We start from the raw sequence: 112,062 nt of genomic DNA, 5'->3' as shown, positions 1-112,062 counted from the left end.
TAAAGTCAAGGCTCACACTTTCAAATGGTATGAAGACCTTTTGATTGTTTACAAGATCTGTGGATAGGACCCAACGTTGGTTAGACGAGTAGTCATAATCAAGTGTTGTTATAGACATTTGCTTCGGATCAGACGCCATAGTGCCTAACTGATCCTGTGGCGCGACAAGATCAGGTCCAATATTTTCAGCACTATGACACTCAAAGCTTTCCATTATTGCAGAGATAAAAGCCTGATTCTGGTGAACTCCTTTCCCAGCACTCTGAGACATCACTTTCGAGTTAGGTCTATATGCGATCGCAACACCTAGATCTTCTCGAGAAAATCCAGAAATACTCGAGACTCTAGTGACGTCAAAAAGATTTTTGATAGAAAGAATCTGATGCAGGAATCCGTTATCGGTTTCGGATAACCTCGTCTCAAGCATAAAAAAAGCCCTCGAATGAGGGCCTGTACTTTTTAAGTAATCAGAACAGAGCAGCCACGCCAACTCCGACTGCAACCCACCCACAAGTATCACCACCAGCAGCTTGCTTCAGGTCGACACCTCGAGCTTTGATCGCTTCGTGAAGGTGCTCCTTGGTGAAGCTCTTGCGGGCCTCGTCAATCAACTGGGGAGAGGGGCCATCCTTTTTGATGGCATCAATGAAAGCATTTGCCTTTTCAACTGACATTTGCAGAGTCTGCGTTGCTTTTACAAGATAGCCAGCACAGGCAACGCATCAGCAATTGATGTATATCTTAATGATCAATACTCCAAGGACGGCCCACTGACACGTGAATATGGAGTTGGTTTCTGACTTGATCTAAGTCCTCAGAAAGAAACTCCTCAAGCCTGCGTAACGCACAAAAATCAGCAGCCTTTAAACCAGCTTCTAAGCCAGCTGCAAGAGCATACATCTGTGTATGTGAGGCCTCATCAGGAGAGCAAATATGTTTTCCTATATCTCTAAAGCAATAGAGGGCTGAGAGAGGCAAGAGCGACTGAGCAACATAGAATGCTTGTAGTGCTGTTTCTCCAACAGGAGAAGTATTAAAACCGGTCAATACATGTAATATGTCATGTGTGTGCTTAATCCTAAGTTCAATGTATTTTTCATTGCAGACCGGCTGTTCAAGTGGGAATCTGGTGGGTGCCGGCACACCATGGATGTCATCTTGGTCGCGCACCATATTCATTAGATGAATACAGAGGTGAAAACCAAGGGTGTTTTGATCCATGAATAAGAGATCAGGAATTGAGTACTTGATTGGACTCCATTGCTCTTGAATATCGGAAGCGATAAAGTCCCAAATATGCTTTAGATCAAGATCTCCCGACCTCATAAGATACAGTGCGTGCTTTCGTATCTCTGGAAATATCTCCTGTTCCCTAAAGAAATCACCGATTTGAAGCATCGTCATGATTTGAACCTAAAGTCGTGTAGTTACTTACAAATATGGAGAGGTTGACTTGTTTGACTTTCAAGCATATTTTCAAGGCACATCAGAGGTGTCATACCTTGCACCATTGGATGCAAGCTCATGCCTGGTGACATTAGAAGCAATCAAAGAGCTTCAGGTATGTCGGCATTTCAAAGATAGTCGACAGTTTCATTCCTTTCTGGTTTCCACCAATTTTTTTTCAACCAGTGAAATATTATGTAACCTCAGGTACCCTACGCTCAACGCTTCTATTCCGCTAAGCAATACATCTTATTTAGGCTTTCACGATTGCTTCTTCGGCGTGAAGCCAACTTCTGACGATTACTTGCATACAGCCCTAGAGCTTGCAAATACTATTAAGGGTCAGTCGTGCATTTCGAATCCCGAGACTAATCAGGAGATCTTTTCCCCATACCTTTACTTCAAAGCCTATATAAGAAGGCACATATCTCTTCATTCACATTTGGCTCCTTTTCTAGAGAGAATCGAGATCGGACCCCCAGTAGATGTCCTGACATATGTCCACGGTGATTATTTAGTTCAGAATACAATCAAAGGAGATAATATGATGCTTCAGCTTTATGACTGGGAATATTGTGGCATATCTCCGGTCTACTTTGATTTGGGATGGATTGTCGCAGTTTCAGCGTTCATGGGAAAGCCTCTACCCACCTCATATTTATCCGCTCATGAGAATGTCTACTACTTTACTTTATTCGGATTACTACGCTTAGCAAGTCGACTTCTAGATACAAGCAAGCATTTTGAGAACAGGGATGAGCATATTCTGCGCATCACCTGCCTTATCAGTTCTCTCGAGGATCGGAAGGACCGGATGTAGTTTTTGACACCTAAAAATCTTTGAGTTTTAGTGCATTTGCCACATCACACTCAGAAACTGTCTTGTTCGGGCCTCATCTGATTAAATGGTTGATCTTATCGAGCGCGAAGACTTTTTCGTTGCAGCATGCATGTATATTTCTATGTCTAAGCAGCGAAAAGCATGGTAGCTGCCAACTAAAATCGACGAAGGATCAGACGCGCTGAGACGCGTGCATCCAAAAGCAAGGTCAATAGTCCAACGATCAGCGAAGCCATCGCTACAACAAATAGCGGCACGACAATCGCCGTCAGGTCGATGACGGCGATTGTGCTAATGAAGGTAACCGCGACCACGGTCGCAACGAGAACACCTGTTGCAGTTACCGCTTCACTGGCACGGGTGAGCAAGGTCATTCGCCGTTTGAGTAAGGCCAAATCCATGGCCTCATCCGTGACGCTCTGCAGCCGCTGGGCACGGTCCAGCACCCTTCCCAAACGATTACTAATCACACCCAATAGACCCGCAATGCCTGTCATCAAAAAGACAGGCGCAACCGATAGCTGTATGGCCTTGGCCAAGCCGAGCATCGGTGAGGAAGCTGCGGGACCCATCAGAAGAAACATTGACAGATCTACCTAAGCGAAGCGAGACAAAACTGCCAACCTGGCGGCAACCACTCGGCGCCCCGTGACCCAGATCAACAGCAGCTACAGCGGGGACCTCCGTTGTGCCTCATTGCACGCGCCATCGGGCTCCGCCCTGGAAACCGATGCTCCAAGCGACAACCAAGGCAAGGGCGAGCGCTTCTCACCAACCGACCTGGTGGCGACAGCTCTGAGCACCTGCATCCTGACGATCATGGGCATCGTCGCCGAACGCCACGACTGGGATCTCAAGGGATGTACCGCCCGGGTCGAGAAAGTCATGACCAGCGAGGCCCCGCGCAAGATCGCCCAACTCGAGGTCTGGATCGAACTACCGGCCCACCTCGATGAGAAGGCCCGAAAGGTCCTGCGCAAAGCCGCTGAAAACTGCCCGGTCAAATTGAGTCTTGAAGGGGCTATGGCGATGCAGCTCCACTGGAGCTGAGACGCGTTTGCAGTGAACGAATGTTGATCCAGGGTCCAGGGCTGCTGCCGCCCTGGCGGCGCCACTGCAACGTCCAGCCCTCGGGCAGATCGATCACCGTGGCGCGACCGCTCCAGGGGATCTGAGCGGGCTTCCCAGACATCCACACCAGCCGCTCGTACCTGGTTGCATCAGGGCAGGCCCTCAACGTGCTGATGAGGCCACCGCTCTGGAAACTCCAAAACTGATAGCGCTCCGAGCGAACAGAGCTCACCGGTTTGAAAGCGCCAGCAAACGCCAATCCGTTGCAGTCAGACAGCAGCGTCTGGCCGACCCGCACCTCGATAGAACCGAGGGCGACCTTTTTGCCTTGATCCCAGCGGGGATCAATCAAAAACCGCTGCGCTCCGGTTTCGAGAGGGAGCAGCCTGTCCAAGCTGCCCGAGATCAAAAGCGAGGCAAATTTCCCCAGGTCTGAGCCGCTTGGGTGCGGACGCGGAACAGGGCGCGGCCAGCTTGATCCGACTCCTGGACACGGAAAGCCAGGGATATCAATCCTGAGGCAGCGCTGCCCCAACTGGCCTAGGGCCTTGAAGAGCGTTGGGGACGAAGGGGCTGTTTCACCGGCTAAGGCGGCCGAGCCGAGCAGGGCGGAAGACAAGCAAAGGCATGCGGCCAGGGCGTTACGAAGCAGGTTTGGGGCTGACATGGCTCGGGCTGACGCTCCCTTCAGCCTCGGGGCTGCGCCAAGCAACGGGCATGAGCGAGATCAAGCCCGGCCGTGATCCCTGTCACACGCCTAGGGTCGCGCCCAGAGCCGGGCAATCCCTTGAGCGCAGGACAGGCATACGCACAGCTTCGCGACCACCTGCACACCACCCAATTGCTCGGAGGGATTCAGAGCACGCTCTACTTCGACCAGAACACCGCCATGCCGCCGGGATCGGCCCACTGGCGCGGCGAGCAACTGGCCCTGCTGGCCCTGCAATTGCACGAGCGGCAGACCTCAACGGAATACGCGGACCTGCTGGCCAGCGCCGAGGCCGAAGCAGGAGCCCAGGCCAGTCACGAGCAGCAGCGCAACCTCCAACTGCTGCGCCAGCAATGGGAGCGGCAGTCCCGCCTGGATCCTGCCCTGGTGGGGCAACTCGCCCAGGCCCAGGCCCAGGGCTACGCCCTTTGGCAGGAGGCCAAGCGCGACAACGCCTTCGCCCGCTTTGCCCCGGCCCTCCAAAACCTGATTGATCTGCGGCTCGAACAGGCACGCCAACTGGCTCCGGCCGAACGGGATGCCTCAGGCCAGGAACGAAGCCCCTGGGAAATCCTGGCCCAACCCTTTGAACCAGACATCAGCAAAGAGGCGCTCAACCGCTGGCTGCTTCCCCTGCGCAGCGAACTACCGCCCTTGCTCGAGCAAGCCCAGGCGCTCCCCAAGGGCAGCGCTGAGCGCTGGGATCTCAGCGAGCAAGTCCAGGAGACCCTCTGCGATCAACTGCTGCAGGAGTGGGGGTACAACCCGAAGCGCTGCCGCCGGGCCCGCTCACCCCACCCGTTCTCCAGCACCCTGGGTCCGGATGACTTCCGGATCACCAGCCGCGTGGTCGAGGGCCAACCCTTCTCGGCCTTCCTCGCCACCGCCCATGAATGGGGTCACAGCCTCTACGAACAGGGGCTCCCTCGAACGGGGGATCACTGGTTCCCCTGGCCCTTGGGTGAAGCCACCTCCATGGGCGTTCACGAAAGCCAGAGCCTCTTCTACGAAAACCGGCTGGCCCGCAGCCAAGCCCTAGCCAACCGCTGGCATCCACGCTTCGCGGCAGCCCTTGGCAACGATGTCTGGGGAAGCCCGAAGGCCTTCTGGCGCGACCTCAACCCCATCGCACCGGGATTAACCCGCGTTGAAGCCGATGAGGTGAGCTACGGCCTGCATGTACTGCTGCGCTATGAGCTGGAGCTAGCGCTACTGGAGGGAGGCATGCCCGTCGAGGAGCTCCCCAGTGCTTGGAACACAGGCATGAAAGAACTCCTCGGCATCGAACCCAACACGGATCGAGAGGGCTGCCTGCAAGACGTGCACTGGAGCGAGGGGCTCTTTGGCTACTTCCCCTCCTATGCCCTTGGCCACCTCATCAGCGCTCAAATCAGCGAGACAATCGAAGCCCAACTCGGTCCAATCGAAGCACTACTGGAGTCAGGCGAGGACGCCGCCCTGGGCCAGTGGCTTCAACAGCAGATCTATCCACTGGGACGCAGCGTGAACGCCATGGAACTGGTGGAGCAGATCACCGGCAGACCCCTGGGCCATCACCCCTTCATCCGCTACCTGCAAGGGAAGCTCGAGCGACTGGGCGCGGACTAGCCGCTCCGTGAAGAAACGGCACAAAGGTGTGCAAACGCTGACCATCGCGCTGTGATGTGCCTGCGCGAGAAGAAAGAAGTGGCCAATCAATTCCCCCGCAAGGCGAGTTTCGATCTGACGACCAGGGATCGGGCACGGAGCGTCAATAGCCCAGCGCTGAACTCTTCAGCAGCTCCCCACACCAGGCGCAGTGAAGACGAGCGCTTGGTTAGTGAAAACCTCAATCAGATCTTGCAGTCCTCCAGCTATCAGCTGGCCCATTCCGATGAAGACCTCCTGTGCAGCGCCGAGATGCGCGGTGTACGGATGCTCCTTGAAATCAGCAAGCCGCAGCAAATCCTCGACGCCGAAGGCATTGATTCCACCATCATCATTTTCGGTGGTGTGAACATCATTGAGCGCAGCGCTGCCGAGCAGCGGCTCGCCGCCGCAGAAGCTGAGCTCGCCCGCGACCCCGATAGCCCTGCCTTGCAGCGACAACGCAAACGCAGCCAAACCCAACTCGAGTTTTCGCGCTACTACGACGAGGCCAGAGAGTTCACTCGGCTGGTCTCAGCGGATCAGCAGGCCGGGCACCACAACCACGTCATCGTCACGGGAGGGGGGCCGGGAATCATGGAAGCCGCGAACCGCGGCGCCTTTGATGCAGGGGGACGCTCAATCGGTCTGAGCATCAAGCTCCCCGGAGAACCTGAACCCAACCCATACATCAGCCCCGAGCTCTGCTTCCAGTTCAATTACTTCGCCCTGCGCAAATTCCACTTCGTCAAACGCTCCAGCGCTGCCGTCCTCTTCCCCGGTGGCTTCGGCACCCTCGATGAACTCTTTGAGGTGCTCACGCTGCGTCAGACGGCGATCAAGCGTCAAATGCCGGTGATCCTCTTTGGCAAAGCCTTCTGGCAAAGGCTGATTGATTTCGACTACCTAGCGGACTGTGGCCTGATCCGCGAAGAGCACCTGGAGCTCTTCCAATTCACCGATTCAGCGGAAGAGGCCTGGTCCTGGATTCAGGCCTTTGAAGCCAAGCGGGATCAAGACCAGGCAGAGCTTGACCAGGACTCTGAAGCTCTGGCGGCCTAATCAGCCCGGCCATCAAGGCTGTTCCGGGAACTCCGTAGGATGCCGCCCATCTTTAGGCCCGCTGCCCTGATGGCGAACATCGACCACGCCCCAAGCCGCACGATGCTCAACCTGCTGCATGTGCTGCCGGCCTTTGCCGATGAAGCGGAGCTGCGGCTGAACACCATCGTGGAGCTCAACAGCAACACGATTAATAAGTATGAGCTGATCACCGAAACCGGTCACCTCAAGCTGGATCGCGTGGGCTATTCCTCCCTGGCCTATCCCTTCGCCTACGGCACCATCCCCCGCACCTGGGATGAGGATGGTGATCCCCTCGACATCGAGATCGTGGGCGTGACCGAGCCCCTGGTGCCTGGCTCCTTGGTGGAAGCCCGGATCATCGGCATCATGAAATTCGACGACGGCGGCGAAGTCGACGACAAGGTCATTGCCGTGCTGGCCGATGACAAGCGCATGGACCACATCACCAGCTACACCCAACTGGGTGACCACTGGCTGAAGGAAACCCAGTACTACTGGGAGCACTACAAGGACCTCAAGAAGCCCGGCACCTGCCGCGTCAACGGTTTCTTCGACTGCGCTGAAGCCGTAAAGATCGTCAAGGAGTGCGAGGCCCGCTACATGGAAGTCATCGCCCCCAAACTGGTCAACTGAGCTCTGGCCCTGATGGCATCAAGGCCCCCAGTCGGGGGCCTTTTTCATGGCTTGGGCACGGGCCACGGCACGCGCCATCCCATCGCGACTCGCAAGCCCCTGCAAAGCCTTCACCGGCAATCCGCTGTTGGGCAGAGCACTGGGGAGATGGGGCAGGTCAGGCAGGCTGAGATCAAAGACCGGCAGTTGACGCAGGCCGTTGGGGCGGAGCTGATCTTCCAGCTGGGCAAGGTTCGCTGACGCAGGAAGCCACAGCAAATCGGAGCGACGGCACTCCGCCAGGGTGACCGCAGGCCCCAACCCCGTCAGCGCGCGCTGCAAATCCGCCAGGGTCACCAGCCCAACGACCCAGTTCTCCTGCGCGACCATCAAGCAGTGGCCATGGGCCGAAAGCAGTTGCTGCAGAGCCGACTGGGCTGACTCCGCAGCATTGAGGACCAACGGGGCCTCCGGCTCAAAGGCTTCAAGCACCGGCAGGGCCGCCAGGGCATGACGACGCTGGTCCTCCAGTCGATCCGGTCCCAGTAATCCAGGGTCAGCCAAGCCCTGCCAACGCTCCACCAGGGCCGCACTCAGGCCGGCTGCCGCCATCAACGGCAAGACGATGCGAATGTCCCGGGTCAGCTCAAACAGCAGCAACAGGGCGGTGAGCGGAGCACGGGCACTTCCGGCGAGCACCGCGGCCATCCCAACCATGGCGTAGGCCGGAGGTTCCGCCACCGGTAGACCAAAGCCGCTGTCCCCAAGCAATTGGCCGTAGACATTGCCCAACACAGCCCCGGCAAAGAGCGACGGCGCAAAACCGCCACCCACAAATCCCGTGGCACTGCTCAAAGCGGTGGCCAAGAGCTTCACCAGCAAGAGTCCCACCAGAGTCAGCAGGGCAATCCCGCCGCCACTGCCCAGCAGGGCCTCGATCGTGTCGTAGCCAACCCCCAGCACCTGAGGGAAACCCAGGGCCATCAGACCGATGGCCAAGCCTCCCAACCCTGGCAACAGCCATGAGGGCAGCCGTCCCAATAGCCGCTGGGCAGCTGGACTCCGGCCAGCCGCCAGCAGGCGCAACAGAGCCAGGGAAACCCCGCTGGCCAAGAGGCCCAGTCCGAGATACAGGGGTAACTCCAGGGGGGAGCGCACCTCGTAGGCCGGGAGCCGAAAGATCGGATCACTGCCCAGGCACAACTGGGTCACCAGGGCGGAGGCCACCGCCGCCACCAGCACCGCGCGAATGCTGGGACGACCGGGAATGGTGCTGTAGCTCCCTTCAAAAGCGAAAAAAACGCCAGCGATGGGCGCCTTGAAGCCCGCGGCGAGTCCGGCGGCGACGCCAGCGGCGACCAAGGCCTTCTGTGACTCGGGGGGCAGGCCCCCGCGCATCCCCAGCCAGAGACCAATGTTTCCGCCGCTCTCCACGCTGGGGCCCTCAGGGCCCAGAGAAGCGCCACTGCCAAGGCTCAACGAGGCCCCAAGCAACCGCTGAAACGGCAGCTTGGGCTTGGCCTGAACAGCTCCATCGGCCATGGCCATCAAGCTGGGCAGGCCAGGGCCGAGATCCTTCGACCAGAGCCTCAGCACGCCAACCCCCAATCCACCGAGGACCGGCATCAGCACCACGGGCCAAGAGGCCAACCACAGAGGGAGGTCTCCAGCCAGAGCCGGGGCAGGGTCCGGAGGCAGTGGAGCCTGGTCAGGCAAAAAACCCACCCCCCCCAGGCCGATCTGCAGCAGCGCCCGCAGCGGTGTACCGCTGTCCACAGGCAAGGGTTCGGCAGGAAGAACCGGAGGCTGCGGCTGAACCTGGCCCACCAGAGCGAGGGCCCAGGACACGGCGGGACCAAACAAACCGTTGTTGATCAGACCGAGAAGCTCATGGAAGCCGACAACGGCCAATCCGGTCAGGCCCCCAACGAGGGCGGCCCATGCCAACAGGCTCCACTGAAAGGGAAGGGGCCGAGCCTCATCCAGCTCGGGCAGGGCCCCTTCCGGAAGGGTGTCAGGCCTCGGGCCGAACGGTTGCAAAGATCTCCTCCAGGATCTCTCCTGCTCCCTGGGCCTTCAGTTTGTGGGCCAAGTCAATCCCAAGGGCTTCGGGGTTGGTTTGATCACCCTGGACCTGATCACGAATCAGACGCTTGCCATCGAGGCTGGCGACCATGCCGGTCACCACCAGCTGGTCACCCTCAAAACGGGTATTGACGCCGATGGGCACCTGACAACCACCCTCGAGTTCGCGAAGGAAGGCGCGCTCGGCGAGACAGCGACGGGCGGTGGGAACGTGCTCCAGAACCTTGATCTGCTCCAGCACCTTGGTGTCGCCATCGCGGCACTCAATCCCCAGGGCCCCTTGACCGACGGCATGGAGAGAGATGGAGGGATCGATCAGTTCATGGATCCGATCCCCCAAGCCCAGGCGGCCGAGCCCGGCAGCGGCCAGGATCAGGCAATCGAACTCGCCGGAATCGAGCTTCTCCAGGCGAGTGATCACATTGCCGCGCACATCCTTGAAGGTGAGGTGCGGGTAGTGGTGACGCAGCTGGGCCAAACGGCGAAGGGAGCTGGTGCCCACCACGGCCCCCTCAGGAAGGGTCGCAAGGGTCTTGTCCTTGTGCTTCTCGTGCACCACCAAGGCATCGGCAGGATCTTCCCGCTCGGTGATGCAGCCCAACATCAGGCCTTCGGGAAGGTTCGTAGGGAGATCCTTCAGGCTGTGGACGGCGATGTCAGCGCGGTCCACCAGCATCTGAGCCTCGAGCTCCTTGGTGAACAAACCCTTATCACCAATCTTGGCCAGGGCCACGTCAAGGATCTTGTCGCCCTGGGTGGCCATCGCTTCGATGGTGATCTCCAGACCGTCGTGGGCCTTAGCCAGCTCGTCACGCACCCAATGGGTCTGGACCATGGCCAGCTGGCTGCGGCGGGAGGCAATGCGCAGTTGGGAACCAGCCATCGGAATGCATCAAGGCAGCAAAAAGCCGCCGAATCACAGCCGATAAGCCTAAGGAGTGGAGTGCCCATCCCGGCCAAAGGCCTAGTAAGTCTTGATCAGTCGTCGCGTGCGCCCAGCTCAGCCGATCAGACCTAAGGGAAGAGGACCCCAGGTGTCTTCGGTGCTGGGATCCTCAGGGTTGTGGCCGGTGATGAGCAGGCCTTCGCCGAGGCCGGTCTCGCGGCGCACCAGGAACCGCCCGGTGTTCTGGTTGGCCTTGAGGAAGACGGGTCCCTCAATGGAGGCCAGCTCTTCGCAAGCGGGATCCAGTTCCAGGGCCTCCCAGGAGAGCCGCGCCTCCAGAGCCCGCAGGCTTGCGACGGCGACGGCGGCAGAGGGGGCCATGACGCCAACGGTGAACCACTCGCAAGTGGCCAGCGCAGCCATCAGCTGTTCGGACAGCTGGCCCTGCTCAGCCGCGGACAACGTTGGGGCTGAACGCAGTCCCTTCAGCGAAGCCAGCAGCGAGGGGACGTCAGCCATGGGAAGAGGAAGGATTGGAATGGTGCCGCTCCCAGACGGTGAACCCCGCGAGGCAGAAGCTGAGCCACACATAACCGACGGCCGCCCCCGCCAGGATGTCGCTTGGCCAGTGGGCTCGGCAGTAGAGCGTGCTCAGCCAGACCAGCGCCACCCAGAGGCTTGAGAGGACAAAAAGAGGCCTGCGCAGCCGCGGATAGTGGGCGGCCAGCAGGGTGCAGCTCATGAAATAAAAGACCACCGAGCCAGCAGCATGGCCACTGGGGAAGCTGCGGCCACTCAGCTCCAGCAGGCTGGCGTCGGGCCGCGGTCGATCAAACCAGGGCTTCAGAAGACGGTCAACGATCACCAAGATCCCCCCGGTTCCCGCCACCAGGCAAACCAAATCAGGCCAAAACCGCTTGAAGGCCAGAAAGCTGAGGACGGCCAACACCAGCACGGCGGTCACGTGAACACCGCTGGCTTGATAGACCACGAGCAACAGCTGACCTAACCACTCCGGGATCTGCTGATGCAGCCCATCGAGCAGGGCCCGATCCCATGCGTCCGGAGCATTGACCTTGAGGCTGGGACCCGCCACCAGCAGCACCACCGCGATGGCCAGAGCAATGAAGAGGCGCCGCCGGCCGAGAACGTGCAGCCACTCGCGAACAAGAGGAGGCATGGCGATCAAGGTCTTTCGCTCAACTGTTCGAGGGTGCTGCGGTCCAGTCTGATCAAGCGGTGGGCATCCAAACGACCGAGCAGTTCCGCATCACCCGGTCCCACGCCAAGGTCCAAGAGCTCCCGATCGGACCCCAAGACCAAAACCGATCCAGCAGCGCTGGCTTGCGCCTCCAGCTGCTCTCGAGCGGAGCGGGCATCGTGCACGAACAGCACAGGCCGTCCGCTGTAGAAGACCACGCTGTAGCGCTTGTAGCCCGCCACCAACAGCGGCTCTCCGGGCTCCGCCGCAGCGGCGGCCTGACGTGCCAAGACCCGAATGGGCAAGAGCCGCTCGCGGTCCATTAAGGGCGCCAAGACTGGAATCACCAGGGCCAACACCGCCGCGAAGCCAGCAGCATTGGGCAGCCACAACCAACGCAGTGCCTCCGGGTTCGCGGCCCGCAGCAAGACGATCAAGCCAGCGCAGGCGGCGGCAAGCGGCAGGGCCAGAAGCCAGGGCAAACCCGAGCGCGCGATCGCATCGGCAAAGCCGGGATAGGAGGGGTCCACCTCGATCAGGCGTGGGGCGAGCACCGCCGCCAACGCCATCGCTCCAAGCAACAGAGCGTTGAACCAGCCGCTGCCGCGCTGCAGGCGATCCAGCCAGACCGGGCGGGGGGGACGCGCCGAAAGGGGGGCAAAGAACAGTCCCACCAGCAGAGCCACACCGGGAACAACCGGAAGGATGTAGCCAGGCAACTTGGTAGCGGCCGCCGAGAAGAAGGCGACGACAACGACCAGCCAAATCAGCGCCAATTGCGCCAGGGCCGTTCCCGCATCAGCGCGGTGCCAGCGCTGGGGGGCCCAGAGCTGCAGATCGAGAATCGCCGCGGGGAGATACAGCGACCAGGGCAGCGCCAAGAGCAGCAACCAGGGCAAATAGAACCAAGGGGGACCGGGGTGGGCGTAGATGACGGAGGTGAAGCGCTCCAGGTTGCTGAAACCGATGAAGCGCGCCAGGAAGTCGAAGCCGTTCGCCTGGGTCGCGGCCGCGTACCAAGGCAGGGTGACGCCGATGAAGAGGGACAGCAGCGGCAGCCAGGGGGTCTGCCGGACCTCAGGCCAGAGATCACGACGCAACAGCAGAAAGCCAATGATCACGAGGCCGGGCAAAAGCAACCCCACGGGTCCCTTCGCCAGCACCGCGATCCCGCAGAAGAGCGCCAGGGCGACATGTCCGAGCTGGCGCAGCCAAGGCCGGTCCCGGCGCAAATAGGCCAGCGCGAAACCAAGCAAGGCCAGGCTGATCCCACTGGCCAAAAACATGTCGGTGACCGACGAGCGGCCCCAGCCCACCCAACCTGGGGTCAAGGCCAAGAGGCCGCTGCAGAGGGTGGCCCGTCCAAGCCGGTCACTGACGGACTCCTGGGCAGGCGCGAGGGCGAGCAGTAGGCCAAAGAGCGCAAAGACCACGGCTGTGGCCGCAAGGGCAGCCGGCAAACGGGCCGCCCATTCACTGATGCCGAACAGCTGGAAGCTGAGGCCCACCATCCAGTAGCCCCAAACGGGGTAGTCAAAAAAGGGCTCGCCGTTCCAGCGGGGGGTGACCCAGTCACCGCTCAGCTCCATCTGGCGCGGCACCTCGACAAAGAGCCCTTCGGTCTTATCGAGCAGACCCAAGCTGCCCAGCTGGTTAAAAAAGGCCAGCAGGCAAAGGCCCAAGAGGGCCGCCAAGGCTGCACCGAGGGCGCGAGAGGGGTTGGCATCCAGCCAGGTTCTAAGCCGCTGCATCACTAGTTGGGGGTGTTCCAGACGAAGCGGCTGCTGGCGGCGTAGTTCCAGACGAAGACCACAACGATGCCGGCCAACTGCGCCCAAAAGGCATTTGGTGCAACAAGGCTGTAGTAGGCCGAAGCCAAGCCCACATTCGCCATCACCGGCAGGGATGCCACAAGGAGGAACTTCAGCAGACCGCGAACCAGCAAAACGCCCTTCAAGCGAGCGAAGCGGAAGGTCAGGGCGTTGTTAATCAGGTAGTTAGAACTGGCGGCCGAGATCACGCCGATCGGCAGAGCCTGCTCAAAGCCCAACCCCCAGAGGGCCATGAAGAGCTGGGTAATCAGTAACTGCACCAGGACACCGCTGATCCCCACCAAACCAAAGCTGATGGCGCGTCTGGGCAACAGGCGGAAGCTCAGGGTATGGAGGATCGAGATCAAAAAGTCCCAAAAGATGGCCAGATCCAACTTGGAGCTGCCGTAGGTGCGGGGTTGAAAGGTCAGGGGCACCTCCGCGGTGCTCAAGCGGCCACGGCTGACGGCCAGGAGTTCGTAGAGGAACTTGAAACCGTTGACATCCACACCCCGGATCAAAGGAAGCAGGGGCTCAAGGCGGAGGGCAAAGAAGCCGCTCATGTAATCCGTGAGATGGGCGTAGCGCTTCGGCAAGCTGAAGCGGGCACTGGCATTCGCCCAGGTAGATCCCGTCTCTCGGCGGTCACTCAGCCCGAGGATCTGGGCCTCCGGATGGAAGCGGCTACCGATGACCAGATCCGAGCCCCCGGCTTCCAGGGTTTCGATCGCCCGGCGAACCGAACCCGGCTCATGCTGGCCATCGCTGTCCATCACCAGCACCAAATCACCGGTGGCATCCAGCAGACCTTCCTTAATGGCGCTGGCTAAGCCAGAGCGGCCGACCCGACGAATCAGACGAAGCCGCGGCTCGTTGTGGGCAAGCTGACGCACCAGCTCGGCGGTTCCATCGGCCGAGTCGTCATCCACCACCAGCAGTTCCAAGTCCCACTGCTCACCTAGGGGAAGCAGCTGGGCCAGGAGCGGCTCGATATTGCCCCGTTCGTTGTACGTGGGCAGAACAATCGAGACCCGCAAGCCCATGAAATCCTCAAGACAAAGCCGGCGAGAGATCCCGCCGGCGCCTGAACCTTAAACCGTGTTGGACAAACCCAACAGGTTGGTTACTTGATGTACTCCTTGAGGACGCCATTGCGGTTGGGGTGCCGCAGTTTGCGTAGAGCCTTGGCTTCGATCTGACGGATCCGCTCGCGGGTCACATCAAAGATCTGACCGATCTCCTCGAGGGTCTTCATCCGGCCATCATCGAGTCCGTAGCGCAAGCGCAGAACATCACGCTCGCGGGGGCTCAAGGTGGCCAGCACTCCCTCGAGGTCTTCCCGCAGCAGGTTCTTGGCAACATCCTGCTCAGGATTTTCGATGTCGGCTTCGATGAAGTCACCGAGACGGGAATCCTCTTCCTTACCGATCGGCGTCTCCAAAGAAATTGGCAGCTGGGCGCTCTTGGCAATGAAACGGAGCTTCTCGATGGTCATCTCCATCGACTCAGCGATCTCCTCTTCGGTGGGCTTCCGGCCGAACTCTTGGGAGAGGGTCTTGGTGGTCTTCTTGATCCGAGAAATGGTCTCGTAAAGGTGCACCGGAAGACGAATGGTGCGGGACTGGTCAGCGATCGCACGGGTAATCGCCTGACGAATCCACCAGGTGGCGTAGGTCGAGAACTTGTAGCCCTTCTCGTGGTCGAACTTCTCGGCAGCCCGAATCAAGCCGAGGGAACCTTCCTGAATCAGATCCTGGAAGCTCAGACCCCGGTTCATGTATTTCTTTGCAATCGAGACCACCAGACGGAGGTTCGACTGCACCATCTTTTCCTTGGCGCGGCGGCCCAGCATCAGGCGCCGGCGGAACTTCACCAAGGGCATCTCGACGAGAGCCGCCCATTCCTTGGTGTCGGGATAGTGGCCGTTGTCCGCCTCGAACTGATTGGCGAGCTCCTCGAGCTGAAGCAGATCAGCAATTTTGCGGGCCAGCTCGATTTCTTCGTCGGGCCGCAGCAGACGGATCCGACCGATTTCTTGGAGGTAAACCCGGATGGAGTCTTCGGTGTAGACGCCCTTGGGCCCGATCTTGATGCTGGCGAGGGCCTTAGCGGTTTTAGCGGCGTCCTTCTCAGAGGCCTTGGCATCGGCGGCCGGGGCTTGGCCCGCAGCAGCCAACAACTGATCAGCGGCCTTATCGAGATCCGCCGCAGCCGCTTTCTTGCCGCTGGCTTTCGAAGCAGACGTCTTTGTTGAGGCGGCCTTCGATGAGGCGGCCTTCGTAGAAGTCGCCTTGGTTGAAGCAGCCTTGGTTGAAGCGCTCTTCTTGCTACTGGCGGATGTCTTGGTGGCTTTGGCCTTCGTCGGGCTGACCTTGTTGGCGGCCTCTGCGTCTTTCTTGGCCTTGCTGGCAGCCTTGGCCTTAGTCACTTTGACCGTCTCTCCGGAGGCATTCGCCACGGCCAGGATTTCAGCAGAGGGCTTCTTCTCTTTGGCGGGTGCCTTCGAAGCGCTCTTGGTGGTCGCTGACTTTTTGGTCGCAGCAGCAGGACTCATCGCGTTCGGCTAAATGAAGTAGAGGCGGATGGCAGATCAGCTAGATCATCCCCAAGAGAGATGGATCCAGACCTGACGGATGACGGACTTCAAGGGCCTGACTCGAGATCAAGATCAGGTGGCCAACCATCAATCGACTTGGCTCAGGCACTCAGGCCAACCAAGTCAGTCATTCGCACCCAGAGAAGCGCGAGAACACTTGGGCGATTGATGGGGAAAGGGCGTCAGCGAACTCAGCAGGCGTGCCAAGGAACTCGGCGGCGAACTGAGGTGGGTTAAAAGGGGGGTCGAGACATGGGCCAGAAGCCCGGCAAGGCTGTCAGGGGTGGTCGCAGATCGGGCGCTCAGCAGAGCTGGCTGGCCTCAAGATCTTCCCGCTGGACGGAACTTTGCCTGGTTCCGACTGCAGCCCTATGGACTGCTCAACAGACTCATCTTAAGAAACTCCCAAGAGCTTTGCAAGATTGACTGCCTCCGCCTCAGCTGATGCCCAGGGTTCCTGGGTCCAGGTCTGGCTTGAAGCAGGCCGTGAGGGGCAGGTTTTTACCTACAGCAATCCCGAGCAACTCCCCTGCGCCAGAGGAGATCTCGTTCAGATTCGACTCAGGGGACGCCGCCACATTGGACTGGTGGTGGATCTGCTGGAACACCACCCATCTGCACTCGCAGGCAAAGCCTTACAACCGATTGAGACAATCCATCAAAAGGCTGCGGTTGAACCGCATTGGCAGGGCCTGATTGAGACGGTTGCGCAGCAGTGCCGGACCACATCGTTTCGAACACTCAAGGCGGTCCTGCCCCCGGGCTGGCTGGGTCAACGGGCCACTTCAGCGGCGGAACGTCCACGGGAGCAACTCTGGTTGGAGCTGATCCAGCCGCCGACTGAAGCGGAATGCGGTACCTGGAGCGCGGCACAAACACGCCTGCTCCAGGTCATTCAGGAGCATGGCGGCCAGTGCTGGCAGACCCAGGCTCTGGAGTCCGCCCAGGTCAGCCGATCCGTCAGCGACACCCTGATGCGCCGGGGAACAATCCGGCGAGAACGACGTCTCTTTCACGGTCCAAGGGAAACAGGGGCGATCAGCCACTCAGGCGAGGCCAACCCCAAACAACTCACAGCGGATCAGGCCCAGGCGCTAGCGGCCATCGAACTGGCTAAAGCTGGAAGCACACTGCTGCTCTGGGGGGTCACCGGAGCCGGCAAAACAGAGGTCTATCTCCAGGCCGCAGCCCGCGAGCTCCAGGCCGGACGCTCTGTGTTGTTGCTGACGCCGGAAATTGGCCTCATTCCCCAGCTGTTGGACCGCAGCCGAGCCCGTTTTGGCGGAGCGGTGGCTGAGTACCACTCCGGTTGCAGCGATGGCTCGCGGATCCGAACCTGGCGCCGCTGCCTGAATAGCGACTCGCCCCTGCTTGTGGTGGGCACCCGATCGGCGATCTTTTTACCCCTCCAACAGCTGGGGTTGGTGGTGCTCGATGAGGAGCACGACCGCTCCTACAAGCAGGACAGCCCCATGCCCTGTTATCACGCCCGTGATGTGGCGAAGCTGCGGGCCCAGAGCAGTGGCGCCAAGTTGGTCCTTGGTAGCGCCACCCCAAGCTTGGAAACCTGGCGGGCCTGCCAAGGACCGCTGGCTGAATGCCAGCTGGTGCGCCTACCAAAACGGATTGGCACCAGCGTTCTCCCACCAGTGCTGGTGGTGGACATGCGGCAGGAACTGGCCGAGGGGCATCGCCGACTCGTCAGTCGGCCCCTCATGGATCGACTCCAAACCCTGAAAGAACGCAGTGAACAGGCCGTCGTGCTGGTGCCTCGCCGGGGATACAGCAGCTTTTTGAGTTGCCGGAGCTGCGGTGAAGTCGTGCAGTGTCCCCACTGCGACGTTGCACTCACGGTGCACCGCCAACGGGAGCGCTCCTGGCTTCGCTGCCATTGGTGCGACCATCGAGCCGAAATCGAACGCCGCTGCGGACACTGCGGATCGACCGCCTTCAAACCCTTTGGAGCTGGGACACAACAGGTGCTGGAGCACCTCTCCGAAGAATTAGAAGACCTCCGGCTGCTGCGCTTCGATCGGGACACGACCCGCGGTCGCGATGGCCATCGCCACCTCCTCGAGCGGTTCGCACGCGGAGAGGCCGATGTCTTGATCGGAACGCAGATGCTGGCCAAGGGCATGGACCTACCTCGCGTCACCCTGGCTGCTGTTCTGGCCGCGGATGGCCTGCTGCATCGCCCCGATCTGCGGGCCGCCGAGGAAAGCCTGCAGCTGCTGCTCCAGCTGGCCGGCCGAGCGGGCCGAGGCGATCGCCCGGGGGAAGTCTTGGTGCAGACCTACAGCCCTGAGCACCCAGTCATTCGCCACCTGGTCGACGGCCGTTACGAAGCCTTCTTGGCCGAGGAACTGAGCCAGAGGCAGGCCGCTTCCCTCGTGCCCTTTAGCCGGGCCTGCCTGCTGCGGCTCGCCGGGCCGTCCGCCAGTCGGACCGCGACCGCTGCCTCCAGCCTCGCGGAACACCTGCGCTCAGAACTGATGCAACAGGGTTGGTTACTGATCGGACCGGCCCCAGCCCCCGTGGCGCGGGTGGCAGGGAATAGCCGCTGGCAACTACTGCTCCATGGCCCCGCCGGTTCAGATCTACCCCTGCCCATGGAGACCGAACTGAGGGCGCTCTTGCCAAACGACGTCAGTCTGGCGATCGATCCAGATCCACTGGAGCTCTAGGCCGGGAGTTGGGGGAGGCCGAAACCGGCGGCCAGGCGCAGTCGTTGAAGCAAGGCCACCAGCAGGAGCAGCAGGCTGATGGCGAGGGTGCCGAGGCCGAGCTTGCTCCATCGCCAACAGGAGAGCCGAAGCGTGTTGATGGAGCCGGGCTCAAGGGTCCAGCGGACAGCCTCGGGCTTGCCCTTGCCGCGGCGGATGGCCTGGGCGGAGTTGGGGCTGGAGGACTGAATCGAGCGCAGCGCAAGCGGCTCAAGGCCAACGCTCAGCTTCAGGCCCGGTAGGGGTTGCAGAGCCTCCAGGTCCAAGCGAATGGAGAGCTGTTGACGCACCCCGATGAGCCAGTTGCGCTCGCTGAATTGCAAATCAGGCCCAGGAAGATCGAGATTGGCGAGCTTGGCCCCCTGCTCAAGGCTGTTCTCGAGAAGGCGCAAGGCCTGAGCGGCAGGCAAGACCGGGGAGCTCACCTCCAGGCGGCCATGGTCTTGATGCACCTTCAATGGGCGGCCGCGAAGTGATTGGCGCCACTGGGCCTGCCAGGGCAGGGGCTGATCGGTCAAGGATTGGCTGCGCTGCTCAAATTGCAACCGTCCTGGGGCGGGGAAATTGAGCTGCGTCTCCAAATCGACGCAGCCCCCGAGCAGCGCAGTGAGCAGCAACAGGAGGACGGCCAGCACAGCAAAGCCCACTGGGGCTTGGGTCGGTCCGGTGGGCGGCGGCGGCGGCTCAGGAGGACGGCGGCGGCGGCGCCGTTGACGGGCCATGGCCTTGAGCTCGCCCTCCAACGGTTTCATCTCCCCCAGGCTGGGGAGGGTCATCGACCATTCGCGGGGCCTGACCAAAGCCGGAGCGTCGAGGATCTCCTGAAGTCCCTTGGCCTGGGCGCGAAGAGCGGCATCGCGGCAGCCCCGAAGACTTCGGCACGTTGTTGCCGCGGCCTGATGATCACCCCGTCCCAACTGGGCCGTGGCCAACAGGAGGCGCACTTCGCCGCCGAAGGGAGTCACCGGGCCATGGGCCTCAAGGAGCGGCTCCAGCAACCGTTCACAGGTCCCGTAGTCCCCCCTCTCTAGGGCCGCGCGCGCCGGGAGAAGCGCGGATGAATCCACCCCTTCCGTCACCTCAGCAGACCCGGGATCCTCCACCGACACCTAGAGGTTGGAGCGGCCCGTCACCATCGTGCCGATGCCTGCGTCGGTAAACACCTCAAGCAGCAGGGCATGGGCGGTTCGGCCATCGACGATGTGGGCAGCGGCGACCCCCTGGGCCAAGGCGCGAATGCAGCACTCGGTCTTCGGGGTCATGCCGCCGGCCACGACGCCAGAGCTGATGAGCTCGCGGGCCCCGGAGAGACTCACGGATCGAATCAAAGAGCTGGGATCCTCCCGATCCCGAAGGATGCCCGGGGTATCGGTCAACAAGATCAACTTCTCCGCTTCCAATGCCGCGGCCAACTCACCGGCGACGGTGTCGGCATTGATGTTGTGGGCCTGGCCCTCACCATCGGCCGCCACCGAGGAGATCACCGGGATGTAGCCGGCATCCAGCAGGGGGAACAGCACCGAGGGATCCACCGCGGCCACATCCCCCACCAGTCCATTGGCGCCATCGCCGTAGGTGCGGGCCCGCACCAACGGTCCATCGCTGCCGGAGAGGCCCACGGCCCGGGCGCCAAGACGGTTCAACCCATTGACGATTTGCTTATTGACCCGGCCCACCAGGACCATCTCCACCACGTCCATGGTGTCCGGGCAGGTCACCCGCAACCCATTACGGAATTGGGGCTCGATGTTCAGGCGCCCCAACCACTCATTAATTTCTGGCCCACCGCCATGGACCACCACCGGTTTCACGCCAACCGAAGCCAGCAGCACCAAGTCGCGATAGACCGCATCACGCAGGTCTTCTCTGACCATGGCAGCTCCGCCGTACTTCACGACAACGCGGCGTCCCGAGAAACGCTGGATATACGGAAGGGCTTCGCTCAGCACCGACACCCGCAAGGCGTCGGTGCGATCAGCAGGACGTTCGCTCAAGGGAAAGACCGCGGTCGAAAGATGGGGTCGAGGAAACGGGAAGCTACCCGCTCGTACCGCTCAAGGTTTAGCCAGCAGCGGGCAACAACTCAAGCAGCACCTCGCCCTTGCTCGGCTCGCTCAGCTCGGCCCGCAGGCCACGGTCAAAGAAGCGACCCAGACGGTCCTGCTTGTCCTGCCAACGCTCATAGGGGACCCCTTCGCAGCGGAAGCGCATTGCGACGGCATAGCGGCCCCCGATGGCCCGCTCGGCAACGCTAACGAGCTGGGGGGGCTGATCTTCGTCCCAAAGTTTCAGGGCCTCCAGTGAGCTCTCCAGGTGAGCCTTCTGGCCATAGCGCCAGCGGGTGACATCCTTCACCAACTTGCGCAGGGTTTTGCTGGAGGCCTCCTCGCGCAGGGCAACGGCCTCTGACTCCGCAGGGAGAAGCTCCGCTGGGGGTAGCTCTGACGACTTCAAGGCCAGACCACCCAACAGGATGGGAATGCCATAAAAAATGGTCGGCAGGCTGAGGTTGGGATTGGAGGTGGCGTAGCCGATCCAGCCAATGACCGACAGAGCAGCACCTGCCAGGGTGACTAGGCTGCCGGGGGAAGCGATTGCGAGCATGCGGGCATCTTCGGTCAACGGGGGGCAAGAGCCAAACCCAGTACACGATGCCCCAAGCACAACGGAACTGATTGAGCAGCTGCAGCGGGACCGGCTTTGGTTGCTGCAGCAGCTCGATCAGGGTCGCTGGCCAGAGCTGCGCTTGGACTTGGCGGCCCTGGAGCGGGAGCTGGGGCAACTGCTCGAGCAAGCCCAGGAGCAGCTCAACCCAAGCAACTGAGTCCTTCTTCCGGGCCAGGCGCGATCAGAACGGAATCTCGTCCTCGCCCTCAGGCAGATCGGGGATCAAGGGTGAAGCGTTCCAAGTGGGAGGCTGCTCTTGAGCGGCAGCCGCGGCCGCGACGGGAGCCGGAGCAGCGGCGCGGGTTGGGGCGGGAGCCGAGGACGGCGCTGCGGCAGCAGGTCGGCCGGCACCGGCGCTGGCACCCAGCGGATGCAGACGGGAGAGGGTGAATTCAGCGCGCTTTTCTTTGACCCCGTCCTGACGGCTCACGGTGTTCATCCGCAGGCGGCCTTCAACCATCAGGCGCTGACCGACCTGAACCCTGTTCTGCAGGTCCTGAGCAAGACTTCCCCAGCCGACAACCTTGAGCTGACCCGCCGGATCATCAGGACGCAGGCCATCAAATTGAACGGCCATCTCCGCCACTGGAGTTTGGTTGTCCTGGGTGTAGCGCACCTGAGGCGCCTCCAGCACCTCTACCTCCAGCAAGCAATGGTTCACAGGACAGGTCATGGACTAGGGGCATCATCCTGATGCAAGGCCTGGAATTTCACCAGGGGGATTCCTCGACATCGGACCCAGCAGAGACGATTTGGTTGGTCTCTGGCACTGGAGATGGTCCGCCCCTCGCCCAGGCCTTACTGAAACGCGGCTGGAGCGTCCTGGTCAGCGTGGTCAGCGAAGCGGCCATCCGGGCATATCCATCCCACCCCAATCTCCGCTTCCAGGTGGGACAGCTCGAAAGGGACGAGGCGGTTGATCATCTACTGCGAAGCCACAGGCCCCAGTGGGTCCTGGATGCCACCCATCCCTTTGCCCAAGTCATCAGCAGCAGGCTGCAACGGCGCTGCAGGGCCCAGCACCAACCGCTACTGCAACTGCAGCGAGAGGCCCAGCTTCCCGCCCTTGGAACTCGGATTCATTGGATTGGTGATCTCAAAGAGCTCCAAGACATGCAGCTGGCGGGAGAACGACTACTGCTAGCGATTGGCTCCCGGCATCTGGCCAGGGCCTTGCGCCATAGCACCGCCTCCCAGCACTTCGCCCGGATCCTCGACAACCCTGAAAGCCTGCGCCTGGCCCTCGCCGCGGGCTTGGAGCCGGAGCATCTGGCCTGCGTCCGGCCGGGGGCACTACCTGAGGGGGCCATTGAGCGAGCCCTCTGCCGCCGCTGGCAGATCAGCAGGGTGCTCTGCAGGCAGTCCGGAGGAATCACCCAGCAGATCTGGCAATCCCTGAGCCAGGAACTAGGCCTGCCGTTGATCCAGATCAGGTCGCCCTCAGCCAATGAGCCCACGGGACTGTCCCGGGAGGCGATGCTGCGCCAGGTTGGAGCACCTCACCCCCGGCCATGACCCAACGGCTGATCCTGGCCCTGACCACCGAGGCCAACCAACAGAGCGCAGAGACCCTCGCTCGGATGTTGCTGGAGCAACGCTTAGCGGCCTGCGTTGCCCTTCAGCCACAACGGGCCATGTATTGGTGGCAAGGGCAGATCGAGAGCAGCGACGAGGTGCAGTTGCTGATCAAAGCGCGTCTCGAGCAACGGGACGCGCTGGAGACCGCCGTACGGCAGCACCACAGCTACGAGACACCGGAATTTCTTTGCTGGGCGGCAGAGGCCAGCGGTGACTACGCAACCTGGGCCGCAGCCGCCTGCCGCCCCTAGCTGAGGTGGGTCTGGGCTAGGGCCTTGAGATCCACCTGGGAGCGGGGACCGAGCTGGGTCACCACCTGGCCTGCACAGAGGGAAGCGAGCTGGCCGCAGCGCTCCAGTGATTCACCTTGGGTGTAGGCATGCAGGAATCCACCGGCGTACAGATCACCAGCACCCGTGGTGTCCACAAGGGCACCGAGGTTGAAGGGCTTAATCGCGATGGACTCGTCACCACTGAGGACGATGGATCCCTGCTCACTGCGGGTCAGAGCAGCAATGCGGCAACGGCCGCGGACCGCCTGGGCGGCCTCGTCAAAGCTGTTGGCCTTGTAGAGGGAGGTGATCTCCATCTCATTGGCAAAGAGGATGTCGACATGGCCGTCGACAAGCTCTAGGAAGCTGTCGCGATGACGTTCGACGCAGAACGCATCCGAAAGGCTCAGGGCCACCTCTGCTCCGTTCTCTTTGGCGACCTTGGCTGCGGCGAGGAATGCTTCCTTGGCCTCGTCGCTGTCCCAGAGGTAGCCCTCGAGGTAGAGCACCTTGGCCTGGGCCACCATCTCAAGATTCAGATCAGTGGGATCGAGGCCGACTGAAGCCCCCAGATAGGTGCACATCGTGCGCTGTGCATCCGGGGAAACCAGGATCAGGCAGCGGGCTGTGGATGCCCCCACCGTTGCGGCAGGGGTCTCAAAGCGCGTACCCACAGCACGAATGTCATGGGCAAAGATCGTGCCGAGCTGGTCGTCACGCACCCGACCAATAAATCCCGCACGTCCGCCCAGCTGGGCGATCCCGGCCAAGGTATTTGCAGCTGAGCCCCCAGAGGTTTCCAGGCCTGGGCCGAGCTTGGAGTAGAGGGTCTCGGCTTGGTCCTGATCAATCAGGGCCATGGTCCCTTTGGTCAGGCCGAAGCCCTCGATCACCCGATCGTCGGCTTGGACGAGCACATCAACAATGGCGTTGCCGATGCCGACAACGTCCAAGCTCTTCTTTTCAGGCATGGGGATTAGCGGCTCAGGAGGGCCCGCTTCGGACCGTGAATGGGATCTTCGACCACGATGGTCTGATCACGATCAGCGCCCAAGGAGACGATCGCAATCGGGACTTCCATCAGCTCAGCCAGGAAGCGCAAGTAGCTCATTGCAGTCGGGGGAAGATCCTCCAGACGGCGGCAATCGGCGGTGGAGCTTTGCCAGCCGGGCAGCGTCTCGAAGATCGGCTGACAGCGCGCAAAATCCTCAGCGGAGCCGGGGAAATGCTCGATCCGCTGACCATCGAGTTCGTAGGCGACACAAACCTGGATCTCGTCGAGTTCATCCAGCACGTCGAGCTTGGTGATCGCCAAGCAATCCAGACCGTTGACCTCTACGGCGTAGCGGCCGATCACACCGTCAAACCAACCACAACGGCGACGACGGCCGGTGGTGGTGCCGAATTCACCACCCCGATCGCAGAGGTGGTCATTGAGGCTTCCCTCTAACTCTGTGGGGAAGGGACCTTCACCAACACGGGTGGTGTAGGCCTTGGCTACACCGATCACGCGGTCGATCAGGGTTGGACCAACCCCTGCTCCGATGCATGCGCCACCACTGACCGGGTTCGAGGAGGTGACGTAGGGGTACGTGCCGTGATCGAGGTCCAACAAGGTGCCTTGGGCACCTTCGAAAAGGATGTTCTTCTTGGCCTTAGCTGCCTGGTGGATGGTGCGGGTGCAGTCCACGACATGGGGGGCCAGGCGCTGGCCATAGGCCACATATTCCGCAACGACAGCATCGAAGTCGAGGGGCTCGATGCCGTAAATCTTGTCCAGGATCTCGTTCTTCTCAGCCAGGGGGCCAGCCAGGCGCTCACGCAGGCGGGATTCATCCAGGATGTCGATGACTCGGATGCCGTTGCGCTGGGACTTGTCCGCGTAGGTCGGTCCAATGCCGCGCCCAGTGGTTCCAATCCGCTGATCTCCGCGGCGCTGCTCCATCGCCTGATCCAACAGGCGGTGATAGGGCATGGTCACGTGAGCCGTCGCGGCGAGACGCAAGTCGTCCACCGGAATGCCGTTCTCAGCGAGCATGTCCAGCTCACCGATCATGACCTTGGGGTCCACAACGGTGCCGGAGCCGATCAGACAGACGGTTCCGGGATAAAGAATGCCGGAGGGAATCAGGTGCAGTTTCAGCACCTTGTCGTCCACAACAATGGTGTGACCGGCATTCACACCGCCCTGATAGCGAACGACCACATCGGCCGAGCGACTCAGGAGATCGGTGATCTTGCCCTTCCCCTCGTCACCCCACTGAGCACCGATGACGACAACGTTGGCCAAGGACACAGCGGCCCGCAGCCGCTTCTAAGCACAAGGGTCAAGGATCTCAGATGGGGTGACCCTCCGTCAAAACAATTACAGAATTACATTGACAAAAAAAGCGACCCATCAGAGCCGCTTGATGTCCTAGAGACGCCGCTTGAGAATCACGCTCCGCGAACCACGCCTGTCTCGGCTTTCTTGAGTTCTTTGTTGAGACGATCCTTCAGAGCGTCGGGAACAGGGCGATTGGGGTAATTGGCGTAGTGGCCTGCCAGGGAGTTCAGAGCCGTCTGCATGGTGGTGAAGGAGGCCAGACCGTTGACCTTGGACTGAGGGCGGTAGCGCGCCATGTAGTCGTTGATTAGGGCCCGTGCTGAGGTTTCGGCTTCGCTGCGGCCAGGGTCATCGGCACTGATCGAGATGGTGGCCATGAGTTGGTCAGCCACGGTGACGGTGTCCTCCGCGTAGTTGCCGGTGAGGGGACCACCGCTGCTTGAACAAGCCGTGACCAGCAGGGTCAGGCCCAGGCAGACAGCCAGCAGGGCTGCTTTGATTCGACGCCAACCAGCTGCCATCGGTCTTGGGTTCAACTTGAGCGGGATCCTAGGGGGCCTCGGCCAAGAGAATCCCCCGGCGCTCGAGCTGGAGCTGAGGCAGCAGGGTGGATTCGAGGGCTTCAGCGGAGAGGTCCTGTTTTTCACCGCTGCAGCGCTGAACCAACTCCACCTGTCCATCGGCGGCACCCCGGCCAACCACCACACGCCAGGGGATCCCCAGCAGTTCTGAATCCTTGAATTTGACGCCAGCCCGCTCAGGGCGGTCATCGAGGAGAACATCCACACCGGCCAAACGAAGCTGGTTGTAGAGGCGTTCTGCCAGCTCAACCTGCGCCTCCTCTTTGACATTGGCAATCACCACGATCACCTCATAAGGAGCAATCGCTGTCGGCCAGCAAATGCCATTGGCGTCATGGTGCTGCTCCACAGCAGCTTGGGCCAACCGAGACACACCAATGCCGTAGCAACCCATCCAAAGGGGCTCCTCCACCCCGGATTCATTGGTGAAGGTGGCCTCCAGAGCGGTGGAGTACTTCCTTCCGAGCTGGAAGATATGGCCCACTTCGATCCCTCTGCTGGCTTCAAGGATTTGGCTGGGGTCATGGACACAGCGATCACCGGGCTGTGCTGCCCGCAGATCGTCTGAGATGGGCGCCCCACCGAAGGCCTCCCAACGGGCTCCGACGCAGTGCTCGTCACGCTGGTTTGCGCCGCAAATAAAAGCCTTCAAGTCGGTGGCCGTGCCATCGGCAAATCGCTCAAAACGTGGGGCCCAAGACTTCGCACCCAAGAGCACCGCATCGCTGAGGTCCGGGCCGAGGAAGCCGAAGGGGATTGCCTGAAGCCCCTGCTTGGCGGCCTCATCGGGCAGAAGCGGCTGCAAGTCCAGCAAGGTGCCGTGTTCGGCCGCCAGACGAAGGCTCAGGGCGTTGCTCAGCTTGACCTCATTGAGCTGCTGGTCACCCCGGAGGGAGACCAAGACCGGCTGCTGCAACCCATTCTCAAAACGAGCCAGCAAAAGCAGCACCTTCAGCAACTGCGTGGGGTGCCAACCGTGGGCCTCACAAAGGGCGTCGATGCTGGTCTGACCAGGGGTCGGGATTCGTTCAGCTGTCGGGGCTGCCTCCAACGGCTGAGCCTGGGGCGCCAGAGAGACAGCCCGCTCCTGGTTCGCGGCGTAGCGACCATCTCCAGCGGCCAGGATCAGATCCTCGCCAGATTCAGCCGTCACCATGAATTCCTGACTGGCAGAGCCCCCAATGGCACCGCTGTCGGCCTCCACCGCCACGGCCCTCAAGCCACAACGCTGAAAAATCCTGCGGTAGGCCTGGTCCATCTGGCCATAGGTCTGCTTCAGGCAGTCCTCGTTGGCGTGGAAGGAATAGGCGTCTTTCATGATGAATTCGCGCCCCCGCATCAGACCGAAGCGGGGACGGATCTCATCGCGAAACTTGGTCTGAACCTGATACAGGTTGACCGGTAGCTGCCTGTAGGAGCGCAGCAGGTCTGAGGCGAGAGCGGTGATCACCTCCTCGTGGGTGGGACCGAGGCCAAGTTCACGCCCCTGGCGATCCTCGAGGTGGAACATGATTCCCTCGCCGTCGGTGTAGCCGGCCCAGCGACCACTCCGCTGCCAAAGCTCAGCCGGCTGCAGCTGGGGCAAAAGCGTCTCGAGGGCCCCGGCCGCATTCAGTTCCTCGCGCACGACAGCGGAGATCTTCTGAAGAACACGCCAGAGCAGCGGCAAATAGGCGTAGATCCCGCTGCCGATTCGGCGGATGTACCCGGCCCGGAGCAGCAATTTGTGGGAGGCGATCTCGGCCTCAGCGGGATCGTCCCGCAGCGTCACCAGCATCAGGCGGGAGACGCGCATGGGATTCTGACCAAGAAAGAGGCCGGAAGCTATCACCTGCTCAAGCGAGCTCGGGTTCACCGACCAGTGGCCCGTGAGAGCATCCGTCGCACCCGCTTGAAAAAGCGCCACAAGCGGAGCTGGAATCAAGAAAAAATTTCAGTTGCAGAGAGGAAAGCCTGCTAATTTCCAACCGAATCCAATTTGTCGCAAGCACGTCTCATGACCCCCCATTCGTTTTCTGCAGGAATGGGTCAAGTGGTCGCGAGTGCAGCAGCGGCCATCGAGAGCAGCGCAGAAGGAGCAGCCAATTCATCAGAGCAATCGGAAAACCTGATCACCATCGATGAGGTCCAACGCTCGTTAAACCGCTCGCGGGCATCGGTCTATCGCTACACCAACACCGACCCGCGCAACCTGAACCCGGCCTTCAATCCACGGAAGCTCAACCCCGAATACCGAAGCGACCAGAAGGAACCGTTGATGTTCCACCCCAATGAAGTGGCTCGGTTCGCCAGGGACGTCCTCCGGATCAAGGAAGTCACCGTTGAGGTGCTGAACTCCCCATCGACTGCCACCCAGCAGCTGTTGGGATCAATCCTTGATGAGCTGCGCACGATCCGTGAGCTGCTGGATGCCACGGCCCTCAGCCCCACCACACTCGACAGCCGGCGCGATCAACACGAGCAGGAACGCCCTGCGGCCTAGGCCATCGTTAGCTCGCCCACCTGACAGTCTCATCACTGGATGTCAGGATGCAGTTACTCATCTCTTTCGAGGGTTTTCATTAACCCCCTGAATGGACTCAGACCCCCCTCCCCGAACCAGCGGATCCGCTCTTGCGAGCACCCCAGCGGATCAGGCCTCAGTGCCTCCGCAAGCCGCAAGCAGCAGATCCACACCCCTGGCGAGTGAATCGAGCGAAGAACCTTTCAGTTCAAGCCCGATCTATGACACTGCCGCTCCTCTCCTGGGCTTTGTGGTCGCCATTTGCACTGTGGTGATTCCCATCGCCAGTGTGCTCGGCAGTCGACCCAATCCACCCCGGATCGCGGCCCCCCCTTCCGGCGTGATCGAGCAACCCAGCCATGGACTTGCGCACTCTGCAGGCTTCCCCGCAGCCAGGGCTAGTGAACCTGGTGGTGGAGATACCAGCTGGAAGCCGCAATAAATACGAGTTCAACGAAGCCGCTGGAGTCATGGCCCTGGATCGGGTCCTTCACTCTTCGGTGCGGTATCCCTTCGATTACGGGTTCATTCCCAACACCCTCGCCGAGGACGGTGCTCCACTGGACGCGATGGTGATCATGCATGAACCCACCTTTGCGGGCTGCCTCATTCAAGCTCGCCCCATCGGCATTCTCGACATGCTCGATGAGGGAGCCCACGACGGAAAACTCCTCTGTGTTCCTGCCGCTGATCCCAATCAACGCGCGATCAACAGCATCCGCCAATTGGCTCCGGTGCAACTGGAAGAGGTGGCTGAGTTCTTCCGGACCTACAAGAGCATGGAGGGGCGAGTCGTCGACATCCTTGGCTGGCTCGATGCGGACGCCGTTCCCACGCTGATCGAGCGTTGCAGCGCCGCCGCAAAACAGCTTTAGCCCTGTCGCTGCAGCAAAAACCCTTCAAAACCGAGGGCTTGAAAGACCCGCGCCGGATCACCAAAGCCGGCCGCATTAACCAAGCTGGTTAGACGCGCCAGACCGATGGGATGCAGGCCCTCAGAGGGCAAGAGCTCTCGGGTCACGTCCAGTCCACTGGCCCGCTGGAAACGATCCCACGCGGCATCCAGCTGGGGCTCCAAAGAGGTGAGGGAACTGCGCATCAAATCCACCAAGACCAACTGGGCCCCTGGCTGGAGGCACTTGGCCAGGGCGCTGAGGTAGGCGAGCTTGCTGCCGTCATCGGGGAGCGATTGCAGCACCAGGACTGAGAGGGCGCCGGCATAGCCGCCTGCAGCCTCACCGCCTGCGACAAATCCCTCAACGGTGGCTTGATGCCAGCTAATCGATGGAGCTTCACCCAGCCGTTGCCGGGAGGCAGTCAACATCTCCTCGCTGGGGTCGAGCGCAGTCAGGTTCCAATCCGGACGCTGCGCGATGGCTTCGAGCAACTCAGCACCGGTGCCGCAGCCCGCTACCAGAATCGACGAACCCGAAACCTGGGCTGCTGGAGAGCTGCTGAGCAGGGCCACCGCCAAGCGGGCCAGACTTCCATAGCCGGGGATGACTTGGCTTTGAAGACGGTCGTAACCCGATGGATGCACCGTTTGGGCCGGAGAAAGGCCAATGCTAGGCAGCCTGATGGAGCCCGGCAGGAGGCTGCATTTGGTGTCAGCCGAACCAAACAACGTCAAGGTTCGTCGCCGGCCGGTTAAGTTTGTCGGCGCCGAAGATCCCCGCCCGACCGTGCCCACCATCCGTTTTGAACAGGAAGGCCAGCAGGTCGGATGCATCGAGGGAGCCAACCTTCGCAAGGCGGCCGTCGACGCAGGGGTGAACCCCTACGGCGGTCTGAATAATCTCAATAACTGCGGTGGCGTCGGTCAGTGCGGCACCTGCGTTGTTGAGGTGGTTGAAGGGATGCAAAACCTGTCACCCCGCAGCGACGTCGAGCAGGTTTACCTGGCTGACCGTCCCGCCAACTACCGCCTGAGCTGCCGCACCACCGTCAATGGTGATGTGACGGTGAGAACCCGTCCCCAAGGTGGCACCGGCAGCGGCTCCAACAGCCTCGTGGGCGCCATCAAGAGCCTGCTGGGCAAGTGAGCACTGGCCGTCTACGGCTCTTCAGTTATTCCAAATGCGGTACCTGCCGCAAAGCCCTGAACTGGCTTGACCAGCAGGGCTTTTCTGTTGCGAAGGGCAACCTCGATCTAGTCGACATCACCTTGGAGCCTCCCAGCCTCGAGGATCTTCAGCTGGCCTGCAACAGCGTTGGTCGAAAGCGCCTGTTCAACACAAGTGGGCAGAGCTACCGCACCCTTGGTGCTGCGGCTGTAGCTGCTCTGAGCGACGAGGAGGCCCTGGCAGCTCTGGCCGCTGATGGAAAACTCATCAAGCGTCCCTTTGCGATGACGGAGTCAGGCTCGGCCCTGGTGGGCTTCAAGCCTGAGGAGTGGCAGGCGGCTCTGGGGTAATGGGTACAGGCGCCGTCAACTCGTCGAGCTCCTCCATCAAGGCACCGATTCCGGCACGGTTGACCTGAGCCAGGTAGTTCAGCTTCACCTGCTGCAGTAGGCCGCAGAGCAGCTCCTGGCTTCGCTCCAGGGTGTCCCCGCGCTCCAGGGCCGCTGCCAGCTCTTCCCAGAAGCGATCGCCAAAGCGCTGGAGCAGTTCCGCTTGCCGGTCATCGTTCTGTGCCAAACGGTCCGCCGTTGTCCTGGACAGCTCAACCACCGTCTCCACCATGCTGGCGGTGAGTTGCCGCGCCAGGGCCGAAGGAACCACCGCACCCCCAGGAACCTCCCGCAGACTTTGCTCCAGTGCATGGCTGAGCAGGGATTGGAGTTCCGGGGTCAACCGCGGGGTGACCTGACCGAGGACCATCGGGCCCCACAGCTGCAGCAAGCCCAACAGCGGCTGCTCGAGCTGTGGCGGGAGGGCACTCACACTCTGATGGCTGCGCAGGCTTCGAATCATGCGAGGCCACTGGGGCGAGCGAATCAGCGATTGGGTGCCATCCACCAGCTGCAGGGCCAGCACCTCAAAGAGCTCCAAGGCCAACAGTGAGACCACACCGCGGCTGATGACAGCCCGAAGCGGCTCAACATTGATCATCCCGGCCTGACTCAAGCGCTCCACCACCGGAGCCAGCCGCATCCAGCGCCAAAAGGGGAGCAACAGAGGAAGGTCGATCCAGCGCCGCAGCAGCGCATCTCGCCAACTCAAACCGGGAAAGCGACGCCGCAAACGCAGCATCCTCAGCAGGATGTCAAAGGCGAAGACGCTCTGGAATAGGAGCAGGTCATAGCGCCAGAAGTGATCACTCGGGCGTCCGTTCTCATCAATCGAGCGCCAGTAGCTCGTCGCCACCAACGGCAGGATCTGCTGCTGCCAGAAGCGGCGTTCCTCCTCCCAGGTGTTCCGTTGGAGCCAGCGATCGGAGAGCAGGCGTTCCGCGGACTGCTTCGCAGAGTCCAACCCAGCACGCTGGCGCAGGCGGTTCTTGATCTTCTCCAGGGTGCCGCTGTTGCCGGAGGCGGCGAAGGGATTCTCATTGATCATCGCCTCGGTCAGCGCCACCTGTTGGCGACGCAGCTGAGCCGAACTGGTCAACGAAGTAGACCGAGCAAGGGCTGCATCCAGTTGCTCGAAGTGCTGCAGGTAAGCCTGGGTCTCCCGATGGGGCTCAATGCCCTTCACCGGGTCATAGAGGGGGGTGATATTGGGCAAGACCTTCAGAGGGACCACCAGGGGCACCTGCGGAATCGGGGTCAGATTCCGTTGCAACCAGAAGGTGCGAAAGGGCACATAGGTGATGTCAAAGACCACCCAGACCAAATTGACCGTGGCCCATAGGGCAATGGTCCGATCCCAGATCAACCAGCTGCGCGCCGCGGCGGTTCGCTGAACGGACAACCAACGCGGACGAACCATCGAGTAAGCGAGGGGACCGACCTAATCTTCCCTAGCCGAACCCCAAGCTGGCAGCCCCGTCCTTGTCCTCGCACGATCCAACACAAGCTGCCAGCAGCAAAACCGAGGGCTCCGAGCCGGAACCTGGAGGGAAACAACCACCCCAAGAAAGTCCCTGGGTCTTCTGGAGAGGGGTCTTGATCACCCTCGGCGTAGCCCTGGGCGTCCGCCACTACGTCCTGGAGGCCCGCTACATCCCCTCCGGCTCCATGCTCCCGGGACTACAGCTGCAGGATCGGCTGCTGGTGGAGAAACTCTCCCTACGGAGCCGAGCGCCCAAACGGGGAGAGATCGTGGTTTTCCATGCCCCCCACCACTTCGATCCAGTCCTCAGCGCCGATCGAAGCGTGGGTCCCCTGGGCTGCGTCCTCGCGCACCTACCGATTGTCAACAGCATCCCGGGGGTCGCCGATCCGGCCTGTGACGCCTACATCAAACGCGTGGTGGCCGTCTCCGGTGATCGGGTCGTCATCAATCCCCGGGGAGAGGTCAACGTCAACGGCAGCTGGCTCAAGGAGCCGTACGTGACGAACTACTGCCCTGTCAATGCGCTGGGAATGGGGCAGTGCAGGACCCTCAACGCCGTTGTTCCCCCAGGCCATATCCTCGTGCTGGGCGACAACCGCGCCAACAGTTGGGATGGTCGCTTCTGGCCAGGTGGTGCTTTTCTCCCAGAGAAAGAAATTATTGGGCGGGCCTTCTGGCGCTTCTGGCCTCTGTCGACCTCCGGTGCGCTGACCAGCAGCGATCCGCTCAGGAGATCCAGCGCCAAAGCTGGGGGTTGAGCCCCGTCGCCAGCACTTGCCCCTTGAGGGTTGCTCTAGCCATGGGCTGGTTGGCGGCCAATGGCGCATAGCAATCCTCCTGCGCCGTCCAAACGTGCTGGGGATCAAACAGCAACCAGCGATCCGTCCCCAATTGCAGCTTGGGAGGCTCCAGACCAAGCAGGTCGGCGGGGCCAAAACAGAGAACCTGCCAAAGCTGCTCCGCACTCCAGCCATCACCCTCCACCAGCTCCTGCCAAAGAGCAGGGAGAACGAAGCGATGGCCCGCCACTCCAGGCCGGCGCTGATCCACGGGCAGCAACTGCTCCTCGGGATCGAGGGCTTGATGATGAACCGCCACCGCCGACAGCAGTCCCTCTCGCAATCCTTCCTTTAGCCGCTGACGGTCCTGGGCTGATCCCAGTGGCGGCTCCACCCGCCAGCCCTCCTCAATCGGGGCCAAGTTGGCCGAATCCGCCAGGAGATGCCACCAACAAACCGTGGCGACGGGTCGCTGCTCCGCCGCCACGGAGCCGAGGAGGTCCACCGCTTCAGCAGTGGACAGATTCATCAGTTGCAGACGACAGGAGGGGTAGCGCGCTGCCAAGGCCAACAGGTTGCGCAGGGGCAGACTTTCGCTGGTGGTGGGATCCATGGGCCATCCCGCCCGCAGAGCCTCAACCCCCTCCCTGACGAAGCCCTCCTGGGCGAGGGTCCTGTCTCGAGGCGCCAGGAGAACTGGAGCCTGATCCATTTCCGCCAGGCTGAGTCCCCGCTCGAGCAACGGCAGGGAAGGGGTTTGAGCGCCATCGGCCAAGCCCAGAGCTCCGCTGGCCAATTGATCACCATGGGGGGCCAGCTCAAGGCCGGCTCCCGACAGGCTGAAACTGCCCCAGAGCAACAGTTCCAATCCCTGTCCCTGAGGGGCGCGCAGGGCCTGCAGCCGCTCGGGGGAGTCGCGCCAAGGGCTCGCATCGGGCAAGAGGGCGACGGTGCCATAGCCCGCAGCGATGGCAGAACGCTCGAGGGATGCCCGGGTTTCACCCACCCCATGGAGGGGATCGTCCAAACACGAATGGGGATCCACCAGGGAAGGGGCTAACAGCAGCCCGGAGGCATCGATCACCGGGCACGGGTGATCCCGGCAACCCTCACCCCATGCAGCAATCCGACCCTCCTCCAGCCGCACGTCGGTGCGGCGCAGCGCCTGGCCCGGTCCCTCCAACAGCTGAACCTGGCGCAGCACCAGGGCTTGGGGGAGAGACATCGGCATCGTCAACGCTGGGGGCAATGGCGATCAGAGGGCACCGGCAGCGGTGCGGTCGATCACTCCTCCAAGATGCGCCGTCTGGTTCAAACACACCACCACCGGAGCTTGATCGGCTCCATTGGGGTAGTCGATCACGGTGACTCCGCCGTTGCCCTGTTTGACAGCCCAGATGTCCGCTGGAGTCAGTCCGAGCAAGGCGCAAAGAATGGTCTTGTTCACGGCATCGTGGGCGACCACCAAGGCGGTCTCATCACTGGACAGGCTCGCCGCAATGGTGTTCCAGCCCTTCAGGGAGCGCTCCCAGACGTCCTGGATGGTTTCCCCATCGGGCATCTGCACGGTTTCAGGTGCCCGTTTCCAATCCGCCAGCAGCTCTGCCCAGGTGGCGGAGATCTCCTCCTCCAGACGGCCCTCCCACTCGCCGTGACCAATCTCCACCAGATCCGAGACGCTGGTGAGAGGGACCCCTGGGTGGTGCTTCAGGATCCCCTCCGCCGTCTGGCGAGGGCGGGACATGGAGCTGGTGTAGGCCCGATCAAAGCTCAGCTTCCGCAAAAACTCACCCGCGGCGGCGGCCTGGGCCCAGCCGTTCTCGTTTAAGGGGATATCGATCTGTCCCTGGAAACGCCCTTGGCGATTCCAATTGGTCTCTCCATGGCGCACCAGGAGCAGGCGGGGACCCTGACCTTTGCTCGGCAAGCTGCTGGCACAGACCTCTGGCTGCAGGTGAGTGGTGCCATTGAGAGATTCGATCTGAACGGCCCAGGGTTTGGTGGGCGAACCCGAGGGAGCCGGGCTGACGTTGAAGACCGACAGCGAGGCGTTCTCTAAACGGAGACGACGGAAACCGGAGGCATCCAGGCCCAGCAAGGCGAGCACCAGGCACCGCAGGATCGCGTTGTGCCCCACCACCAGGACGGTCTGACTGTCGGCGGCAGCCGGATCGTGGGCTGCCAGCAAATGGGCCAAGAAGCGCTGGGCCTGGGCCATCAACTCAGGGATCGGCGCATAGGCCGTCCCGTCGGAGCGGTGCAGCTGGAGCAGCTCTGGCTGCTGCTTCCAGGTGGCGTAATCCTGGGGGAACTGGGCCTGAACCTCCGTGCTCAACAGGCCGCTCCAAGGCGACAGGTCCACCTCGAGCAGGTCGTCGCTCAGCTGCAGATCCAGGCTGGATCCCTGCGCGGCCAGCAGTGCCGTTGCGGTGTCGTGGGCTCGCCGCAGCGGCGAGCTGTAGGCCGCGTCAATGGTCAAACCCCGCAGGGCCTCTCCAGTCGCCAATGCCTGCTTGGCACCCACCTCGGTCAGGCTTGAGAGGTCATCTCGGCCCTGGATGCGGTGCTCGAGGTTGAAGCTGCTCAGGCCGTGGCGAACCAGCAGGATCCGGAGGGACACGGGCACTTCCTTAACGAAAAGGCATCGTATTGGAGTGATCTGTGGGCCCTACTCGGGCCGACAGAATGCCCGCATTGACATCCACGGGGCAGTGGGGTGAGCGCGGAACACGAGTCCAACAGTCCAACCCGCCAGGAGACCCCCAACTGGAAATCAGCCCTGGCACTCGTCAGCCTGGCGCTCAGCCTGTTGCTCTGGCTGAACGGTCTTCTCAGCAGCTTGGAGCGCCCCTCCGTTGGCGATGACCTCAGTCGCCGCCAGCTGGAGCTGACCGTGCTTGCCCAGGGGAACCTGAGCGAACCGATCCGTCCGCTGGTGAGCTCCAGCGATCCACTGCAATCGCTCAAAGAGAGCCTGAAGGTCGCCATCAACAGCAACGAGGAGGAGGGACGCAATCCATCCCCTGACCTCTTGCTTGAGCAAGCGCTGCTGCTGCAGCGAACAGGGGACGGGAATCAGGCCAAGGCCCTGTTGGATCGCCTCCATACCGGAGCAGGGGAACACCGGTCCATCGCAGCCGCCCTTCTCAAACCGGAGCAGCACAGCAGACGGGAGCGAGAGGAACTACTCGCGCAGCTGAAGGGATCCACCCTGCTGCGTCAATGGACCTGCGAGGCACTGCTCGGGGAAGGAGCCTGCAACGGGGGGCAGGTGGCTCGCCGGGCCAGCCTTCAGCTGCTGGCTGTCACATTGCTTCCGGCACTGGGGCTGATCGCAGGCATCGCCCTGCTGCTGCGCGAGCTCTGGCGCCGCTGGCGCGGAAAAGCCCCAGCGGCGCCACCTTGGCAAGGCCCCAACCTGTCCGGGATTGACACCGTCTTGTTGGTGGCCGGCGGCTTTGTCGTCGTCGGTTCGCTGATCACACCACTGCTGGTGGCACCGCTGCTGACCCGCCTGCTGCAGGACTTACCGATCAATGCAGTGCTCAAACAGGGCATCAGCGTCGTTGCCCTCTATGGCGCCTTGATGGCCGGGCCACTTCTGATCCTGCAGATGCTGCTGAAGCCCCTGGGGCCAGCCCCCCAGGAGGGCTGGCTGCAATTTCGTTGGTCTCCGCCCCAGCTCTGTTTGAGCCAAGCCCTCAAGGGCTTTTTGATGGTGCTGCCCTTGGTGAGCCTGGTCGGCTGGCTGCAGGGACAAATTTTTGGCGACCCCGGTGGCAGTAATCCCCTGCTCGAGCTGGTTCTCAATGGGCACAACGTCCCAGCCCTGGCGTGCTTTGGGGTCACCGCCATCGTGATGGCCCCCCTGTTTGAAGAGACGATTTTTCGCGGCGTGCTGTTGCCCGTTGCCGCCCGCTACTGGGGATCGGGCTGGGGTGTTGTGGCCAGCGCCGCGGTCTTTGCGGTGGCCCATTCCAGCCTCGGAGAATTCCCGCCACTGATGGTTTTAGGGCTCGGCTTGGGCTGGCTGCGCTGGCGCAGCGGACGGCTCGGGAGCTGCGTGCTGATGCACGCCCTCTGGAACAGCCTGACGTTCTTCAATCTTGTTGTGCTGGGTTGGTGAAAACCCACTTGCTGGAAGCGCTCTCGCATGGTTGACTTGCGCAGCACGCGTTGATGTTTGTGGTTGCCGTTCAGCTCCAACAGAGCAACAGAGCGCAGGGCAACCGCTCCAGCCGATCGCTTGAGCTCATTCAAGGCTCACTGCTGGCTCGCAAGCTCGATCGCCAAGCCCCATGGCTTGGGAACCTGCACCGCATCGCCGATGGAAGCCTGGTCGGCTTGGGGGTCGCGGTGGTCGGCCTGAGCGCCTTGACCCTTCACTGGCAAGGCCGCTGGACGAGCAGTTTTCAGTCTCTAGAAGCCACCCAGCGGTTGGAGCACCGCCTGCAGGACTCGGCTGCGATGCTCGAGCAGCACCACCTCTCCATGACGCGTAAACCAAGCCTCCTGGAACCCACCAGCAGCGAAAAGCTGGTGTACGTCGCTCCACCGGCCAGCTCCTCGGGCCCGAGCTTTGAGGCCTTGCTGGCCCAGGTCAACCCGGGCCAAATTCTGCCCGGGTACTGATGGGATCACTGGGGCTGCAAGGCCGCCGCACCCCTGCACCACGGGACGATCGGCGACGCAGACGGAACCACGTCGTGGACTTTCAGCCCGTGCCGTCGCGTCGGCTCTGGGTGGTCTACGGACTGTTAGCAGCGGGTCTCAGTGGCCTCGCCCTCCGGCTGGCCTGGGTTCAAGTCATTCAGGGCAACGAGCTCCTGAATCGCGCCCGGGCGATCCAGACCCAGACGATCACGCCCTTGGGCAGGCGCAGGACCATCGTTGATCGACAGGGACGCCTGGTGGCCCTGGACGAAGAGCGCTTCACCCTCTGGGCCCACCCCCGCTACTTCTCCTTCCCTGGAGATGACATCGGACGACTGCGCAGTCCCCTGGATGTGGCACGCAAGCTCTCCCCCGTGCTCGCCAAGCCGATGGGCGAGTTACTCAAGGCCATGGATGGCCGCAAATCCGGGGTCAAGCTCGCCAGCGAGCTGGATCCTGAAACCGCCCAGCGGGTGCGGGAACTCGGCATCAGCGGTGTCGACCTGGAGGCTTATCCCCAACGCGTCTACCCGCAAGCCGGACTGTTCGCCAATGTCGTCGGCTTTCTCAACCTCGAGCGCATCCCGCAAGCCGGACTCGAACAGAGCCGTGATCGCGACCTGCGTCGCCAAGAAGCCTCACGAAGCCTCCGGCGCGGAGCCGATGGGACGCCACTCCCCGACGGCCTGAAGCCAGGAGTGCTCTACGGCGATGACCTCAAGTTGCAGCTCACCCTTGATGCCCGCCTGCAACAAGTCGCCCAGATGGCGTTGGCTAAACAGGTCAAGAAGTGGAAGGCCACACGGGGGGCGGCCCTGGTGATGGATGTCAGCAATGGTGAACTGCTGACCCTGGCCTCCACGCCGACCTACAACCCCAATCAGTTCTGGAAATTCAAACCTGGGTTATTCCGCGAGTGGTCGGTGCAAGACCTCTATGAGCCTGGCTCAACCTTTAAACCGATCAACCTGGCGATCGCCTTGCAGGAAAACGCCATTGATCCCTCCGGCAAGGTCAATGATTCGGGCCAACTCACCATTGGCGGCTGGCCGATCTTTAATCACGACCGCAAAGGCAATGGGGTGATCGACTTCCCCACGGTGCTGCAGGTCTCAAGCAACGTCGGCATGGTCCAGGCCATGCGGCGCGTTCAGCCCTCACGGTTCTGGCATTGGCTCCAGACCCTCGGGATCGACAACACCCCCGATACCGACCTGCCGGGCGCCGTTGCGGGCCAGCTGAAATCCCTCGAGACCTTCAAGACCCAACCGATCGAACCGGCCACGGCAGCCTTCGGGCAGGGATTCAACCTCACACCGCTGAAACTGATTCAGCTGCACGCGATGTTGGCCAACGGCGGCCGACTCGTCAGTCCCCACATCACCCGGGGACTCCGCTCCGGTGATGACCTCGCTAGCGCCCCACCAGCCTCTGGCGTCCAACTCATCCGACCGGCGATCGCGCAGACCGTCCTGAATTGGATGGAGACCGTGGTGGAGAAAGGCAGTGGCCGTGGCGTTCAAATCCCTGGCCACCGCATTGGCGGAAAAACAGGCACAGCGCAAAAAGCTCGCAATGGGGTCTACGTCGCAGGCGCCAAGATCACGAGCTTCATCGCCCATCTGCCGATCAACAAACCGCGCTACGTCGTGTTGGTCGTCATCGATGAACCCAAAGGCGAGAACGCCTATGGCTCAACCGTGGCAGTCCCCGTGGCCAAGCAAATCATCGAAGCCTTGCTGGTGCTGGAAAAAATCCCCCCCACCCGTTCGGTTCCAACCACAGCAAGGCAGTAGGCCTCAATCAGTGACCGCTTGGTGACAACAGGGTTCTGTCCCCGTTCTGCATCGCTAGTTTGAAATCACGTTTGGTGCCCGGCATGGCCAATCTCCTCGACCAACTGGCCGCGATGACGGTTGTGGTCGCCGATACCGGTGATATCGATGCGATCCAACAGTTCACGCCCCGGGATGCCACCACCAACCCATCGCTGATCCTGGCTGCAGCTCAAATCCCGGCCTACCAAAACCTGATCGACACCTCCCTACGGGAATCCCGCGAAGTCTGCGGGCCCTCAGCTCCCGCTGAAGAAGTGGTGCGTGAAGCCCTCGATGAGATCTGCGTCACCTTTGGCAAAGAGATCCTGAAAATCGTGCCAGGCAGGGTCTCCACCGAAGTGGATGCGCGCCTGAGCTTTGACACTGAGGCCACGATCACCAAAGCCCGGAAACTGATTGGCCTCTACCGCCAAGCCGGCATCAACCGCGATCGCGTGCTGATCAAGATCGCCTCGACCTGGGAGGGGATCAAAGCCGCCGAAGTGCTCGAGAAAGAGGGTATTCACTGCAACCTCACCCTGCTCTTCAGTTTTGCCCAGGCCGTAGCTGCGGCTGAAGCCGGAGCCACCTTGATCTCCCCCTTCGTCGGTCGCATCCTCGACTGGTACAAGAAAAGCACCGGCCGCGAAAGCTATCCCGGCCATGAGGACCCTGGTGTTCTCTCGGTCACCAAAATCTTCAACTACTTCAAAACCTTCGGCTACAAAACCGAGGTCATGGGTGCGAGCTTCCGCAATATTGACGAAATCATCGAATTGGCGGGCTGTGATCTACTCACCATCTCGCCCAAGCTCCTCGACCAACTGCGCAACACCCAGGGCGATTTACATCGCAAATTAAATCCATTTGACCCAGCCACCACCGAGCAGCAGATTCATCTCGATGCTCAAGGGTTCAAGGTGATGATGGCCGAGGACCAGATGGCGACTGAAAAACTGGATGAAGGCATCCGGGGATTCACCAAGGCCATCGAAACCCTGGAAGCCCAGCTCGCCCACCGCTTGGGAGAACTCGAAGGAGCCGGGGCTTTTCAACATGCGGCCCAGGAAATCTTCCTGCTCAACGACCTCGATGGCGATGGTTGTATCACCCGCGAGGAGTGGCTTGGCACCGATGCCGTCTTTGATGCACTGGACACCGATCACGATGGACGTCTTTTGCCCAATGACATCCGAGGCGGGCTCGGTGCTGCTCTCGCCATCAATAACTGACCTAAAGTTCCACCCTCTCAGTTAGATCCTGCGTGAACGCCCTCGAAACCATGCGCGCCCTGGCGAGCCAAGGCGAGGTGCTTCACGCTCCAGCTGGTGGGTCGATTTTTGCTTCGGGTGAAACCGGTGACTGCATGTTCGGCGTTCTTGAGGGAACCGTCGAACTCACCTGGAATGACGAGGTCGGCCATGAGGTGATCAAGGCCGGTGATGTCTTTGGGGCCGGCGCTCTGGTGACAGCCGAGCACCGCCGCTATGGCAACGCCAAGGCAGTCAGTGACTGCAAACTGCTGAAGATGAACCGCGAGAAGTTTCTCTTCGCCGTGCAGGAGTCCCCGATGTTTGCCATCGAGCTACTGGGCTCGATCGATCAACGCCTCAGGCAACTCAAGGACTGCACGAAGGTGGGCTGAGGGTTCAGCCCCTCTGGAAGAGCAACCGTTTGATGACGCGCTGGGCGATATCCCCATAACCCATCTCCCCTGAGAGGATCTGAGCAATCCGTTGCGGTGCGGTCGGGCGCTTGATCCCCAGTTGGTAACCCACCTTGGGGACCCGGTAAAAAACTTGCGCAATGCGACGCCCCCAGGCCATGGAGTCTCCCCAGTGCTGGCGCATCTCGGCGCTGTACTGGGCCAGGGCCTTCTGTTGCTCATCGGACGCTGAACAGCCCAGGTAGCGATCGACTGCCTCTGCCGCGCGAACTCCACTCATCAATGCTGGCCGCAACCCTTCCGCCAAAAAGGGATCACAGAGCGAGGCGGCATCGCCAACCACCACCGCCCCTGGGACATGCAGCGGATAGTGACCATCCCAGACCCGAAGGGGAGAACGCCGTCTCAAGCCAGCATCAGAGGGCAGACCCAACGCTGGCAGCAGTTCAGCCAAGACCGCATCGGCATCCGCCACGTCGCGGCCAATGAAGGTGCCGACACCAATGCTGTAGCCGCCTTGCCGAGGAAAGGCCCAGCAGAAGCCATGGCGCACGAGTCCGAATTCAAATCGAGCCGTGTCGCCCTCTAGGACATCAGCATCCACCTCGACCGCCAAGGCCTCCGCAAAGCGCGGCTGACTGGGACCAAGGCCCAAGGGAGCGGCAAAACGTGAATTGGAGCCATCAGCGATCACCACAGCTCGCGCCCGGTAGCCATCGCCCCTGGATTCCAGCATCCATTGAGCGCCGTCTCGCTGGATCGACGAGACTTCGGAGCCATCCAGCAGCTCAGCGCCCTCTGCCACAGCCTGCTGGACCAGGTAGTGATCAAGCTTGGAGCGCTGGACGATCCAGAAGGGTGAATCACCAGGCAGGACCGCCACCACCGGATCCTCCAGGCACCAGGTGAATTTCACCTGGGTGATCACTCGATCAACGGCCGGCTGCAGGTCAAAGGGAAACCAGCGCTGCACCGAAGCCGCCATCCCGCCACCGCAGGGCTTGGCACGGGGCAAGGACTGAGCGTCCAAAAGGAGAACCCGGCGTCCACGGGCAGCCAGGTGATAAGCCGCCGATGCGCCGGCAGCACCGGCACCGACAACGGCAACATCAAAACAATGCGGTTGGCTCACACCTTGAGGATGTCTGCTTCCTTATCCGCCAGGAGTTTCTCGATCTCAGCGATGAACTTGTCGGTGAGCTTCTGGACCTTGTCCTGCTCATCGCGACTCTGATCTTCAGAGAATTCCCCTTCCTTCTCCTGCTTTTTCACCTTGTCGATGGCATCGCGGCGAACGTTGCGCAGGGCAACCTTGCCTTCCTCGGCATACTTCGCCGCCAGCTTGCAGAGCTCCTTACGGCGATCCTCGGTGAGGGGCGGAATGTTGATGCGAATCAACTTGCCGTCGTTGTTGCACGTCAATCCGAGATCGCTCATGGCGATCGCCTTTTCGATCAGAGCCAAGGAGCTCATGTCGAACGGCTGAAGTTGGATGGTGGTCGAGTCCGGCGTGCTGATGGTGGCCAAGGACTTCAGCGGCGTATCAGCGCCGTAGTACTCCACCTGGATCTTGTCCAGCAGCGATGCATTCGCCCGGCCGGTACGAATCGTGTTGAAGGTGCGCTGGGTGGAATCCACCGACTTGCGCATGCTGGCTTCGAGATCCATGGCGAGAAAAAGGCGTCGCTGAAGGAGAGAACTGGGCCGACCCGTCAGGCCGAAGGAAGAATGCTGGTGCCGATGGGTTCACCGCGCACAGCCCGGCCGATGTTGCCGGTGCCGAACAGATCAAACACCACAATTGGGATGGCGTTGTCCTTACAGAGGGCGATGGCCGTGCTGTCCATCACCTCTAGCTCTTTGCTGAGGACATCCATGAACGAGAGGCTTTCGTAGCGCACGGCGTCGGCGTACTTGTTGGGGTCCTTGTCATAGACACCATCCACCTTCGTGGCCTTGAAGACCACATCAGCCCCGATCTCGGCCGCCCGCAATGCAGCGGTGGTGTCCGTGGTGAAGAAGGGATTGCCCGTACCCGCGGCAAAGATCACCACGCGCCCCTTCTCCATGTGCCGAATGGCCTTGCGGCGGATGTAGGGCTCAGCCACCTCTTGCATGGAAATGGCGCTCTGGACCCGGGTGGGGATGCCTGCCCGCTCCAGTCCGTCCTGGAGGGTGATGGCATTCATCACCGTGGCCAGCATTCCGACGTAGTCAGCGGTCGCCCGGTCCATGCCCGCCGCTGAACCTTTGAGACCGCGGAAGATGTTGCCCCCGCCCACCACGATTGCCAACTGACTCCCGTCAGCGACCACAGCAGCCACGTCCTTGGCGATCGCATCCACAACCGCAGGATCGATGCCGTAACCCTGCTCACCCATCAGGGCTTCGCCACTGAGCTTCAGCAACACGCGCTGATAGGCCATCCCTTCGTGCTGCAGGTTCGATGGCCGAACAGTAGCAAGCGTGAGATCCCTTGCCGACGCTGGCCAGGAGCGCTTCGATGACCAACAGATGGGAGTAATGGATGGACAGGCATCAAGACCAACCCATTCCCCCCGGCGCCTCGAGCCGCAGCGGCCTGATGGCCCGCCTCACCCTCTCAGCGGTTGAACAGCTCACCGAAGACCCCAATGCCTGGCGCGAGCCCGTCGTCCATCGGGCTCTGTTGATCAGTGGACTTTCAGTGCTGATGAGCGCCTTGGCCACAGTGCAGGCCAATGCCAGTCCCTAAAACTCGATTCCGGCCTGGGCTTTAACCCCCTGCTCTCGGAAGGGATGGCGCACCAACTTCATCTCGGTCACCAGGTCAGCCCGCTCAATCAAGGCCGGCGGAGCCCCGCGGCCGGTCAGCGCCACATGGGTCAAGGGGGGCCGCAGGTTGAGGCCCTCCAGCAGAACCTCCAGGTCGAGATAGCCCAATTTCAGGGCCACGTTGACCTCATCCAGGAGCACCAACTTGCGATTGGGATCCGCGAGGTAATTGCAAGAGCGATTCCAGGCCTGCTGCACCAAAGCACGGTCGCGCTCGCGGTCCTGGGTTTCCCAGGTAAATCCCTCACCGAGGGCATGCCAATGCAGCGACTCCCCAAAGACTTCGAGAGCTTTGGCCTCACCGGGATGCCAGCCCCCCTTAATGAACTGCACCACCGCCACCTGCTCCCCGTGGCCCAAGGTACGGAGCACGAGCCCCAGTCCCGCGGTGGTCTTGCCCTTGCCATCGCCGGTGAAGACCAGCACCAAACCCTTCTCTAAGGAGCGCTCACCAACCCGCTGCTGCTGCACTTCCTTCCGCCGGGCCATGCGTCGCTGGTAAGCATCAGCCGTTGCCTCAGGGGCCAGGTCACCTCCCATCCCCAATTCCGATGCCGTCTGGTCAAGGGCGTTGGGATCCGGCACAGCAAGGGGTACGTGGTGGGTCCAATCTGCCAAGGTCAGGCCGCCGCCGCCTGATTACGCGCCAGGGCAGTGTCCACCGCCTGCTGTTGGTCCCGGCGCGTGATCCAGTGGTGATAGGTGCGGGTGTGGATCGCCACCGAGTGCCCCATCATTCGCGCCGCCACGGTGTCCGGCAGGCCGATGTGAATGGTGCGAACTGCCCAGGCATGGCGCAGGTCGTAGGGGGTTAATGGCAGCGCGTAGCGGCGGAACTGCTCGGCCACCCGACGTCCGACCTGCTGAAGGGTGGTGCGGCGCAGATCGGTACACACCACCGGCAGCAGCTGACGCTGGGCACCCAGTTGCTCCAGGCCAAAGCGCTCCACCCACTCCGGGCGAAAGGGCCACACCTGATGCTCGCCGGTCTTGCTCGTGGGCAGGACCCGGATGACCCGATCACCCCCCGGTGCCAAAGCGGAGAGATCGCTGAAGAAGACCTCGTGGTTGCGCAGGCCGTAGGTCGCCATCAGGCCATAGGCCAAACGCCATGCGGGATTGGGAATGCGCTCAATCCACTCGAGAATCTGCAGATCACTGGGGAGCTGGCGGAATTGGGCAGCATGGAGGCCATAGCCAGCCGCTCGCTCACTCCAGTCAGCGGGCAACTCCAACCCTTCCGCCCGGGCTAGGGCCCCCAGGGTTGTGCCGCATTGCTGACGCCCCCGCGAGGCCAGGGGATAACTCTCAAGAACAGCCTCGAGGAGCGGCAAGCCCCAGGACAGTTCCTGATCCTGAGCCAGGCGCTCGAGGCGTCTGAGATAGGGCAGATAGGCACTGCTCCAGGTGGTCCGTGCGCCAGAGGGATTGCGGCGGCGACGCGGATCGTTAAAAAACGCCAGCTCAAAATGCTCCAGTCGCACCGCGACGGGCGTGGCCGTGACGGGGTGCAACCGCTCTCCCGTTGTGCCGTCCGTTGGCTTGGGGCTAGCCACCCAATCCCGCCAGCAGAAGCGCTGCTGCTGGAGCTGTTGCAGCAGAAGCCTCAGTTGGGAGCGGGCCTGCTCCAAGCCGGCCATGTCTGCATCGAGGCCGAGGCTGATTCGCTGCACGCGTTGGGACGGTCCACCGTTGCGGCAGGGCAGGGGGCCCCTGAGGCCCAAGCGGGAGCCACGGCGCTCAAGCCGGAGCGACACCCCGCTGGCGGCCAGCAGCGCGTTGTGTTCCCGAAGGGCCAGATCGAGGCGTTCGAGGCTGATCTCGAGACCAATGCGGGCCGGCCGACCTTATCGAGACTGAGCGGGAGCGACCAGCCCCAGGCCGGCAGCGTTACGCTCGCGCTTGTTGTTGTCCGGTGCAACGGGGCATGGCCAAGGTCGGCGTGGTGTTGCTGAACCTCGGCGGCCCTGAGCGCATTCAGGACGTCGGCCCCTTCCTCTACAACCTCTTCGCGGACCCGGAAATCATCCGGCTACCCAATCCCGCTCTCCAGAAGCCCCTCGCCTGGTTGATCAGCTCCCTGCGTGCTGGCAAGTCGCAAGCCGCCTACCGCTCCATCGGTGGCGGCTCACCGCTGCGTCGCATCACCGAGCAGCAGGCACGCGAGCTCCAGAGCACCCTCCGCCAACGCGGCATTGAGGCCACCAGCTATGTGGCCATGCGCTACTGGCATCCCTTCACCGAATCGGCCGTCGCCGACATCAAGGCCGATGGGATCGATGAGGTCGTCGTCCTTCCCCTCTATCCACACTTCTCCATCAGCACCAGCGGCTCCAGCTTCCGCGAGCTGCAACGCCTGCGTCAGGGCGATCCCTCCTTCTCCAAACTCCCCATCCGCTGCATCCGCAGCTACTACAACGACCCCGGCTACATCGGCGCCATGGCCGAACTCATCGGCAAAGAAATCCAGGCCTGCCCCAACCCCCCTGACGCCCACGTCTTCTTCTCCGCCCACGGCGTACCCAAGAGCTACGTCGAGGAAGCCGGTGATCCCTATCAAAAGGAGATCGAAACCTGCGCCCAGCTGATCATGGACAAGCTGGCCGCTGATCTCGGCCACACCAATCCCTTCACCCTGGCCTACCAAAGCCGCGTCGGGCCGGTGGAATGGCTCAAGCCCTACACCGACGACGCCCTCAACGAACTCGGTGAATCCGGCGTCAAGGACCTCGTCGTCGTCCCGATCAGCTTTGTCAGCGAGCACATCGAAACCCTCGAGGAAATCGATATCGAATACCGCGAAATCGCAACGGAAGCCGGCATCACCAACTTCCGACGCGTTCCCGCTCTCGACACCACACCGTCCTTTATCAACGGTCTGGCCAACCTCGTCCAACACGCCCTAGAAGGACCAGAAGTCAACCTCGATCAAGCCGCCGCTCTTCCCACACAGGTCAAGCTCTACCCCCAGGACAAGTGGGCCTGGGGATGGAACAACAGCTCAGAGGTCTGGAACGGTCGCTTGGCAATGCTCGGCTTCTCCGCTTTCCTGCTCGAGTTGCTCAGCGGTCGTGGGCCTCTTCATTCCATCGGCTTGCTTTAAACCAGGGCTGCTGGCTGCTGCCCTGCTGCTAGCAACTTCTGCCCAGGCCAACCCCTGGCGCAAAGCGCGTTTTCCCGTTCCGCAATTCAGCGGCTACACCAGCCATTTCGGCCTCAGGCCTAGCGGATCAGGCAGCTCGAGACACCATCAGGGCCTAGACATCGCCGCACCCCTGGGGTCGCCAGTCCTCAACTGGTGGGCTGGCCGAGTGGAGCGACTGATCAACGACAGGAGCTGCGGCATCGGGCTTGTCATGCGCTCCGGTGCCTACGAGCACCTGTACTGCCATCTGCAGGGGAGCGTGGAGGGGGGCACCCTGCGCAGCGGAGCGGTGAATCTGCGGCAGGGCACCTGGCTCCGTACGGGTGAGCCCCTTGGCACCATTGGAACCAGCGGCCGCAGCAGCGGGCCCCACCTGCATTGGGGCGTGAAGCTGGGAGAACGCTGGCTCGACCCCGTGGTCGTGCTTCACGCAATGGCTGACGCCAGGCGACTAGAAACGCCTATTTCTCGGGCCAGACCTTAGGGTGACGAGATCTGAAAACGCTGTCCGCCGCCGCCGTGACCGTGACGTCCGTTTCGCAAGCGGCCACCGCCGCTGAACACTCCGCCCCGACCCGGGTGAGTGGCGGCTACGCCCTCATGGATGCTCTGCGACGCCATGGCGTCGAAACCATCTTCGGCTATCCCGGCGGCGCGATTCTCCCCATCTACGACGAGCTCCACAAGGCCGAGTCCCGGGGATGGCTGAAGCACGTGCTGGTGCGCCACGAGCAGGGCGGAACCCACGCAGCCGATGCCTACGCACGGGCCACCGGAAAGGTGGGCGTCTGCTTTGGCACCTCCGGTCCTGGGGCCACCAACTTGGTCACGGGCATTGCCACCGCCCACATGGACTCCGTGCCCATGGTGGTGATTACGGGACAAGTCCCCCGGGCGGCCATCGGCACGGATGCCTTCCAAGAGACCGACATCTTCGGCATCACCCTGCCGATCGTGAAGCACTCCTGGGTGGTGCGCGATCCACGGGACATTGCCCGCATTGTCTCGGAGGCCTTCTTGATCGCCTCCACCGGCCGGCCTGGTCCTGTCCTGATCGACGTGCCCAAGGACGTGGGCATCGAAGAGTTTGACTACGTGCCGGTGGAACCGGGCGCTGCCATTCCCCCCGGCTTCAAGATCCCCCCTGCTGCGGCACCAAACGCCATCGAGGCAGCGCTCGAGCTGATTCGCAACGCCAGGCGCCCCCTTCTCTACGTCGGTGGGGGTGCCATCAGTAGCGGTGCCCACGCGGAAATCCACGCCCTGGCGGAGCGTTTCAGGCTGCCGGTGACCACGACCTTGATGGGGAAGGGTGCCTTTGATGAGCTCCATCCCCTCTCGGTGGGGATGCTCGGCATGCACGGGACCGCCTATGCAAACTTCGCTGTCACCGACTGCGACCTGTTGATCGCTGCGGGTGCTCGCTTTGACGATCGCGTCACCGGCCGCCTGGATGGCTTCGCCCCCCGGGCCCAGGTCATCCACATCGATATTGATGCGGCCGAGATGGGCAAGACCCGTCTACCGGACGTGGCCGTGGTGTCCGACGTCAAACAAGCCGTTGAAGCCCTGCTGGCCGCCTCGAGCCAAGAAGACTCCCGCGGCCGCACCGAGGCTTGGCTCGAGCGAATCGCGCAGTGGAAGCAGCACTACCCCCTGGTGGTGCCCGCCCCCGAAGGAGATGTCGCCCCCCAGGAGGTGGTGTCGATGCTGCAAGAGCTCTCCCCTCAAGCGTTCTTCACCACGGATGTCGGACAGCACCAGATGTGGGCGGCCCAATTCCTCCACACCCTTCCCCGGCGTTGGATCAGCTCCGCAGGCCTAGGCACCATGGGCTTCGGCATGCCAGCGGCCATGGGGGTGCAGTGCGCCTTCCCTGATGAACCCGTGATCTGTGTGGCCGGCGACGCGAGCATCCTGATGAACATCCAGGAGCTCGGCACCCTCAGCCAGTACCACCTTCCCGTGAAGGTGGTGGTGCTCAACAACGGTTGGCAGGGGATGGTGCGCCAGTGGCAAGAAAGTTTCTACGGCGAGCGCTACAGCGCCTCTGAGATGACCGGAGGCATGCCGAACTTCCCAGCGGTCGCTGAAGCCTTCGGGGTCAAAGGGTTCCAGATCCAAACCCGGGATGAGCTGCGCTCAACACTGGCCGAAGCCCTCGCCCACCCCGGTCCTGCCTTTATTGAAGTGAAGGTGCGCCGCAACGAGAACTGCTATCCGATGGTGCCCCCTGGTGCCAGCAACGCCCAAATGGTGGGTCTCCCCTCCCATCCAGAACTGGCAATCGACACCAATCGTGAGTGCCATAGCTGCCACCACAGCACGTCCAGCACAAGCCTGTACTGCCCCAACTGCGGCGCCAAGCTGTGAGCATGGCGCTGATCCCTCGCTTGATCTGCGCTGCAGCGGCGACTTGTCTGTTGCTCTGGCCTAGCCAAGTCCTGGCGGCGGAAGTTCTCCAGGTGCGAAGCGGGAATCTGCTCCAGATCGGTGACCGAAACCGCAACTACAGCGTTCAGCTGGCCTGTGTGGTGGTTGATCCAGCCGATGACGCCGCGGCCGTCGACTGGATTCGCAAGCAACTACCCCGGCGCAGCAAGGTCAACTTGAGACCGACCGGCAGTGCTGATGGCGTCCTGATCGCCCACATCAACCACCTGGATGGCCAAGGCAACCATGACCTGGGCGCGGAGTTAATTGAGTCTGGCCTAGCCTCCAACTCCGGATCCTGCTGAAGACCTTTGGGTATCAATCGGGCAGCGAAAGGCATCGTCTTGGTGCCCACCCTGTTGCTGGGGAGCGCTTTTCTAGCGACGGCCGTTTGGGGACCAGCGGCGGCCGGAGAAAACAAACAACTCGCCATCGTGGTGGGCTGCGTCTTGATCGCCGCTGGGTTGCTGGCTCAACTGATGCCGGAACCTGATACCGAGGTCAGGGCTGACGAGAAACCCTGACCTCCCCTGGGCGCTACTGAGCAGGGGTGGACTGGGCCTTGGTCCTGCCCTCCTCAACGAGACGGAAGTACTCGCGGGTCGGGAAGATCACAAAGCTGTCTTCCTTCGCTTTGCTGATCTGGGAGAGCACTGCTGTCAGATCAGCAACCTTGGGCTTGAGCTTGCTGCGTTCGGCCGCAGGCACATTGGCGAGCGCCTTCTGCAGCTCGTCATAACTCAGGAAGAACACACCACGAGGGCCATCGGGGGTGTTGAGAGTGAGGAAGGGCTGGGTGAAGAACACAGCGACATTGAGCCCCTTCTTGATCTCCTCGTCGCTCAGTCCCTCCTTCTTGAGCAGGGTGTAGGCCTGCTTGATATCGGCGTCGTTCATCACCACTGGAGCCACCAGCGGCTTGCTTTTGTCCTTGAGCTGCTTATTGAGCTCAACCACCTTTTCGTTCATCACGTTGAGAGGAACGGGGGTGACACTCGCCTTGAGGCTCGGGTTTGACTTCAGCAGTGCCTTGAGTTCGGTATTGGCCCGATCACTCTCGAGGTAAAGCGGCAAGACCAAGGCCTCATCCCGGGGAATGGGCAGGGGAATGCCATTGGCATCGGTGATCACGAACACCGGAATCACCTGAAGCTTCTTGATCGCCTCGGCTTCTGGAATCGCCAACGCTGGAGCCGCAGCCATGGCGCCCAGAACAGCCACAGGGGCCAGCAATGAGGCCGCTTGACGACCCATCGGCTTCAACCAAGCGGGAAAGCGCGAGAGCATGCGACCCAGGAGGAAAGGTCAACCCTAGTCAGAACCCAGCGAAGCCCCCAGCCAATCAGGACGGTGTGGCCCATGACCACTCCCCAGCCTCAGGCCCCCAGGGCGTAACGCTGTCCAGGCACAGGATCAATGACCTGCGCCGCTGAACCCACAGCCTGCTGAGCCTCCGCCAAGGTCCCTTTCTGCCAGAGCCATCGGTTGAGCCATCCACTGAAGCGCACCTCTCCCCCGGTCGTACTGGCCAGGACCTTGCGCGGAGAGAAGCGCTGCACCAGCTCAGGCAACACGGTTTGACCGCGCACAAAAGCGCCGGCCACGGGTAGCCCCAGATCGACCACCGGAGTGATCACCGCATCGAGGGCTTCGGGAGCGACCTCGGCGGAGAGATAACCGTGGGGCTCGAGATAGAGGCTGGCTTCGGGGTGGCGCAGCAGGTAGCCGTTCTCGACTTGGGGCACCGGTGCGCCAGCCGTGGCCTCGATGCGCAGGTCACCAAAGACCGTGATCTCACCAGGGCGTAGGCCCGTGACCTGCTCGAAGCCCAATTGCTGCACCTTCTTCGCTGCCGCCATTGACCCCACCACGGGCAAGGACCGGGGCAGCAGCGCCAGGGTCTCGGGATGGGCATGGTCATCCAGCCCCTGAGTCAGCAGGAGCAAATCGAGATCAGCCGGCAGCTCCAGCAACTGGGATAACTGACCCTGAAAAAACTATGGCCCCGGTGGGAAGACCAGGGGGCCCCGGAACCAAGGGTCCACCAGCACCCTCAGTCCCGACCAGTCCAGCAACCAGCCATTGGCCCCGAAGTAGGTCGCTTCCACAGCTTCAACGCAACGTTTGGCGAGGCTAGGCAGCCCAAGCGAAAGCAGTGCGGTGCTGGAATACAGCAACCAGGCTCAGGACAAGTGGTGCTGCGACTGAGCGAATTGAAGCTGCCACTCGATCACGAGGAGACAGATCTCGCTCCAGCCATCTGCAAACGCCTCAAGATCGATCCAGCGGAACTGCAGTCGCACCGCGTGGTCAAAGAAAGCGTCGACGCCCGGCGTAAGTCAGCGATTCAGATCGCCTACAGCCTGGAGCTGCAGCTCCCACCTGAGCTGGAGCGCCAACTGCTCAAACGCTTCAAGCGCGATCCTCACCTCCAACCGGCGAGCGAGACCCGCTATCAGCTGGTGGCCCAGGCCAGCCCAGACACACCAGCTCCCCTCCGGCCCGTAGTGGTCGGGGCCGGTCCCTGCGGCTACTTCTGTGCACTCATCCTCGCGGAGATGGGGCTCAAACCCCTGCTGCTGGAGCGAGGGAAACCGGTCAAGGAGCGAACAGCAGACACCTTTGGTTTCTGGAAAGGAACCCTGACGTTTAACCCCGAATCCAATGCGCAATTTGGAGAAGGTGGAGCGGGCACCTTCTCCGACGGAAAGCTCTACAGCCAAGTCCGAGACCCAAAGCACCTGGGTCGCAAAGTGCTGGAGGAACTGGTGGCGGCTGGAGCCAATCCAGAAATCCTGGTTAAACACCACCCCCATATCGGCACCTTCAAGTTGGCCACGGTTGTCCGGGGCTTGCGCAGCAAGATCACGGCCCTGGGTGGAGAGATTCAGTTCGAGAGCCGGGTCAGCAAGCTCTGCTTTGAGCAGGTTCATGGAACCAGGCGCCTCAGTGGTGTTGAGCTCGCGAGCGGGGAGAGCATCCCGGCGCGGCAGGTGGTGCTGGCGGTTGGCCATAGCGCTCGAGACACCTTCGCCATGCTCCATGAGCAGGGGGTGAGCCTTGAGCGAAAAGCCTTCTCCGTGGGCTTCCGCATCGAGCACCCACAACCCCTGATCGACGCCGCCCGCTGGGGGGACTGCGCCGGCCACCCGCGTCTTGGGGCCGCGGAATACAAGCTGGTCAAACACGTCAGCAACGGGCGCTGCGTCTACAGCTTCTGCATGTGCCCAGGTGGTCTGGTGGTGGGGGCCACCTCTGAAGTGGGACGGGTCGTCACCAACGGGATGAGTCAGCACTCCCGCAATGAGCGCAACGCCAACAGCGGCATCGTCGTCAATGTCGAAACCGAAGACGTCGAGAGCTACGGCGCCTATCCCGGCGACCCCTTAGCGGGCATTGCCTTCCAACGGCACTGGGAGGCCAAGGCCTTCGAGCTGGGCGGGAGCACTTATGCCGCTCCCGGGCAACGGCTCGGGGACTTTCTTGCCCCTGCGGCGGAGCCACCGGCTGAGCTGGGGGTGGTCAAACCCTCCTACAGCCCCGGGGTGGTGCCTGCGGATCTGGGTCAGGCCTTACCGGCGTTTGTGATCGAGGCCCTCCGGGAGGCCCTGCCGCAGTTCAACCAGTCCATTCCCGGCTACGCCATGGATGATGCGCTGCTAACGGGCGTTGAAACCCGCACCTCCTCACCGGTGCGCATTCCCAGAACAAAAGCCCTGGAGAGCGTGAACACTCCAGGGCTTTATCCAGCTGGAGAGGGGGCCGGCTTCGCCGGTGGAATCCTCTCTGCTGCGATGGATGGCATCCGCGTCGCGGAGGCCCTTGGCCTCACTCTTCTTCGTCAGGAGCGCCCAGGGGCACCAGGCGAATCTGCTTGCGACCCAGCTTGATCTCAAACTCATCACCGGGCTTGAGGTCCAGCAAGGCGGTGTAGGCCTTGCCCACCATCAGGTTGCCGTTGAACTGAATCTTGGTGGTGAAGCTGAGCTTGCGGCCACCTTTGCCAACCTTCGCGCTGGAACCGCCAAAATCGACGCCCTTCGCATTGAGCAGGGCCTCGTAGAACGCCGTGAAATTGAGACGCTCGCTGCCATCTTTCTTAGTGGACACATATCCACAGGCGCGAACAACATCGGATTTGCTCACGTCGCCCATTTCTTTGACCTTGGCGAGGAGATCAGCTCCGGTGAGCATGAGATTGATAGTTATGCAACTTCTGCATCATCACACCCAGCGGTCGATTCAGCAAGACTGAGTTTTCCCAACCGCGGTTTTTCAGGAGATTTTTTTTCTATCAATGCCACCAACGCTGGTCTGGTACCGCCGCGATTTGCGAACGCAAGATCACGCACCACTGCAGCAAGCGTGCATGCGGGGACCTGTCATTCCGGTGTTCGTTCTGGATAACGCATTGCTATTTCACCCCGAGACAGCGGTGGCGCGGGTGGACTTCCTGCTGCATTCCCTGCGCGCATTAGACGCAAGATTGCGTGTCCTCGGGGGTCGATTAATCGTGCTGAGGGGACAACCGGATGTTGTTCTCACCCGCCTCGCCCAGAGCACTGGAGCCCGTCACCTTCTCGCCCACACCGACAGTGAGCGCCTGGTCGGGCGGGTCCGTGATGCCCGTGTCAGCCGCGCCCTGCAGGACCAAGGCGTTGCCCTGGAGTGGATCGAACCGGCGGGTGCCAGCGCCAGCCTCCAGCCCTACAGCGATTGGAACCGCCAATGGCATGGCGCCATGGCCGCACCGCTCGTCCCGGAACCCAAGCGCGTGGTCGTGCCACCAGCATCGGAACACTGTCCCGATGCACCAATCCCCAACCTCGCTGCTCTTGGGCTGATCAGCGATGGCAAACCGATTCCAGAGGCCGGCAGTGGTGCCGCTCTGCAACGGCTGGAGCGTTTTCTCGAAGGCTCCGATTCCAGGACCTATTACTGGGAATTGAGCTATCCCTCAGCAAGGGTGACCTCGGGGCTCAGCCCTTACCTGAAATTTGGAGTCATCAGCCCCAGGCAGTGTCTGCAGCGGCTTACGGCAGCAGCTCAGCGGGCCAGGGAGAACTCCGATCGCAGCCGCCTGCGCAGCATCCAACAACTGTTCAGCCGAATCCGTTGGGGCTGCTCGATTCACCAGCGCTTTCGCTACCTGCCGCAGCTGGAGTTGCGCTCCCTCTGGAACGCCTTCGATCAAGACACACCGCTCTCAGACAGGCAAACGGAGCTCTATGAGGCCTGGAAAGAAGGGCGAACGGGGTTCCCGATCGTCGATGCAGCAGCCCACTGCCTGCGCGGAGGCGGTGGCTGGTTGGAGCTGAACTTCCGCAGCCGGGCGATCTACGCCAGCTTTCTGAGCAACCTCTGCGGCATCGATTGGCGCTACGGGGCACTGCATTTCATGCGGCACCTGATCGATGGGGACTGTCCCATCGATCACTACCAATGGGCCATGCAAGCCGGCGCGACCTACCGAGGCAGCAAGGCCTGGACCCGCATCTACCACCCGGGCCAGGTGGCCGTGAATCGCTGCGATCCCCATGGCCTGTTCATACGGCGCTGGCTACCTGAACTCGAGCGGCTCACCAACGACCAGCTGGGCGAACCACCGGCCTTTGCGGACTACCCAGCCCCTGTCCTGAACTACGAGGAGGCGCGCCTGGCCCGGGTGGAGGCATTAAGCAACACACGTCACGGCATTGGAGCCATCCCCATGGCATTGGCGCGGTTACCCGAAGACCTAACCCCCTTTGGTAGCGATCAGATCGCCGGCAGCCAGGTGCTCTGGGCCAAAGAGCACTCACCGGAGCTCTACCCCGAAGCGATCGATCTCGATCGCCTCGACCGGGATGGATGGATGGCCCTGTTGAGCTGGTTCAGCCTCAGGCGTTCCGCGGAAACCGGTGAAGAGGGGGAAAGCGAACCCAGGCGCCCGCGCCAAGGCAAGCGGCCATCCAGGCGCAGCAAGACCGCCGACGGGCAGCTGAGCCTGGATTTCAGCTAGGCAGCTGCTGGGAGACGATGCCGCTCCACTGCACCGCCTTGACCTGATCCCGGCGCCAGGAGTGGAACAGCAAGGGCTCTGAAGCCGTGCAGAGAGGACAGACGCTGATCTGCTCCACTGGCAAGCCAGCCCGCTCCAAGAGCAAACGGGTTGCCAGGCGCAGATCAAAGCGCTGACGCTCGGGATCGGGATCCGGCTGCAGCGCACCACAGGCTTTCAGAGCCGCAAGAGCCGACTCCAGGGAGAGGGCTCCATCCAGGAGCTGCAGCTGCTGGGCGATGGCTTCAGGGACAGCCGGCTCCACTTGATAGTTGGGCCCACTAATGGCTGGCCCCAAAGCGATCAACAGTTCACTGCGCTTGCTACCGCGCTGCTCCAACTGACGGATCGCCTCCAAGACAATGCCCCCGGCCAGACCACGCCAGCCGGCATGGCAGGCCGCCACCTGACCAGAGCGGGGATCAGCCAGCAGCACTGGGGTGCAATCAGCCCCGCAGACCCAAAGACTCTGCCCACCGGCATCGCTCACTAAGCCATCGGCATCGGGCCAGGGATCTGAACAGGCCTGGCTCGCCGGTAGGACTAAGGCGCTGTGAACCTGTTGAGGCCGGTGAACACTGACCCCGGCGCTGACGTACCCAGCCAGGACATCAGGGCCCCGGCCATGCCACTGGCGGGTGAAGAAGCCATGTTCAAAGGCCTCCAGAAGATTCGACTGGAGGTAATAGCCCCCGTAGCAACCAATCCAGGTCCAGCCCTCTAGGGCATTGAAACCGGCATCAGGGCGGTTAAAGGGGGCCTCGACGGCCTCAGCCATGGAGCCCTTTAGGCATCGGGGAGATCACGCAGGATCCAGAACCCATCAAACCCGGGTTGATCGGGACTGGATTGAACCGCCAGGAATTGAACACCGCCTGCCTGGCCGCGGGCGGCCAGGAAAGCCGCCGCCGCCGCCTCAGCCTCTTCGGATTCCAGCTGCCCCAGGAGCCAACGGTCCTCTTGCCCCGCCTCGAGCACCAGCTGCTGGCCGGAGACCTCCAGGCGAACGGGCTCCAGGCCGGAGACCCAACCGGCAATGGCCAAGGAACGACTGGCGCTGAACAAGCGCAAGCCACTGACCATCAGCTCATCGTCCAAGGACGCCGGCAAGGGAACCAAGCCCGCAAAGCTGGTGTCCCAATTCATCGCCTCGCGCAGGGCGCTGATCGGCAGGGAAGCCCAGGACCAACTATCCCCGCGAGCCGCCTCGGGCAGCGGAACAGCCACGGGCTGAATCGGCTGCGGAGGAGGAGCCAGGGGGCCAGCCATGTAGCCCTCTTCCTCGGGGTAAACCGTGGCCTGTCGCTCCTGAAGCCACTCCACGAGCGCGTAGCAACGGCGGCTGGGAACAAGCTCAAGACCAAGCTGCTCAGCCGCCCGTTGCACCATCGTGCGCATGGACGAGCGCCAACAGCGAATCTTGCGGGGCGGGTCAAATCCCTCGGCATCCGCCTGATCCAGCGCCTGCTCCAGGGCCGTCTTCAACCACTGGGAGTTGACGCTCGCGGCGGGGCAATTCAGGACCCACTGAAACGTTCGGTCTGAATTGGCACCGGAGGGGGAGCTGCAAATCAGTAGCTCCCAGCGCTTCTTTCCATCCTCTTCGAGGATCGGACGGGAGTAGTAATCCAGCTCCCAATCCGCCTGCAGTCGGGCAGGACTCGCGGGCTCGGCGGCCTGAATCATCCGGCGGTCTGTTCCTGCTGACGCAGCACGTTACGAGCCCTGTTGGCACGATCGACGGCCTCAGCCATCACTTTGTCGCGCTCGATCAACAACTCACCAGGCTGACCTTCCAGCAGGGCCGTGTTCAAGGCAATGCGGCCGCGGCCAGGATCCAGGTCGGTGATCAGAGCTTTGACCCGATCACCCTGACCGAAGACTTCACGCAGATCGCGCATTTGACCACCCGTGATCACGGAGTGGTGCAGCAGTCCGCTGATGCCGCCCAGATCCACAAACAAGCCGTAGGGCTTGATCGCCACCACCTGACCTTCGACCAACTGGCCCACCTCCAGGTTCTGAAACAGGGCTGCCGTTGCCGCCTTCTTCTCAGAGAGCACCAACTTGCGGGTGTCAGGGTTGACCTCCAGGAAAGCCACGCCAAGGGTCTTACCCACAAGCGCCTCGTGGTTCTCACCGTCCTGCAGCTGGGAGCGAGGCACAAAACCGCGCAGACCTTCGACATCACAGGTGATGCCGCCGCGGTTGAAGCCGTTGACCTTGACCTGCAGGACCTTGCCTTCTTTCTCCAAGGCACGGACCTTCTCCCAACTCTGGCGCAGGGCCAGGGCGCGGGCGCTGATGGTGACCATGCCATCGGCGTTCTGCTCGCGGGTCACGAGCACTTCCACGCTCAGACCTTTAGGGAAGCGCTCCTTGAGGTTGGTGATGACACCAAGGCCGCATTCCTTCTTAGGCATAAAGCCTGGGGCTTTGCCGCCGATGTCGACGTAAACCCCGTCACTCTCCATACCGATCACCGTGCCGGTGACCACTTCCCCGGTCGTGCCGACGAAATCCTGCTCATCGAGGGCCGCCAGGAAGGCTTCTTCGTCAAAGTCGAAGTCGTCGACTGAACGGGAAGGAACAGCCGCAGGCTTGGCCTGTGGTGTGGCCATTCGGGATCCACCGGCACGGCGACCCTTGCTGCGGTCATCGGGGCCGAGCAGATCAGCCATGCTCAGGCCTTCAAAACCGCTCATGTCAAACAGCTCGTCGTCAGTGCTGGACGGGCTGGTGGCCGGGGAGGCCTGAGGGCGCTGGGGTGCAACCGCGGCCTCACCGCGGGCCGCGCGGGCGGCATTTTCCAATTCAGCCGCGCGCTGAACCGCCGCTTCGGCAGCAGTGCGGGCTTCAGCGGCTTCGCGCTCTAAACGCAGCTGCTCTTCCTTCTTATTGATCTGCAGAACCTGGGGGGGCTTGCGAACCGGCGGCGGCGCTGCGGCGGCGGGACGCTGCGGCGACGGGGGCACCGGACGTGCCGAGGTGGGTTGCTGGTTGGCCGAGGGCTGGGAAGGCTGGGGAGTGCCGGAACCGGCCATGACCAAGCAAAGATGCACAGGGCCACACTGTAGGGACGACCCTCCTTCTTCGAAGACAGCCCAATGGGCGAAGACGCAAACTCCCGTCAGGGGTCTCGTCGCCTCGATCACTTGAACTGGCCAGCCGTTCAAGCAGCCGCGCAAACCGCCGGAAGCACGGTGGTCTGGCCCTTTGGCGCCTTTGAACAACACGGCCCGCACCTCCCCCTGGGAACCGATGCGCTGTTTGCCGAGCGGATCCTGGATCAAGTGCTCGCGGCGTTGCCCGTTCAGGCCCCGATCTGGCGTCTGCCGGTGCAAAGTCTTGGCTTCTCACCCGAGCACCTGAGCTTTCCGGGGACCCTGAGCCTCCCAGCCGAACTGCTCCTTCGCAGCGTTGAAGTCGTCGGAGCTCAGCTGGCGGCAGCCGGTTTCCAGCGATTGGTGCTCTTCAACGGCCATGGCGGTCAAATCGCCCTCCTGCAGGTCGCGGCCCGCCAACTCCGCGCCGCCCACCCTTCCCTGGGGGTACTGCCCTGCTTCCTCTGGAGCGGTCCAAAGGACATCGGTGGCCTAATCCCCGAGCCAGAACGCAGCCAAGGGCTTCATGCCGGACTGGCGGAAACCAGCTTGATGTTGCAGCTGAACCCTGAGCTCGTCGGCCCCGAGCGTCCCATTGATGGCCTCCAGGCCCAAACCCCTCCCCAGGGCTGGAGTCTGGAGGGAGCCGTGCCCAATGCCTGGCTCAGCCAAGACCTCAGCTCCAGCGGTGTGGTCGGCGATGCCACCCAAGCAAGTCCAGCCTTGGGTGAGGCCCTTCAGCAGCGGCTGGTGCAGGGCTGGAGCGAGCTCTTCTCCAATCTCCTCAACAGTGAATGGCCGCCTAGGGAACCGCACACACTGCTGGCGCAGCGCTGAAGAATCGGGAAGTTCAAGCAAGCGGAAGTGGGCAAACGCTGCCAAACACCGTCTTGAGCTTGTGGAGATGGTTACAGTCAATTCCATTGCAACGTGTTCTCGGTAGCCATGGCGACCCTTGAAGCCACTGATCTGCCTACGGCGGGCGCGACTGCGCTTCCCGATTTCACCTGCCCGAACTACAAAGACGCCTACAGCCGGATCAACGCGATCGTGATCGAGGGCGAGCAGGAAGCCCACGACAACTACATTTCGATCGGAACCCTTCTGCCCGATCAGGCCGAGGAACTGACCAAGTTGGCTCGGATGGAGCTGAAGCACATGAAGGGCTTCACCGCCTGTGCCAACAACCTTGGTGTGACCGCCGACATGGCCTTCGCCAAGGAGTTCTTCGCTCCCCTGCACGGCAACTTCAAAAAAGCCCTCGATGAGGGCAAGGTTCCGACCTGCCTCCTCATCCAGGCTCTGCTGATCGAAGCCTTTGCCATCTCGGCGTATCACATCTATATCCCAGTTGCTGATCCCTTCGCCCGCAAGATCACCGAGGGCGTGGTGAAGGACGAGTACACCCACCTCAACTACGGCGAGGTCTGGCTCAAGGCCAATCTCGAGACCTGCCGTGAGGAACTGGAGGAGGCCAACCGCGAGAACCTGCCCCTGATCCGCCGCATGCTGGATGAGGTGGCCGGTGATGCAGCCGTGCTGCAAATGGACAAGGAAGACCTGATCGAAGACTTCCTGATCGCCTACCAAGAAGCTTTGACCGAGATCGGTTTCACCACCCGCGAAATCGCCCGCATGGCGGCTGCCGCCCTGGTCGGCTGAACACATCAGCCTGAACGAACCGGCGCTGGCCTTTAATCAGGTGTCTTCTTGGCCGGTGTGCAACCAGGAGAGCCCCCACGAATGTTTGGTCTGATCGGTCACTCCAGCAGCTTTGCGCAGGCCCAAGAGAAGGCCCGCGACTTGGGGCTTCAGGAGATGGCCGAGGCGGACCTGCTCTCCTGGTGTTCAGCGCCGCCTCAGCTGCTCGAAACCTTCGAGGTCACGAGCAAGACTGGGAAAACCATCCAGGGGACCTACATCGACTCCTGCTTCGTGCCGGAGATGCTGAGTCGCTTCAAGACAGCAACCCGAAAGGTTCAAAACGCCATGGAGTTGGCGCAGAAGAACGGCATCAATGTCACGGCCCTGGGGGGATTCACCTCCATCATTTTCGAGAACTACGACCTCTCGAAGTTCCAACAAATTCGCAACACCACCCTGGAGTGGGAACGTTTCACCACGGGGAACACCCACACCGCCTGGGTGATCTGCCAACAGGTTGAAACCAATGCGCCTCTTCTTGGCATTGACCTGAGCCGCGCCAAGGTTGCCGTGGTCGGCGCCACCGGTGACATCGGCAGTGCGGTCTGCCGTTGGCTCTCCCAAAAAACGGGAGTGGGTGAATTGCTGCTGGTCGCCCGGCAACAACAACGACTTTTGGACCTCCAAGAGTCCCTTGGCGGCGGTCGTGTCCTCAGCCTCGAAGAAGCACTCCCTGAAGCGGATGTGGTGGTTTGGGTCGCGAGCTTGCCCCAAACCCTGACGATCGATCAGGGGAGCCTGCGCAAACCCTGCCTGATGATTGACGGCGGCTACCCCAAGAACCTCGACGCCAAGGTGGCCGGAGAAGGTGTCCATGTCCTCAAAGGCGGCATCGTCGAGTTCTGGCAGGACATCAGCTGGCAGATGATGGAAGTTGTGGAGATGGAAAACCCCAAACGCCAGTTGTTCGCTTGCTTTGCAGAGGCAATGCTGCTGGAATTTGAGGGCATCCACACGAATTTCAGCTGGGGACGCAACCGCATCTCCATCGCCAACATGGAGCTCATTGGTGAAGCCTCCCTGAGGCACGGTTTCCGCGCCATCGGCCTGAAGCAATCCCCCACCAGCTCCGGCAACCCCGACCTTGAACTGGCCGCTGCCTAAGGCCCTCCGGTTCAACGCTCGCTCCCCTGCCCCTCACACCCGCTGCCATGGCCCGTCGTCCCCTGCTCGACTTCGAGAAGCCCCTGGTGGAGCTGGAGGAGCAGATCGACCAAATCCGGCAACTGGCCAAGGATTCTGAAGTTGACGTCAGTCAGCAGTTGCTGCAACTGGAGACCCTGGCGGCACGGCGGCGCGAAGAGATCTTCAGCAACCTGAGCCCGGCCCAGAAGATTCAGGTCGCCCGTCACCCTCAGCGGCCCAGCACCCTCGACTACATCCAGGTGCTGACCGATGAATTCATCGAACTGCATGGGGACCGTCGGGGCAGCGATGACCAAGCCCTCATTGGCGGGGTTGGTCGCATCGGCGAGCAAGGCGTGGTCCTGCTGGGGCATCAGAAAGGGCGGGACACCAAGGAGAACGTGGCCCGCAATTTCGGCATGGCCTCACCGGGGGGGTATCGCAAGGCCATGCGTCTGATGGATCACGCCGATCGCTTCCGTCTGCCGATCCTCAGTTTCATCGACACCCCAGGGGCCTACGCCGGTCTGCTGGCGGAAGAACAGGGTCAGGGTGAAGCCATTGCGGTGAACCTGCGGGAGATGTTCAAGCTGCGGGTTCCGATCCTCGCCACCGTCATTGGCGAAGGGGGCTCCGGCGGAGCCCTTGGCATCGGAGTGGCTGACCGGCTTCTGATGTTCCAGCACAGCGTCTACACCGTGGCCAGCCCCGAGGCCTGTGCCTCAATTCTCTGGCGGGATGCCGGCAAGGCGCCCGTTGCAGCGGAAGCCCTGAAAATCACCGCCCCGGATCTGCTGAAGCTGGGAATCATCGACGAAATCATTGCCGAGCCCTCCGGCGGCAACCACTGGGCCCCGCGCCAGGCCGCAGAGAACCTGAAGGCCGCCCTCATGCAACAGCTGGCGGTCCTCCTGGCCCTCAGTGAAGAGCAACTGGTGGATCAGCGTTACGCCAAATTCCGGCGGATGGGGCGCTACCTGGAATCCGGAGCCCAAGACACGAGCCTCAGCTCTTAAGGTTTTCTACGGTTTTATTGGGGCTCCTATGGCCCGCCAGCGCCCTTGAGCTCCTCTGCTTCCGCACTACCTCCCGTCGCCTTGATCACAGGGGCATCAAGGGGCATTGGAGCTGCCGCTGCACGGGCCTTTGCCAAAGCGGGCTATCAGCTCTTGCTCCTGGCCAGGTCCGAGCAGGATCTCGAGCAACTGGCCCAGGAACTTCGCAGCGACAGCTGCCGCGTGGAAACGATCTCTGTGGATCTTTCCAATCCCCAGGCCATTGCGCCTGCCCTCGAGAACTTGCTGGCCCGGGGGCTCGTTCCAACCGTGCTCATCAACAATGCCGGGGCGGCCTACACGGGCTCTTTGGCCGAGATGCCCCTAGAGCAGTGGCAGTGGTTGCTGCAGCTCAACCTGACCAGTGTTGTTCAAACCTGCCAGGCGGTCCTGCCAAGCCTCCGCCAGACCAGCGGTTTGATCATCAACGTCAGCAGCCATGCGGCCCGCAATGCCTTCCCGGAATGGGGGGCCTACTGCACCACCAAAGCCGCACTTGCCTCCTTTAGCCGCTGTCTGGCGGAAGAGGAACGCCAGCACGGGATCCGCGTCTCCACCCTCACCTTGGGTGCGGTAAACACCCCCCTCTGGGACAGCGAGACCGTCCACAGTTCTTTCGACCGGCGTGCCATGCTCACACCAGAGCGCGTGGCTGAGACGCTGTTGTCTTTGGCCCAGCAACCTTCCTCCAACGTTGTGGAGGACATCACCCTTATGCCCGCCGCGGGCGTTCTTTGAACGCAGCCCGGGATCTGTTCATGACTTCAACCCTGCCCTCGAGTATTCCCGGTCAGTTGGCCCCTGTGAGCCGGCGCATCCGCGAACGCCTTGAGTCTGCCGGCGTCCCCTTTCTGGCGAACGACAACATTGCCGAGCACCTGAAAGACGGTGAACTCGATCAACTCGAGATCGAGGTTGCAGGCAAGGTGCGCGAGCTGCTACGCAGCTTGGTGATCGATATCGATAACGACCACAACACTGAGGAAACTGCGGAGCGCGTCGCCCGCATGTACCTCCACGAGGTGTTCAAGGGCCGCTACCACCATCAGCCCAAGATCGCGAGCTTCCCCAACGTCAAAAAGCTTGACGAGATCTACACCGTGGGGCCGATCACGGTGCGTTCCGCCTGCTCACACCACCTGGTTCCCATCCTGGGCAACTGCTGGATCGGGATCAAGCCCGGTGATCAGGTCATTGGTCTCTCGAAGTTCTCCCGCGTGGCTGACTGGGTCTTCTCCCGTCCTCACATCCAGGAGGAGGCCGTGATGATCCTGGCCGATGAAATTGAGCGTCTGTGCGAGCCCCAGGGTCTGGCGATCCTGGTCAAGGCTCAGCACTACTGCATGAAGTGGCGCGGGGTAAAAGAGCCTCAAACCAGCATGGTGAACTCCATCGTTCGCGGTGACTTCCGCCACGACTCCAGCCTCAAGGCTGAATTCTTCGAGTTGGTCAAGCAACAGGAGTCGATGCTGGGCTGAGCAGCCCTCAAGGCGCTTGCACCGGGCCAATCGGGGTGGAGGCGATTCGTTTGACCTGGCCGTTCTGCTTCACCACGGCCACGACCATGAGGTTTTGACCGACATCCACAGGTGCCGGGACATAGCGAGTGCCCTGCGCTGTTTCGATCAACAGCCAGGTACGGTCAGCGGTCCCCTTCCGGTACCAGTGGAACTGGGGATTCGCGACAGCGGCATTGGCATCGGCCTGGAGGGTGGCCTGCAGCAGCTCCCCCTCAATGGCCTCACCGGCAATGACCAACGACTGCAAGCCATCGATCTGCTGCTGAATGGCTCCATCAAGCTCCAGATCAGCGGAGATCTGATCGCGGAACGTACGGATCTGTTGTTGGGCGCTCTCCGTGACACCAGGAATGCACTGCAGGCTCGCTCCCACCAGCCGGCAGCCCACCAAGTCCTGGGCCCGTGCACCAAGGCCTGACGCCAACGCGAGGGTCAAGCCCAAGAGCACGGGGGCGGAGCGCTGAGCGGCCATGGGCTCGATTTAGTTGCTCAAATCCTGGCGGAAGGGAGCCAAGGCGGCCACAAGCTGCTGCACTTTGGCCAGGTCCTTATCACCGGGAGCTCGCTCCACCCCACTGGAGACGTCCAATCCAGAGGGGGGCTGGTGTTGAAGCGCCTGCAACGCCGGGGCGATCCGATCTGGATTCAGGCCACCCGCGAGCCACCAGGGCAGAGTTGGCTGAAAGCCACTGAGCCATTCGATCGGGATGCGATGGCCCGTCCCGCCGAGCTGATCGGGAACCCAGGCATCGAGCAGCAACCCATCGACCACAGCCCCGTAGTCGGCCGCCCGCTGTAAATCGTCAGGCTGCCGAATTCTCAAGGCTTTCCAGAGCAGAAGATCAGGGCCCAGTGCCTGACGCAGTTGCAAGCAGCGCTCCGGGGTTTCTTGACCATGGAGCTGGAGCACCTGATGGCCTCCAGCGGGGCCCAACACCGGAACGTCCTGATCAGTGGGATCTGCCACCACCAGGACGCCCAGACAACGGCTGGAGGCCTGACGCACCGCCGAGAAGAGCGCAGGCCTCGCGTCCTGGGCCAACCAGCGGGGGGACGATTCGACGCCAATGACCCCGATGGCATCCACGCCAAGGGCGGCAACGGCATAGGCCTGCTCAGGGGTGCGCAATCCACAGACCTTCAACCAAGGCTGGGGCCCAAGCGAGGGATCTGGACGCGCCGTCATGCCGTGGCCCCTAGAAGCAGAACCTTTCTAGGATCAGGGCAAAGGACGAGGACGTGTGGGGGAAGGCTGGCAGTTGATGCGGATTCAGGGCATCCCCCTGCGCATTCACCCCAGCTGGTTTCTGATCTTGGCCCTGGCCACGGTGGCCTTCCAACAGCAGTACAGCCAGCAATTTTCAGCGCAAGCCCAGGAGCCCCTGCTCTGGGCCATTGGCCTACTGACCGCCCTGCTGCTCTTCGTCTCGGTGCTGCTCCATGAGTTGGGTCACTCCCTGGTGGCGCTGAGTCAGGGGGTCAAGGTCCGCAGCATCACCCTGTTCCTCCTCGGTGGGGTAGCCAGTGTGGAGCGGGAGTGCCCGACGGCCATGGGCTCCTTCTGGGTGGCCGCCGCTGGCCCCCTGGTGAGCCTGGCCCTCTCCGCCCTGCTGCTGCTGAGTACCCACAGCGCTAGCCATGCCTCTCCCCTGCTCGGGGCGATGGTGAGCGAGCTGGGTGGCCTGAATCTGATCCTGGCTCTGTTCAACCTGCTGCCCGGACTCCCCCTCGACGGCGGCCTCATCCTCAAGGCGCTGGTCTGGCAGTTCACCGGAAGCCAACGCAAGGGCATCCAGGTGGCCACCGCCAGCGGCAAGGTGCTGGCCTTCACCGCCATCGGCCTTGGTGCCTTCCTGCTGCTGCGGGGAGCGGGGGTAGCTGGGATTTGGTTGATGCTGCTGGGCTGGTTTGGCCTGGGGGCCGCCCGCAACCAAACGCAGATGCTCGCCCTCCAAAGCGTGCTGCGCCGACTGCAGGTCAAAGATGCCGCCCAAAGGCGTTTCCGGGTTCTAGAGGCCGACACCAAACTGCGGGAGCTCAGCCGGATTCGAGTGAGCGACGAGAACGGTCTAGCTGACTGGTTGCTGGTCTGTGATCGCGGCCGCTGGAAGGGATTCGTCACCGATGCTCCCCTGCAAAGCCTGCCCGTTCAGCGGTGGGATGAAGAAACCGTCGGAGACCATCTACAACCGCTCGATCAACTGCCGACCATCCGCGATGAGGCACCGCTTTGGCAGGCGATCCTGCAGCTCGACCAACCTGAGGTCAACCGACTCCTGGTGCTCGGTCCCGCGGGCTTACCCAGTGGCACGTTGGAGCGACCGGAGCTGGCAGAAAGGGTCCTGAAGGAACTGGGCGTCCGTCTTCCGCTACCCATCCTGGAAGCAGCGCGTCGCCAGGGCGTCTATCCCCTGGGAATGATGTTGCCGCCGGTGGCGCGCACCATCGAAAGCAATCCTGAGGCTTAAGGGGACAAGAAGGCTCCGCCCTCCAGCTGCTGGATCTGCTTCCACTCGCTGGCGTTCAGGTCCATCGTTTGTAGATCCCCTCCACAGAGGTGATCACGCGCCGCCACCTGCAGCGCCTCCATCACCGCCAACTCAGGCAAGGGATCCAGATCCGGAGCGGCACTGGAGAAGACCTCCTGCCAAAGCCCCTGGGACGGCTGAAGCAAAACGCTGCCGTGCTGCAGCAGGCAGGCCCCACTCCAGAGCTGGGCACTGCCGATGCGCTTGGCGCCGTTGGCCTGGATCAGATCAGCGGCCGTACCGCTGGCAAAACAGTTCCCCCGTTGCGCCGCCTCCGCGGCCTTGACGGAGCCGAATGCCAGCGGCACTCCCAACGCCTTGAAAGCCGCCAACAACCACTGGCAGACCTCGGCATAGGCCGTAAGCCGATGGGTCGTACTCGGCCGGCAGGCCAGGGCATAGGTCAACTCGCCGGAATGCAGCACCGCCCGACCACCGCTGGGGCGCCTGACCAAGCGCAAACGACCCTGCTGGGCTAGCGCCATCCAGCGGGGATCGATCTGGCGTTGATGCCGCCCGAGGGACAAGGTCGGCTGACTCCAGCGGTAGAGCCGAAGCATCGGGGACCCGCTCTCCTCGCACTGCTGGGCCAGCATCCAGCGGTCGATGGCCATCTGCCGGTTGCCGTCAGCCGTCAGCGGAGGGATCCAACGCCAGGTCATGGAGCTGACAGGATGCGCAATTGCAGTCGGCGACGCCATGACCTGGGAGCTCCTGCCTCTGCTGCCACTCGGCATCTTGGCCGGATTGCTTTCGGGATTGCTGGGCATCGGCGGCGGGCTGGTGTTCTCGCCCCTGTTGCTCTGGATTGGACTGCCGCCCCATCAGGCCCTGGCCACCAGCACCTTGGCAATCGTCCCCACCACCATGGCGGGCAGCCTGACCCACTGGCGCAGCGGTCAGGTGCCCAGACAAGCGGCCCTAGCGATCTGCGCGGGGGCAGCCTGTGGCGGGGGGCTCTTCAGCCGAGTTGGCCACAGCCTGGAGGGCTGGCAACTGCTGGCCCTGCAAGCCCTGATGTACGGGCTCCTGGCCGTGGTGATTCGTCCCAAACAAGCCAACGGCGAGACCCGCACCACTGTCCCCGTGCCCGGCCTGGTCGGTGTCGGTCTGGTGGCGGGGCTCTCCAGCGGGCTGCTCGGCGTCGGCGGCGGCCTGGTGATGGTGCCGCTGATGGTGCGAGGACTGCAGCTGGGGGTCTATCAAGCGATTCGGCTGAGCACGATGGCGGTCTTCGCCTCATCCCTGGTGGCTGCCATCACCTTCTGGGGCGACGGCAGGGCGCAACTGCTGATCGGCTTGGTCCTCGGGGCTACTGCCGCCTCGGCTGCCCAGTGGTCGGCCGCTCACCTGCAGAACGTGTCCGAACAACGTCTGGTGGGACTGATCAGGCTGCTCTGCATCCTGCTGGCCGTTGATGTGGGCCGGCGGGCCCTGCTGCTCTGGCTCTAGCAGCTGGGCTGGCCTGGATCTAGTGGTGCTGATGCTCTTTCCAGAAGCTGCCATCCAGCTCAAAACCGAGCACGGCCGCCATCTGCTCAAGGTTGCCGCGGCAGTTCAGGCCATACCCCCTGGACCAGTGATCCAACAGATAGAGGCGGTGGGTCATCCACAGCTCGAGGCTGTCTGGGGCGAAGCGGATCCCCTCGCTGCGGCTGAACTGGTGGGGCAGCAGCATCGCCACATGGCGGGTCAACTGACCGCTGCTGCGCTCCAGCAGAAGAGGCAGCCAAGGGCAGAGGGCATCAGCGCGAAGACTCCAGAGCCGCAGCTCCGTGATTTCGGAGAGCTCGCGGGGGTCTTCTGCTGCGCGGGGCCAATCGAAGTTGAGCGTGAGGCTGCCGCTGGCCTGCAGCAGGTCCTTGGGGTCCAAGGCAAACCAAGGCTGCAGGGGTTCGAGACTCTGGTCTTGAACTTGCTGCGCCGAGATCGACAGCATGCCCTCAGGAGCAAGACCAGACACCAAAGATCTCTTCAGGAGTGCCAATTGACCGTAGCGAGCCCATCCCCCAGGGGTGTCGAGCTGTGACAGGCCCAGGCTTCCTCCCTAGCCAGAACCACCATCTGCGTGAAAATGGGATGGTGTTTTTCTCGACGGTCATGTCCCTCACCCAGGCTGAAATTCTGATTGCCCTGGTGGTGGCCGCCCACGCTGGCGTGCTCGCAGTGCGTCTTGCCGCCAGCCTCTATCGCGCCTGATCCCTTGGCACGGGAGGGACGACCTGCTAGAAGCGGTGCGTCTCTCCCGACTCCTCTACCCCCTTGAGCCCCTCCCGATCTGCCCAGCTATCGCAGCGGCGATCTGCAAATCGGAGCAGAACTGCTCAAGAGTCCAAAGCTGAGCCCGTCCGTGGCCGTCGCCATTCAGGCCGCCCTCAGCAGCGCAGTGAGCCCAAGCTGAGCGTTGTTGAGCCAGAGCCGGCTCCGCAGCTCAGAGCTTCGAGCCCAACTCAGGAATTGCTCTACGGATCCATCGGGCTCTCCCTCAAGGTTGGCCTGTCCCTGGTGGCAGTCGTCAGCCTGGTGCGACTGGCTGGGGCCTACCAGGAGCGCCTGGATCGCTACGGGGAAATCACAGCCGTTCTGGATATCCAGAAAGCGAAGCTGCTCAAGGCCCAAAACCGTTTTGATCGCCTGTTCAACGTGGGCGGTGAGCAAAAGCTGATCCAAGAACAAGACCAGTGGATTGCGCCGAACCGCCTGCGGGTGGTCTGGAAGCAAGCCAGCCCGGATTCCAATCAGCAACCGTCCAACCCAGTCGCGAACCCCTGAGGCCTTTGCTTCCGTAAGTTGTTGCGGGCAGTTTTTGGGTCCATGACCGCCAGCAGCGAAACCAGTTCAAGCAACCTCCCGGAAACAGCCGGCCGTGCCGGTGCGGTGTTGGTGACTGGCACCACCTCAGGGGTTGGACTCAATGCCGTGAAAGCCCTGACCGATCGGGGTTGGACGGTGGTCACGGCCAATCGGGATCCAGTGCGTGCCGGAGCCGCAGCCGATGCCCTTGGCATTGCGCGCGAGAAGCTCCACCACATCCGGATGGATCTTGGGGATCTCGAGAGCGTCCGGGTGGGCGTTGAAACCCTGATCGATTCCCTGGGCTTCGGCCTCGATGCCCTCGTGATCAATGCGGCGGTCTACAAGCCGAGACTCAAGGAGCCTGAGCGCTCTCCCCAGGGCTACGAGCTCTCCATGGCCACCAACCACCTGGGGCACTTCCTGCTCATCCAACTGCTGCTGCCGCAGCTGCAGGCCTCACAGCATCCCTCCCGGCGGGTGGTGATCCTTGGCACGGTGACCGCGAACTCCAAGGAGCTTGGGGGCAAGATCCCCATCCCTGCGCCGGCCGACCTGGGCGACCTCAGCGGTTTTAAAGCCGGGTTCAAGGCTCCGATTGCCATGGCCAATGGCAAGACCTTCAAACCTGGGAAGGCCTACAAAGACAGCAAGCTCTGCAACATGATCACAACGCAGGAGCTGCATCGCCGCCTGCACGACTCCACGGGGATCGTCTTCAGCTCCCTCTATCCCGGCTGCGTCGCCGACACCCCGCTGTTCCGGAACACTCCGCGGGCCTTCCAGAAGATCTTCCCCTGGTTCCAAAAGAACGTCACCGGCGGCTACGTCAGCCAGGCTCTTGCTGGGGAGCGGGTCGCCCAGGTTGTCGCCGATCCAAGCTTCGGCACATCAGGGGTCCACTGGAGTTGGGGCAATCGCCAGAAGCAAGGCGGGAAACAGTTCAGCCAAGAACTCTCCGATAAAGCCAGTAACCCCGAAACCGCACAGGGGGTTTGGGAAGAATCGCTCAAGTTGGTCGGCTTGGGCTAGTCCAACGTCTCCCTTGCAGTAGGGATGACAACCCCTCATCCCTGATGTATGCCTACGGCAAGCCTTGCAGGGTTGCCGATGGGCAGGCCGGTGAATCCACTGAATGCCCAGGACCAGCCCCGCTGGTTCCTCTTGGCCATGGCGTGTCGGTGGCCCCTGGCCATTGTGCTCGCCACCTGGTCAGCAGCCTTGGCGGCCATCCAGATCCTGGGGCAACCCATTCCGATCGCCGTCAAGCGCCAAATGCCCTTTCCGGTGGTGCTGAAGGGACCGATTCAGGTTGAGAAGATTCTGACCCCGGTCCAGGTTCAGGCCAATGGCTCCCTGCCGGTCGCCGTCAGCGCCAGTTCGGCTCTCCCCGTGAAGGCCAATGAGTCCCTCCCCGTCGATGTGGGGCGAATTGAGAAGCCGGTGGCGGTTGAGAAGATCGTCGAACCCGTGGAGATCCTCAGCGATGAACCGCTGCTGGTGAATGGCGAGGTGGGGGTCAACCAGATCGGCGGCAACGTCACCGTCACCATCAAGGACGCCCTGAAATCGGTTTCCCCCCTACCGCTGCCCCCCCTACCTTGAGGCGCTGGCCATGACTCAACGCGTCCCCCTACTCCCCGCGCTTTCAGGCAGCGTGGTCCTGCTGATGGGCACGAGCCTCCCCACAGCCCTGGCTGAGACGGCCAGCAGTGCCTCAACAGCGGAGCAGCAGGCGATCTTGGAGCGCCTGCGGGAGCGACAGCAGGAAGAGCAGGAACGTTGGCGGCGCTTCGGCGATGTCGAGGTGGATTGGACAAGCTGGAAGCCCTTTGACAGTCACCCCTACGTCTGGATTACCCCCTGGCGGCGGGCCGTGACAAGGCCAACGGCCATCGGCGGCCTGAGTTGGCCTTCAACTCCAGACACCAATCCCAAGGGCAGCATTCCCGATCGGGCCTTAGCGGTGAACTGCCGCGACATGACCATCAACCGCAAGAGGGCTGGATCGAACTGGGGCGACTGGCGCGTTCCGGCCGTGGGCACCCCTGCTGAGCAACTCCTGCTGACTGCCTGCTCCAGCTTGAGCTCTTGAACAGAACTGCCCAGTCCTGCCTGCTGATGCTGCTCGGGTTCGGCGGTGGAGTCGCCACGGCACTGCTGCTCAGCGGCCAGGGCCCAGAACGGATTCAGCCCTTGCTTTGGCCCATGGCCACAGTGATCTGCGCTGCGCTTCTGGCGCAAGGGCTCTGGAGCATTGCCCGAGGCGGCATCCGCGTGGAGATTTTCACGCGGGCCCCCATCGATGTGGGTACCCGCGGCGGAAGCATCAAGGCCGAGGTGACCAAGGTGCGGCTCTAGGCCGGTACCAGCGTCAATCGAAGCCGAGCAGATCAAAGATCTCGCGATCCTTCAGCGGTTCTGCCTCCAGGGGCTTCACGCTCTCGAGCATCGACTGGGCGAGCCGCAGATATTCCTGTTGAACCGCCTCGACTTCGGGGGTGGATTCCATCTCAAAGATCGTGCACTTTTTCAGGCGCGAGCGACGGATCGCATCCAGGTCAGGGAAATGGGCCATGGTCTTCATACCGACCCGGTCGTTGAAACGATCGATTTGATCGGTGTCGCGGCTGCGGTTAGCCACGACCCCACCCAGGCGCACTTTGTAGTTCTTCGCCTTGGCTTGGATCGCCGCAATGATCCGATTCATCGCAAAGATCGAATCAAAGTCATTGGCCGTGACAATCAAGCAGTAGTTGGCGTGTTGCAGGGGCGCTGCAAAACCACCACAAACAACGTCTCCGAGCACATCAAAGATCACCACATCGGTGTCTTCCAAGAGATGGTGCTCCTTCAGCAACTTGACGGTCTGCCCAGTCACATAACCACCGCAGCCCGTACCGGCCGGAGGGCCACCGGACTCGACGCATTGCACCCCATTGAATCCACCAAAGACAAAGTCCTCAGGCCGCAGCTCCTCGGTGTGAAAGTCCACCCCCTCGAGGATGTCGATCACCGTCGGGACCATCTGCTTGGTCAGCGTGAAGGTGCTGTCGTGCTTGGGGTCGCAACCGATCTGCAGAACCCGTTTGCCCAACTTGGAGAAGGCCGCTGAGAGGTTGGAGCTAGTGGTGCTTTTACCAATGCCACCCTTGCCGTAAACAGCAATGACCAACGCCCCCTCTTCGATGTTCATCGAGGGATCTTGATGAACCTGAACGCTGCCCTCACCGTCGGGGCGCTTGAGCGTGGTGGTCATAAATCAAGGGAAAACCACAGCGAACAAAACCTGTGGTTTGAAGTCCTGCCACCATCCAAGGCCTGCCAGGGCTGCCGTGAGACACAGCCATGCAAAGCGAAACAGTTGAATCACACAAATCAGGGTTCGAACACAATGAACTAGGTAGCAATACTCAATTCATTGCCAATGGAGCGTTGGGCTGATACAGCTCAAAAAACATCCCCCGTGACCAGAGAACCTCCGGTCACGGGGGATGGGATCGACGCCGTGTGATTTAGCGGCTGAAGTGGGCCTTGGCTTCGTAGAGGGCTTCGCTGTCGATCACAGCGAGCCCCTGTTCGCGGGCGTAGGCCTCGGTGTTTTTACGGACCTTGCCGCGGACAAAGAAGGGAATCTTGGCCAGTTCCGCTTCGCCATCGGCACTCCAGCTCAGGATGCCACCAGCAACGGCAACCGCCGCCGGAGCGGGCTCCTCAACCGACGATGAGGCAGCGGGAGCACCATCCCCCAGGTGACTGCGGTGGCCGTCGACGAACTCAAAGTCGTGGCGGAACATGCCGATCAGGTGTTCCTCTAGCCCCATCATCAGGGGGTGGACCCAACTGTCGAAGATGACGTTGGCCCCCTCCCAACCCATCTGCGGGGCATAGCGGGCCGGAACGTCCTGCACGTGCAGTGGGGCACTGATCACAGCGCAGGGAATGCCTAGACGCTTGGCGCTGTGGCGCTCCATCTGGGTACCCAGCACCAACTCCGGTGCGGCCTCCGCCATGGCCGCTTCAACCGCCAGGTAGTCATCGCTGATCAGAGCCTCCAGCCCCAATTCAGCCGCCAGGGCTCTGACCTCTCGAGCCATCTCCCGGCTGTAGGTGCCAAGGCCCACCACTTGAAAGCCGAGTTCGCGACTGGCAATCCGAGCCGCCGCGAGGGCGTGGGTGCCATCGGCAAAGACGAACACGCGCTTACCCGTCAGATAAGTGGAGTCGACGGAGCGGGAATACCAAGGCAGCCGTGAGCGTCGCTCCGCCTGACACAGGCCATCGGCGCCGGGCTGCAGATCCACAGGCAACTCCAGGCCGAGCACGCCATGCAACTCCCGCAGGAACTCCACCGTGGCACCGATGCCGATCGGAACGGTTTTCACCGCCGGCAGGCCGAACTGACGCTCAAGCCAACTGCAGACCGAACCCGAGACCTCGGGATAGAGATTGAGGTTGGCGTCGGCCGTGGGAATGCGCAGCAGGTCAGCCGGCCGCGCACCCAGGGGAGCAACGACCGCGACATCAATGCCATAGCTCGCGAGCAGCTGCGTCAGCTCCCGCACGTCATCGCGGCAGCGGAAACCCAAAAGGGAAGGACCCAGCAGGTTGACCCGCGGACGCCGGTTCTCCGAGCGCCACCGGGTGGGATCCAACTTGGGTGCACCTGGCTCGGGCAACTGCGACTTCAGCAAGCTGCGAACCAACTGATAGAAGGTCTCGGCCGCCCCCCAGTTCTCCTTTTTCGAATAGGCCGGCAGATCCAGATTGACCATCGGAATTCCGCCCAGGTCCATGCCGGCCGCCAGAGCCCCGGGCTGGTCCTGGATCAACTCAGCCGTGCAGCTCTCACCCACCAGCAATGCCTCGGGCTGGAAGCGCTCAACCGCATCGGTGATGGAGCGCTTCACCAATTCAGCGGTATCACCGCCAAGGTCCCGGGCCTGGAAAGTGGTGTAGGTGACGGGCGGGCGCCGATCCCGCCGCTCAATCATCGTGAACAGCAGATCGGCATAGGTGTCGCCCTGCGGGGCATGGAGGACGTAATGCACCCCCTCCATGGAGGCGGCGATACGCATGGCCCCAACGTGCGGGGGGCCTTCATAGGTCCAGAGCGTGAGTTCCATCGGGGGCGAATCAGGAGAACTGCAAAGCGCCGCGGCGACGCAGGGGACGGGCAAAGAGTTCGGCCAGGTCTCCGGCCTGATCAATGCCATGAATGGGGCTAAAGACCAGCTCGATGGACCACTTGGTCGCCATCCCCTCGGCCTCAAGGGGATTGGCAAGGCCCAAACCACAGACCACCAAATCGGGGCGCTGCTGTCGAACCCGCTGCAACTGGTTTTCCACGTGCTGCCCCTCGCTGAGCTGCGTGCCCTCAGGCAGACGAGCCAGCTCTTGGGCCATCAACTGACGGTCGAGATAGGGGGTTCCGACCTCCACCAACTCCATACCGCATTCCCGAGAGAGAAAGCGAGCCAGGGCAGGCTCGAGTTGGGAGTCGGGCAGCAGAAAGAGACGTTTCCCCTCCAACACCTCCCGGTGAGGAGCCAAGGCGCGCCGGCCGCGCTCCACCAGGGGATCCAAAACAGCATCAATCTGGGCCTGATCGATCCCACAGGCCCTCGCCGCCGCCGCCATCCAGTCCCGGCTGCCCTCGACTCCGAAGGGATAGGGCGCCTCGACCAAGCTGGCGCCTCGATCCACCAGGGCCCGAGCCGTACCGGAAAGGTAGGGCTGGGCCAGAAGCAACTGGGTCCCCGGGCCCACTGCGGGGAGCTCCGTGGAGCGCCGCGGCGGCAAACTGGCCACCCGCTCGATGCCGATTTTGTGGAACAGGCCCACCAGTCGGTCCTCGACCGCATCAGCCAGGGTCCCGGCAATCAACAGCTGGGGCTGATCGCTCTTGGGCATCAGGGGAATCAGCGCCTGGAGGGCACTGTCCTCACCTTGGGTGAAGGTGGTCTCGATCCCGCTGCCGGTGTAGTTGATCACCGTCACGCGCCCGGCGTGCTGCTGGTTCAGCCGCTCGGATGCCTTGGCAAGATCCAGCTTGATCACCTCGCTGGGGCAGCTCCCAACCAGGAACAAGGTGCGGATCTCAGGACGCCGCTCCAAGAGTTGCGCCACAAGCCGATCCAACTCCTCATTGGCATCGGCCAAACCCGCCAGATCCCGCTCGCCAAGGATCGCGGTGCCGAAGCGAGGCTCCGCGAAAATCATCACCCCGGCGGCGCTCTGGATCAGGTGAGCGCAGGTGCGTGAGCCCACCACCAGAAAAAAGGCATCCGGCATGCGGCGGTGCAGCCAGACGATTGACGTCAGACCACAGAACACCTCCCGCTGGCCGCTTTCCTTCAGCGGTGGCGGCAAGGCTGTTGAAGCAACTGAGCTACTGACCATTGCAGTCAGCCCCCTTTGGTGAGCGCTATCGACCCGGGCTAGCTCCGCCATGGGGGCTAAGGGAGGCTTTGGGCACAAGCTGTCATTAACGGGGTGTGGGAAAGCGCACAAAGGGCGCTCCTCAACTTGCCGGCAGTGCCCGCAGGGAATCCTCAGAACCCATCACCACCAGCAGCTCCCCCTCAGCCAAGACGTGGGAGGCCGGGGGATTCACGTGCAGCTCACCAGCCGGTCCAGCCGCAAGGACATTGACGTTGTAGTGCTTGCGCAGGTTGAGATCCCGCAGGGAATGGCCGACGAATGCCTCCGGGACCTTGATTTCCTCAATGCTGCTGCGGTCATCCAGCCGCAACTGCTCCAGCAGGTTCGGGCGCACCAGCTCAACCCCCAGACGCTGACCCATCATTTTTGAGGGGAAGACGACGCGATCCGCACCGACACGCCTCAGCATCTTCATGTGGATGTCGCTGGTGGCGCGGGCGATCACCTGCTTGACCCGACTGCCTTCGGAATCTTTGCAAATCAAGGTGGCGGTGACGCTGGCCTCCAGCGGTTCGCTCATGGCGACGACAACCGTTTCCATGTCCAGCACCCCTGCTGCGCGGAGGGCCTCCTCATCGGTGCAATCCACCACCCGCGCCTCGATCGCTGGATCGATCTGACGCAGCTCGTCGATGGCGCGCTGGTTGGAATCAATCGCCAACACTTCCGCACCGGACTGCAGCAACTCCGAGCAGACCGAGGAGCCGAAACGTCCCACACCGATCACGGCGAAGCTGCCGCGGCGCACCCCGGCTTCAGCGCTCCACTGCCACCACTGATTCACAGCCACTGATTCACAGCCCGGTGCTCGACGACCCTGTTCTAAGTGGTGAACCCACTAGACATACAAATCCTCTTTGGGATAGCCAACACGGCTCTGGGGCCGTGGGCCATAGAGCGCCGAGAGCAGCAACAGGATTCCAACCCGACCCACAAACATTCCCACCATCAAGACCAACTGGCCCCAGCGGTTCAGATGGGCCGTCACCCCCAGATCAAGGCCAACGGTGCCGAAGGCTGAGACGCAGGTGAACAGCTTCTCCAGGAAGCTGAAGGACTGCACCTGCTGTTGCCCAAGGGAATTTCCCAACCCCAAGGTCAAAGCCATCAACACCACGAACAATGCCGAGGCCAACGTGACCCCAACGGCCCGCAGCACGGTGGCATCGGGGATCTGCCGGCGGTGGAGCAAGACATGGCTTCGCCCCTGCAGGGTCGAGCGGGTCGCCCCCATCAAGATCGCAAATGTCGTGGTTTTCACCCCGCCGCCGGTGCCGCCAGGGCTGGCACCGATGAACATCAACACGATGATCAACAGCAACCCGGCATCGGTGATCTGATGGGCCGAGAGGGGAATGGTGTTGAAGCCTGCGGTGCGGGTGGTGATCGACTGGAAGAGGACGATCTGCAGTCGCTGAAGGACGCTGTAGGGCTCCATCGCCGATGCGCCGTAGCCGAAGTGCTCAGTAATCAACAGACCAACCGCACCGATCGCGATCAACAGGGCCGTACTGCGAATCACCAGGCGGGTGTGCAGGCTCAGACGACGCAGGCGCCCTAGCCGAAAGCGGTTGTTCCAGATGTCGTTGGCCACCCGCCAACCAATGCCGCCAATGACGATCATGAAGGCGATGACGCCAGTCACCACCGGGTTATCGCGGTAGTTCTCGAGGCTGTTGGACCAGAGGCCAAAACCGGCGTTGTTGTAGGCGCTGATCGCATGAAACATCGACGCCCAGAGCCTCCTGCCGGGATCTTCGATGTCGGTGAAACCAAAGCTGTAAAGCACCACCGTGCCCAAGCCCATCACACAGAGGGCCACCAGCAGGATGCTGTGAAAGGTGGGACCGATTCCGCCAACGCCAAATTCATCAAGGGCGCGCCCCTTATCCAGGCGGTGCCTTAAACCCGACCTTCCCTGCACAAAGCCCTGCAGGAACGTCGTGATCGCCATCAAGCCAAGACCACCGGTGATGATCAGGCCGGCCAGTACAACTTGACCAGCGAAGGTCAAGTCCTGACCGACGTCGATCACCGAGAGACCGGTCACCGTGATCGCCGATGTGGCGGTGAACAGGGCCTGCCAAAGGCCAACGTTGGCGCTCGAGCAGAGCGGCGTGGAGAGGAGCAGCGTCGCCAGAACAATGACCAAGAGGCCCGTCACCACGGTGAATTGCGGCACCGTGAGTTGTTGACGCCAACGCTGCAGCGCCCTAACTGGATTGCTCGAAGACGGGTTCATCCCGCAAACCGTAGGTAAGGTCCGGTCGATCTCGCAGCCTCCACCAGTCGATGAATCCGATCGTTGTGCTGCTGGTGATGGCAGTGCTGATCCTGGTGGGCTCGGCGTTGGCCTCCAGTACGGAGGCCGCCATGCTGACGGTGAATCCGATTCAGGTCCACACCCTTCAGCAACAACGGGTGCCGGGATCACGAGCGCTGGAGCGAATCAAAGCCAGACCCGGCCGCGCCCTGGTGCTGCTGGTGGTGATCAACAACCTCTTCAACATCTCCGGCTCAATCCTGCTCGGCAGTCAGGCCAACCAGGTCTTTGAAGAGATCGGTGGGCGCTGGTCCCTACTGCTGTTCAACGTGGGATTCACGGTGGCCGTGATCCTCTTTGCTGAAATCCTGCCGAAGACAATTGGCAACAGCTTTGCCATGCCGATCTCCTTGATCTCGGCGCGCATCCTTTTGATGCTCGAGCGGTTAACCCTGCCCCTGCTGCTGGTGCTGGAAAAGCTGATGCCCGCCATCACTGCCGAAAACGAACTCACGACCAACGAGCGTGAGATCCACCTGATGGCGCGTCTGGGCTCCCAGCAGGGGCAAATCGAAGCCGATGAGGCGGCAATGATCGGCAAGGTCTTCGCCCTCAATGACCTGACCGCGCGGGATCTGATGGTCTCGCGGGTCGCCACCCCCTCACTCTCGGGCGGCGCTAGCTTGGACTCGGTTCGCCAGGAGATCCTCGAAGCCCCCGATGACGCCTGGTGGGTGGTCCTAGGGGAAGAGGTGGATGAGGTCCTGGGGGTTCAAAGCCGCGAGAGGGCCATGGCTGAACTGCTGAGCGGCGGGGGCTATCGCCTGATCAGCCAGCTCTGCGATGCACCGCAATTTGTGCCGGAGATGATTCGCGCCGATCGACTGCTCACCAGCTTTCGCCGCGGCGACCGCAGTTCCGTGCGGGTTGTCGTCGATGAATTCGGGGCCTTTGTGGGCCTCGTCAGCGCCGCCGACATCCTTGGAGTCCTGGCGGGTTGGAAGCGTGTCCCCAGCGAAACCTCCGAGAGCTAGGTGTGGGCGCTGCCGCGCTTATTGCGCGTGAGCAAGCACCAATAGAGGCCGCCGAACAGCGCAGCACTGGCCAGCCCCACCAACGTGGAGCCCAGCAATAAGCGTGAACTGATCGCGACACCCATCTCCCAAATTGCCCCCTGCTGAAGCGCCTCAAGGGAGGGCAAGGCGGGCCCAGGGCCCAGCACCCTGCAGCCCACGGCGTAGTTGAACCAGTAGAGGGGGATGTAGGTCAGCGGGTTGCTGATCCAGGTACCTGCCGCGGCCAGGATGTGGTTGCCGCGCACCAGGCTGGCCAAGGCGATCCCCAGCAGGGTCTGCAGACCAAAGATGGGAAAACAGCCCATGAACACGCCGGCCGCCAAACCCCGAGCCTTCTGGCCGCGGGTGGCCTCGTGATGCCATAGCCAAAGCAGCCACTGCCTGAGACGCTGCAGCCAACCCTTGGGCCCTCTCATCGAAGGGGATTCCGTCACTGGGGACTCAAGTTCTACAGGCCAAACCAGCGGCAGACCATCCAGGGAACGGCCATGGCCATCGCAACGGTCAACGGGAAGCCGTAGCGGGAGACATCCAAGAAGCGATAGCGACCCGGGCCGTAAACCATCAGGTTGGTCTGGTAGCCAATGGGACTGAGAAAGCTCTGGCTCGCACCGAAGAGCACGATGTAAATCAGCGCCATCGGCGGCAAGCCCAACCCCTGGGCCAGCTGGCCTGCGATCGGAATCAACATGGCAACGGTGGCGGCGTTGCTCATCACCTCCGTCAGGGCCACGGTGAAGAGGAAGACCGCAACCATGGCCCCATAGACCGGCCAGCTGCTCAAGCCGAGGAGCAAGCCCTGGGCTAGGGCCGAAGCCAAGCCTGTTTTCTCCAGCGCAACGCTGAAGCTGGCCAGGGAGCCCAAGAGCACCAGAACATCCAAGCGAACCACCCGCTGCAATTCACCGGCCCGCAGGCAGCCCGTCACCACCATCGCCACCGTGCCAAGCAAGACCGACGCCACCAGGGGAATGAGCTCAAAACTGGGCAACAGCAGCACTAAGGCTGCAATCAGTAGGGCGACGCGCTTGCGGCTGACCGTCGGCAAATCTTTTTCGAGCTGCTCCAGCACCACCAAATCGTTGCTGGCCTGAAGGCCACGGATGGCGTCCTTAGGCCCCTGCAACAACAGGACATCACCCTCGCGCAACGGGGCCCGGCCGAGGCGTTCCCGCAGCACGGCATTGCCGCGGCGCAAGGCCAAGACCGTGGCGTTGTAGCGCTGCCTGAAGCGCAAATCCCGCAGGCAGTCCCCGGCGAGGGTGGAACCTGAGGGCAACAGCACCTCCACCATCCGCTGGCTGTTGTCCTGCTGCAGGCTGACCGGTTGCTCCGGCGTGGGGGCCAGAACCACAGTGTGGTCTTGCTGTAGCCGCAGCAGGTCGTCGCGGTTGCAGCGCAGCAGCAGCCGATCCCCGAGCATCAAGGTGCGATCGGCCAAGGGGGGCATCAACCGATCCTTCCCGCGGTGGAGCTCCAACACATCGAGGTCGAAGCGCCGTTGCAGGCGTGAGGCATGGAGCGATTGACCAATCAGCTCGGAGCCCAAGGGAATCTTCACCTCAGTTAGATACCCACTGCTGGAGAGATCAGCGATCAAGTCGTCGTCATTGCGACCTCGATCAGGAAGGAAACGATCGGCGAGCAGCACCATCAGTGAACCGCCCAGCAGCCAAACCCCCAGACCAATCGGGGTAAAGCTGAACAGCCCAAAGCTGCCATAGCCCAGACGGCTACTGACCTCACTGGCCAACAGATTCACCGAACTGCCAAGCAGGGTGATGGTCCCCCCCAACACCGTCGCGAAGGACAAGGGCAACAGCACCTTTGAGGGGGAGATCCGGCGGCGCTTGCACCAGCCCTCCACCACCGGCAGCAGGCTGGCCACGATCGGCGTGTTGGGGACCACGGCTGAGACGGGCCCAACCACCGTCACCATCAAAGCGATCATCCGCTTCGGGCTGCGAATGGCATCCGAGCCAATCAAGGCCCGCAGGCGATCGAGGGCACCACTGCGAAACAGTCCTGCTGAAATCGCAAACAGACCAGCCAGGGTGATCAGGGCAGGGCTACCAAAGCCCTCCAGAGCCTCCCGCGGCTCAATCACGCGGAAGCTGACGAGCAGGCCAGCGGCCAGCAAGCCCGTGAGGTCCGGCGCAAGCCAACCAGAGATGAACAGCACGACCGAGCCGATCAGCACCAGCAGCGTGATCAGAGCTCCGGGCTGCAGAGCGGCAGCAACAAGATCAGCCAAGACAGTGGCGCTCGGGCAAGCACCACAGACTACAGGCCGTAAAACCCATTAGACCCATCGGGAATTGTGGATAATTGCCGACAGAGGAACGAGAAACCCCTCAGAAAGAGAGCATTGGGCCCCCTCTATTCCCGAGTGCTTTACCGTGTTTTTCAGCCAAAGGCTCGCCCGGTGCCCTTCAACGCCAAAACCAGCTACGGGCTCCTGGCCCTCATCGAACTCGCTGGAATCCAAGCCCAAGGGGGGCGCCTTCAGGTCTCCGCCATCGCCAGCCGTCAGGGCATTCCCGAGCGCTACCTCGAGCAGATGATGACCACCTTGCGCAAAGGGGGCCTACTCATCAGCAGCCGCGGGCCCAAGGGGGGCTATCAACTGGCCAGGCCCGCCGCAGAAATCCGCCTAAGCGAGGTGCTCGACTGCCTGGAAGGTGCGTCAGAACCACAGCAACCGGCCCAGCCCAGCCTTGAGCAACAGGTCTTGCAGTCTCTTGAGGCCAACCTGCAGCAACAGCGACTGGCCCTGCTGGAGTCCACAACCCTGGCCAGCCTCCTGGCACAACGGGATGCTCTGCTGCAGGCTCAAGCGATGTACTTCATCTGAGGGCACTCATCTCCCTTGAGGCAGAGCGGGGCGCGCGGGGAACCCGCTCTATCCAGGGGGAGAGGGTCATCAGCAGCAGCGGGACCACCACCATGCCCAACAGCATCACCACGCCCCAGAAGTGACGCACCACCAAGGTGACGATTGGCACCTGGGCCGATTGGGGCAGCACTTGCTGGCACTCCACGCAAACCAAGCGGGCAGGACGCTGCTGGGTTTTGCTGATCAAGCGAGCACCGCAACGAGGGCAGGGCAAGTCCAGAAACCCCTGGGGCGCCCCATGCTGACAGGCGATCCCTGAGGCCAATAAAAAAGGCCCGCCGAAGCGGGCCGATGGAGAAACGATCAGATCATCACTTCGCGGAAGCGAAGTCGGGGTAAGCCTCCATGCCGTGCTCACCGATGTCGAGACCTTCGATCTCTTCTTGCTCGGTCACACGGATGCCGCCGAAGAGGCCGCCGATGACAGACCAAGCAATCCAGCAGGTCACGATGGTCCAGATGGCGTAGGCCGCGCAGCCCAGGGCCTGGATGCCCAGCTGGCTGATACCACCGCCATTGAGCAGGCCGATGCCAGCGGAGCCGACATCCATGCCATCAACGCCCCAGAGACCGATTACCAAGGTGCCCCAGACGCCGCACACACCGTGCACGGAGAAGGCGCCAACGGGATCATCAATGCCAGCAGCGTCGAGCGCAGAAACCGCGAAGACAACAATGATGCCGCCCACGGCCCCGGCGACCCAGGAACCCACCAAGGTCATGTTGCCGCAACCGGCAGTGATGCTCACCAGACCGGCCAGGATGCCGTTGATGATCATGGTCAGGTCAGGCTTGCCCGAGGTCAGGGTGGAGACCACGGTGGCTGCGATCGCGCCACCGGCAGCAGCCAGGGTGGTGGTGACAGCCACGTAGGGCACGTACTGGTCCATCGCCAGCTCAGAGCCGGGGTTGAAGCCGTACCAGCCGATCCAGAGGATCAGAGCGCCGAGGGTTGCGATCGACATGTTGTGGCCAGGGATGGCCTGGGGCTTGCCGCCCACGAACTTGCCAATGCGGGGGCCCAGCAGCATGGCGCCCACCAGGCCGGCCCAAGCGCCCACGGAGTGGACGATGGAGGAGCCAGCGAAATCAATGAAGCCCAGCTCGCTCAGCCAGCCGCCGTTCCACTGCCAGGAACCGGAGATCGGGTAGATGACAGCGGTCAGAACGAGCGCGAAGATCACGAACTCGCCGAACTTGACGCGCTCAGCCACGAGACCGGAGACGATCGTGGCGGCGGTGCCTGCGAAGGCAGCCTGGAACAGGAAGTCGACGGTGGGAACCAAGGCTCCCTCGGTCACCATCTCAGCGGTGACGGTGGGATCAAAGAACAGGCCGTTGAAATACAGCCAGCCATCCACCACGGATCCGCCGTACATCAGCGAATAACCAATGAACCAGTAGGCGGTCACCGCGAGGGCGAACACAAACAGGTTCTTGGCGAGGATGTTGACGGCGTTCTTCTGGCGACACATCCCGGCTTCGACCATGGCGAAACCGGCGTTCATGAAGATCACCAGGATCGTGGCCACCAGGAGCCACATGTTGTTGGCCAGGAACGCTGCGTTGAGCTCGGGGAGCTCAGCGGCGCGGGCCGAAAGGTTGAACACGCCCAGGCCGAAAAGTGCCAGGGGCACACAAGCCAACCAGGTCAGCGAACGGCCGGAGGACAGTCCTCGCACCTTGCGGAGCAGAAGCTGAGGAGCCTCCAGCAAGCTCGCTTCCTGCAGGCTCTTCGACCGAGGCCGAGAGACAGGAGAAGCAACAGTCATCAAAAAGCAGTCGCTGGGTGGATGACGGATTACCGCCATTAGATGCCAATGTTCCGCATCACAGACCACCGTCAAGGTTGCATTCGCTACCAATTCGCAAGTCCATCTGGAATTGCACTCAGGCCGCAGAAGGAAAGTGAAGAAAAAACGTTCAGTGGACCACAGTAACTATTACAAAAAAGACAAAAAAGGGGCTTTTGTTCACTCTGAACATTCTTCATCCGCTAGAAATGCTGCAGAAGGACAAAACGTTGAGTGAGCCCCCTTTGGGCCTGGCTCCACCGGAAGTAGCCCACCGCGAGGCGAAGCAACGCTCCTTCCCACGAAGCGGACAACCAGCCAACCCTTCGAGGCCCGATGACCACCATGAGCAAACTCCAGTACCGCGGCGTCACTTACGACAACGCCACCCACGAACAGCCCACCAGCGCTCGCGTTGAGCACGCCTACCGCGGCCAACACTTCGATGCGCCCCTCCGTCACGAAGCGGCTTCAGTCGACACCACTGTCGATCTGCAGTACCGCGGGCACCACTACCACCACCGCCAAGCCGAGGCCGCTGCCCAGGTGAACCAAGGCTGATCACGTCAGAAAACCAAGCCTTCTGGTTTTGGTTCGCATTGATACAACAGCATCCACAACCTCCCCCTCCAATGGGGGGAGGTTTTTTTGTGGGCCATGGACATCACCTTGACGTCCGTCGGAGAGAGCTACAACCTCAAGCACCGCAGCGTGATGGGGATGCTCTGGCTCCAGACCCACTTTGCTGATGAGACCTGGGATCTGATTTGCTCAGGGAAAGTGATTCTCAACCGCCAGAGCAGCGAAAGCCTCTACAAGGACGCCACCGCTGCAGGCGTGAGTGTGTCCATGCTTCCCAGCGTCGTTCTGCAATGACCCGCGATTGACTACCCCGCAGCCTTGCGCTGCTGCATCCATCGCAGAGATGTCCAGGTGAGGAAGACCAGCACCAGGGGCAAAACCGCCACCAGCACGAAGAGTCGAAATTCATCGATCCCCGGAGCAGCCGTACTGCTCAGGATCTGTTCAATCAAATAGAGGCCATAGGCCCCCAGCAAGAGCCAACCCTCCAGGCGATTAATCACACCGCCGCTCCAGAAAATCGGCAAGCAAGCCAGGGTCGTTAGCACCATCACCGGGAAGTCACGGCGCAGTAATTCAGGGCTCACCAAGAGACCGTCCTGGCCGGAGAGCAAGGCACACAAACCCAGAATCAACAGCTGGTTGAGCAGGTTGCTGCCCACCACGTTGCCGATGGCGAGATCCGCCTTGCCCCGATAGGCCGCCACCAGGGACGTCACCAACTCAGGCATGGAGGTGCCGGCCGAGACGATTGTCAAACCGATGACTGCCTCGCTGACCCCAAGGGTTTGGGCTGCGGCAATGGCGCCTTTGATCAGGACCTGGGAGCCCACCACCAGCAGGACCAGACCCAAGGCCAACTTGAAGAGGGCCACAGGGGTGGTCGACGCCCCCTCGGCGTCAATGTCATCAAGACCGTCCTCGTGGTCTTCCCTCGCCGAGCGGACTTCCCAGACCAACGTGATCACCAGGGCGGTCAACAGGGCCAAGCCCGCCACCCAGGTGAAGCTTCCTGATGAGGCCATGGCCCAAGTGGCCATCGAAACTGCAAGCAGCAAGGGAACATCGCGGCGCACCAAGCGACTGCGGACCCGCAGGGATGTAATCGCCGCGCTGGCACCCAAAACCACCATCACGTTGAAGATGTTGGAGCCGAGAACATTGCTCACCGCAATGGAGTCGCCGCCGGAGCTGCCCTGCAGCGTCGAGAGCAAGCTCACGAACAGCTCGGGAGCGCTGGTGCCAAAGGCAACGACCGTCAGGCCAATGACGATCTGAGGAATGCCAAGCAGCAGCGAGAGAGCCACGGCCCCGGCCACGAACAGTTCACCCCCTCCAAACAGGAGCAAGATGCCGGCGACGATCTCCAGAAGGGTGAGGGCGTCAGGCATGGCCAGCAGCGGACTGGCCCAATTGTGCACAGAACAGCAGAAATGTCTTCAGCCCGTTAACCCTGCGCTGCAGGAACCGCAGAGGAGTTAGGAGCAGAAGGTTCTGCGGGAGCAGGGGCCTGCTCATCCTTCTCAGGGCTCAGTTCCTGGGGCTCCTCCACTGGTGTTGGCTCTGGATTGGGTTCGGTTTCAGGACCGATCACATCGATCGACACCCGTTGAACCAACAGGCGGTAGCGGAACTTTTGGGTCTTGTTGATGAAGTCCTGAACGGCCGCAACCTGTTTTGGGGTGGGCAGGTTGGGGCGACTCACCCGCACAGCAGCCTTAATTAATGGCGGGTTCTGACTCCAATCGATCTTGACGTCGGTGAGTTCCGAGTCCCGCCCCAAGGTGATGGTGTTTTGACGCAGGCTCTCGGTGATGGCACGCTCGACCTCTTCCAGGGCCTGCCTCTGCTGCGCTTGACCCAGCAGTGTCACAAAGCCACCCGTCAGTGGGATCAAGAGCAATCCGGTGAGCAGCAAACTCACGAGTCCCATCTGACTGCGGAAGAGCTGCTGGCGCAGGCTCGCCTGGGTGGCCACCAAGGTCAGCAATCCCCCCGAAAGAATGCCCAGCAGGTTGGCGGCAAACAGCAGGGCTGCTCCCCTGGCTGGTTCCCACTGCTGAAGCGACAGCAACAGGCCCAGTACACAGACCGGAGGCACCAAGGCCACCGCAATCGCTGTGCCTGCAACGGATGACACCGCCTCCGGCTTGAGGCGGCCGTAGGTCGCCACGGACCCCGCCACCAAAGCAATGCCCAAATCCAGCAGGTTCGGCGTGGTGCGCCCCAGCACCTCATCGCCCAGGACCGGCAGGTTGGCCACCCAACCCAGGGCCGCTGAGGTCAGCACCGTGATGCCGACGCCCACGGCCAGGGTCAGCAACGCACGGCCCACCAGGGCCAGTCGCCCCTCAAGGATCGCGAAGGAGGCGCTGCGCAGGGGCAGGATCCAAGGGGCGATCAACATCGCGCCAATCACCACCGCAGCGCTGTCAGCCAACAGCCCCAAGGTGGCAATCAAGCTCGCCGCAACCGTGAGCACGACATAGGACTGATCCAGGCGGGCTTCCCGCTCAAAGCTGGCCTCCAAGGACGCCAGGCTGGTGGGCTCGCCCATGGATCGCTCAAAGGTCTCGGCCTCAGGATGGCCGATTCGCCAGCGCACTGCCGCCTGAGCCCCAATCGATTCCGCTCAGACGTAGCGTCGTGCTTCCACTCTCAGCGGTCATGACACCGGCGTCGACGTCCCAACGAGCGTCAAGCTTTCGCCTACTCAACCAGATCAGCACGAACAACATCAAAGGGGATCTCTTTGGCGGCGTAACGGCCGCCGTGATCGCCCTGCCCATGGCTCTGGCCTTTGGTGTGGCTTCCGGAGCTGGTGCGGCCGCAGGCCTATGGGGTGCCGTGCTGGTGGGGCTCTTCGCCGCCCTCTTCGGCGGGACCCCCAGCCTGATCTCCGAGCCCACCGGTCCAATGACCGTGGTGATGACGGCCGTGATTGCGAGCTTGACCGCCCGCAATCCCGAGCACGGCCTGGCTATGGCCTTCACCGTTGTGATGCTGGCCGGCCTGTTCCAGATCGCCTTCGGCCTGCTCAGGCTCGGTCGCTATGTGACCCAGATGCCCTACACGGTCATCTCAGGCTTCATGAGCGGGATCGGTCTCATCCTGATCATCCTGCAGCTGGGCCCCTTCCTCGGTCAGGCCAGCCCCAAGGGCGGAGTGATGGGCACCCTCAGCAACCTGCCGCAGCTGCTAAGCAACGCCCGGCCCACGGAGATCACCTTGGCGGTGATCACCATGGCGATTCTCTGGTTAACCCCAGCAGCCCTGAAAAAAATCGCCCCGCCCCAACTGATTGCATTGGTGGTCGGCACGGTGCTTTCCATCACGGTCCTCTCCGGCGGCGGCGGCGGGGAAGAGATTCGCCGCATCGGAGAGATCGCCTCCGGCTTCCCTGCCCTGCAGCTGCCCCACTTTGAACTGGGTGAACTGCAACTGATGCTGGTGGATGCCGCCGTGCTGGGGATGCTCGGCTGCATCGATGCACTGCTGACCTCGGTGGTGGCCGACAGCATCACCCGCACTGAGCACAACTCCAACAAAGAACTGATTGGTCAAGGCCTCGGCAACCTGGCCTCCGGCCTCTTCGGTGGTCTCCCCGGCGCCGGGGCCACCATGGGCACGGTCGTCAACATTCAGAGCGGCGGCCGCAGTGCCCTCTCTGGCATTAGCCGGGCCCTAATCCTGATGGTGGTGATCCTCGCCCTCACTGGCGTGGCCGCCCAGATTCCCCAGGCCGTCCTCGCGGGTATCGCCCTGAAGGTGGGTGTCGACATCGTCGACTGGGGCTTCATCAAGCGCGCCCATCGCATCTCGATCAGCGGTGCGCTGATCATGTACCTGGTGATCGCCCTCACCGTTCTGGTGGACCTCATCGCTGCCGTGGGTGTGGGCGTCTTCATCGCCAACATCCTCACCATCGACAAGATGAGCGCTCTACAAAGCAAGAGCGTCAAGTCGATCAGCACAGGTGACGGCGACCTCGAAATCAGCGACGAGGAACGCCAACTGCTGGATCAAGCCAAGGGCCAGGTGCTCCTCTTCCAGCTCAACGGAGCCATGATTTTTGGCGTCGCCAAGGCGATCGGCCGCGAGCACAACGCCATTGGCGATTGCCGCGCGGTGGTCTTCGACCTCACCGAGGTCTCCCACCTGGGGGTCACAGCAGCCCTCGCTGTGGAAAACGCAGTGGAGGAGGCCATCGAGAAAGGCCGCGATGTCTTCGTGGTGGGGGCCAGCGGCACCACCAAGCGCCGCCTGGAGAAGCTTGGTCTCTACAAAAAGCTGCCCGCTGAACGCACCGGGTTGGACCGTCGCCTGGCCCTGCAGCAGGCCGTCAGCGCCATCGCTTAAAGCCATGGCTTGGCATCCCCACCTCTGGCACCCGATCACCCAGGTGGCGCGCAGCGACGCGCCGCAGCGGGTGGTGCGAGCCCAGGGTTCTCTGCTTCAACTCGAAGACGGCAGGGAACTAATCGATGCCATCAGCAGTTGGTGGGTCACCCTCCACGGCCACGCGGAACCCAGCATCGCCGAAGCCATCGGCCGCCAGGCCCAACAGCTGGAGCAGGTGATCTTTGCCAACTTCAGCCACAGCCCTGCCGAACAGCTCGCCAGCCGCCTCAGTGCCCTAACCGGTTTGGAGCGGCTCTTCTTCTCCGACAACGGCTCCAGCGCTGTCGAGGTGGCCCTCAAGATGGCCTGGCAGTGGTGGCGAAACCAAGGCAGTGAACGCCGCCAATTGATTGCCTTTGAAGGGGCTTATCACGGCGACACCTTTGGGGCGATGGCCGTCGGCGATCGCTCGGTCTTCACCGAAGCCTTCGAGGACTTGCTCTTCGATGTCACCCGGCTGCCCTGGCCTGCCACCCACTGGGGGGACGAGCAGGTGGAAGAGCGGGAAGCGGCCGCGCTGGCGGTCCTCAGCGAGGCCCTACAGACACCCACCGCGGCGCTGATCGTTGAGCCCCTGATCCAGGGGGCTGCGGGGATGCGCATGGTGCGCCCTCAATTTCTCAAGGCCGTCGCCGAACTGGTGCAATCCAGCGGTGCCCTGCTCATTGCCGATGAAGTGATGACAGGTTTCGGCCGCACCGGAGCGGTGTTTGCCTGCCAGCGGGCTGGCATCCAGCCAGACCTCGTGGCCCTCTCCAAGGGGCTCACCGGTGGCTTTCTTCCGATGGCCGTCACGATGGCCAGTGAGCGGATCTATGCCGGCTTCATCAGCGAGAGCGAACCCACCGCAACCTTCTTCCACGGCCACAGCTTCACCGCCAATCCCTTGGGCTGTGCCGCCGCCCTGGCCAGCCTGGATCTGCTCGAGGCCAACCCAGAGCGCTACAGCGGCTTTGAAGCGCGCCATCAACCGCACCTGACAGCCCTCGCAAACCACCCCAAGGTCCTGCACGCCCGTTGCACCGGCACCGTGGCCGCCTTCGAACTCGATGCCGGCGAGACCAGTTACTTGAACCCAATTGGCAAAACCGTCCAGCGCCACTGCATCGAGCAGGGCGTCTACCTCAGACCTCTGGGCAATGTCGTTTATCTGCTGCCACCGCTCTGCACGAGCGATGCACAACTGGAGCAGTGCTACGAAGCACTGCGGTCCTGCCTCGAGCAGCTCTAGGCCGGAGGGAAGTAACGAACCAAGGTGAAGACCCTGCTGCGCTGCGCGTTGAGGGCCTGCCGCATGTTCACGCCGCGCTGGTTGAGCAGCAGGTGATCAAAGCGCCGTCTGGGGATCGCCATCGGCATCACGATCGTGAACTGACTGTCCGGGCAGCGGGCTTCCTCTTCCGCCACGAACTGGGCAAAGGGATCGATCAAGGAGGCGAATGGACTCTCCAGCAAGCGCAACTCAAATTGGGGGGCATCACCCACAAGGCGGTGCCAGCGCTGCCGCAACGCCTCAAAGTCGTCGTTGGGTTCACAGACCCAGACGCCAATGACGCGATCGGAGACCTGGGCGGCGTAGCGCAGGGCCTCCAGCGTGGGACGGCTCCAGGAGGCCAGCCAGACGATGCTCTGGTTCTCCAAGACGTCCTGGCGATCGGGCCAGGGGACCGAGCAATCCTCCCCGGGCTGCAGCTCGATCGCGTCATAGACCCGTTGGTAACGGCGCCGAATCCCGGCCAGTCCCCAAACCAGAAGGGGGAGGAGGAGCACCACGATCCAAGCCCCCTCATCAAATTTGCTCACGACAATCACGGCAAACACCACGCCCGTCGTGATCGCCCCCAGGGCATTCATTGCCAGCCGGCCGCTCCAGCCCTTCCCTCGCCGCAGCCACCAATGCCTAACCAAGCCCGCCTGGGACAGGGTGAACGCCAGGAAGACACCCAAGGCATAGAGGTTGATGGCGACATTGGTGTTGCCGCGGCAGACCACGATCACCAGGGCCGAGACCAGCAGCAGCAGCCCAATGCCGTTCTGGAACACCAGGCGATCCCCTAGCCAGGCCATTTGACGCGGCAGATAGCGGTCTTTGGCCAGCAGCGCCGCCAAGCGCGGAAAACCGGAGAAGGCTGTGTTGGCCGCCAATCCCAAGATCAACAGCGTGCTGATCTGCAGGCACCAATAGAGGGGATTGCTGGGACCGAACACCCGCAGACCGATCTGGGCCAGAACGGTGCGGTCGGGGTTGGGGGCAATCCCGTACAAAAAGGCCAAGCCGCTGACGGCCAGAAACAGCAGGGCCAGCAACAACCCCATCACCATCAGCGTGCGCTGGGCCCGGCGGGCCGCGGGCTCACGGAAGACCTTCACGCCATTGGCGATCGCCTCAATGCCGGTCATGGCCGAACAGCCGGCACTGAAGGCCCGCAAAACCAGAAACAGGCCAAGGGGCTCCAGGGCGGCGACCGCCGGTGGTGCATCCGGGCGGAAGCCATGGGTCAACACCATGTTCTGCAGGCCCAAGAGGGCCAGCAGCGCCACCATCACCACAAAGGAGTAGGTGGGCAGGACAAACAGGCGGCCGGCTTCCTTGAGACCGCGCAGATTCGCCCAGCCCACCAGGGCCAAAAGCAGCAGCGACAGACTGGTTTCATGGGCAAGTAGGCCGGGCAGCAGGGAGCTCAGGGCCTGGGCCGCCGCCATCAAGCTCACCGCAGCGGTCAGGGTGTAATCCACCAGCAGCGCCGCCGCCGCCACCAGCCCGGCCCAGGCGCCGAGGTTCTCCCTGGCCACGACATAGGAACCACCGCCCTCGGGGTAGGCCTCGATCGCCTGCCTGTAGGAGAGCACCACGACCGCAATCAAGCCAACGATGCAGACCGTGATCGGCAGGGATAGCCCGAGGGCCGCACTGCCGGCCAGGAGCAAGACCCCAAGGGCAGCCTCGGTTGCATAGGCCACCGAGGAGAGGGCATCCGACGAGAGGATCGGCAGCGCAATCAGGCTGGGGAGACGCTGCGCGTCAGCCTCAGAGCGCGGCAGAGGACGCCCTAGAAGACGACGGGCAAAGGACAGCACCCCTGTGGCGTGCAACTGGCTTCACCATGGCCGGATCTGCGCTTGCTGGCATCCCACAACCCATGCCATGACAGAGGCACCCCATTGGGGGGAGTCCGTGCGCTCCAGCCTCAACGACCTTCTGGAACAACTGGTGCTGCGGGGTTGGGCCAAGCTTGACCTGCCATCCGGGGTTCCCAAAGTCACACCGGAGTGCCCCTGGTGGAGCATTGACCTGGGGCCCATCACGACCGTTTCCCTCCACCCCTGGCCCGGCGGCCTATTGGAGTTCAGCATCTGCGTGCTGATCGATGCTGAGGACCACATCCAGTCCTACGAACTGGAATGCAATGCCATGCCCGTCCCCGTGGCCCTCATCAACTGGTGGGGAGGACTGGAGATTGCTCTGCTGCAGGGGGAAACCCTGAAAGACCAGCTGATCGCCGCCTGGGACCAAGAGATCAGCGCTGGCGGCGAATTGCCTTAATCAGCCGAAGCGACGACGACCGTCGTTGAAGCTTGCAAAGCTCGTGACCTCACCCCGACGCTCCTGGGCAGAAGCGGTTTGGGCGAGCTTCCAGACATTGCGGCTGATCCGCCGGGCACGCAGGCCACCACGCTCCACCTCAGCGCCGCCGGGGCGAGCTCCCATCAGATAGGTCACCTCAGCGGTGGAGAGGGGTGCGCCCGTTTGCAGAGCCAACTGGGTTAGCTCCAAGCGATGGCGCAGGGCCGAGACATCACAGGAACCGCCGTCCTCCGCCTCACTCCAAACCCAAGGCAGATCACCTTGGGCGGCGAGCTTCTGCATCAGGGTCATGCTGACGAGAGCCAGAGCCTGATCTGCGTTGAGATCACCGCCCTCTTGAACGGAAGCAGCGCCCTGGGCGGGCGCAGAAGAGGCAGAGCGCTTAGCAGCCACGGGCAGTCCTGCGGGGATGGCCGGACGGTACCGGCTCTCGCCCGCGGCGCAAGACCCCAGAGACAAGCGGACATCAGCTGCGGCGCAACCAATCCGGGGCAAACCCAAACCAATCGCCGAGATCCCCTGGATCCTCTGGATCACCTCCCTCAAGCCAGCTCCGGGAAAACAGAGATCGGGCAGTAAGATCACCCCGCTCCTCCCGCTGGTCAGCTGAGGACCTCACCGCCGCTGAAGCGGCGCTGAACCAACTTCAGGGAGCACCCGACCCCTTGATCGAACGCAATCCCAGGCGACGCAGTTCATCGGTCCAGATCACTGGCACCGACCTGGGATTCAGCGGCAGTGGCACCTCGCTGGATGAGCTCCACCCATCGGCAGCCAGCTGCGTCATTACCACCGACAGCGAAGCGCGGCTGGTCAGCCAAGCCAGTGCGGTCGAATCGATCGAGCTGCGCACTTACGTTTTCCTCGATTCGCTTCAGCCCCAACTCGCCACCTATATGGGAACGGTGAGCCAGGGCTTTCTGCCCATTCCAGGCGACGCATGCCTCTGGCTGGAGGTTTCCCCGGGCATGGCCGTTCACCGGGTCACGGACATCGCCCTCAAGGCGAGCACGGTTCGGCTCGGCCAGATGATTGTCGAGCGGGCCTTCGGATCGCTCGCCCTCTATCACCGCGACCAGAGCAATGTGCTCCACTCCGGCGATGTGGTGCTCGAGGCGATCGGCAGCAGTGTCCATGAGCGAACCCGCTGCAGCGTGACCTGGACTGAAGTCATCCGGGCGATCACCCCGGACCACGCCGTGCTGATTAACCGTCAGAACCGGCGCGGCTCCATGATCCAGGCCGGCATGAGCATGTTCATCCTGGAGACCGAACCTGCCGGTTACGTCCTGCTGGCGGCCAACGAAGCCGAAAAGTCCAGCAACATCACGGTCGTTGACGTCAAAGCCGTGGGTGCCTTTGGCCGACTGACCCTGGCGGGCTGGGAAGGGGATGTGAACGAAGCCGCCGCCGCTGCCATGCGCGCGGTCGAACAAATCAACCTGCGCTCGGGCCGCTGAATTCAGGCCAAACCAAAGATCTCCTTTAAGCCTGGAGCCAAAGCGCGGGCAGCTTTGCCGCGGGATCCCAATTTGTCCTTTAGGTGCTGGCCCATCTGGGCGTAGGTCAACCCTGCCTCACGCACCCAGAAGATCGGGTCATAGCCACCGCCTTGGCCCCGGGGGCTGGCGAGGATCTCACCGCGACAAATCCCCTGGGATTCGAGCACCGGGCGACCTTGCGGGTCTGACAGAACCATCGCACTGTTGAAGCTGCCGCTGCGGTAAGGGCTCGTGCCCAATTCCTTGAGCAGCCGTTGAATGCGTTCAGGGTCGCTCGCGGCGTAGCGCGCCGAATAGAGCCCAGGCGCACCACCGAGGGCATCCACCTCCAGGCCGGAATCGTCAGCCAAGGCCCATTGGCCCGTCAGCTGGGCCACGGCGCAAGCCTTCAAGCGAGCATTTTCCAGATAGGTCGTGCCAGTTTCTTCAACCTCCAGACCATCCGGCTGCTGACGGACCTCCAGGGCAACGGCGTCAAGCATCGACTGGATCTCGGCCACCTTGTAAGGGTTGCCACTGGCAATCACCAAGATCGGATGGGGAGTGCCAGGTCGCATCCAATAACGCCAGGGGACGCCATTGTGCCGTCAAAAGGGGTGAGGCAGGTTGGGTTGAACATTCCACCCCAGAAAAATCCAGGGGCACCTGCCTCAGTTGAACCGTAGGGAGACTCCCTTGGCCCTGCAAGAGCCTTATTGCCGGATATGTGAAGCCTTGAACAGTTTGAGACCTCACCCCTAGCGTCAAGAATCGGCGCCTCTGAGCGGGTTCATTAATGGATACCAGCCTGGTTCTCCAGAACCTGTTTACCCCCCCCGTCCTGTTCTTCTTTCTGGGCGTTCTCGCCGTGTTGCTGGGCTCGGATCTTGAGATTCCAGCGCCACTGCCGAAGCTCTTTTCGCTCTATCTCTTGCTGGCCATCGGCTTTAAAGGCGGCCTCGAACTACAGCACAGCGGCATCAGTGGTCAGGTCCTCCCGACGATTGGCGCGGCGGTCTTGATGTCGCTCGCCGTCCCCCTCTATTCCTATGGGGTCTTGCGCTGGAAGCTGGACAGCTTCAATGCGGCTGCGATCGCCGGGACCTATGGCTCAATTTCGGCGGTGACCTTCATTACGGCCGAAAGCTTTCTGGAAACCCAACAGCTGCAGCACGACGGGTTCATGGTGGCGGCGTTGGCCCTCATGGAATCGCCGGCGATCATTGTTGGGCTTCTGCTTGTGAAGCTGGCAGGGCCACAGCAACGTCCCAACGACGGGGGGATGCGATGGGGGGCGGTGCTGCACGAAGCGCTGCTGAATGGATCGGTTTACTTGTTGATCGGCAGCTTGTTGGTGGGTTTCCTTAGCGCCGCCCAGAGTCCAAGCAGTGTCGAAAAAATGCTGCCCTTCACCGACCAATTGTTCTACGGAGCCCTGAGCTTTTTCCTGCTGGACATGGGCATCGTTGCCGCCCAACGCATCCGCGAGCTGAAGGAAGCCGGAGGCTTTCTTATCGGCTTTGCCGTGCTGATGCCACTGTTTAATGCCGCCCTGGGCACCTTGATTGCCAAAGGATTGGGGCTTGGTCCAGGCAATGCTCTGCTGTTTGTGGTGCTTTGCGCGAGCGCCTCCTACATCGCGGTACCAGCGGCGATGCGGATGACGGTGCCGGAAGCCAACCCCAGCTTCTACATCTCCACGGCCCTGGGATTGACCTTCCCCTTCAACATCCTGATCGGGATCCCGCTCTACATGGCCCTGATCAATAAGGTCCTCCCTGCCGCCAGCTGAGCCGATGAAACGTCTCGATTTAATCGTCAGCGAGCGCGAGCTCGAGGCCATCCTCAAGGCGATCGACGGGGCGGGGTCCCCGGGTTACACGGTGATGAAACACGTCACAGGCAAGGGGCCCCATGGCGCTGTCTCCGAGTCAATGGACTTCAGCGGCCTTGGGGCCAATGCCCATGTCGTCGTTTTTTGCGAATCCGACATCGCTGAAGAACTGCGAACCGCACTCAGGCCACTGCTGGAGTACTACGGCGGGGTGGGCTATCTCTCTGAGGCGGAATCGCTCTAGCTGCAGTGCTTTTGGAGACCTCAAGCGGGCTCTGCTCAGTCAGCTTCAGAAGCATCTCCAAAGTTTTGTGATGCACTGATCAGCCCCGCTTATCTGACACTGCTGTGACGGTGATCGTGATTGTCGACCAAATGTCTTGACTTACGGATCGTTGCCGAAGCAAGGTTGCTGGCGAACATTCCACCCCTCCTCCAGGAGCAGGTAATGGCTAACGAAACCATGGGCATCGCCCTCGGCATGATCGAGACCCGGGGTCTGGTCCCCGCGATCGAAGCCGCTGACGCCATGACCAAGGCAGCCGAAGTGCGCCTGATTGGTCGCGAATTCGTGGGCGGCGGTTACGTCACCGTTCTGGTCCGCGGCGAAACCGGTGCTGTGAACGCAGCCGTTCGCGCTGGCGCCGATGCATGCGAGCGCGTGGGTGATGGCCTGGTTGCCGCCCACATCATTGCCCGTCCCCACCGTGAAGTGGAGCCTGCTCTGAACAGCAGCGCCGGCTTCGTTGGTTCGAAGGATTGAGGCCTGAGTTAGGCCAGTGATGGCCACTCATCCCTCTGACTTATTTCCCTCGACCCACTCGGAGACTCTCCATGGCTAAGAAGTACGACGCTGGGGTTAAGGAGTACCGCGACACGTATTGGACTCCTGATTACGTACCCCTCGACACCGACCTGCTGGCTTGCTTCAAGTGCACCGGCCAGGAAGGCGTCCCCAAGGAAGAAGTTGCCGCTGCTGTGGCCGCTGAATCCTCCACCGGCACCTGGTCCACTGTGTGGTCCGAGCTCCTCACCGACCTCGACTTCTACAAAGGCCGTTGCTACCGCATCGAAGACGTTCCTGGCGACAAGGAAGCCTTCTATGCCTTCATTGCCTATCCCCTCGATCTGTTCGAAGAGGGTTCTGTCACCAACGTTCTGACCTCCCTGGTTGGCAACGTCTTCGGTTTCAAGGCTCTGCGCCACCTGCGTCTGGAAGACATCCGCTTCCCGATGGCGTTCATCAAGACCTGCATGGGTCCCCCGAACGGCATCCAGGTCGAGCGCGACCGTATGAACAAGTACGGCCGTCCCCTGCTGGGTTGCACCATCAAGCCGAAGCTCGGCCTGAGCGGTAAGAACTACGGCCGGGTTGTGTATGAGTGCCTCCGCGGTGGTCTCGACTTCACCAAGGACGACGAAAACATCAACTCTCAGCCCTTCCAGCGCTGGCAGAACCGTTTCGAGTTCGTTGCCGAAGCTGTGAAGTCCGCTGAACAGGAGACCGGCGAGCGTAAGGGTCACTACCTGAACTGCACCGCCGCCACCCCTGAGCAGATGTACGAGCGGGCCGAGTTCGCCAAGGAACTCGGGCAGCCGATCATCATGCACGACTACATCACTGGTGGCTTCACCGCTAACACCGGTCTGTCCCACTGGTGCCGTAAGAACGGCATCCTGCTGCACATCCACCGCGCCATGCACGCGGTGATCGACCGTCACCCCAAGCACGGCATCCACTTCCGCGTTCTCGCCAAGTGCCTGCGTCTCTCCGGTGGTGACCAGCTCCACACCGGCACCGTGGTCGGCAAGCTCGAGGGCGACCGTCAGTCCACCCTCGGCTACATCGACCAGCTGCGCGAATCCTTCGTTCCCGAAGATCGCAGCCGCGGTAACTTCTTCGACCAGGATTGGGGCTCCATGGGCGGCGTGTTCGCCGTGGCCTCTGGCGGTATCCACGTCTGGCACATGCCAGCCCTGGTAAGCATCTTCGGCGACGACTCGGTGCTCCAGTTCGGTGGTGGTACCCACGGTCACCCCTGGGGTTCTGCTGCTGGTGCTGCCGCTAACCGTGTGGCACTGGAAGCCTGCGTTAAAGCCCGTAACGCCGGTCGCGAGATTGAGCGCGAAGGCCGCGACATCCTCATGGAAGCCGCGAAGCACAGCCCTGAGCTGGCCATCGCCCTCGAGACCTGGAAGGAAATCAAGTTCGAGTTCGACACCGTCGACAAGCTCGACGTCAACTGATTTCGAAACGATTGGGTATGGGAGTCAACTTCAGTTGGCTCCACCCCATTCAGTGATCGGAACAGGACATCGAACCAAATCAAGGTTCATTCATTCCATCCATCTCAAGGAACCCCATGCCTTTCAAGAGCACCGTGGGTGACTACCAAACAGTCGCCACCCTGGAGACCTTCGGCTTCCTCCCGCCGATGACCCAGGACGAGATCTACGACCAGATCGCGTACATCATTGCCCAGGGTTGGAGCCCGCTCGTTGAGCACGTCCATCCCAGCCGCTCCATGGCCACCTACTGGTCTTACTGGAAGCTGCCCTTCTTCGGTGAGAAGGATCTGAGCGTCATCGTGAACGAGCTCGAAGCTTGCCACCGCGCTTACCCCGACCACCACGTGCGCCTCGTGGGCTACGACGCCTACACCCAAAGCCAAGGCGCTTGCTTCGTGGTGTTCGAAGGCCGCTGATTCAGCGCCCTCATCAAGTTGTGGTCTCGAGTTCTCTCGAGACCACTCCTTCTTCTACTCATTAACTGTCTGATTGCGGATTTCCGTTCTCAGATTCCACGCATTACTGCGCTGGGTTGAATGTGATCAACCAGCCCACTGATGCCATCCAGTCATTCCATACACCGGGCGGACATGGCCACTAAATCGAGTCGCGAAGCAGCCCTGGAGCGCCGCAAGGCCCTCACTGATGGCGGCAAGAAAGCCTCCGGCCGCTATGGCAGCGGTGGCGGCCGTGTTCGCAGCGCCTCTGATGCCCGCCCGACCCGGACCAACGCTGCACCCAGCAGCGCTCCCCGTGCAGCAGCAGCTGAAGCTCCAGCTGCTGCCCATGCACCCGCTCGGCAGCTGTCTGCACCCAGCAGCTCCCACCGCTCCTCCCCCGGCAAGCGGGTCTCCAACCCCAGTCGCGACCTGGTTCTGTCCCGCCGAGAGGCCATGACCCGCGGTGGCAAGCGCGCAGATACCTCCAAAGACCGCACCCGCACCGACCTCGCCAAGGAAGCCCCGAAAGCAGTGGCAGCGTCGGCTGCAGAGCACAAGTGCAAGTGCGAAGAGAAGAAGAGCGATACCACCCAATCCCGTTCTGCCACCCTGTCGCTCTCCAGCGAGCGGGCCTCCGCGGGCTCGAGTCGCGCTAGCTCTGAACGCCGGGCAGCCTCCCGCAAGGGAACCGCTCAGCACAACGCCAGCCGCGCCGTGGTGCTGGCTCGCCGCGAAGCACTGAGCAAGCGCGGTAAGTCCGCCAGCAACGCCACCAAAACCGGTGCAGCTGCTGTTGCACGTCAGATCAACCCGGATCTGAGCGCCCGTGAACTGGCTCAAAAAGTCCGAGAACTGAAGAGCAAAACCGGTTCCGCCGGCAGCGCCCGCAACAGCGGAACCCGCCCGAGTGGCCCCAACCGTCATGGTGCCAAGCAAGCCGCGGCTGCCGACGCCGCTTGGAAGGTAGGTGCCAGCGAAACCCTCTCGGGTCAAACCGTCACCGGCACCCAAGCCAACCGTTCGGTGAAGACCACCGGGAACGAAGCTGCCACCTGCCGCTCAATCACCGGTACCGAATATCTCGGTGCGGAGGTCTTCCAAACCTTCTGCGGCGGACAACCGGCCAGCAGCAATCAGCCGGCCAAGGTCCGCGTCACCGCCACCAGCCATGGCAACCGCGTGACCGGCAACGAAGTCGGCCGCAGTGAGAAGGTCACCGGCGATGAGCCAGGCACCTGTAAGACCGTGACCGGCACCGAGTACATCTCGGCGAACCAGTCCAGTTCCTACTGCGGCGATGTGAATCCTTCCGTCCGCAAGGTCGGCCGCAGCCAGACCCAAGGTGGCCAGGCTGTGAGCGGCGTCATGGTGGGCCGCAGCGAGCGCGTCACCGGTGATGAGGCCGGTTCCGGCCGCAACCTGACGGGCGACCAATACCTCGGCTCTGATGCCAGCGTCGCTGGTCGCGCTGCCACCAAGGTCAGCAGCCAGAACACCCTCCGCGGCACCGGTGTGACCGGCACCGCCGTGGGTCGCAGCAAGCAAGTCACCGGAGACGAACCCGGAAGCTGCCGCAACGTCACCGGCGATGAGTACATCGGCAGTGAGCAGTTCGACGGTTTCTGCGGCGCTCGCCCTGCGCCTGAAGCCGCGAAGGTGGGCTTCAGCATTACCAACCGCAACCAGGTGGTCAGCGGCAGTCGCACCGGCCGTTCCGAAAAAGTGACTGGCGATGAACCCGGCAGCTGCAAGGTCGTGACCGGCACCCCCTACGCCGGCCTCGAGCAGGCTGGTGATTTCTGCAACACCACAGCCGTCCGCGCGGTGCGTGAGCGAACCCCCGTCCGCAACTCCAACCGCATGACCGGGATTCAACCCGGTATCGGTGGTGCGATGACCGGAGCAGAGCGAGGCGCATGCGAAGACGTCACCGGGACCCCCTACGTCGGTGCCGACCAACAAGCAAGTGCCTGCGGCACCGCACCCAGCCGTGATGCTGACTTTCCCCAGTCCCTCAATGGTGCCGCTTGGCAGGAATTCAGCGTTCAATCCCCCGCCCGCGCCGCTCAGGAAGAGCGTGAGAGCACCGGTCGCGTGACCGGCAGCACCTACGAGCAAGGCGGACGCATTACGGGCCCTTTCGATATGGCCAGCGGCAAGATCACCGGCACTGAACAGTTCCGCTTCGATCGCCGCTCTAGCCAGCGCCTGGCCCAGGCCCAAGAGCCCGTGGCCATCGCTGCCCAGGAAGCCCCGCTGTCCCGCGTGACTGGCGAGGGTTCGGGCACCAAAATCACCGGCGACGACTGGGACCGTGGTGATCGTGTCACCGGCACCGAAGGTCGCTCGGCCCGACGCCGGAACCCCACCCGCGTGGGCCCCATGAGTGCCATGCCCGGTGTTCAGCCCAAGCGCAACGACGAAGTCCCCGCCCCGAACAACAAGGTGACTGGCTCCAGCGGCAGCACCGATCAGGGTTCTCTGATCACGGTCTCCGGCGGCGCCCGGGGCTGAGGAGCACTTCGTAATGCCCCAGCGTTCCGCCAAAAACGAGCGGCCGCTAGCCCCTACGGCCCCCAGCCGCCGCCAACGCGGTGCTGGGGACCAGGTCTCGGTCAGCCCAGCGGACAATCCCGCTGAGCTCAACCCAAGCAGCGCCTTCAGCAAGGTTCTGCGCCAGCGTGAATTAGCGAACGCCTCCCGCACTCCCAGCGGGGCCTCACGCCCAAGCGGTCCAAGGGCCAAAAAGGCATCCATTGCAGCGACCAACACCAAATTGGGCAGCGCGCGCAGAGTTCGTCCTGTTGCGACCCAGGTCGTTCTGGACCGTCGCTCCAGCGGGCCGGTCAGTTCCGGTGGCTTGCATCCTCTGAGCAACGGCCAGGCCAATGCCGCTCTACGGGCCTACGAGGAACAGACCCTTGGCTCTTTTGATCGGATCGTTCCAGTCCTGAAGCGTCTTTCAGCGCTGCAGCACGACAACAATTTTGTTGAGCAGGCCCAGAGGCTGGCTCTAGCGGAACTGGGCCATGAATTGCCTCAGCCAATCCTTGAGACCGCATGGACCAGCCAGCTGGACATGCGCACGCTCTTCGCTTGGTGCGTGTTCGAGGCCTATGAGCAGGCCAGCCTCTCGTTCTTCAACGACGATCCGCTTGCGGCCCAGTCCGGCAGCAGCGATGCCGAAGCCTTCAACGCCTTTTTGTTGGAGTGCGGCTTCCATCTGTTGGATGTCACCCCTTGCGCCGATGGTCGCCTGGCCCATGCCATCGCCTACGCCCTGAGACTGCCCTTCAGTTCCGTGCGCCGCCGATCCCACGCCGGTGCGATGTTCGATGTCGAAAACACCGTCAACCGCTGGGTCAAGACCGAGCACCGGCGCTACCGCGAAGGACTGCCCAATCCAGCGCACTCCGACACCCGTTACCTGAAGACGGTCGTTTATCACTTCAGTTCGAAAGATCCCTGCCACGAGGGCTGCGCTGCCCATGGCAGCGACGACACCGCCGCCGCCGCCCAGGGGCTGCAACGTCTGCAGGACTTCCAACAAGCTGTCGAGAACAGCTTCTGCTGCGGGGCCTCCGTCGATCTGTTGTTGATCGGCATGGACACAGACACCGATGCCATTCGTGTCCACGTTCCCGGCGCCGACGGCAGCACCAACCTGGAGAGCTGGCTCGATGCCCGCGACGTCTATGAGGCGACCCGGGGCATGCGTGCGGACCAGGCCCGGGACGAGGTCGAGAAGCAGGTCAGCTCCGCTGCAGCCGGAAGCCCGGATCAGGGCATGGTCAAGCTCATCAGCCGGCTGATCGAAAACAACTTGTCCCAAATTGACTACGTCCGCCAGTATCACGGCGGCAACTACAGCGATTTCGGCCATGCCGAACGCTTCATTGGGGTTGGCATCGGGTTCAAGGAGATCCACCTCCGCAACCTGACCTACTTCGCCTACATGGACACCGTTGAAGAGGGTGCTCCCGATCTCGATGTCGGGGTCAAGATCTTCAAGGGCCTCAACGTCTCTCGCGGTCTACCGATTCCGGTCGTGCTGCGCTTCGACTACCACGGCGCTGTTCCCGGTGCGCGCGAGCGCGCTATCCAACACTGCGAGCGGGTCAAGGCTGCAATCGAGGCCCGTTACCGCGAACTCTGTGAGCAGGGGCTTCTGCACACCCTGCTCACCGTGCGGGATCGGGATCGGCACGTGCCAGCCGAAACCGTAAGTTCCTCAATCACGTTCAACACAGGAGGGGGGCACTGAGATGTTGATCTGCAAAGTGGTGAAGCCACTGGTTTCAACCAACCGCATCGCGGACTTCCAGCACAAGCACCTTCAGGTGGTGCTTGATGGCAGTACCCAAAAGGTTGCCGTCGATGCCGTCGGAGCCATCCCCGGAGATTGGGTGATCTGCGTCGGCAGCTCCGCTGCCCGTGAGGCAGCGGGAAGTAAGTCCTATCCCAGCGATCTCACGATCGTCGGGATCATTGACCACTGGGATCCTGAGGCTGGCAAGGAGATGGCGGCAGGCAAACCCCAAGGGGGTGCCAAGTAATGGAAATCATGCAGGTGATGGGATCGATGGTCTGCACCCAACGGGTGGAGGGTTTCGCGCACCAAACCCTGCGAATCCTGCGCAACAACAAAGGCAAGTTGAGCGTGGCCACCGATCCAGTGGGCGCCTCCCCCGGCAACTGGGTGTTCACCGCGAGCGGCTCCGCTGCTCGCCACGCCACGGGCAACGCCAGCCTGTTCACCGATCTGACGATCGGCGGCATCATCGACCACTGGTCGCCCGACGGCTAAGGAGCAGTTCGTTCCTCCCAGCCAGCCTGGGTCCATTCCGTTCAAACCAGCGACCATCCACCGGGCTTAGCCCATCACCGTCATGGCCACTCCACGATCCCGAGCCACCAACACTTCGGCTAGCGCCAAGTCCAGCGTTAAACCCGCTGCCGCAAAGCCAGCTGCCGAGACCACTCCGGTGACCGCGATTCCAGCAGCGGCGGCCAAGGCCACCACCCCTGCTCCCGTGGCGGCCTCTGCCCCCGTGACGGTGACAGCCAAGACGGTCGCCTCGACCCCTGCGAAAACAACGGCCAGCTCCGCAGCCAAGGCTGCTCCGGCCGCGCGTCGCACCACCCGTGCTGCGACCTCTCGCTCCTCTGCCTCCGGCTCAGGCTCCGGCGGCAATCGCTCCACCCCCTCCACTCGCACCTCCCCCATGGCTTCTTCCGTTCAAGGCATCGCTCTCGGCATGATCGAGACCCGCGGTCTGGTGCCCGCGATCGAGGCCGCTGATGCCATGACCAAGGCAGCCGAAGTCACTCTGATCGCTCGCGAGTTCGTTGGTGGCGGCTACGTCACCGTTCTGGTGCGCGGTGAGACCGGTGCTGTGAATGCTGCCGTCCGCGCTGGCGCCGATGCCTGCGAGCGGGTGGGTGATGGACTGGTGGCCGCCCACATCATTGCCCGCCCCCACTCCGAAGTGGAGCCCGCCCTGGTCAGCACCAACAACCGCCGGGCCTGATGACCATGGACGCCGTCCATCCGCGCGTCCTGGGTTTTCTGGGGCGTGCCCTCAGCCTTGAGCTGACCGCTGTTCAGCAGTACATGACCCAGGCCTCCCTCGTGGGGCTCTGGGGTGATGCCGCATCGTCCGAACGGTTCCGAGAGGAAACGGTCGAAGAGATGCAGCACGCTGAACGAATTGTGCAGCAGATGCTCTCGCTTGGCGTGGCACCGGCCGCCTCACAGCTGCAGCCGGTGACCCATGCCAGCGATTTGGTCGGACTGCTTGAGCAGAACGCCGATCTGGAGCAGCAACTCGTCAGCCACTACGACGAAGCCGTTCGCTTCTGTCGCCTGGTGAATGACCAGAACAACGCTGAATTCTTCCAGTCCCTGCTGGAGGACGAGCAGCACCACATGCGTGACCTTGAAAGCTGGCTCAACGAGCTCGGTGGTCGCCGTCCCCGCGGTTATGGCCGTTACGGCTCCCGCCGCCGTGGGTCCCTGCAAGACCGCGCCTCGTTCTAAGTCGATTCAGCGCTTCGCAGTCCGACCAATTTGGATCAGAAGCGCTTAGATTCCGCCGCCGAAGCCGCTTTCGGCGGCCCAATTCTTAAACCGTTTGAGCGCTGCTCTTCCCCTTCCCCTGCAACTGATCTGGCTGATCCCGCTGTACGGGTTCAGCGGGATGCTCCTGTCGTTGCCCTGGGCGACTGGCTGGATTAAGCGGAACGGCCCTCGGCCTGCGGCGTACCTCAATCTTCTCGTCACCCTGCTAGCGGTGATCCACGGCAGCGTCGTGATCAGCTCGGTCTACGAGATCGGTCCTCAGCATGTCGATCTGGCGTGGTTTCAAGCCGCTGACCTGGACCTGCGCATTGGCTTCGATCTCTCGCTGACGAACCTCGCGGCATTGGAGTTCGTCGCGACGATGAGCCTGATCTGCCAGGTCTATGCGCTGGGCTACCTCGATAAAGAGTGGTCCCTGGCCCGCTTCTACGCCCTGATTGGCTTCTTTGAAGGGGCCATGAGCGGGGTGGTGCTCAGCAGCAACCTTTTTATGAGCTATTTCCTGCTGGAGATGCTCACCCTCTCCACCTACCTGCTGGTGGGGTTCTGGTACGCCCAGCCCCTGGTCGTGACCGCCGCCCGCGACGCCTTCCTGACCAAGCGCGTTGGAGATGTTCTGCTGCTGATGGGGGTGGTCGCACTCTCGGCCTTTGCAGGCTCGATGGAGTTCACCGACCTCTACGACTGGGCCGGCAACCTCAAAGGAACGGGTGCCCTCGGACCGGTCGGCATCAGCCTGCTGGGCCTGGGACTAATCGCAGGTCCGATGGGCAAATGTGCCCAATTCCCAATGCACCTCTGGCTCGATGAAGCCATGGAGGGACCGAACCCGGCCTCGATCCTGAGGAATTCCGTCGTGGTGACCTGCGGCGCCATTGTGCTGATGAAGCTGATGCCGATCGTTCGGCTCTCTCCGGTCGCAACAGACGTCTTATTGGCGGTGGGAGCGATCAGTGCCATCGGCGGAGCGCTGGTCTCCCTGGCCCAAGTCGACCTCAAACGCGCCTTCAGTTATTCGACAACCTCCTATCTAGGTCTCGTCTTCATCGCGATCGCCCTCCAGCTGCCAGGCATTGCCCTGCTCTTGCTCTTTGCCCATGGCCTGGCCCGGGCGCTGCAGTTCATGGGCGTTGGAAGCATCATCGCCACCACCAACTGTCAGGACCTGACCGAACTAGGCGGCATTGGCACCCGCATGCCAGCCACGTCCTTGGCCTTCATCATCGGCAGCGCCGGTGTGGTCGGACTCCTGCCCCTGGGTTCCTTCTGGTGCTACGGCTTGATGGTCAACAGCCTCCAGGACAGCGCCCCGGGCTTTGCGGTGGTTTTCTTGCTCACCAACCTGCTGACAGCCACGAACTCCACCCGGGTCTATCGCTCTCTGTTCCTTGGCCAGCCTCTGCCGAAGACCAAGCGTGCACCTGAGGTCAATTGGTTGATGGCCCTGCCAATGGTCAGCCTGAGCGTGATCGTGCTACTGCTGCCCGCGATGATGCAGCGCATCGATCCCGTACCAGGGATCGCCTCCTTCAGTATTGCGGTGGGCGTTGCGGTCTCGGTCTCCGGACTGATCGGCGTGGTGATTGGAGCCCTGATTCCCCTTGATCAGTTCTGGTCCCGCTCAACGACACCTTGGGTTCGAACCCTGCAGGACCTGCTGGCCTACGACTTCTACACACCGGAGATCTACAACCGCACGGTGGTGAGCCTGGTGGCCAACTTGGCGCAATTCACCCGCTGGTTTGATCTGAACGTGGTCAAAGGGATGGCCGATGGTGTGGGTCGCCTCTCGATGGCAACGGCCAACGGATTGAAGCTCAGTGTCAGCGGCCAGATGCAGAGCTACGTGCTCACAGTCCTTGTGGCCATCGTCTTGCTGCTCGGTGTTCTGCAGATCGGACGGGGTGGTTGATCGATGTTGCTGAGTTCTCTCCTTCTGATCCCCTTCCTGGGTGCCGCCGCTCTGCTGCTCTGGCCTGGGGAACAAGCCCTGGGGCGGCTTCGTCTCATCACGATCGCAATCCTGGTGATCCAGCTGGTCGCCAGCCTGGCCATCACCGTCCAGTTCGATCCCAGCATTCCCGGAATGCAGCTGCAGGAATTCCACAGCTGGCTGCCTGGAATTGGCCTGGATTATTCCCTCGGGATCGACGGCCTCTCCCTGCCCTTGGTGCTGATCAACGCAGCACTGACCTTGGTGTCAGCGATCATCACCCGCGACATCGACCGGAGACCGCGGATTTACTTCGCGATGCTGCTGCTGATCACCGGCGCTGTGAATGGGGCCTTCATCGCCGACAACCTGCTGCTGTTCTTCCTCTTTTATGAGCTGGAACTGATTCCGCTTTGGCTGTTGATCTCCGTTTGGGGAGGTGCCAACAGGTCCTACGCCGCGACCAAGTTCCTCATCTTCACGGCCATCTCCGGGATGCTGATCCTGGGGGCGTTCCTTGGCTTGGCCCTGCTGACCGGCAGCGTGGACTTCAGCATCACCCCGGTCCTGTCCGATCGCTTAGCCATGGGCGGGCAGATCGTTCTGCTGGTGGCCATCCTGCTGGGCTTTGGCATCAAGATCCCGCTGGTGCCGCTGCACAACTGGCTCCCCGATGCCCACACCCAGGCGGCGACCCCAGTCTCGGTTCTGCTGGCCGGTGTTCTCCTGAAGCTCGGCACCTATGGCCTGCTGCGCTTCGGGCTGCAACTCTTCCCGGAAGCCTGGGCTGAACTGGCCCCTGGCCTGGCCATCTGGGCAGCGATCTCGGTGCTCTATGGCTCCCTGGCGGCCATTGCCCAGACCGATATGAAGCGAATGGTGGCCTTCAGCTCCGTCGGCCACATGGGCTATGTGCTCTTGGCCGCCGCGGCCAACACCCCCATCAGCCTGCTGGGGGCTGTCTTCCAGATGGTCGCCCATGGTCTGATCTCGGCACTGCTGTTTCTCTTGGTGGGGATCGTCTATCGCAAGACCGGCACCCGGGATCTCAAGGTGCTCCATGGTTTGTTGAGCCCAGAGAAGGGACTGCCCCTGACCGGAACCCTGATGATCCTGGCGGTGATGGCCAGTGCTGGACTGCCTGGGATGGCCGGATTCATCTCCGAGTTCTTGGTCTTCCGGGGCAGCATTGCCGCCTTCCCCGTTGCCACCCTGCTCTCGATGGTGGGATCGGGTCTAACGGCGGTCTACTTCCTCCTTCTGGTGAACCGCGCCTTCTTTGGCCGCCTGTCCATTACGCCTGACAGCGAAGATGCAATCAAGGACGCACGTCTGGACGTCCAACTGGCCCCGGTGGCCCCCCGGGAGACCTACCCGGCCATTGCCCTTGCCGCAGCCATTGTTGGGCTGGGTCTCCTACCGTTTGGCCTCAGTTATCTGAGCGAGACTTCAATCACCGCCTTGGCCCTGCAATCGATGGGAGTGAGCTGAGATGCCCGTTATTCCTGCCGAGCTGGTTCACAGCAACCCCGGCCTCGACACCGACCAGATCATCGCCAAGCTCATTGGCGGTGAGACCTTACTAACCGATACCCCCGATCACCTGATCGAGGTGGTCGATGTGCTCGAGAGCTATGGCGAGGTACTCGATGCCTACAGCAAAAATTTGATCTTCCAAGGGGAGCATCAGTTCCTCAATCCATTCCCGATCTTCAAGTATCTCGACGGGGACCTCAGCCCGGCGAAGATCTGGCGCCACCTCAACCACGACAGGATCAACTTCGAGTACGCCGAGTACTGCATGAAGGGGATGCTCTGGCATGCCACCGGTGGGATGGATGCCTACTTCGACAGTGAGGCCTTCAAGGACAACTGCAAGGCGATCATTGCCACCAAGCGTCGCCGCGATCCGCTGCTCGCCATCCTGCATCCGCTCTTCCCAGACTTCCTGAGCGAATTGATCCGCAATGCCGCCACAACCCATGCGCTGGGTCAGTTCTGGCGGGTGATGAGCGATCTATTTATCGATTTGGCCAAGGCTGAGCGCTCCGGTCAAGTGCGCTCGATACCCGATGTCGTCGACTTCATCAAACAGGGGCTGGTGGCCGCCGCCGCAAACCCCATCGAATACGGAGTGATGATCGGCGGACAGAAGTTCTGGGTCCTTCCGCCCGAGGCCAAGCTGACCTTCCTCGTGGATGTGGCTGTTCCCTACGTCGAGGCGGTCTTCCTGCGGGGGATGCCCTTCCTTGGGACCGTCAGTTACAACGCCCAGGCCCAGCAAATCTCCCCCGATCAGGCGACCTTCACCTACGGCGCCCTCTACGCCGATCCACTGCCGACGATGGGTGCCGGTGTTCCCCCCAGCCTGCTGATGCAGGACATGTATCGCCATCTGCCGCATCGCTTGCACCAGTGGTATCTAGAGCGCACCCGCGGCGAAGGGGACGTGCGCGAAAAGATCTGCCGCAGCTTCCAGAAGTCGATGTTCTGCGTGACCAACGCCGCCATCAGCGGCACCATGCCCCACCCCTTGGACACCACCAACCCCGAGGAGCAGGAGGCCAACCGCGCCTATGCAGCCTCCTGGGCTGCTCGACTCGTCATCGGCCGGACCGATTGCCTCGCGGCCTAGGGTCAAAGAATGGATCAACTCTGGAATCCCCGGCCCAGGCCCGATCGTGTCGAGTGGTTGGAGCGTCGGATCGAATTTGAGGACTACGCGGCCAACCGAGCTTTTCTGGATCGCCTGAACGACTTCTGCGAACAGGAGGGGCGCTACCCCGACATCAGTTTCGGACGTACATACGTGAACATCACCCTGCGGCCCGAGGAGGAGAAGGCCAGCATCGGCGAGGCTGACCATGTGTTCGCCGCTGCCATCGATGGCCTCGTCTGAGCAGCCAGACAACACGCCAGTTGATCTTCAGGCCGCCTACGAAGGGGCTGAGGTCCAGGGAGTTCTGGATCAACTCGACCAAGAGCTGATCGGACTCAAACCGGTCAAAACCCGGATCCGTGAAATTGCTGCCCTGCTGGTGGTGGACCGGGCCCGCAAGCAAGTGGGCCTCTCCACCACGGCCCCAAGCCTGCACATGTCCTTTACGGGCCGGCCAGGAACGGGCAAGACAACCGTGGCCGAGCGGATGTCGGAAATCCTGCACAAGCTTGGGTACGTGCGCAAAGGCCATGTGGTCACCGCCACCCGTGACGACCTGGTGGGGCAATACATCGGCCATACCGCTCCGAAGACCCGGGAGATGCTGAAAAAGGCGATGGGCGGGGTGTTGTTTATCGATGAGGCCTACTACCTCTATCGCCCCGAAAATGAACGGGACTACGGAGCAGAGGCGATCGAGATCCTGCTCCAGGTGATGGAGAACAACCGTGATGACCTGGTGGTCATCTTTGCGGGCTACAAGGAGCGGATGGATGTTTTCTACCAAAGCAATCCAGGCCTCTCCTCCAGGGTCGCCAATCACATCGACTTCCCGGATTACAGCGCCGCGGAGCTATCAGCGATTGCCCGGCTGATCCTGGCGGAGGAGAACTACCGCTTCAGCGATGAAGCCCTAGCGGCCTTCACGGATTACATCGATCGGCGGATGCAATTGCCGTTCTTTGCCAATGCCCGCTCCATCCGCAATGCGATCGATCGTGCTCGGATGCGCCAAGCCAATCGCCTGTTCAATGTGATGAACAGCAGTCAGCTCACCAAGCTGGATCTGATGACCTTGGAGGCCGAAGACATCACCGCCAGCCGAGTCTTTTCCGGCGAGGTCGAAGGTCTGGACCCCAGTGAACCCATCACCGGCTGAGTCCTAACGCGTGCGGCGACGGGAATCGATCTGCAGCAGATCCCGCACCTGCTGAACCTGGCGGCCCAACTGGGGGTCAGCCCCCAGTTTCTTCTCGGTTTGCTCAACGGCGTACATCACGGTGGAGTGATCCTTACCGCCAAAGGCATCGCCAATGCGGGGAAGGGAGAGGTTGGTGCCTTGGCGCATCAGATACATCCCCACCTGGCGCGCTTGGCTGACGGCCCGTTTGCGGCTCGCGCTCTTCATCTCATCCACCCCAACCCCGAACACCTCGGCGACCTTGCTGAGCACTTGATCGGGAGTGACCTCCACTTCGACGCCAGCGGGTTCGAGCATCGGGGCGACCGATTCCACGGTCATCGGCAAACCAGTGATCGAAGCGAAGGCCACCGCACGTGTCAGGGCACCCTCCAGCTCACGGATGTTCGAGGTGAAGCGACCCGCCAGGTATTGGATCAAGTCCCTGGGCAGGCTGACCCGCTCGTGCTCGGCTTTCTTGTGAAGAATCGCCATTCGCGTTTCCAGGTCGGGCGTCTGGATGTCGGCGATCAGGCCCATGGAGAAGCGTGAGATCAAACGCTCCTGCAAACGGGGGATCTGACTGGGGGGGCGATCACTGGCAATCACGATCTGACGCCCGGCCTCATGCAAGGCGTTGAAGGTGTGGAAGAACTCCTCTTGGGTGTATTCCTTGCCCTCGATGAACTGGATGTCGTCCACCAGGATCAGATCGGCAGCCCGGTAACGGTCCCGAAATTTCTGCATGCCGTCCTTGCGGATGGCCTGGATCAGGTCGTTGGTGAAGGTCTCGGTGCTGACGTAGGCGACGCGGGCCTCTGGATCAATCTCCAAGCGGTAGTGGCCTATGGCCTGCATCAAGTGGGTTTTACCCAGACCCACCCCACCGCAAATGAAGAGCGGATTGAATTCACGGCCGGGGGCCTCGGCAACGGCCAAGGCCGCAGCATGGGCCATGCGGCTGTTAGGCCCCACCACAAAGCGATTAAAGACGTAGCGGGGATTGAGGCCCGGAGCCAACTTCCTGGGGGCCTCGCCAGTGGCGGTGCGCTGCTGGGGAGCTGAACTGCCCTGGGAAACGTCAACGCCAGCGGTGGTTGGGGGCTGGCCGTTGAGGGTGATGCCCTGGGCCGACTCGCCACCGGCTTCAACGCTGACCGCAATCGAGCGTCCAGCGATTTCGCTGGCCACCGCGGCAATCGTGCTCAGGTAGTTCTTGCGCAGCCAACCACAGGCGAAGGTGTTGGGCGCAAGCAGCTGCAGCTCATTGCCCTGGAGGGCCACGCACGTGGCTGGACGAATCCAGGTTTCAAACGTGGGCTTGGAGAGATTCCCTTGGAGTGCTTCTTGAACCTGACGCCACAGCGCTTCTCCCTGCTGCACCGTCAC

General features: G+C 62.1%; 118 protein-coding genes and 1 pseudogene (1 of these 119 only partly in view). 65 read left to right on the top strand and 54 right to left on the bottom strand.

All coding sequences use genetic code 11. The features are described from left to right. From MY494_RS00595 to MY494_RS00585, 3 genes are all read right to left on the bottom strand, one after another. Positions 1-490: the start of a YcaO-like family protein gene (locus MY494_RS00595; RefSeq protein WP_247910810.1), read on the bottom strand. Its footprint begins 752 nt before the window's first position; only the first 490 of its 1,242 coding nucleotides appear in the window; it begins with the start codon at positions 488-490; the stop codon falls past the left edge of the window. After that, on the bottom strand, positions 468-674 hold the full coding sequence (locus tag MY494_RS00590) for a hypothetical protein (RefSeq protein WP_247910809.1): 207 nt from the start codon (positions 672-674) through the stop codon (positions 468-470). Before MY494_RS00590 ends, MY494_RS00595 begins: the two co-directional genes overlap by 23 nt. 67 nt (positions 675-741) lie before the next feature. Further along, positions 742-1,404 carry a Coq4 family protein gene (locus MY494_RS00585; protein WP_247910808.1) on the bottom strand — a complete coding sequence of 221 codons (663 nt, stop codon included), beginning with the start codon at positions 1,402-1,404 and terminating at the stop codon, positions 742-744. Positions 1,405-1,990: 586 nt separating this feature from the next. Between MY494_RS00585 and MY494_RS13245 the strand changes: the two genes are divergently transcribed. After that, complete coding sequence (locus MY494_RS13245) at positions 1,991-2,266, top strand: hypothetical protein (protein ID WP_371820728.1); 276 nt, start codon at positions 1,991-1,993, stop codon at positions 2,264-2,266. A 176-nt stretch (positions 2,267-2,442) separates the two neighbouring features. On the opposite strand, the gene MY494_RS00580 is transcribed toward MY494_RS13245, so the two are convergent. After that, the gene (locus MY494_RS00580; RefSeq protein WP_247910807.1) at positions 2,443-2,835 is read right to left on the bottom strand and encodes a DUF2721 domain-containing protein; all 393 of its coding nucleotides are present in this window, start codon (positions 2,833-2,835) and stop codon (positions 2,443-2,445) included. Positions 2,836-2,935: 100 nt separating this feature from the next. Here MY494_RS00580 and MY494_RS00575 point away from each other — a divergent pair, with 100 nt between their 5' ends. Continuing rightward, positions 2,936-3,337 carry an OsmC family protein gene (locus MY494_RS00575; protein WP_247910806.1) on the top strand — a complete coding sequence of 134 codons (402 nt, stop codon included), beginning with the start codon at positions 2,936-2,938 and terminating at the stop codon, positions 3,335-3,337. Here MY494_RS00575 and MY494_RS00570 read toward each other — a convergent pair. Beyond that, positions 3,309-4,025 (bottom strand): ecotin family protein, encoded by a 717-nt coding sequence (locus MY494_RS00570; protein WP_247910805.1) that lies wholly within the window; start codon positions 4,023-4,025, stop codon positions 3,309-3,311. The two genes, MY494_RS00575 and MY494_RS00570, sit on opposite strands and share 29 nt — an antisense overlap. Before the next feature lie 120 nt (positions 4,026-4,145). Between MY494_RS00570 and MY494_RS00565 the strand changes: the two genes are divergently transcribed. The 3 genes from MY494_RS00565 to MY494_RS00555 all read left to right on the top strand — a co-directional run bounded on the left by MY494_RS00565 (position 4,146) and on the right by MY494_RS00555 (position 7,412). Further along, positions 4,146-5,675 carry a carboxypeptidase M32 gene (locus MY494_RS00565; protein WP_247910804.1) on the top strand — a complete coding sequence of 510 codons (1,530 nt, stop codon included), beginning with the start codon at positions 4,146-4,148 and terminating at the stop codon, positions 5,673-5,675. Positions 5,676-5,729: 54 nt separating this feature from the next. Next, entirely contained in the window at positions 5,730-6,755 is a 1,026-nt protein-coding gene (locus MY494_RS00560) for an LOG family protein (protein ID WP_247910803.1), read from the top strand. 69 nt (positions 6,756-6,824) lie between these two features. Continuing rightward, the gene (locus MY494_RS00555) at positions 6,825-7,412 is read left to right on the top strand and encodes an inorganic diphosphatase (RefSeq protein WP_247910802.1); all 588 of its coding nucleotides are present in this window, start codon (positions 6,825-6,827) and stop codon (positions 7,410-7,412) included. 18 nt (positions 7,413-7,430) lie between these two features. Here the strand turns inward: MY494_RS00555 and MY494_RS00550 are convergent, their stop codons facing one another. From MY494_RS00550 to rpoD, 7 genes are all read right to left on the bottom strand, one after another. Then, positions 7,431-9,431 carry a chloride channel protein gene (locus MY494_RS00550; protein WP_247910801.1) on the bottom strand — a complete coding sequence of 667 codons (2,001 nt, stop codon included), beginning with the start codon at positions 9,429-9,431 and terminating at the stop codon, positions 7,431-7,433. Beyond that, positions 9,406-10,359: a hydroxymethylbilane synthase gene (gene hemC / locus MY494_RS00545; RefSeq protein WP_247910800.1), complete on the bottom strand. Its 954-nt coding sequence runs from the start codon at positions 10,357-10,359 to the stop codon at positions 9,406-9,408. Before hemC ends, MY494_RS00550 begins: the two co-directional genes overlap by 26 nt. Before the next feature lie 117 nt (positions 10,360-10,476). Beyond that, the gene (locus MY494_RS00540) at positions 10,477-10,881 is read right to left on the bottom strand and encodes a DUF1824 family protein (protein ID WP_247910799.1); all 405 of its coding nucleotides are present in this window, start codon (positions 10,879-10,881) and stop codon (positions 10,477-10,479) included. Continuing rightward, positions 10,874-11,542 carry a phosphatase PAP2 family protein gene (locus tag MY494_RS00535; protein WP_247910798.1) on the bottom strand — a complete coding sequence of 223 codons (669 nt, stop codon included), beginning with the start codon at positions 11,540-11,542 and terminating at the stop codon, positions 10,874-10,876. The genes MY494_RS00540 and MY494_RS00535 overlap by 8 nt, the downstream gene beginning before the upstream one ends. Positions 11,543-11,547: 5 nt before the next feature. Further along, positions 11,548-13,314, bottom strand: coding sequence for a glycosyltransferase family 39 protein (locus MY494_RS00530; protein WP_247910797.1), 1,767 nt, complete (start codon positions 13,312-13,314; stop codon positions 11,548-11,550). 2 nt (positions 13,315-13,316) lie between these two features. Then, complete coding sequence (locus tag MY494_RS00525; protein WP_247910796.1) at positions 13,317-14,417, bottom strand: glycosyltransferase family 2 protein; 1,101 nt, start codon at positions 14,415-14,417, stop codon at positions 13,317-13,319. A gap of 80 nt (positions 14,418-14,497) precedes the next feature. Next, positions 14,498-15,928 (bottom strand): RNA polymerase sigma factor RpoD, encoded by a 1,431-nt coding sequence (gene rpoD / locus MY494_RS00520; protein WP_247910795.1) that lies wholly within the window; start codon positions 15,926-15,928, stop codon positions 14,498-14,500. Positions 15,929-16,392: 464 nt separating this feature from the next. Between rpoD and priA the strand changes: the two genes are divergently transcribed. Continuing rightward, positions 16,393-18,654, top strand: coding sequence for a primosomal protein N' (priA, locus tag MY494_RS00515; protein ID WP_247910794.1), 2,262 nt, complete (start codon positions 16,393-16,395; stop codon positions 18,652-18,654). Here priA and MY494_RS00510 read toward each other — a convergent pair. The 3 genes from MY494_RS00510 to MY494_RS00500 form a co-directional block, all read right to left on the bottom strand. Beyond that, positions 18,651-19,796: a DUF3153 domain-containing protein gene (locus tag MY494_RS00510; RefSeq protein WP_247910793.1), complete on the bottom strand. Its 1,146-nt coding sequence runs from the start codon at positions 19,794-19,796 to the stop codon at positions 18,651-18,653. The genes priA and MY494_RS00510 overlap by 4 nt on opposite strands. Positions 19,797-19,802: 6 nt before the next feature. Further along, positions 19,803-20,687, bottom strand: a complete 885-nt coding sequence (gene argB / locus MY494_RS00505) for an acetylglutamate kinase (RefSeq protein WP_247910792.1) — start codon at positions 20,685-20,687, stop codon at positions 19,803-19,805. A gap of 67 nt (positions 20,688-20,754) precedes the next feature. Beyond that, positions 20,755-21,297, bottom strand: coding sequence for a DUF2854 domain-containing protein (locus tag MY494_RS00500; protein WP_247910791.1), 543 nt, complete (start codon positions 21,295-21,297; stop codon positions 20,755-20,757). Between MY494_RS00500 and MY494_RS00495 the strand changes: the two genes are divergently transcribed. After that, positions 21,296-21,517 carry a hypothetical protein gene (locus MY494_RS00495; protein WP_247910790.1) on the top strand — a complete coding sequence of 74 codons (222 nt, stop codon included), beginning with the start codon at positions 21,296-21,298 and terminating at the stop codon, positions 21,515-21,517. The genes MY494_RS00500 and MY494_RS00495 overlap by 2 nt on opposite strands. A gap of 24 nt (positions 21,518-21,541) precedes the next feature. Here MY494_RS00495 and MY494_RS00490 read toward each other — a convergent pair whose 3' ends face one another. Then, positions 21,542-22,021 carry a single-stranded DNA-binding protein gene (locus MY494_RS00490; RefSeq protein WP_247912078.1) on the bottom strand — a complete coding sequence of 160 codons (480 nt, stop codon included), beginning with the start codon at positions 22,019-22,021 and terminating at the stop codon, positions 21,542-21,544. A 32-nt stretch (positions 22,022-22,053) separates the two neighbouring features. Between MY494_RS00490 and MY494_RS00485 the strand changes: the two genes are divergently transcribed. After that, positions 22,054-22,875: a precorrin-6A/cobalt-precorrin-6A reductase gene (locus MY494_RS00485; RefSeq protein WP_247910789.1), complete on the top strand. Its 822-nt coding sequence runs from the start codon at positions 22,054-22,056 to the stop codon at positions 22,873-22,875. Continuing rightward, positions 22,872-23,189 carry a divalent-cation tolerance protein CutA gene (gene cutA, locus MY494_RS00480; RefSeq protein ID WP_247910788.1) on the top strand — a complete coding sequence of 106 codons (318 nt, stop codon included), beginning with the start codon at positions 22,872-22,874 and terminating at the stop codon, positions 23,187-23,189. The genes MY494_RS00485 and cutA overlap by 4 nt, the downstream gene beginning before the upstream one ends. Here cutA and MY494_RS00475 read toward each other — a convergent pair. From MY494_RS00475 to MY494_RS00460, 4 genes are all read right to left on the bottom strand, one after another. Continuing rightward, a complete protein-coding gene (locus MY494_RS00475; protein WP_247910787.1) occupies positions 23,186-24,181 on the bottom strand; it encodes an adenosine kinase in 996 nt (331 codons plus the stop codon). The two genes, cutA and MY494_RS00475, sit on opposite strands and share 4 nt — an antisense overlap. 5 nt (positions 24,182-24,186) lie before the next feature. Continuing rightward, complete coding sequence (locus tag MY494_RS00470) at positions 24,187-25,506, bottom strand: adenylosuccinate synthase (RefSeq protein ID WP_247910786.1); 1,320 nt, start codon at positions 25,504-25,506, stop codon at positions 24,187-24,189. 140 nt (positions 25,507-25,646) lie between these two features. Then, the gene (gene psb27 / locus MY494_RS00465; RefSeq protein WP_247910785.1) at positions 25,647-26,057 is read right to left on the bottom strand and encodes a photosystem II protein Psb27; all 411 of its coding nucleotides are present in this window, start codon (positions 26,055-26,057) and stop codon (positions 25,647-25,649) included. Positions 26,058-26,085: 28 nt separating this feature from the next. Further along, positions 26,086-27,912: a proline--tRNA ligase gene (locus tag MY494_RS00460; RefSeq protein WP_247910784.1), complete on the bottom strand. Its 1,827-nt coding sequence runs from the start codon at positions 27,910-27,912 to the stop codon at positions 26,086-26,088. A gap of 228 nt (positions 27,913-28,140) precedes the next feature. On the opposite strand from MY494_RS00460, the gene MY494_RS00455 reads away from it, so the two are divergent. Both MY494_RS00455 and MY494_RS00450 read left to right on the top strand, forming a co-directional pair. Beyond that, entirely contained in the window at positions 28,141-28,599 is a 459-nt protein-coding gene (locus tag MY494_RS00455; protein WP_247910783.1) for a hypothetical protein, read from the top strand. Between the two features lie 380 nt (positions 28,600-28,979). Next, positions 28,980-29,495 carry an inorganic diphosphatase gene (locus MY494_RS00450; protein WP_247910782.1) on the top strand — a complete coding sequence of 172 codons (516 nt, stop codon included), beginning with the start codon at positions 28,980-28,982 and terminating at the stop codon, positions 29,493-29,495. Here MY494_RS00450 and MY494_RS00445 read toward each other — a convergent pair. Then, on the bottom strand, positions 29,492-30,160 hold the full coding sequence (locus tag MY494_RS00445) for a class I SAM-dependent methyltransferase (protein WP_247910781.1): 669 nt from the start codon (positions 30,158-30,160) through the stop codon (positions 29,492-29,494). The two genes, MY494_RS00450 and MY494_RS00445, sit on opposite strands and share 4 nt — an antisense overlap. A gap of 142 nt (positions 30,161-30,302) precedes the next feature. Between MY494_RS00445 and MY494_RS00440 the strand changes: the two genes are divergently transcribed. Then, on the top strand, positions 30,303-30,662 hold the full coding sequence (locus tag MY494_RS00440; protein WP_247912077.1) for a 2Fe-2S iron-sulfur cluster-binding protein: 360 nt from the start codon (positions 30,303-30,305) through the stop codon (positions 30,660-30,662). Beyond that, positions 30,659-31,033 carry a Spx/MgsR family RNA polymerase-binding regulatory protein gene (locus MY494_RS00435; protein WP_247910780.1) on the top strand — a complete coding sequence of 125 codons (375 nt, stop codon included), beginning with the start codon at positions 30,659-30,661 and terminating at the stop codon, positions 31,031-31,033. Before MY494_RS00440 ends, MY494_RS00435 begins: the two co-directional genes overlap by 4 nt. On the opposite strand, the gene MY494_RS00430 is transcribed toward MY494_RS00435, so the two are convergent. Continuing rightward, positions 30,999-32,492, bottom strand: a complete 1,494-nt coding sequence (locus MY494_RS00430; protein ID WP_247910779.1) for a hypothetical protein — start codon at positions 32,490-32,492, stop codon at positions 30,999-31,001. The genes MY494_RS00435 and MY494_RS00430 overlap by 35 nt on opposite strands. Positions 32,493-32,554: 62 nt before the next feature. On the opposite strand from MY494_RS00430, the gene lepB reads away from it, so the two are divergent. Then, positions 32,555-33,316, top strand: coding sequence for a signal peptidase I (gene lepB / locus MY494_RS00425; RefSeq protein ID WP_371820629.1), 762 nt, complete (start codon positions 32,555-32,557; stop codon positions 33,314-33,316). Here lepB and MY494_RS00420 read toward each other — a convergent pair. Then, positions 33,285-34,562, bottom strand: coding sequence for a dihydroorotase (locus MY494_RS00420; RefSeq protein WP_247910777.1), 1,278 nt, complete (start codon positions 34,560-34,562; stop codon positions 33,285-33,287). The two genes, lepB and MY494_RS00420, sit on opposite strands and share 32 nt — an antisense overlap. A gap of 30 nt (positions 34,563-34,592) precedes the next feature. Then, positions 34,593-35,957 carry a histidine phosphatase family protein gene (locus MY494_RS00415; protein WP_247910776.1) on the bottom strand — a complete coding sequence of 455 codons (1,365 nt, stop codon included), beginning with the start codon at positions 35,955-35,957 and terminating at the stop codon, positions 34,593-34,595. A 96-nt stretch (positions 35,958-36,053) separates the two neighbouring features. On the opposite strand from MY494_RS00415, the gene MY494_RS00410 reads away from it, so the two are divergent. The 5 genes from MY494_RS00410 to MY494_RS00390 all read left to right on the top strand — a co-directional run bounded on the left by MY494_RS00410 (position 36,054) and on the right by MY494_RS00390 (position 41,452). After that, positions 36,054-37,463: a CPBP family intramembrane glutamic endopeptidase gene (locus MY494_RS00410; RefSeq protein ID WP_247910775.1), complete on the top strand. Its 1,410-nt coding sequence runs from the start codon at positions 36,054-36,056 to the stop codon at positions 37,461-37,463. Between the two features lie 53 nt (positions 37,464-37,516). Further along, on the top strand, positions 37,517-37,969 hold the full coding sequence (locus MY494_RS00405) for a hypothetical protein (protein WP_247910774.1): 453 nt from the start codon (positions 37,517-37,519) through the stop codon (positions 37,967-37,969). Then, the gene (locus MY494_RS00400; RefSeq protein ID WP_247910773.1) at positions 37,969-39,786 is read left to right on the top strand and encodes a penicillin-binding protein 2; all 1,818 of its coding nucleotides are present in this window, start codon (positions 37,969-37,971) and stop codon (positions 39,784-39,786) included. Before MY494_RS00405 ends, MY494_RS00400 begins: the two co-directional genes overlap by 1 nt. 83 nt (positions 39,787-39,869) lie before the next feature. Then, positions 39,870-41,039, top strand: a complete 1,170-nt coding sequence (locus MY494_RS00395) for a transaldolase (protein WP_247910772.1) — start codon at positions 39,870-39,872, stop codon at positions 41,037-41,039. A 32-nt stretch (positions 41,040-41,071) separates the two neighbouring features. Continuing rightward, on the top strand, positions 41,072-41,452 hold the full coding sequence (locus tag MY494_RS00390; protein WP_247910771.1) for a Crp/Fnr family transcriptional regulator: 381 nt from the start codon (positions 41,072-41,074) through the stop codon (positions 41,450-41,452). A 4-nt stretch (positions 41,453-41,456) separates the two neighbouring features. Here the strand turns inward: MY494_RS00390 and MY494_RS00385 are convergent, their stop codons facing one another. From MY494_RS00385 to pyrH, 3 genes are read right to left on the bottom strand one after another with little or no spacing between them, the layout of a single operon-like run. Next, the gene (locus tag MY494_RS00385) at positions 41,457-42,605 is read right to left on the bottom strand and encodes an NAD(P)/FAD-dependent oxidoreductase (RefSeq protein ID WP_247910770.1); all 1,149 of its coding nucleotides are present in this window, start codon (positions 42,603-42,605) and stop codon (positions 41,457-41,459) included. Continuing rightward, positions 42,602-43,141: a ribosome recycling factor gene (gene frr / locus MY494_RS00380; protein WP_247910769.1), complete on the bottom strand. Its 540-nt coding sequence runs from the start codon at positions 43,139-43,141 to the stop codon at positions 42,602-42,604. Before frr ends, MY494_RS00385 begins: the two co-directional genes overlap by 4 nt. Before the next feature lie 44 nt (positions 43,142-43,185). Further along, complete coding sequence (gene pyrH / locus MY494_RS00375) at positions 43,186-43,899, bottom strand: UMP kinase (protein WP_247910768.1); 714 nt, start codon at positions 43,897-43,899, stop codon at positions 43,186-43,188. Positions 43,900-44,000: 101 nt separating this feature from the next. Between pyrH and MY494_RS00370 the strand changes: the two genes are divergently transcribed. Then, positions 44,001-44,207, top strand: coding sequence for a hypothetical protein (locus tag MY494_RS00370; RefSeq protein ID WP_247910767.1), 207 nt, complete (start codon positions 44,001-44,003; stop codon positions 44,205-44,207). Here the strand turns inward: MY494_RS00370 and cobO are convergent. Both cobO and MY494_RS00360 read right to left on the bottom strand, forming a co-directional pair. Continuing rightward, the gene (gene cobO, locus MY494_RS00365; protein ID WP_247912076.1) at positions 44,204-44,827 is read right to left on the bottom strand and encodes a cob(I)yrinic acid a,c-diamide adenosyltransferase; all 624 of its coding nucleotides are present in this window, start codon (positions 44,825-44,827) and stop codon (positions 44,204-44,206) included. The two genes, MY494_RS00370 and cobO, sit on opposite strands and share 4 nt — an antisense overlap. Positions 44,828-44,907: 80 nt before the next feature. After that, entirely contained in the window at positions 44,908-45,960 is a 1,053-nt protein-coding gene (locus MY494_RS00360; RefSeq protein ID WP_247912075.1) for a site-specific integrase, read from the bottom strand. Positions 45,961-46,214: 254 nt separating this feature from the next. On the opposite strand from MY494_RS00360, the gene hemH reads away from it, so the two are divergent. The 5 genes from hemH to MY494_RS00335 are packed head-to-tail and all read left to right on the top strand — an operon-like array spanning position 46,215 to position 50,389. Next, positions 46,215-47,390, top strand: a complete 1,176-nt coding sequence (hemH, locus tag MY494_RS00355) for a ferrochelatase (protein WP_247910766.1) — start codon at positions 46,215-46,217, stop codon at positions 47,388-47,390. Beyond that, positions 47,359-47,916, top strand: a complete 558-nt coding sequence (locus tag MY494_RS00350) for a M23 family metallopeptidase (RefSeq protein ID WP_247910765.1) — start codon at positions 47,359-47,361, stop codon at positions 47,914-47,916. Before hemH ends, MY494_RS00350 begins: the two co-directional genes overlap by 32 nt. A 35-nt stretch (positions 47,917-47,951) precedes the next feature. After that, complete coding sequence (gene ilvB, locus MY494_RS00345) at positions 47,952-49,805, top strand: biosynthetic-type acetolactate synthase large subunit (RefSeq protein WP_247910764.1); 1,854 nt, start codon at positions 47,952-47,954, stop codon at positions 49,803-49,805. Positions 49,806-49,807: 2 nt separating this feature from the next. Next, complete coding sequence (locus MY494_RS00340) at positions 49,808-50,170, top strand: nuclease (RefSeq protein ID WP_371820628.1); 363 nt, start codon at positions 49,808-49,810, stop codon at positions 50,168-50,170. A 42-nt stretch (positions 50,171-50,212) separates the two neighbouring features. Continuing rightward, positions 50,213-50,389: a GIVxVP protein gene (locus MY494_RS00335; RefSeq protein ID WP_371820627.1), complete on the top strand. Its 177-nt coding sequence runs from the start codon at positions 50,213-50,215 to the stop codon at positions 50,387-50,389. A 13-nt stretch (positions 50,390-50,402) separates the two neighbouring features. Here the strand turns inward: MY494_RS00335 and MY494_RS00330 are convergent, their stop codons facing one another. Next, entirely contained in the window at positions 50,403-51,152 is a 750-nt protein-coding gene (locus tag MY494_RS00330) for a Tic22 family protein (protein ID WP_247910761.1), read from the bottom strand. A gap of 89 nt (positions 51,153-51,241) precedes the next feature. Further along, positions 51,242-51,973 (bottom strand): annotated as a pseudogene (locus MY494_RS00325) (MBL fold metallo-hydrolase). Positions 51,974-52,060: 87 nt separating this feature from the next. On the opposite strand from MY494_RS00325, the gene MY494_RS00320 reads away from it, so the two are divergent. Beyond that, positions 52,061-53,755, top strand: coding sequence for an NAD(P)/FAD-dependent oxidoreductase (locus MY494_RS00320; RefSeq protein WP_247910760.1), 1,695 nt, complete (start codon positions 52,061-52,063; stop codon positions 53,753-53,755). On the opposite strand, the gene MY494_RS00315 is transcribed toward MY494_RS00320, so the two are convergent. Then, a complete protein-coding gene (locus MY494_RS00315) occupies positions 53,694-54,059 on the bottom strand; it encodes an AbrB family transcriptional regulator (RefSeq protein WP_247910759.1) in 366 nt (121 codons plus the stop codon). The two genes, MY494_RS00320 and MY494_RS00315, sit on opposite strands and share 62 nt — an antisense overlap. A 103-nt stretch (positions 54,060-54,162) precedes the next feature. On the opposite strand from MY494_RS00315, the gene MY494_RS00310 reads away from it, so the two are divergent. After that, a complete protein-coding gene (locus MY494_RS00310) occupies positions 54,163-55,866 on the top strand; it encodes an FAD-binding domain-containing protein (protein WP_247910758.1) in 1,704 nt (567 codons plus the stop codon). Here MY494_RS00310 and pgeF read toward each other — a convergent pair. Genes pgeF through MY494_RS00295 form a run of 3 tightly spaced genes read right to left on the bottom strand, consistent with a single transcriptional unit; the run spans position 55,859 to position 58,949 of the window. After that, the gene (pgeF, locus tag MY494_RS00305) at positions 55,859-56,683 is read right to left on the bottom strand and encodes a peptidoglycan editing factor PgeF (RefSeq protein ID WP_247910757.1); all 825 of its coding nucleotides are present in this window, start codon (positions 56,681-56,683) and stop codon (positions 55,859-55,861) included. The genes MY494_RS00310 and pgeF overlap by 8 nt on opposite strands. Before the next feature lie 8 nt (positions 56,684-56,691). Then, positions 56,692-57,591: a Tab2/Atab2 family RNA-binding protein gene (locus MY494_RS00300; RefSeq protein ID WP_247910756.1), complete on the bottom strand. Its 900-nt coding sequence runs from the start codon at positions 57,589-57,591 to the stop codon at positions 56,692-56,694. Next, positions 57,588-58,949: a S1 RNA-binding domain-containing protein gene (locus tag MY494_RS00295; RefSeq protein WP_247910755.1), complete on the bottom strand. Its 1,362-nt coding sequence runs from the start codon at positions 58,947-58,949 to the stop codon at positions 57,588-57,590. The genes MY494_RS00300 and MY494_RS00295 overlap by 4 nt, the downstream gene beginning before the upstream one ends. 63 nt (positions 58,950-59,012) lie before the next feature. Between MY494_RS00295 and MY494_RS00290 the strand changes: the two genes are divergently transcribed. From MY494_RS00290 to folE, 6 genes are all read left to right on the top strand, one after another. Beyond that, the gene (locus tag MY494_RS00290; protein WP_247910754.1) at positions 59,013-59,846 is read left to right on the top strand and encodes a creatininase family protein; all 834 of its coding nucleotides are present in this window, start codon (positions 59,013-59,015) and stop codon (positions 59,844-59,846) included. Positions 59,847-59,954: 108 nt separating this feature from the next. Continuing rightward, positions 59,955-60,671 (top strand): aldehyde oxygenase (deformylating), encoded by a 717-nt coding sequence (locus MY494_RS00285; protein WP_247910753.1) that lies wholly within the window; start codon positions 59,955-59,957, stop codon positions 60,669-60,671. 81 nt (positions 60,672-60,752) lie between these two features. Further along, on the top strand, positions 60,753-61,817 hold the full coding sequence (locus tag MY494_RS00280; RefSeq protein WP_247910752.1) for a long-chain acyl-[acyl-carrier-protein] reductase: 1,065 nt from the start codon (positions 60,753-60,755) through the stop codon (positions 61,815-61,817). Positions 61,818-61,864: 47 nt separating this feature from the next. Continuing rightward, on the top strand, positions 61,865-62,854 hold the full coding sequence (locus MY494_RS00275) for an acetyl-CoA carboxylase carboxyltransferase subunit alpha (protein ID WP_247910751.1): 990 nt from the start codon (positions 61,865-61,867) through the stop codon (positions 62,852-62,854). A 45-nt stretch (positions 62,855-62,899) separates the two neighbouring features. Beyond that, positions 62,900-63,631: an SDR family oxidoreductase gene (locus tag MY494_RS00270; protein WP_247910750.1), complete on the top strand. Its 732-nt coding sequence runs from the start codon at positions 62,900-62,902 to the stop codon at positions 63,629-63,631. A gap of 20 nt (positions 63,632-63,651) precedes the next feature. Beyond that, positions 63,652-64,371, top strand: a complete 720-nt coding sequence (gene folE / locus MY494_RS00265; protein WP_247910749.1) for a GTP cyclohydrolase I — start codon at positions 63,652-63,654, stop codon at positions 64,369-64,371. Between the two features lie 7 nt (positions 64,372-64,378). Here the strand turns inward: folE and MY494_RS00260 are convergent, their stop codons facing one another. Together MY494_RS00260 and MY494_RS00255 are read right to left on the bottom strand one after the other, a co-directional pair. Next, positions 64,379-64,885, bottom strand: a complete 507-nt coding sequence (locus MY494_RS00260; RefSeq protein ID WP_247910748.1) for a hypothetical protein — start codon at positions 64,883-64,885, stop codon at positions 64,379-64,381. 9 nt (positions 64,886-64,894) lie between these two features. Then, positions 64,895-65,599, bottom strand: coding sequence for a phosphoribosylanthranilate isomerase (locus MY494_RS00255; protein ID WP_247910747.1), 705 nt, complete (start codon positions 65,597-65,599; stop codon positions 64,895-64,897). 55 nt (positions 65,600-65,654) lie between these two features. On the opposite strand from MY494_RS00255, the gene MY494_RS00250 reads away from it, so the two are divergent. Continuing rightward, positions 65,655-66,881, top strand: coding sequence for a site-2 protease family protein (locus MY494_RS00250; protein WP_247910746.1), 1,227 nt, complete (start codon positions 65,655-65,657; stop codon positions 66,879-66,881). On the opposite strand, the gene MY494_RS00245 is transcribed toward MY494_RS00250, so the two are convergent. Next, entirely contained in the window at positions 66,878-67,603 is a 726-nt protein-coding gene (locus MY494_RS00245; protein ID WP_247910745.1) for a lipoate--protein ligase family protein, read from the bottom strand. The two genes, MY494_RS00250 and MY494_RS00245, sit on opposite strands and share 4 nt — an antisense overlap. 37 nt (positions 67,604-67,640) lie before the next feature. Between MY494_RS00245 and MY494_RS00240 the strand changes: the two genes are divergently transcribed. After that, positions 67,641-68,393 (top strand): sulfite exporter TauE/SafE family protein, encoded by a 753-nt coding sequence (locus MY494_RS00240; protein ID WP_247910744.1) that lies wholly within the window; start codon positions 67,641-67,643, stop codon positions 68,391-68,393. Between the two features lie 19 nt (positions 68,394-68,412). On the opposite strand, the gene MY494_RS00235 is transcribed toward MY494_RS00240, so the two are convergent. Then, on the bottom strand, positions 68,413-68,880 hold the full coding sequence (locus MY494_RS00235) for a CRR6 family NdhI maturation factor (protein ID WP_247910743.1): 468 nt from the start codon (positions 68,878-68,880) through the stop codon (positions 68,413-68,415). Positions 68,881-69,020: 140 nt separating this feature from the next. On the opposite strand from MY494_RS00235, the gene psaM reads away from it, so the two are divergent. From psaM to MY494_RS00205, 6 genes are all read left to right on the top strand, one after another. Continuing rightward, entirely contained in the window at positions 69,021-69,140 is a 120-nt protein-coding gene (psaM, locus tag MY494_RS00230; RefSeq protein ID WP_247910742.1) for a photosystem I reaction center subunit XII, read from the top strand. Between the two features lie 258 nt (positions 69,141-69,398). Next, positions 69,399-69,713, top strand: a complete 315-nt coding sequence (locus MY494_RS00225; RefSeq protein WP_247910741.1) for a hypothetical protein — start codon at positions 69,399-69,401, stop codon at positions 69,711-69,713. A 42-nt stretch (positions 69,714-69,755) separates the two neighbouring features. Beyond that, a complete protein-coding gene (locus MY494_RS00220) occupies positions 69,756-70,766 on the top strand; it encodes a protochlorophyllide reductase (RefSeq protein WP_247910740.1) in 1,011 nt (336 codons plus the stop codon). A gap of 78 nt (positions 70,767-70,844) precedes the next feature. Beyond that, a complete protein-coding gene (locus tag MY494_RS00215) occupies positions 70,845-71,339 on the top strand; it encodes a hypothetical protein (protein ID WP_247910739.1) in 495 nt (164 codons plus the stop codon). 10 nt (positions 71,340-71,349) lie between these two features. Beyond that, entirely contained in the window at positions 71,350-71,829 is a 480-nt protein-coding gene (locus MY494_RS00210; RefSeq protein WP_247910738.1) for a hypothetical protein, read from the top strand. Next, on the top strand, positions 71,826-72,095 hold the full coding sequence (locus MY494_RS00205) for a hypothetical protein (RefSeq protein WP_247910737.1): 270 nt from the start codon (positions 71,826-71,828) through the stop codon (positions 72,093-72,095). The genes MY494_RS00210 and MY494_RS00205 overlap by 4 nt, the downstream gene beginning before the upstream one ends. 13 nt (positions 72,096-72,108) lie before the next feature. On the opposite strand, the gene bchL is transcribed toward MY494_RS00205, so the two are convergent. The 5 genes from bchL to MY494_RS00180 all read right to left on the bottom strand — a co-directional run bounded on the left by bchL (position 72,109) and on the right by MY494_RS00180 (position 78,420). Next, positions 72,109-72,993 (bottom strand): ferredoxin:protochlorophyllide reductase (ATP-dependent) iron-sulfur ATP-binding protein, encoded by an 885-nt coding sequence (bchL, locus tag MY494_RS00200; RefSeq protein ID WP_247910736.1) that lies wholly within the window; start codon positions 72,991-72,993, stop codon positions 72,109-72,111. A 256-nt stretch (positions 72,994-73,249) separates the two neighbouring features. Beyond that, complete coding sequence (locus MY494_RS00195) at positions 73,250-74,860, bottom strand: ferredoxin:protochlorophyllide reductase (ATP-dependent) subunit B (protein WP_247910735.1); 1,611 nt, start codon at positions 74,858-74,860, stop codon at positions 73,250-73,252. Between the two features lie 10 nt (positions 74,861-74,870). Beyond that, positions 74,871-76,136: a ferredoxin:protochlorophyllide reductase (ATP-dependent) subunit N gene (locus MY494_RS00190; protein WP_247912074.1), complete on the bottom strand. Its 1,266-nt coding sequence runs from the start codon at positions 76,134-76,136 to the stop codon at positions 74,871-74,873. 121 nt (positions 76,137-76,257) lie between these two features. Next, positions 76,258-76,962: a TrkA family potassium uptake protein gene (locus MY494_RS00185; RefSeq protein WP_247912073.1), complete on the bottom strand. Its 705-nt coding sequence runs from the start codon at positions 76,960-76,962 to the stop codon at positions 76,258-76,260. Between the two features lie 54 nt (positions 76,963-77,016). Continuing rightward, positions 77,017-78,420, bottom strand: coding sequence for a TrkH family potassium uptake protein (locus MY494_RS00180; protein WP_247910734.1), 1,404 nt, complete (start codon positions 78,418-78,420; stop codon positions 77,017-77,019). Between the two features lie 50 nt (positions 78,421-78,470). Between MY494_RS00180 and MY494_RS00175 the strand changes: the two genes are divergently transcribed. Then, entirely contained in the window at positions 78,471-79,475 is a 1,005-nt protein-coding gene (locus MY494_RS00175; RefSeq protein ID WP_247910732.1) for a CNNM domain-containing protein, read from the top strand. Here MY494_RS00175 and MY494_RS00170 read toward each other — a convergent pair. Both MY494_RS00170 and MY494_RS00165 read right to left on the bottom strand, forming a co-directional pair. Further along, positions 79,472-79,933 carry a DUF2062 domain-containing protein gene (locus MY494_RS00170; RefSeq protein ID WP_247910729.1) on the bottom strand — a complete coding sequence of 154 codons (462 nt, stop codon included), beginning with the start codon at positions 79,931-79,933 and terminating at the stop codon, positions 79,472-79,474. The two genes, MY494_RS00175 and MY494_RS00170, sit on opposite strands and share 4 nt — an antisense overlap. Before the next feature lie 32 nt (positions 79,934-79,965). Further along, positions 79,966-81,771, bottom strand: coding sequence for an SLC13 family permease (locus tag MY494_RS00165; RefSeq protein WP_247910728.1), 1,806 nt, complete (start codon positions 81,769-81,771; stop codon positions 79,966-79,968). A 171-nt stretch (positions 81,772-81,942) separates the two neighbouring features. On the opposite strand from MY494_RS00165, the gene MY494_RS00160 reads away from it, so the two are divergent. After that, positions 81,943-82,371 (top strand): Rrf2 family transcriptional regulator, encoded by a 429-nt coding sequence (locus tag MY494_RS00160; RefSeq protein WP_247910727.1) that lies wholly within the window; start codon positions 81,943-81,945, stop codon positions 82,369-82,371. Here MY494_RS00160 and MY494_RS00155 read toward each other — a convergent pair. Next, positions 82,364-82,627 carry a hypothetical protein gene (locus tag MY494_RS00155; protein ID WP_247910725.1) on the bottom strand — a complete coding sequence of 88 codons (264 nt, stop codon included), beginning with the start codon at positions 82,625-82,627 and terminating at the stop codon, positions 82,364-82,366. The genes MY494_RS00160 and MY494_RS00155 overlap by 8 nt on opposite strands. Positions 82,628-82,724: 97 nt before the next feature. Beyond that, a complete protein-coding gene (locus MY494_RS00150; RefSeq protein ID WP_247910724.1) occupies positions 82,725-84,185 on the bottom strand; it encodes an ammonium transporter in 1,461 nt (486 codons plus the stop codon). A 357-nt stretch (positions 84,186-84,542) separates the two neighbouring features. Between MY494_RS00150 and MY494_RS00145 the strand changes: the two genes are divergently transcribed. After that, positions 84,543-84,767, top strand: coding sequence for a DUF4278 domain-containing protein (locus MY494_RS00145; RefSeq protein WP_247910723.1), 225 nt, complete (start codon positions 84,543-84,545; stop codon positions 84,765-84,767). Positions 84,768-84,863: 96 nt separating this feature from the next. Next, positions 84,864-85,082, top strand: a complete 219-nt coding sequence (locus MY494_RS00140; RefSeq protein WP_247910722.1) for a hypothetical protein — start codon at positions 84,864-84,866, stop codon at positions 85,080-85,082. Positions 85,083-85,093: 11 nt separating this feature from the next. Here the strand turns inward: MY494_RS00140 and MY494_RS00135 are convergent, their stop codons facing one another. Both MY494_RS00135 and MY494_RS00130 read right to left on the bottom strand, forming a co-directional pair. Next, positions 85,094-86,179, bottom strand: a complete 1,086-nt coding sequence (locus MY494_RS00135) for a calcium/sodium antiporter (protein ID WP_247910721.1) — start codon at positions 86,177-86,179, stop codon at positions 85,094-85,096. 56 nt (positions 86,180-86,235) lie between these two features. Next, positions 86,236-87,345, bottom strand: a complete 1,110-nt coding sequence (locus MY494_RS00130) for a DUF389 domain-containing protein (RefSeq protein WP_247910720.1) — start codon at positions 87,343-87,345, stop codon at positions 86,236-86,238. A gap of 110 nt (positions 87,346-87,455) precedes the next feature. On the opposite strand from MY494_RS00130, the gene MY494_RS00125 reads away from it, so the two are divergent. Then, positions 87,456-89,147 carry a SulP family inorganic anion transporter gene (locus MY494_RS00125; protein WP_247910719.1) on the top strand — a complete coding sequence of 564 codons (1,692 nt, stop codon included), beginning with the start codon at positions 87,456-87,458 and terminating at the stop codon, positions 89,145-89,147. A 4-nt stretch (positions 89,148-89,151) separates the two neighbouring features. Then, complete coding sequence (gene bioA / locus MY494_RS00120; protein ID WP_247910718.1) at positions 89,152-90,420, top strand: adenosylmethionine--8-amino-7-oxononanoate transaminase; 1,269 nt, start codon at positions 89,152-89,154, stop codon at positions 90,418-90,420. Here bioA and MY494_RS00115 read toward each other — a convergent pair. Further along, complete coding sequence (locus MY494_RS00115; protein WP_247912072.1) at positions 90,417-92,264, bottom strand: APC family permease; 1,848 nt, start codon at positions 92,262-92,264, stop codon at positions 90,417-90,419. The two genes, bioA and MY494_RS00115, sit on opposite strands and share 4 nt — an antisense overlap. 70 nt (positions 92,265-92,334) lie before the next feature. Between MY494_RS00115 and MY494_RS00110 the strand changes: the two genes are divergently transcribed. Next, on the top strand, positions 92,335-92,733 hold the full coding sequence (locus tag MY494_RS00110; protein ID WP_247910717.1) for a hypothetical protein: 399 nt from the start codon (positions 92,335-92,337) through the stop codon (positions 92,731-92,733). On the opposite strand, the gene MY494_RS00105 is transcribed toward MY494_RS00110, so the two are convergent. Then, complete coding sequence (locus tag MY494_RS00105) at positions 92,734-93,168, bottom strand: hypothetical protein (RefSeq protein WP_247910716.1); 435 nt, start codon at positions 93,166-93,168, stop codon at positions 92,734-92,736. It abuts the gene before it with no gap. A 314-nt stretch (positions 93,169-93,482) separates the two neighbouring features. Here MY494_RS00105 and MY494_RS00100 point away from each other — a divergent pair, with 314 nt between their 5' ends. Next, positions 93,483-94,235 carry a BMC domain-containing protein gene (locus MY494_RS00100; RefSeq protein ID WP_371820727.1) on the top strand — a complete coding sequence of 251 codons (753 nt, stop codon included), beginning with the start codon at positions 93,483-93,485 and terminating at the stop codon, positions 94,233-94,235. Between the two features lie 2 nt (positions 94,236-94,237). Here MY494_RS00100 and rdgB read toward each other — a convergent pair whose 3' ends face one another. Beyond that, positions 94,238-94,834, bottom strand: coding sequence for an RdgB/HAM1 family non-canonical purine NTP pyrophosphatase (gene rdgB, locus MY494_RS00095; protein WP_247910714.1), 597 nt, complete (start codon positions 94,832-94,834; stop codon positions 94,238-94,240). A 218-nt stretch (positions 94,835-95,052) separates the two neighbouring features. Between rdgB and MY494_RS00090 the strand changes: the two genes are divergently transcribed. From MY494_RS00090 to cbbX, 16 genes are all read left to right on the top strand, one after another. Beyond that, positions 95,053-96,048, top strand: coding sequence for a sodium-dependent bicarbonate transport family permease (locus tag MY494_RS00090; protein WP_247910713.1), 996 nt, complete (start codon positions 95,053-95,055; stop codon positions 96,046-96,048). A gap of 4 nt (positions 96,049-96,052) precedes the next feature. After that, complete coding sequence (locus MY494_RS00085) at positions 96,053-96,334, top strand: P-II family nitrogen regulator (protein WP_247910712.1); 282 nt, start codon at positions 96,053-96,055, stop codon at positions 96,332-96,334. Positions 96,335-96,538: 204 nt separating this feature from the next. Continuing rightward, complete coding sequence (locus MY494_RS00080; RefSeq protein ID WP_094587519.1) at positions 96,539-96,853, top strand: BMC domain-containing protein; 315 nt, start codon at positions 96,539-96,541, stop codon at positions 96,851-96,853. Positions 96,854-96,924: 71 nt separating this feature from the next. Further along, positions 96,925-98,337 carry a form I ribulose bisphosphate carboxylase large subunit gene (locus tag MY494_RS00075; protein ID WP_247910711.1) on the top strand — a complete coding sequence of 471 codons (1,413 nt, stop codon included), beginning with the start codon at positions 96,925-96,927 and terminating at the stop codon, positions 98,335-98,337. Between the two features lie 116 nt (positions 98,338-98,453). Then, positions 98,454-98,795: a ribulose bisphosphate carboxylase small subunit gene (locus MY494_RS00070; protein WP_010316537.1), complete on the top strand. Its 342-nt coding sequence runs from the start codon at positions 98,454-98,456 to the stop codon at positions 98,793-98,795. A gap of 174 nt (positions 98,796-98,969) precedes the next feature. Beyond that, positions 98,970-101,333 carry a CsoS2 family carboxysome shell protein gene (locus MY494_RS00065; protein ID WP_247910709.1) on the top strand — a complete coding sequence of 788 codons (2,364 nt, stop codon included), beginning with the start codon at positions 98,970-98,972 and terminating at the stop codon, positions 101,331-101,333. Between the two features lie 13 nt (positions 101,334-101,346). Next, positions 101,347-103,083 (top strand): carboxysome shell carbonic anhydrase, encoded by a 1,737-nt coding sequence (locus tag MY494_RS00060; protein WP_247910708.1) that lies wholly within the window; start codon positions 101,347-101,349, stop codon positions 103,081-103,083. A gap of 1 nt (position 103,084) precedes the next feature. Next, complete coding sequence (locus MY494_RS00055) at positions 103,085-103,375, top strand: carboxysome peptide A (RefSeq protein WP_247477759.1); 291 nt, start codon at positions 103,085-103,087, stop codon at positions 103,373-103,375. Further along, positions 103,375-103,626: a carboxysome peptide B gene (locus tag MY494_RS00050; RefSeq protein WP_247910707.1), complete on the top strand. Its 252-nt coding sequence runs from the start codon at positions 103,375-103,377 to the stop codon at positions 103,624-103,626. The genes MY494_RS00055 and MY494_RS00050 overlap by 1 nt, the downstream gene beginning before the upstream one ends. Before the next feature lie 82 nt (positions 103,627-103,708). Continuing rightward, the gene (locus tag MY494_RS13235) at positions 103,709-104,350 is read left to right on the top strand and encodes a BMC domain-containing protein (protein WP_305852207.1); all 642 of its coding nucleotides are present in this window, start codon (positions 103,709-103,711) and stop codon (positions 104,348-104,350) included. Further along, positions 104,350-104,859, top strand: a complete 510-nt coding sequence (locus MY494_RS00035; RefSeq protein ID WP_247910704.1) for a ferritin-like domain-containing protein — start codon at positions 104,350-104,352, stop codon at positions 104,857-104,859. The genes MY494_RS13235 and MY494_RS00035 overlap by 1 nt, the downstream gene beginning before the upstream one ends. A 94-nt stretch (positions 104,860-104,953) precedes the next feature. Further along, the gene (locus tag MY494_RS00030; RefSeq protein ID WP_247910703.1) at positions 104,954-106,813 is read left to right on the top strand and encodes an NAD(P)H-quinone oxidoreductase subunit F; all 1,860 of its coding nucleotides are present in this window, start codon (positions 104,954-104,956) and stop codon (positions 106,811-106,813) included. A gap of 3 nt (positions 106,814-106,816) precedes the next feature. Further along, entirely contained in the window at positions 106,817-108,325 is a 1,509-nt protein-coding gene (locus MY494_RS00025; RefSeq protein WP_247910702.1) for an NADH-quinone oxidoreductase subunit M, read from the top strand. Position 108,326: 1 nt separating this feature from the next. Next, the gene (locus MY494_RS00020; RefSeq protein WP_247910701.1) at positions 108,327-109,469 is read left to right on the top strand and encodes a CO2 hydration protein; all 1,143 of its coding nucleotides are present in this window, start codon (positions 108,327-108,329) and stop codon (positions 109,467-109,469) included. A gap of 9 nt (positions 109,470-109,478) precedes the next feature. Continuing rightward, the gene (locus MY494_RS00015) at positions 109,479-109,733 is read left to right on the top strand and encodes a 4a-hydroxytetrahydrobiopterin dehydratase (RefSeq protein WP_247910700.1); all 255 of its coding nucleotides are present in this window, start codon (positions 109,479-109,481) and stop codon (positions 109,731-109,733) included. Beyond that, positions 109,720-110,652 (top strand): CbbX protein, encoded by a 933-nt coding sequence (cbbX, locus tag MY494_RS00010; RefSeq protein WP_247910699.1) that lies wholly within the window; start codon positions 109,720-109,722, stop codon positions 110,650-110,652. Before MY494_RS00015 ends, cbbX begins: the two co-directional genes overlap by 14 nt. Positions 110,653-110,655: 3 nt before the next feature. Here the strand turns inward: cbbX and dnaA are convergent, their stop codons facing one another. After that, on the bottom strand, positions 110,656-112,062 hold the full coding sequence (gene dnaA / locus MY494_RS00005; protein WP_247910698.1) for a chromosomal replication initiator protein DnaA: 1,407 nt from the start codon (positions 112,060-112,062) through the stop codon (positions 110,656-110,658).

Source organism: Synechococcus sp. A10-1-5-1, assembly GCF_023115425.1.
In the GTDB taxonomy this organism is placed as follows: Bacteria; Cyanobacteriota; Cyanobacteriia; order PCC-6307; family Cyanobiaceae; genus Vulcanococcus.
The sequence above is the reverse complement of the archived record's forward strand: the minus strand, read 5'-3'. Positions and strand labels throughout refer to the sequence as shown.

Coding starts and splice junctions, on each gene's coding strand:
- MY494_RS00400 (WP_247910773.1), top strand. CDS start 37,969: ATGGGATCACTGGGGCTGCAAGGCCGCCGCACCCCTGCACCACGGGAC.
- MY494_RS00090 (WP_247910713.1), top strand. CDS start 95,053: ATGGATACCAGCCTGGTTCTCCAGAACCTGTTTACCCCCCCCGTCCTG.
- bioA (WP_247910718.1), top strand. CDS start 89,152: ATGGCTTGGCATCCCCACCTCTGGCACCCGATCACCCAGGTGGCGCGC.
- bchL (WP_247910736.1), bottom strand. CDS start 72,993: ATGACCACCACGCTCAAGCGCCCCGACGGTGAGGGCAGCGTTCAGGTT.
- cobO (WP_247912076.1), bottom strand. CDS start 44,827: ATGGGAGGTGACCTGGCCCCTGAGGCAACGGCTGATGCTTACCAGCGA.
- MY494_RS00080 (WP_094587519.1), top strand. CDS start 96,539: ATGGCTAACGAAACCATGGGCATCGCCCTCGGCATGATCGAGACCCGG.
- psb27 (WP_247910785.1), bottom strand. CDS start 26,057: ATGGCAGCTGGTTGGCGTCGAATCAAAGCAGCCCTGCTGGCTGTCTGC.
- MY494_RS00235 (WP_247910743.1), bottom strand. CDS start 68,880: ATGCTGTCGATCTCGGCGCAGCAAGTTCAAGACCAGAGTCTCGAACCC.
- MY494_RS00475 (WP_247910787.1), bottom strand. CDS start 24,181: ATGCCTGAAAAGAAGAGCTTGGACGTTGTCGGCATCGGCAACGCCATT.
- MY494_RS00485 (WP_247910789.1), top strand. CDS start 22,054: ATGCAAGGCCTGGAATTTCACCAGGGGGATTCCTCGACATCGGACCCA.
- MY494_RS00300 (WP_247910756.1), bottom strand. CDS start 57,591: ATGATTCAGGCCGCCGAGCCCGCGAGTCCTGCCCGACTGCAGGCGGAT.
- MY494_RS00110 (WP_247910717.1), top strand. CDS start 92,335: ATGACAGAGGCACCCCATTGGGGGGAGTCCGTGCGCTCCAGCCTCAAC.
- MY494_RS13245 (WP_371820728.1), top strand. CDS start 1,991: ATGATGCTTCAGCTTTATGACTGGGAATATTGTGGCATATCTCCGGTC.
- hemH (WP_247910766.1), top strand. CDS start 46,215: ATGGCCAAGGTCGGCGTGGTGTTGCTGAACCTCGGCGGCCCTGAGCGC.
- frr (WP_247910769.1), bottom strand. CDS start 43,141: ATGGATCTCGAAGCCAGCATGCGCAAGTCGGTGGATTCCACCCAGCGC.
- MY494_RS00070 (WP_010316537.1), top strand. CDS start 98,454: ATGCCTTTCAAGAGCACCGTGGGTGACTACCAAACAGTCGCCACCCTG.
- MY494_RS00330 (WP_247910761.1), bottom strand. CDS start 51,152: ATGCTCTCGCGCTTTCCCGCTTGGTTGAAGCCGATGGGTCGTCAAGCG.
- MY494_RS00340 (WP_371820628.1), top strand. CDS start 49,808: ATGGCGCTGATCCCTCGCTTGATCTGCGCTGCAGCGGCGACTTGTCTG.
- MY494_RS00280 (WP_247910752.1), top strand. CDS start 60,753: ATGTTTGGTCTGATCGGTCACTCCAGCAGCTTTGCGCAGGCCCAAGAG.
- folE (WP_247910749.1), top strand. CDS start 63,652: ATGACTTCAACCCTGCCCTCGAGTATTCCCGGTCAGTTGGCCCCTGTG.
- hemC (WP_247910800.1), bottom strand. CDS start 10,359: ATGGCTGGTTCCCAACTGCGCATTGCCTCCCGCCGCAGCCAGCTGGCC.
- MY494_RS00525 (WP_247910796.1), bottom strand. CDS start 14,417: ATGGGCTTGCGGGTCTCGATTGTTCTGCCCACGTACAACGAACGGGGC.
- MY494_RS00455 (WP_247910783.1), top strand. CDS start 28,141: ATGGGTCAAGTGGTCGCGAGTGCAGCAGCGGCCATCGAGAGCAGCGCA.
- MY494_RS00530 (WP_247910797.1), bottom strand. CDS start 13,314: ATGCAGCGGCTTAGAACCTGGCTGGATGCCAACCCCTCTCGCGCCCTC.
- MY494_RS00220 (WP_247910740.1), top strand. CDS start 69,756: ATGACCGCCAGCAGCGAAACCAGTTCAAGCAACCTCCCGGAAACAGCC.
- MY494_RS00370 (WP_247910767.1), top strand. CDS start 44,001: ATGGACAGGCATCAAGACCAACCCATTCCCCCCGGCGCCTCGAGCCGC.
- MY494_RS00145 (WP_247910723.1), top strand. CDS start 84,543: ATGACCACCATGAGCAAACTCCAGTACCGCGGCGTCACTTACGACAAC.
- MY494_RS00570 (WP_247910805.1), bottom strand. CDS start 4,025: ATGTCAGCCCCAAACCTGCTTCGTAACGCCCTGGCCGCATGCCTTTGC.
- MY494_RS00460 (WP_247910784.1), bottom strand. CDS start 27,912: ATGCGCGTCTCCCGCCTGATGCTGGTGACGCTGCGGGACGATCCCGCT.
- MY494_RS00495 (WP_247910790.1), top strand. CDS start 21,296: ATGCGGGCATCTTCGGTCAACGGGGGGCAAGAGCCAAACCCAGTACAC.
- MY494_RS00255 (WP_247910747.1), bottom strand. CDS start 65,599: ATGACGGCGCGTCCAGATCCCTCGCTTGGGCCCCAGCCTTGGTTGAAG.
- pyrH (WP_247910768.1), bottom strand. CDS start 43,899: ATGGCCTATCAGCGCGTGTTGCTGAAGCTCAGTGGCGAAGCCCTGATG.
- MY494_RS00020 (WP_247910701.1), top strand. CDS start 108,327: ATGCCCGTTATTCCTGCCGAGCTGGTTCACAGCAACCCCGGCCTCGAC.
- MY494_RS00065 (WP_247910709.1), top strand. CDS start 98,970: ATGGCCACTAAATCGAGTCGCGAAGCAGCCCTGGAGCGCCGCAAGGCC.
- psaM (WP_247910742.1), top strand. CDS start 69,021: ATGGTGTTTTTCTCGACGGTCATGTCCCTCACCCAGGCTGAAATTCTG.
- rpoD (WP_247910795.1), bottom strand. CDS start 15,928: ATGAGTCCTGCTGCTGCGACCAAAAAGTCAGCGACCACCAAGAGCGCT.
- MY494_RS00535 (WP_247910798.1), bottom strand. CDS start 11,542: ATGCCTCCTCTTGTTCGCGAGTGGCTGCACGTTCTCGGCCGGCGGCGC.
- MY494_RS00015 (WP_247910700.1), top strand. CDS start 109,479: ATGGATCAACTCTGGAATCCCCGGCCCAGGCCCGATCGTGTCGAGTGG.
- MY494_RS00395 (WP_247910772.1), top strand. CDS start 39,870: ATGGCCAATCTCCTCGACCAACTGGCCGCGATGACGGTTGTGGTCGCC.
- MY494_RS00260 (WP_247910748.1), bottom strand. CDS start 64,885: ATGGCCGCTCAGCGCTCCGCCCCCGTGCTCTTGGGCTTGACCCTCGCG.
- MY494_RS00295 (WP_247910755.1), bottom strand. CDS start 58,949: ATGGCCGGTTCCGGCACTCCCCAGCCTTCCCAGCCCTCGGCCAACCAG.
- MY494_RS00060 (WP_247910708.1), top strand. CDS start 101,347: ATGCCCCAGCGTTCCGCCAAAAACGAGCGGCCGCTAGCCCCTACGGCC.
- MY494_RS00555 (WP_247910802.1), top strand. CDS start 6,825: ATGGCGAACATCGACCACGCCCCAAGCCGCACGATGCTCAACCTGCTG.
- MY494_RS00430 (WP_247910779.1), bottom strand. CDS start 32,492: ATGGTTCGTCCGCGTTGGTTGTCCGTTCAGCGAACCGCCGCGGCGCGC.
- MY494_RS00310 (WP_247910758.1), top strand. CDS start 54,163: ATGCCACCAACGCTGGTCTGGTACCGCCGCGATTTGCGAACGCAAGAT.
- MY494_RS00130 (WP_247910720.1), bottom strand. CDS start 87,345: ATGGGCGAGCCCACCAGCCTGGCGTCCTTGGAGGCCAGCTTTGAGCGG.
- MY494_RS00075 (WP_247910711.1), top strand. CDS start 96,925: ATGGCTAAGAAGTACGACGCTGGGGTTAAGGAGTACCGCGACACGTAT.
- MY494_RS00050 (WP_247910707.1), top strand. CDS start 103,375: ATGGAAATCATGCAGGTGATGGGATCGATGGTCTGCACCCAACGGGTG.
- MY494_RS00025 (WP_247910702.1), top strand. CDS start 106,817: ATGTTGCTGAGTTCTCTCCTTCTGATCCCCTTCCTGGGTGCCGCCGCT.
- MY494_RS00590 (WP_247910809.1), bottom strand. CDS start 674: ATGTCAGTTGAAAAGGCAAATGCTTTCATTGATGCCATCAAAAAGGAT.
- rdgB (WP_247910714.1), bottom strand. CDS start 94,834: ATGCGACCTGGCACTCCCCATCCGATCTTGGTGATTGCCAGTGGCAAC.
- MY494_RS00585 (WP_247910808.1), bottom strand. CDS start 1,404: ATGACGATGCTTCAAATCGGTGATTTCTTTAGGGAACAGGAGATATTT.
- MY494_RS00245 (WP_247910745.1), bottom strand. CDS start 67,603: ATGACCTGGCGTTGGATCCCTCCGCTGACGGCTGACGGCAACCGGCAG.
- MY494_RS00420 (WP_247910777.1), bottom strand. CDS start 34,562: ATGTCTCTCCCCCAAGCCCTGGTGCTGCGCCAGGTTCAGCTGTTGGAG.
- MY494_RS00560 (WP_247910803.1), top strand. CDS start 5,730: ATGTGCCTGCGCGAGAAGAAAGAAGTGGCCAATCAATTCCCCCGCAAG.
- MY494_RS00290 (WP_247910754.1), top strand. CDS start 59,013: ATGGGCGAAGACGCAAACTCCCGTCAGGGGTCTCGTCGCCTCGATCAC.
- MY494_RS00285 (WP_247910753.1), top strand. CDS start 59,955: ATGGCGACCCTTGAAGCCACTGATCTGCCTACGGCGGGCGCGACTGCG.
- cutA (WP_247910788.1), top strand. CDS start 22,872: ATGACCCAACGGCTGATCCTGGCCCTGACCACCGAGGCCAACCAACAG.
- MY494_RS00085 (WP_247910712.1), top strand. CDS start 96,053: ATGAAACGTCTCGATTTAATCGTCAGCGAGCGCGAGCTCGAGGCCATC.
- MY494_RS00450 (WP_247910782.1), top strand. CDS start 28,980: ATGGACTTGCGCACTCTGCAGGCTTCCCCGCAGCCAGGGCTAGTGAAC.
- MY494_RS00500 (WP_247910791.1), bottom strand. CDS start 21,297: ATGCTCGCAATCGCTTCCCCCGGCAGCCTAGTCACCCTGGCAGGTGCT.
- pgeF (WP_247910757.1), bottom strand. CDS start 56,683: ATGGCTGAGGCCGTCGAGGCCCCCTTTAACCGCCCTGATGCCGGTTTC.
- MY494_RS00055 (WP_247477759.1), top strand. CDS start 103,085: ATGTTGATCTGCAAAGTGGTGAAGCCACTGGTTTCAACCAACCGCATC.
- MY494_RS00170 (WP_247910729.1), bottom strand. CDS start 79,933: ATGAGAGGGCCCAAGGGTTGGCTGCAGCGTCTCAGGCAGTGGCTGCTT.
- MY494_RS00195 (WP_247910735.1), bottom strand. CDS start 74,860: ATGGAACTCACGCTCTGGACCTATGAAGGCCCCCCGCACGTTGGGGCC.
- MY494_RS00035 (WP_247910704.1), top strand. CDS start 104,350: ATGACCATGGACGCCGTCCATCCGCGCGTCCTGGGTTTTCTGGGGCGT.
- MY494_RS00215 (WP_247910739.1), top strand. CDS start 70,845: ATGGGCAGGCCGGTGAATCCACTGAATGCCCAGGACCAGCCCCGCTGG.
- MY494_RS00140 (WP_247910722.1), top strand. CDS start 84,864: ATGGACATCACCTTGACGTCCGTCGGAGAGAGCTACAACCTCAAGCAC.
- MY494_RS00405 (WP_247910774.1), top strand. CDS start 37,517: ATGTTTGTGGTTGCCGTTCAGCTCCAACAGAGCAACAGAGCGCAGGGC.
- MY494_RS00190 (WP_247912074.1), bottom strand. CDS start 76,136: ATGGTCAGTAGCTCAGTTGCTTCAACAGCCTTGCCGCCACCGCTGAAG.
- MY494_RS00240 (WP_247910744.1), top strand. CDS start 67,641: ATGACCTGGGAGCTCCTGCCTCTGCTGCCACTCGGCATCTTGGCCGGA.
- MY494_RS00180 (WP_247910734.1), bottom strand. CDS start 78,420: ATGAACCCGTCTTCGAGCAATCCAGTTAGGGCGCTGCAGCGTTGGCGT.
- MY494_RS00135 (WP_247910721.1), bottom strand. CDS start 86,179: ATGCCTGACGCCCTCACCCTTCTGGAGATCGTCGCCGGCATCTTGCTC.
- MY494_RS00210 (WP_247910738.1), top strand. CDS start 71,350: ATGACTCAACGCGTCCCCCTACTCCCCGCGCTTTCAGGCAGCGTGGTC.
- MY494_RS00175 (WP_247910732.1), top strand. CDS start 78,471: ATGAATCCGATCGTTGTGCTGCTGGTGATGGCAGTGCTGATCCTGGTG.
- MY494_RS00125 (WP_247910719.1), top strand. CDS start 87,456: ATGACACCGGCGTCGACGTCCCAACGAGCGTCAAGCTTTCGCCTACTC.
- MY494_RS00540 (WP_247910799.1), bottom strand. CDS start 10,881: ATGGCTGACGTCCCCTCGCTGCTGGCTTCGCTGAAGGGACTGCGTTCA.
- MY494_RS13235 (WP_305852207.1), top strand. CDS start 103,709: ATGGCCACTCCACGATCCCGAGCCACCAACACTTCGGCTAGCGCCAAG.
- MY494_RS00580 (WP_247910807.1), bottom strand. CDS start 2,835: ATGCTCGGCTTGGCCAAGGCCATACAGCTATCGGTTGCGCCTGTCTTT.
- cbbX (WP_247910699.1), top strand. CDS start 109,720: ATGGCCTCGTCTGAGCAGCCAGACAACACGCCAGTTGATCTTCAGGCC.
- MY494_RS00150 (WP_247910724.1), bottom strand. CDS start 84,185: ATGACTGTTGCTTCTCCTGTCTCTCGGCCTCGGTCGAAGAGCCTGCAG.
- MY494_RS00275 (WP_247910751.1), top strand. CDS start 61,865: ATGGCCCGTCGTCCCCTGCTCGACTTCGAGAAGCCCCTGGTGGAGCTG.
- MY494_RS00315 (WP_247910759.1), bottom strand. CDS start 54,059: ATGCTCACCGGAGCTGATCTCCTCGCCAAGGTCAAAGAAATGGGCGAC.